Genomic DNA, 115,343 nt, shown 5'->3' with positions numbered 1-115,343 from the left:
CCACGGCATACAGCTCAACCGGTGTGGTCAGATCCATCAGGGGCATGCAAAGGCCTCCTTTCCTTCGGGGAGCAGCCTCTAAACCGTCGATTTGGGAGTGTGGGTTCGTCAGGGTGCGAGGCGAGGGCGCGCGATTAAACGTTGCCGTCGTCGTCGGGGACGAATCCTTCCAGATACGCGGCCACCGAACGCGACATCTCGCGGGAAAAATCGGCTTCGTACTTGCGCTTGTAAAACGCCCGCACCGATGTGCTGTAATCGGTGTTCATGCGGCCCATCGCGCGCTCGCGGCCGAGGTACATCTCGCGGTGTTCCTCGGGGCTGAGGCGGCGATATCCGTTTTCCTGCACGACGTAGCGTGCGTCGAAGCGCGGCGGCTTTTCGCGCAGGCGCTGCTGGTCGGTCGGGTAGCCGTAAATGACCATGACGGCGGGCATGGCGTAGAGCGGCAGGTCGAGCAGCTCGCGTACCTGTTCGCAGTTTTCTAGAATGTCTCCGATGTAGCAGGAGCCGATGCCGAGGGACTGCGCGCACACGACGGTGTTCTGCGCGGCGATGGCCGCGTCCACCACCGCGAGCTGCAGGTCCCCGACCATTGGAGGGCGCGGGTCGCAGCCCGCGATTTCATAGGCGTCCTGCCAGCGCTGGCAGTCGGCTACGAAGATGAGCACCATCGGCGCCTTTTCGACGAAGGGCTGGTGATCGCACAGCTCGGCCAGCCGCGCCTTAAGCGCGGGATCGGTGATGTCCAGAATGGTATAGAGCAGCTGATTGCCTGCGGTCGGCGCCTGCAGAGCGGAGAGCAGGATGGAACGCTTGTCCCGCGCGTCGATCGGCTTATCCGTAAAGGCGCGGACGCTCTTTCTGTCCCAAAGGCTGCGCTCGATCAGATTCATATCCCCATCTCCCCATGTATGATGCGCGCTCCCGTGACGCCCATGGACGACGACAGCGCGGCGGGAACGCCGAAGATGCCCCCAAAGCCGCATTCCGTCAGGGCGTCGCATAGCGCCTGCTGAAGCGGGGGCTTCCCCGCGACGAACAGCGCGTCCTCCGCGCCGCGAAGGTGAAACGCGCGCAGCGCGAGGATGTCCGCGCTCAGCGTTACGCCCAGCAGGTAGTTGGCCGCGTCGGGCGGGGCCCAACCGGCCAGCGTGCGCAGGATGCGCCCCGTGAACGCCGCACGGCCCACGCCGCATTCGAGCCCGGCGCGAAGGCCCAAAAGCATGAGCTCGCGGTCGTAGCTTTCCGACGAGACGAAGCGGCGATCCACCGCATCCGCGAGGATGGTATGATGCGTCAGCGCGTCGAGCAGCTCGCCAGAGATAGCGGTCATGCACCCGAGGATCTCGCCTGACCGGCCCATGGCGATGAACTTGTTGTGCGAGCCCGGCAGCACCAGCGTGCAGCGGCATCCCGGGTTCAAAAGGTGAAAGAGCCCCACCGCTTCTGTCTCTTCACCGCGCATCATGTCCATCTTTGCCGCGTTTTCCGGTGTAACGGGGCCCGAAAAGTTGCGCACGCCCGGGATGAAGTCGATTGCGAACGGCGCAATTTCCGGGAACACCCGGCGCACGAGGGCGTCCCGCAGCGTGCGCGCGTCCGCCGGCGCTGCACAGTGGGGAATCTCGAGCAGGCCTACGTTGGAGGTAATCATGCCGTAAGCCACGCATACGCCGATGTCGCCGTGCGAAAGGTCGTTTTTTGCAAGAAGAACGCCGACGCTCTCCCGCAGGGCGTCCTTAAGCCTGCCGTTGTGCCCGTCGATGGCGGTGTTGCGTACGCCCGCGTCGCGCCGTTCGCAGCCGAGAACCTTTCCTGCTTCGTCAATGAGGGTCACACGGGCGTTGGTCGTGCCCGCGTCGATGATCAGATGCTTCATGCGTGCGCCGCCTCCCAGGTTCGGATCGCCTGCGTGAACGCCTCGGCGCGCGCGCGGATAGCGCCGTAGTCGTCCGTTTCTACGGCGGACGCGGGGACGAGCTGTCCGCCCACGCCAAAGCCCGCGACGCCCGCAGAGAGGAAGTCGGCTACGTTTTCGGGCTTCACGCCGCCCACGGCCGTCATGGGGATGTGGCAGAGCGGGGCGCGGACGGCCTTGATGTAGGCGAGCCCTAGCTCGCCCGCCGGGAAGAGCTTCACGAAGTCCGCCCCCGCGTTCCACGCGGCCGCGATCTCGGTAGGCGTGAGCGCGCCGGGCATCGAGACGGCCCCGAGAGCGCGCGTCTTTTCGACGACCGCGAGGTCGGTGCTCGGCGATATGACAAGCCGTGCACCCGCCGAGACAGCGGCTTCGGCCTCCGCGCCGCTCATGGCCGTTCCGCAGCCGACGAGCAGGTCGTCCCCGTAGGCATGCACGACGGCGGCGATCTTTTCGCAGTTCTCCTGGACGAAGCCGGGCTGGTCGTGATCGAACGTGCATTCCAGCACGCGGACGCCGCCCGCGCACAGCGCGTCTACCACGCGCAGGAGCTTTTCACGGGGAACGCGGCGCAGGATGGCGACGAGCTTTTCCTTTTTGACGATTTCGACGGCCTCATGATGTGTAAGCAAGAAAACGGCCTCCTTAACTATGAACGCAATGCGGGCGGTTACATGCCGAAGGGAAGGAACGCGCGGTTTAAAGGTGCAGCCTGCGCTTGAGCTCCTGCGCAACGGCTCCGCCCTTGAAGACCACCAGCGCGGCAAAGGCGATGACGCTGACGCACACGCAGGCGATGGAGGGATAAACCATGCGGCAAAGTCCGGCTGCCAGCAACGCGGCGGGCACCAGGCCGAAGAGCATGTCCAGCAGCAGGTAGATCAGCCAGGTTTCGCTGGGCATGCGCAGCACGAGCGTCAGGATGAACATCGCCAGCATGACGCATACGAAGGCGATGGGCATCAGGTAGTCGATCGACCAGCCGTGCCAGCCGGTGAAATAATCCCACAGCACACCCAGCACGCAGACGGTGATGACCTGCTGCGTGAGGTTTTTAAGCACGTTATGCCGCCGGGCGATGCAGATGCCCAGCAGCAGCCACAGGCACCCTACGCCCGCCGCTACGAAGAGCGACCAGCCGGTGAAGCCGACGGCCCAGTCGATGCCCAGGCAGGCGACGACCGCCGCCACAGAGCTGAGCAGCAGGACGCGGAAGAACAGACCGTGGCGCTCGTAAAGCGTAGGGATGGCGGGGAAAGGGGCGCGCGTTTCGCCGCCCCGGGGCAGCGTCATGCTCTGGCACAGGGGGCAGCGCGCCTCCTCGCCCGCAATTTGAACGCCGCATTTGTCGCAGTAACGCATACGATCACCTGCTTTCGGGATGGTTGGCGTAGACGGTCACGTCCAGGTCCATCGCGCTCAGCGCGCGGAAGAAGCGTCGCTGCACGTCGGTGGAAATGAACGAGGTCGTAAAACCCATGGACAGCGTGTCGCCCAGCGAGCAGGCGCAGATTTGCAGCTTTTTCGTGGAACAATACACGTCGAACCGCTCCAGATAGGGCATGAGCACGTCCGGCATGGTGACGCGCCCGACGTTGGAGAGCGAGGCCGTAAAGTCCCGCTCGGAGATGTCGTAGGCGATGCGCATGACGGGGTCCTTGAGAAAGAGCGGCACCGCGCGCATAAAGGGGTTGTGCTCGAGCGCGCCGAGGGTGTTGAGCCGGTTTTCCAGCGCTTCCGGCGTCAGGTCCCGCTGAAAGGAGGCCTTGACCGAAGCGACCACCGCCTCGAGCGTAGCGGGCTTATTTTGAAAGTCGTATCCGACGTTGATGACGCTGAAAAAGTTGCGCGCGGAGGCCGAATCGAAGTACTTGCGCAGGTTTACCGGGATGGTGATGACGACCGGTCTTCGGCGCGCGCGAATGGGGCGTTCCGCGTCGATGGCGAGCAGCAGGATCGCCGTGAGCAGCTCGGTGATCGTCGCGCCCTGGCTGCGCGCCTTCTGCAAAAGCCCCGAGACGCTCGCGGTGCCGACGATGACCTGCTGGCGCCATTGGGGATGGCGCATGCCGCGAAGCTGATAGGCTACGGGGCCTGCCTTCATCCGGCGGCGCTTGCCGCTGTAGTAGCGGTCGAAGCTGTCGTCCATGCGCTGGTTGCGCGATGCGTCATAGTCGAGCAGCGGCGCGCCGTCCCGGGCGATTTCCGGATGGCGGAGCAGCAGGTAGTGATAGACCAGCGTGCGCAAAAATTGCAGCGCGCCCGTGCCGTCCGTCAGAGCGTGATAGACCTCCAGATTGACGCGCGCGCTGAAATAGGTGACCGAAAAGAGCGGGGAGGAGGAGCCGTGGTAGAGCGCGGAGCAGGGCGTCGTGTCCTCCTCGCGTACCGCGGGCGTAAAATCCCCTTCCTCTAGGTAGTACCAGAAGAGGCCGCGCTTGAGCACGTAACGGAAGGAGGGAAAGTCCTCCATCGTCTCCATCAGCGCGCGCTGCAGGGACAGCGGATCGACCTTTTCTTTCAGCGTACAGGAAAAACGGAATACCTTGGTGTCGGCCTTGCCGCTCGTCGGCGGAAAGATCTTCGCCGCGTTGTCGAGCCTGCTCCAGTTTTTCGCCAAGGGATTTCACCTCGAATCGACGGGAACGGCCTGCGTCTCCGCCAGAAAGTTGCAGATCAATTCATACCCGAGCTTCGTCTGCGAAAAGCGCGGGGGCAGCGACAGAAAGCCGTGCAGCGCGTCGTCCACGCGCGAAAGCGTAGTGGGGACGCCCTCCTGCGTGAGCCTGCGGGCGAAGGCCTCGCCCTCGTCGCGCAGGGGGTCGTACTGCGCCGTGACCACCAGCGTTGGCGGCATGCCGCGGAGCGAGGGCGCGTACAGCGGGGCGAGATAAGGGCTTTTTGCGTCCTCGTCCTCGCGTACATACAATGCGAGGTATTCGCGCATCATGCGCGCGGTCAGCAGGTAATCGGTGCCGTTTTCCCGCACGGAGGGAAAAGGCGAATCCTCCGTAAAGTCCGACTGCGTGACGGGGTAGAAGAGGATCTCCTGCCTGGGGAGGCGTCCGCCCCGATGGAGCGACAGCAGCGAGACAGCGGCGGCGAGGTTGCCGCCCGCGCTGTCGCCGACGAGCGTCACGTCCTCCGGCGCTACCGGGAACGCCGGGTCCCCCGAAAGGAGCGCCTGGGTGACGGCGTAGCAATCCTCCAGCCCCGCGGGAAAGCGATGCTCCGGCGCGAGCCGGTAGCCGACGGATAGTACGGTGCGCCCCGTGTTTTCACAAAGGTGGCTGCAAATCGTATGGTAGCTCACGATGGAGCCCGTCACCCAGCCGCCGCCGTGAAAGAAGAGCAGCACGCCCGGGCGGCGCGCACCCTCGTCCGGCGTGAACACGCGCACGGGCACGCCCGCGATTTCAATGTCGCGCGCACTGCCGGAAATCTTGGAAATCAGCGCCGGTGCGGCGTCCTGAAACGCCCGCCAGAGCTTGTAATTCTTCGTCAGGTCGATGTCCGGGTACGACAGCGCCTTGAGCGCTGCCCGCCAGGCTTCGTTTAATGCCATAGATCCTCCTTCATGTCCCGCGCTCTGGGGCGGGATTCGCCGCGCAAAGCGAACGGTCGCGGGACAAACCCCCGCCTGTTCATTGTATCAGCATCGGGGCTGGGGTGCAACGGGTACGGACGAAAAAGAGGCGCCTGTCCGTATCGGCAATCAGGGAGACGTCATTTCCATAGCCGCCCGTGGTCAGCAGCGCCGCCTTGGCGCGGAGGGGCAGCGGCTGACCTTTCGCTCTGACGGCCTCGATCCGGGCATCAGAAACCTCGACCGTGACGGTCACGTCGCCCCCAAAGCCCTTCGAGCAGGACGTGTAGGTGCCGGGCGCGAACTTGCCATCGGCCACGGCGGCCCCGCAGGCTGAGAAAAGCAGGATACAGGCCAGTAGGAAGGAACATGTTGCGGAAATCCTGTGTTGCGTGCGCATGAAATACCTGCTCCCAATATGGAAATGAAATCCCCCGTATGGGGATAACATAAAAAATTGATATATAGTTGTCAATCTGGCACGGGAAGATAAAATCACCTCGGACGGATTTGCACGGAATTGTCGATTATGCTATACTAAAACGCCGGAAAAGATCACATAGGTGACAAGGTTTTGGATGGATAGAAAGGGAGAATCGCCCGATGAAAACGTTTCACAGGTATTTGCTGTCCTATCTTCTCACGCTGCTGCTCCCCATCGGCATCCTGTCGGCCGTGATCTTTCAAATCGTCATGCACTATTGCGGCGATCAACTGCTCGAACGCAACGCGAGCGCGCTACGGCAGTTGAACGCGGCGGTTTCCATGCAGGTCGCTCAGCTGGACGCTTACGCGGTGCAGACGACGCAGCGGAGCGAGTTCTTCGATCGGAATTTAAAGAGGACGGGCGCGTTCTACGAGACACAGCGGGCGCTTTCACAGTGGCTTATGTCCAGCTCCTTTGTGGACGCCGTGTACTTTTACGGCACGGGGCTCGACACGGTGTACGCATACAATGCCCTGTACCCCAAGGGGATTTTTTTTGAACGGAAGCTGAAAGGCGCTATGCTCGAAAGAGCGCAGGTGGAGCGATTGCTCGCCGGGCCTGAGGGAGGCGCCTGGCTGTCCTCGCTGCCGTGGGCGCAGGAAGGCGGTAAACTCCTGTACGCGGCCTCTGCGCGCGTGTCCTCTACCCAGCGGAATGGGCTGATCTTTGAAATCGATCCGAGCGCGCTGGCAGGACTGAGCGAGAGCGCGATGCTCTATCCGCAGTGCCTGACGTTCATCTGCGACCTTGAGGGAAACGTGCTCTACGCGAGCGCGCCCGGCGCGGACTGGACGCCGGAAGAGATCGCCGGTCTGCTTGCGCAGGCGGAGGACATGGGCACGAGCCGCATGGCCGGCGCGACGATGCTCTATGCGCGCCGGCGTTCGGAACGGGACGGGCTCATCTACCTCAACGCTGTGCCGCGCGAGATCGCCAACGCGCCGATTTCGCGCCTCTGGGGCATGTTCTTTACGGGCCTGCTCGCGATCTTTGCGCTCGGCGGCACGGTCGTCGCCCTGGTCATGCGGGTGAACTATGTGCCTATCCGCAGGCTGGAGCACGACGCGATGACCGCCGGGGTGGCGATGGAACGCTCCGACGACGCGGTGAAAAACGTGCGGAATGCTTTGCTTGCCATGCGCAAAAACAACGCCGCGATCGTGCGCCGGACGGAGGCGCTGTCCAAAGAACGCCTGATCCTGCGGCTGCTGATCGGCGGCTATCCGAGCGCCGAAGCATTCAACGCGGACGGCGCGCCGCTGTCGCTGCGGCTATGCGGCGACGCATGGCGCATCGTGCTCACGCGCGGCCAGGGCGCGGGATGTGAACGCGAGGACTTTGCCGTCCGCCTGGTCGAGGCGGTGCGCGGCGCGCTGGACGCCCAGGCGGTTCAGCTCTACCTGGAGGTGCCGGAAAACCACAGCGTGATCTTCCTCGTTCGAGGCGACGCGCTGCGGGACGGGGCGCGGATCGAAGCCCGCCTCAAGGAGCGGGAGCTGAATGCGGCGGTCAGGGTGAGCCCGCCCTGCGCGCGTCTGCCGGAACTGGCAAGCGCCTATACCCGCCTCCTGAGACCGTCTGCGGCGCTAAGGGATGCAGACGCCCGGCAAAGCTCACAGGAGATGTGCGAAGCGCTGCGCAACGCCCTGAAATTTGGCGAGGCGGAGCGCATCCAGTTTACGATTGAAACGCTGAACAGCGCGCTCGGCGGCACGGCGGAAGGGGTGGATTCCCGCGGGCTGGGTTACGACGTGCTCTACATCGTGCAGGGATGGTTTGACGCCCAGGGCGACGCCGAGGGGGCGCGCGCGGCCCGCGAATTGCTGCCTCTGCTCACGGAGACGGCGGACGCGCAGGCCGGCGCGAGGGCGCTGCTGCGCGAGGCCGCCGCGCTGCTCGCTGCGCGCATGCAGAAGAAGGAAGACCGGGAGAACCTGCTGATCCGGGACATCGAGGACTACCTGGCGGAAAATTACCGGGACGAGAATTTCACCGTGCAGCGCGTCGCGGATCATTTTCACCTTTCCATTTCCAACCTCAGCCATTACTTTAAAAACCACGCGGGCGTTTCGGTCTCCGAATTTGTGGAAGGTCTGCGCATCCGCTTAGCGCAGGAGATGCTGCTGCAGACCCCGTGCAGCGTGGCGGAAATCGCCTGCGCCGTGGGCTACGCGCAGTCCGCGACCTTCATGCGTGCGTTTAAAAAGGTTTGCGGACTGTCGCCGACCGCGTTTCGGAGCCGGGAGGCGGAGGCGCGGGCGGGGGAAGGACGGGAAAGCATGTGACGATTGTTGAAAAGAAGGCGCATAGCCTGCGAAAAACGCGCCGTGCGGGGCAGCTCTGTTTGAAAACAGACCTCCCGCACGGCGCTCTTTTCTTCAAGAAACGTCAGTTGCGTCCACAGAGCGCACAAAGTATGGGATGAATCGGTCAATATCTTCAACTTGCACGGGGAGACGGCCTGTGGTTTGATACGGTTGTGATCAAAACGTGAAGGAGGCGCTTAAACGTGCAAACCCCCGCTGCCGCAGGCAAACGGACGCGCCGTCAAAGAGTTCTATGGAGCATCCGCAGAAACTGGATTTTGTACGTATTTTTACTGCCTACGCTGATCTATCTGGCGGTGTTCCACTATTGGCCGCTGTACGGGGTGCAGATCGCGTTTAAGAAATTCGTGCCCTCCAAAGGAATCTGGGACAGCGCATGGGTCGGCCTTGCGCATTTCAAGAAATTTTTTTCCTCCTATATGTTTGCCGATCTGCTCCGGAATACCATCCTTCTCAGCGTCTACCAGCTGATCGCCGCGTTCCCTTTCCCGATCATTCTGGCGCTGCTGCTCAACTACAGCGTATCAAATCGGCTGCGGAAGGTGACGCAGATGGTCACCTATGCCCCGCACTTCATTTCCACCGTGGTTTTGGTGGGCATGATGATGGTTTTTATGAGCCAAAGCGGCATCTTTAACCAACTGCTCGGCAAGCTGGGGGCAAAGCCGGTCCCCTTCCTGTCGGACGCGTCGCTGTTTCGCCACATCTACGTGGGGTCGCACATCTGGCAGCGCACCGGCTATAACTCGGTGATCTACATCGCGGCGCTGGCAGGCGTGAGCCCGGAGCTTCACGAGGCCGCGATCGTGGACGGCGCGAACAAGCTGCAGCGTATCTGGCATGTGGACGTGCCCGCCATCCTGCCCACGGCGATTATCCTGCTCATCATGAACACGGGCAACGTGCTGAGTATCGGCTTTGAGAAGGTCTACCTGATGCAAAACGACCTCAATCTGGGCGTGTCGGAAATCATCTCCACCTACGTGTACAAGATCGGTCTGCTAAGCGCTCAGTACAGCTACTCCACAGCCATCGGCCTGTTCAACAACGTGGTCAATCTGGTCATCCTGCTGTCGGTCAACAAGCTCGCGGACAGGATGTCGGGCACGAGCCTGTTGTAAGGGGGGAGTGAAAAATGAAAATTGCGCCTGTGCGTCGCACGCGCTTTGACGCGGTGTTCGACGGGATTTCCACCCTGCTGCTGGTGCTCGCGCTTCTCGTAGTGCTCTACCCGCTCTACTTTGTGTTCATCGCCTCCATCAGCGACGCGACCTCCATCAGCACGGGACAGGTGATTCTGCTGCCCAAGAACCTGTCGCTCGTGGGCTATAAGCGCATCCTGCAGGACGCGCGCATCTGGTCGGGTTACCGCAATTCCATTCTGTACACCCTCGGTACCACCGCGCTGGGCGTTACGACGACCGTCATGGCCGGCTACAGCTTTTCGCGCAGCGACCTCGCGGGGCGGCGCGTGCTGATGCTGCTTTACGTCTTCACGATGTATTTCAGCGGCGGACTCATTCCGACCTATCTGGTGGTCAAGCAGCTCGGGCTGATGGGTTCTCCCTGGGTGGTGATCCTGCTGGGCAGCGTTTCGGTCTATAACATCATCATCGCCCGCTCGTTCTTTTCGGGCAACATCCCCCCGGAACTCTTTGAAGCCGCCTCCATCGATGGATGCGGGAACGGCCGGTTCTTTATGAACATCGTGGTTCCGCTGTCCAAGTCCATCGTGGCGGTGCTGGCGCTGTACTACGCGGTCGCGCAGTGGAACGGCTACTTCAACGCCCTGGTCTACCTGAACCGCCAGGAACAATACCCGCTGCAGCTCATCCTGCGCGAAATCCTGATCAGCAGCCAGATGGTGCAGGCGGACATCAGCGATCTGGACGCCATCCAGGAGATGCAGCGCATCGCCGCGACGGTGAAGTACGGCGTCATCGTGGTGGCCTCGGTGCCCATGCTCCTGATCTATCCGTTCGTACAAAAGTACTTCGTCAAGGGCGTGATGATCGGTTCAGTTAAAGGCTGATGCGCGCAGGAACGGCGTTTCCTGTCGTCATACATCCCGGTTATTCCACATTAAGAAGGAGGAATCTTCATGCGCAAAACCCTTACCCTGCTGCTGACGCTCGCGCTGACTTGCGCCCTGGCGCTGCCCGCCGTGGCGGTCGACGCGGCGCTGCCGATCGTAGACGAACCGACGACGTTTACCATCATGGTGGACAAGGAAGACCTGTCGCAGAATACCTGGGCTGAGAAGGAGTGCGTGCGCTTCACGGAGGAGCAGACGGGCATTCACATTGAGTGGATCGAGGTTCCGCATTCCGGCTGGCAGGAAAAAGTGAACCTCGCGTTCGCCTCCGGCGACCTGCCGGACGCTTTTATCGGCGGGGTGGACGTGGTGAGCAACATGGACGTTCTGACGCCGCTGAACGGCCTGGTGGAAAACTGTGCGCCCAACGTCAAACAGCTCTTTGCGGACCTGCCCGACATGCAGGGCGCGCTGACGCTGAGCGACGGGCAATTTTACTCGCTGCCCACAGGCGACGCGGACGTGAAGAATATGGTCAACTCCGAGATGTGGATCAACAAGGCGTGGCTTGAAAAGCTGGGCCTGCAGGCGCCGCGCACGGTGGATGAATTTTACGACGTGCTGGTGGCTTTCCGCGATCAGGACCCGAACGGCAACGGGCTGAAGGATGAGATTCCGCTGCTCGTCTCCGCTTCCAGCGGCGCGGCGAGGATCGATTGCCTCTTCGGCTTTTTCGGTACCCTTGAAAACGACCACCACGTGCGCGTGCAGGACGGCCAGGTGATCTTTACTCCGGCGGAGGATGCGTACTTTGAGGCGCTGCAGTGGCTGCACAAGCTGTATGCAGAGGGCCTGATGAACCAGGAGTACTTCACCGAGGACTATCAGCAGTTTCTGGCCAAGGGCAATGCGGAGACCTGCGTCACCGGCATCGTGCTGGAGTGGTACATCGACAACATCATTCTGGGCAGCCACGTGCAGGACTTTACCTATCTGGAGCCCGTCGAAGGGCCGCACGGTCCGACGCTTTGGAGCAAGAACAACACGCCCAACTCGCCGCAGGGTTCGCTTGGCGGTTTCACGATCACCAGGAGCTGCAAGAATCCGGAGGCGCTGGTGCGCTGGTACGACTACATCAATTCCGATCTGGATATCCTGAACCTGTGGAACTACGGGCCCGAGGGCGTAATCTGGCGCTACCTGGACGACGGACGCTGGGAGGTCTTCACGGACAACGTGCCGGAAGGCTCGTCCTCCTCGCAGATTCGCCGCACGCTGGGTACCGGCCCCCGCGCACCGCTGTACGCCTATTCCCGCTTCCGCGGCCCGCAGGCGGAGAAGTTCGCGGATCGGATCGCGGCGAAGGTAGAGGCCAATGAGGTGTACCTGAAGTACGCGCCCGCGCAAAACATCCCCAACGGCTTTGGCGACGCGGAGGAAGAGGCTGAGCGCAACATGCTGCTCGTGGACATCAGCCATTACCTCGACCAGTTCAAGGCCCGCGCGATCGTGGACGGCATCGACGCAGAGGGATGGCAGGCGCACCTGAAAACGCTTTCCACGTTGAGCATCGACGAGTACGTAGGCTACTGGCAGTCCTATTACGACGCCCACAAATGACGATGCGAACTACAGGAGGCTGCCGCCGCGCGGCGGCCTCCTTTCATCCATTACAGGAAATGAGGAACGAAGGATGATGCTGGACAAGGTAATCGCGGCGGCATCTGCACAGGCCGTGCGCCGCGTATGGATCGTATCGGACTTACAGCAGCAGTACCCGCAGCGTGCGACGCACTGCATGACCCGGGCGGTGGACGATTTTCTTTCTCTGCGCATGCCGTGCGACGCGGTTTGCTACCTGGGCGACGCGGTCGAAGGACATGATCCGGGGTTTCTGATGGAAATGGCCCGGATGCAGCAGGAACAGCTTTCGCGCGTGCAGGCGCCGGTTTACTACGTGCTGGGCAACCACGACTTTGATTACTTCGCTTATCATGAAAGGACGCTCTCGGGCATGCGCCTGCCCTTTTGGGAATTCGTGCGCCCGCTGCCTCAGTGGCATACGCAGGAAACGCTGAGCGACCTGTATTACACGGCGGATCTCGGAGAATTCGCGCTCTGCTTTCTGACCGATCATGCGGACGCGGCGGGTCGCTGGTATACGACCCACGGTGAAATCCGGGGCGATAGCACGCTTTATCCTTATACGCGGGACGACTATCGCGCGGTGATGGCGCAGGTCGCCGGGCTGAAAAAGCCTGTCATTACGCTTTCGCATTACGCGTTTGCCGGCGGAAACCGCGCGGCGCCGCTCTATGACCAGTTTTTACCGCTGCCGGACAACGTACGCATGCACTTTTACGGGCACGCGCACATTGGGGACGCGGTCTGGGCGGGCAAGGACTGCCACCGCAAGATCGCCGCGGTGGACGGCCAACCGGTGATACAGGTCGACGTGGCATCGCTGGAAAATTACCGGGGCAGCGCCATCCGTTCGGTGCTGCTGGAGTGGTACGCGGCGGGGGAGATTGGCGTGCTGTTTCGCAATCATACGCTGCGCTGCTGGGATGACTGCCTGCTGACGCGTCCAGGCGACGGACTGCGCGCCGGAGAAGCGGCGACCTGAGCCCGCGCGAGATGGCGGCTTTTGAGAGGGCACGCGCGTTTTTGCTTGACGGATGCGGTCGTGTGACCGTATACTGAAATCATCTGAAAAAAACGACCGGAGGACGCTATGGCGAACATGCTGGATTACCTGCGCTGGCGGGGGGATCTGTCGCTTTCGGCGGACCCGCTAAACGACATCGACTCGCTCGTGCTCGCGGAGCTGTCCTACGTCTCCTTTGGGGAATGCCTGCCGGGGGGCAAGGCGCGCACCGTGGGCGAGGCGGCGCGCGCGCTGCTCGCCCTGGACCCCGAGGGGAAGCGCATTCACCAGACGGGCTATCTCTGGGAGGGCAACCGCGCCCTGCTCGCGCTTTTACCCGAATGTACGCGCTTTTCCGGCCTGCCCATCCTGAACTATACCAGCATCCTCAGCGAGGACGAGCAGCAGCAGTTCGGCGCGATGACGTTCGCCCTGCCAGGCGGTGCGGCGCTGGTTGCGTTCCGCGGCACGGACGACTCGCTCGTGGGATGGAAGGAGGATTTAAACCTTTCCTTTGAAAGCCCCGTGCCCTCGCAAAAGCAGGCGGCCCGTTACCTCGCGCGTGCCGCAAAGGCCGTCTCCGGCCTGATCACGGTCTGCGGGCATTCCAAGGGCGGAAATCTTGCCGTCTACGCGGGCGCCTGCGTGCCGGAAAAGGTGCAGGAACGCATCGAAAGCGTCATAAGTTTTGACGGGCCGGGGCAGGACGAGCGCGTGATCGACTCGCCGGGCTATGCGCGCATTCGCCAGAGGCTCCGGCTGTACATCCCCCACTTCTCGGTCGTCGGCATGCTGCTGGAGCAGGAAAAGCGCTATACGGTGGTCGAAAGCGACGAAAAGGGCATCATGCAGCACAGCGCGTTCTCCTGGCAGGTGGAGGGGCGGCGCTTTATGGAAAAGCCGGAGCTGAGCGCGGAAAGCCTGGAGGTCAACCGCATCCTGCGCAAGTGGCTGAAGGGGCTTTCGCCGGAGGACCGGCGCGTCTTTAGCGACGCGGTGTACGAGGTGCTCGCCGCGGCGGAGGAAAAGACGCTCGCGGACATGGGCGAGCGCTGGCAAAAGAGCGCGCAGGCGGTGCTCAAAGCGCTGCGGGGCCTTTCCGGCGACAAGCGGGAGGTCTTCCAGAAGGCGCTGGGCGATCTGTTCTCCATCGCGGTCAGCGGCATTCGCCTGCCCTGGGCGAAGGAGAAGAAGGATGATGAGGAAACACGGTTACCCTAAGTGTTTTTAAAACCCGCCCATAATAAGGAGATTTTAAAGATCGATCTGCGTATTACAGGAGGCTTTTCATGCGATTATTCGGAATTTTGTGCTTTGCGAGGTGGAATTGATGAAGGAACACAATATACAAATTGAAACGACAGAAGGTGACTTTTCCTTTAGGGCCGTTGCATTGATCATACAGAATAATCGTTTGTTAGTGGCTAAGCATATCGATCATGATTGTTATTATACTGTAGGCGGTCGTGTGAAGTTAAATGAAACGACAGTCAAGGCCGTTGTACGTGAGGCATTTGAAGAGACAGGACATATATTTGATATAGATAGATTGCTTTACGTTCAGGAACGGTTTACGCAGTTTTCTAATAAGAATCATCACGAGATCAGTTTTTTCTATTTGATGAAAGAAGGCGTGAACGTGGACATCCCGGAGGGATCATTTACAGACCAACCTGAAAAAGAATCGTTACATTGGCTTTCAATTGACAGGTTATCGGAAGTAAATTTGGTTCCTGAATTCTTAAAAACGAGTTTACGGAAGATCGATGAAGGGGTTCGGCATATTATTGTGGAGGAATAGAATCGTGCAGTAAAAAAGCAACCTCAAGCCAGTGAACAGTGAATTCGGCAACCGGCTTTCCATCCGCAGTCGTTGGACCTGCTCTGCTGCTATATCTCCAAGCGGGGCAGCCTTGCGGGGCCTGCCCTTGGGAAGCGGCGTTATCCCAGCCGCCAGCCCGGCCTGTTTACGGTTGTACCGTGTGACCTACTGCTTGATTTGTCTTATTTCCAGACCAAATGCCTCTGCTATCTCTCGGTTACTCTTTCCTCCTTGCCGCATGGTTGCTATTTTAGGCTCTATTTCCCCCAGTTTGGTGTCCTTTCGTTTTGTCATCATTTTACCCCCCCTGATGTAGTCTTGTTTCCCTACATCAGGGGGCTTTGTCTATTGTCCGTTTTTGCTGGGGCTGTTCACTTGCCAGGTATGCTATAGTGAGTATATCCAAACGCCGCTGGACGGCGGATGAAGGCTATTGTTAGGGGAGGAACCTTTAAATGGAAGGCGATACGGTGTTTTACGAGGACGAGGAAGTGGTCATTCGCGCCCTTCGGCGCTCGGATGTGTCCATTATCTGTCGGGAAGAGCGCCTGCAAGGCTGGAATTCCAAGGAGGCTGCCTATGAAAACCGCATACGTGACGCGAGCGCGGGGCGCTGCATCGCCCTGTGCGCAGAATACCGGGGGGAGGTCGCGGGGTACGTCAACCTGTACTTCGAGGCGGACGCCGGACCGTTCGCGGGCGCGGGCGTTCCTGAAATCGTGGACTTTGGCGTGCTGCAAAAGTTTCGGTGTCGGGGAATCGGCAGCCGGCTGATAGAGACGGCGGAGCGCATTGCCTCCGAGCGGGCGGACGTCGTCTGCCTGGGCGTGGGACTGCACAGCGGCTACGGCAGCGCGCAGCGCATGTACGTGAAGCGCGGCTATGTGCCCGACGGCAGCGGCGTGTGGTATCAGAACCGCATCTGGGGACAATACGAACCGTTTTGCAATGACGACGACCTGGTGCTGTACCTGTCCAAACGCCTGAAAGAAAAGAAGGGGGCGCTGTCGGGTGGATTATGAGATTTGCCCGATGGAACCGAAATACGCACGGGGAAGGCGCTTACGGAAGAACGGGACGGCACCCAAATTGTGGAAATGGAGATGGTAAAACGGCATGAAGCCTGAATTTTCGCCGGTGGATAAAAGAAACTGGCCCCGCAGGGAAACCTTCCAATACTTCACGCAGCAGGTAGCGCCCACGGCTTTTACCGTAAACGTGGACGTGGATGTGACCGACCTGCGCGCGGGGCTGAAAGCACTGGGAATAAAGGTTTTCCCCGCGCTGCTGTACCTTATAAGCTGCGCGATCTGTGCGCTGCCGGACTTTCGCCTTTCCCTGCAGGACGGCGTGCTCGGACGATTCAACGCGCTCAATCCACAATACCCTGTCTTTCACGAGGACGACGGGTCGATGACGTTTCTGTGGACGGAGTATGACGCCGATTTTTCGGTGTTTTATGCGCGGTATCTGTACGACCAGCGAACCTTCGGCGGCGATCACGGCATATTTTCCCGCAAGGGAGAGCCGCCGCAGAACCGGTACGTGATCGCCTGCATTCCGTGGTTCTCCTTTCGCAGCTTCTCCATGCATCTGCTGGACTTCGAGGGTTACTTTGCGCCCATGATCGAGCTGGGCGGTTACAGGGAGGAGGGCGGGCGCGTGCTCATGCCGCTTTCGCTGACCCTCCATCACGCGGCTGCAGACGGGTATCACGTGAAGCTCTTTCTGGATTCGATCACGGAGGGAATTGCCCATATGGAGCGTTGGATGAACGCGAAGGTCGAAGAATAAGCTTCCACAGGAAAAAATGCAAATCAGGGAACCTGTGCGCAAATTGGTTGCGCCAGTTCCCTGATTTTGTGATGGCGTCTTTAAAAGGAGGGGGCGTCCGTTGCCGTTCGCCCATCCGGGAAGAGGGTTCGCAAAAAGTGGAACGAGAAACAGGTTCTGACCCCGGGCGTGCTTTCGCAACGCACCTCTACATCGTGCCGCGCTGCAATTTCGCGGGCGATCGATAGGCCGAGGCCGCTGCCTGCGACGTTTTGCGTACCGCGCTTGGAAAAGAAGCGGTCGAAGATATGGTCCAATTCCTGCGGCTCAATGCCCTGTCCGTGGTCGGTCAACGTGACGGCACAGCCTTCAGGCGTCTCCGTCACTTCCACCTCTACCGAGCCTCCGGCCGCGGAGAATTTCACGGCATTGTCGAGGACGACGGTAAACATTTGGCGCAGCCGGCCATAATCGCCATAGACCAGAAAAGGACCGACCGCATTCGTGTAGACGATGGAAATATGCCGGGGCTCGCTAACCCGGCGCATGGCGCGCACGGCCTCCGTCAATACGTCGTCCAGATTGAGCAGCGTCTTATCGATTTGAAAGCCCGCGTTTTGGAGGCGTGTCAACTCGAGCAGGTCGTTTACAAGTCTTTGCAAATGGGTGATGTCGGAGAGCATCTGACGCACGTACGCTTTGACCTCGCCGGCGGAGGTGACGAGCCCTTCGTTCAGCACCTCCAGCGAGCCCTTGATGACCGTAACCGGCGTGCGCAATTCGTGAGAGATGGTGGAGAGAAAGTCCTGGCGCATCTGCTCCATCTCTTTGCGTTCCGATTCGGCGGTGCAAAGCCTCGCGGACAGCTCGTCGATATGACGGGCAAGGGCGCCGATTTCGTCGCTTTGCGAAACCTCTGTACGCGCGGCGTAATCGCCATCCATAATTTGTTCCGTCGCGCGCGCCATCCGTTTGAGCGGCGTGACGAAACGCCTCGCGAGCAGCACGGAAAGCGCCGAAGCCAGCACCAGCGCGGTCAGGAGGCAAAAGGCCAGAATGACGAGGCCGTCTTGCTGAGCGCGGCCAACGGCGTCGATTTTGCGGCGCAGCAGCAGCGCATACGCCGCGACGTCGTCCGCACCCTTTACGGGGGCGCCGACGGTCAGGGTCGAATCGAAAAAGAGCGAGGATGAGGCGCTTGCCACGCTGCCCTCGCTCAGCACCGCGCGGGCGAGCTCCGCAATGTCCGGCTCCAGCGGCGCTGCGGGCGCGGAACCGGCGCTTTGTCCCAGCTCGACCGTCCGTCCCGCTTTATCCACCAGCCACAGGTCGCTCATGGCGAAATCGCCGACGAAACGAAGATACGCGCGAAAGCCGCCGCCGTTGCAGCTGCCTTCGCAGTAGTTTTGCAGGAACTGCGAGACGGTATCCGCGATGGAGGCGGCGTGCAAGCGCAGATCCTGCGCCTGCAGTTCAGCGGTATGCAGCGTAAAGAGGAGGAAGAAGAGCCCGCCTACGACCATGGAAAAGAGCAGCAGCACGGCGGAAAAATATCCGATCAGACGCCGTGAGATTTTATGCTTCATCATCCGCGGCCTCAAACTTATAGCCCATGCCCCAAACGGTCTTAATCTGCCAACGGGGGTGCGGTACAGCGTCCAGCTTTGCGCGCAGCCGCTTTACGTGGCTGTCCACGGTGCGGCTGTCGCCGAAGTAGTCGTAGCCCCAAAGCAGGCTGAGCAGCGCATCCCGGGAAAACAGCTTCTCCCGGTTTTCCGCCAGCGTCCACAGGATTTCCAATTCCTTTTTGGTCAAGGGCACGCGCTTGCCGTCGATGGTGACGATTGCGTCGTCCAGAAAAATCGACAGGTTGTCAAAGACGAGCTGCCGCGATCTGCCGTTTTCGGCGGGGCGCTCGATGCGCCGCAGCACCGCGCGAACCCGCGCCATGACCTCTTCGCCGGAAAAGGGCTTGACGATGTAATCGTCCGCTCCGATGTCCAGCCCCATGATGCGCTCAAAATCCTCGCCCCGGGCGGTAATAAGGATGATGGGAACGCTCGATACGCGGCGTATCTTCCGGCAAAGCTCGAAGCCGTCTATTTTGGGCATCATGACGTCGAGCAGCAGCATCGCGAAGCGATCTTGCGCGAAACACTCCAGCGCCTGCGCTCCGTCATAGGCGACGACGGGCTCGAAGCCCTCCCGGCGAATGAATTCGCTCAGGATTCTTGTGATCTGCAGATTGTCGTCTGCAATCAGAATCTTATCCATGTTGTTCCTCCGGCGCTGCCCTTACCGCAGCGGATGGTTACGAATGTATGCGCTTCATTTTATCATAAAAACGGGCTAAAAAAAACACAAATTTGTCACGGATTCCTTGTATCCTGTCCTCATGACAGCACAAGGCCGTTTTTTTTCGGCCGCTTTGTGAAAAAGTGGACGAATGGATTCGGCGCTGCCAGAGTCCGGACTGAACGCCGGGCGCAGACTTAGGAGAATGGGAGGAAACAAATTATGATGGAGAAAAAGGTGGAAGTGCTTCAGAATCGCCGCGAGTTCATGAAGGCGACGCTGAAGGCGGCTGTGGGTTTGGCCGCCGTGAGCACCCTGAACCCGGTGATGAGCGTGATCGCAGAGGACGAAGCGCCCGCGCAGAAGGATTTTGAGTGGATTCCGAGCGCGCCGCCCTGCCAGCTGATCGAGGAGACGACGGGCGCGGATGCCAAGGCGGGAGTCCGTTCCTTTAAATTTACGACCGACGGACGCACCTGTTCCAAGAGCGTCACGTTCGATCTGGAAGGCGACGACATGATCTTGAAAAACGTCGTGTACGACGGCGGCTGCAACGGCGGTACGCAGGGCATTTCTGCGATGGCCGAGGGGCGGCCGGCGCAGGAGGTCGCGGATCTGCTCAAAGGAGTTATCTGCATGCTCAAGAAGTCCGGCTCTTCCTGCCCGATGCAGCTCGCTTTCGGCATTCAGCAGGCCATGCGCATCATCAAGGGTATCGAGTGCACGGGCTGCGTGAACGCGCCGGGCGAAATCTGCAAGACGGTCGCGGGAAATTAACGAGATTACTGGATAAGGAGTGTTCCGATTATGAAATGCAAATTTCTAAAGGCGATGTGCGCGGCGCTTGCGCTTTGCCTGCTCTCTACCGCCGCGCTGGCGGCGGCCTTTACACCCGGCACCTATACGGGCGCTGGCGAGGGCTACAAGGGCGACGAACTCAAGGTTGAAGTAACGCTGGGCGAGGACAGGATCGAATCGATCAAAGTGCTCGAGAATCAGGAGACCCCCACGATCGGCGGTGCGGCGATGGAAGCGCTGACGGCTCAGATCGTAGAGAAGCAGTCCCTGGAGGTTGAGGCGGTTTCCGGCGCGACGCTTTCCAGCAACGGCCTGCTCGTGGCCGTCGCCGCGGCTTTGACGGAGGCGGGCGCGGATCCTGCTTCCCTCGGCTTCGTCGATCCGCAGGCGCCCGTCATCCTGCCGCCCTGCATGCTGCTCAAGGAGATTGAGAAGCCCGCCGAGGGCGAGGCGGTTGAAGGCTACCGCTACTTCGACTACACGACGCAGGGCACCACCTGCTCTGACCAGATCACCTTTGCCATCAAGGAAGACGACTTGACCGTACATGATTTGAGGGTGTTTAACGGCTGCGATGGAACCTCTAAGGGCTTCGGCGCGCTGTGCGAAAACCAGACCATCGACTACTGCGTCGAGCGCATGGCCGGGATCCTCTGCCACGGCTCCAACGGTTCCTCCTGCCCGGATCAGTCCGCGAAGGCGCTGGCGCAGGCCAAAGTCTATCTGACCGGCGCGGACTGCGCCAACTGTGGCGCCGCGCAATAAGCGAACCGAACAGCTCTTTGATAGGATCGTCTGCGGGTACATAGAGAGGTCCCCCGTCCGGCATATCGTCGGACGGGGGACCTCTTTGCGTGCGCGCGGCGAAAGGATGTTAAATCTTAAACAGCAGGTCGCCATAGGTGGGCATGGGCCAGACGTCCGCGGGCATGAGCGTCTCCAGCCTGTCCACCGGCGCGCGCAGCGCCGCCATGGCGGGGAGCACACGGTCGCGATACGCTTCGGCGCGCGGCCTGCCCTCCGGCGCGCGGCCGGCATATTCGGCGGCCTCCAGCAGCGCGGAGAGGGCCTCCTTCGCTTCCTTTAACAGATCGCTGGCTTCGATGAGCAGCGATTCCTGGACGCTGACGTCCGCGCGCTCGCTGCAGCGCCTGACCGCCCCGATGGAATCGGCCAGAGTGGAGATGAAGGAAATGACCGCGGGGAAAATGTCCCTTGAAGCCATGTCGACCATGGTATGCGCCTCGATGGCGAGCGCCTTGCCGTACGTCTCGTAGCTGATTTCCGCCCGCGAACGCACCTCGGCCTCGCTGAGCACTCCGTATTTGCCGAAGAGCTCGACCGTCTCCCGCGACGAGAAGGCTGCGACGGCGTCCACCATGTTGTCGATGTTCGGCAGATCGCGGCGCCGGGCTTCCTCGACCCATGCCTCGCTGTAGCCGTTCCCGCCGAAGACGATGCGCTGGTGCGCGGTAATTTCGCGGGTGATCAGCGCCTTGAGCGCACCGTCGAAGTCGTCTGCCTTTTCCAGCTCATCGGCAAAGCCGTGCAGCGCGTCGGCGACGAGGGTGTTGAGCACGCAGTTGGGCCCGGCGATGGATGCGCTGGAGGGAACCATGCGGAACTCAAACTTGTTGCCGGTAAAGGCGAAGGGGGATGTGCGGTTGCGGTCGGTCGCGTCCTTTTTAATGAAGGGAAGTGTCGATACGCCGATCTTCATCCGTTCTCCCTTCTTGCTGTGCTGCAAGTGGCCTGCGACGATCTGCTCCACCACGTCCTCCAGCTGCTCGCCCAGAAAGACGGAGATGATTGCGGGCGGCGCTTCGTTTGCGCCCAGGCGATGATCGTTGCCGGGGTTCGCGGCGCTGAAGCGCAGGACGTCCGCGTGGTCGTCTACGGCCTTCAGGATGGCGGTCAGCATCAGCAGGAATTCGAGGTTCTCGTGCGGATTCTTGCCGGGGTCGAGCAGGTTTTTCCCTTCGTCCGTAATGAGCGACCAGTTGTTGTGCTTGCCGGACCCGTTGACGCCCGCGAACGGCTTTTCATGCAGCAGACAGACGAGTCCGTGGCGCAGCGCGACCTTCTTCATGGTGTCCATGACGAGCTGATTATGATCGCTTGCGATGTTGGCGGTGGCGTAAACCGTCGCGAGCTCGTGCTGCGCGGGCGCGACCTCGTTGTGCTGGGTCTTGGCGCTTACGCCCATCTTCCAAAGTTCCTCGTTCAAATCCTTCATATAAGCGCCCACGCGCTCCTTGATCGAGCCGAAGTAGTGGTCCTCCATTTCCTGACCTTTGGGCGGCATCGCGCCAAACAGCGTGCGGCCGGTGAAAAACAGGTCCTTGCGCTTCAGGTACAGATCGCGGTCGATCAGGAAGTACTCCTGCTCCGGGCCGACCGAGGGGATGACGCGCTTGGCGGCGCTGTTTCCGAACAATCGCTCGATGCGCAGCGCTTCCCGGCTCAAGACCTCCATCGAGCGCAGCAACGGCGTTTTTTTATCCAGCGCCTCGCCGGTGTAGGCGCAAAACGCCGTGGGGATGACGAGCGTTACGCCGCCCGCCCCTTCCCGCAGGAAGGCCGGGGACGTGCAATCCCAGACCGAATAGCCGCGCGCCTCGAACGTCGCCCTGAGACCGCCGGAGGGAAAGGAGGATGCGTCGGGCTCTCCTTTGATGAGCTCCTTTCCCGAGAAGTCCATCGCCGCCTTGCCATCGGGCAGCGGATGCAGAAAGGAGTCGTGCTTTTCAGCCGTAACCCCGGTCAGCGGCTGAAACCAGTGCGTATAATGCGTTGCGCCGCGCTCGATTGCCCAGTCCCGCATCGCCCCGGCGATGGCCTCCGCGATGGCGGGGCTGAGTTCCTCGCCCCTGTCGAGGCTTTTTTTGAGCTCGTCGTACATTTTCTTTGGCAGGCGTTCGCACATGACGGCGTCGTTGAAGACGTTTTGGCCGAACAGCCGGGCGGTGGAAGCGGCTTCCTTCATCTTTTATTTTCCCCCTTGAACGCATTTTGAAAAACAAAAAAGGCGCAGCCTGCCGGGCTGAACGCCTTTGTTCGCGGACCGTCTTTGCGATCCGCCTTTACCTTACACCTTTTTGTCTCAAATTTCAAGGCGAAAATGCAAGAAATAAAGATAAATTTTCATATTTAGCTATAATGAGGGGAAACGGTGTTTGAAATTGGCAAAAATATGACGGATTTGCAGGAGAAAGCGGGGAAATCTGTTTTGAACGCATTTCCGAGGACATGCGCGCATAGAATGGTAAGGCTTGTCAAAAAACGCCGCCCAGCCGCAACCTTCTGCGATGAAAAAATAGCCCAGCCGCATGCGGGCCGTGTCTCGCTTTTCGGCGGATTCCCTGCCAGGAGCCGCGCAGAAATCGAGGAAAATCGCGGGTTCATAGCCTTTGCCGCCGCCGAATAAAGCCTCAGTTGCCGGGCACAATGATGCCGTGGACGAAGGGAGGCATGACGATGCGGCGCAAGGCAATCATCGCCATTTGTATAACGGTCGCGGCGGCGTTTCTCGGGCTGTATCTTGATTTTCGCGTGACGGATACGCGCAGCCTGATGGCGGCGGCAAAAGCACAGCAGGTCGAACCCTACGCTTTTTATGTCAGGATGGAAAAGAGCGTAGACGCGCGCTATGCGGTGCCGACGCTGACGGCGGCGCACCGGGCGGAGGAATCGCTGCCGGACGGGGCCGTGATGGTGCTTGAAAACGCGAAAGACACGCGCATCGCGCTGACCAGCGCGTGCGCGCCCAAACTTACGACGCTTCAAACGGTCATCTACCGCATGCGAAACGCGCTGGGCAATCAAAAGGCACAGGTATGCCTGACCGGGCGGACGCAGCGGCGGGATATCGAGCAGGCGGCGAGGGATCTGCTTTCCGCGCTGGGTGACGAGCCGCGGGAGTCGCTGATTCAGGATTCCCTCGTATCGATTACAGGGGATACCGTGCAGGTCGCGCTGCGGCGGGATGCGCAAGGCGCCAGAGTCTACATCGGTCGTCCACACATCCCCATAGAGTATTAAAAAGAACGGAGGGGGTCTGTTTGGCACGTTTTACGGTGCGTGAGAGCCCGCCGCTGCGAGGCGAAGTGCGCATCGGGACATCCAAGAACGCGGTGCTGCCCATTATGGCGGCGGCGCTGCTCACCAAAGAGGAAGTCCGCATCAAGAGTCCGCCGCAGCTGAGCGACGTACACACGCTGCTGGAGGTGCTCCGCGACTGCGGGTGTGAGACGGAGACACAGGAGGGCCAGCTCCTGCTCCGCGCGGGCACGATTGGCAGTCCGGGCGGCTACGAATGCATGCGCCGCATGCGCGCGAGCGTGCTGGTCATGGGACCGCTGCTCGCGAGGGAGGGTCAGGCCCAGGTGACGCTGCCAGGCGGCTGTGCGATCGGCCAGCGCCCCATCGATCAGCATCTCAAGGGCATGGCAGCGCTGGGCGCGGAGATATCGATGGAGCACGGCGGCGTATTACTCAGGGGCCGTCTGCACGGGGCGACGATTTACCTCGACATGCCGAGCGTCGGCGCGACGGAGAACCTGATGATGGCAGCCTGCCTCGCGGACGGAACGACCCGTATTGAAAACGCGGCGAAGGAACCGGAAATCGTGGACCTCGCCATGTGCCTTTGTGAGATGGGCGGGCATGTGAGCGGCGCGGGAACGTCGACGTTGACCATCGAGGGCGTGAAGACCATGCACGGTACGCAGTACACCCCCATCACCGACCGCATCGAGGCAGGGACCATGGCCTGCGCTGCGGCGCTGACGGGCGGAGACCTGCTGCTCACGGGCGCGCGGAGCGATCATTTGCGCGCGCTGCTCTTTAAGCTGACGGAAGCGGGCGTGCACGCGGCCGATACCCCGGAAGGTCTGCGGGTGCGCGGGCGCGCACAGCACCCCATGGAGATTCGCACGATGGCGTATCCGGGCTTTCCAACGGATTTACAGGCGCCGATGATGGTGCTCTGCTGCCAGACGCCGGGGACGTCGGTTTTTCTGGAGACGATCTTTGAAAACCGCTACATGCATGCCGCGGAGCTTGCCCGCATGGGCGCCCGCATCCGGGTGGAGGACCGCGTGGCGATCGTCGAGGGCGTCAAGGCGTTAACCGGCGCGCAGGTGCGCGCGACGGACCTGCGCGCCGGCGCATCGCTTCTATTGGCCGGACTTTGCGCGCAGGGGGAGACGCTTGTGGAGGACGACGGAGGCCACATCGACCGCGGCTATGAACGCATCGAAGAAAAGCTGCGTGCGGTAGGAGCCGACATTAACAGAGTGCGCGAAAAGGCGCCAGGTTATTCGGAATTTTGATCGTTATAGCAGAAAAGGGCGCGAGGACGGGGAACCGGCTTTGCGCTCTTCTGCTGCACGCTTGTATCCGAACGTTTTTTGCTTTTTCCCGTTGACAAAAACGGATTTATCTCTTATAATATCTAACGTTGCAGCGGAAGCTGTCGGGTGTTTTATGCGGTCGTGGCGGAATTGGCATACGCGCACGTTTGAGGGGCGTGTCCAGCAATGGGTACGGGTTCAAGTCCCGTCGACCGCACCAAACGTACATAATCCGAACTACTCACGGCAGGTTGTACCTGTTGGTGAATGGTTCGGATTTGTACTTTACCTATAAACTAATAATCATAATGGGATGTCGGAAATGACACCCCATTTTTTTGTTCAATGGCAGCATTGACTTTTGATATACATAAGTGTTATACTTTTGTATATCAAAAGGAGGTGAACAGTTGACCAGCTCAAAAATGGGGCGTCCGACTGATAATCCCAAAGACAAAACACTTTTTGTCCGTTTAGATAGTGAAAGCAGCGAAGTGTTAGAAGCCTACTGTGAGCAAGAAGAAGTCACTAAGGCTGAAGCTGCTCGGCGTGGGATTAAGAAGTTGAAGGATGACCTCAAAAAATGAAGGAAGCGGCGGCCCCTCGCTAAAGTTACACGCCACTTCCCGAGCCGACACATGCCCGAAGGCAGATGCAGCGTAAATATTATAACATGCGCCGCAGGCCCTTTCAAGCAATGTCGGACAAGATTGTGAAAGGACGATACGATGCAAAGCATATTGGAAGAACGATATATGGGAAATATCGGTTTTGATGCTGGATACTCCCCCAAAAACTCGCCCTTTGTCAAATCCGCCAAGCGAAAACTGGACAGCATGGAAAAGCTGAACGCCATGCTGGACGATACCGGGAAGGAACTGTTTGATACATATTGTGATGCACAGGGAGATATTGAGGGGATCACCCGGTATGATACCTATACCGATGCTTTGAAGTTTGGTATCCTGCTTATGGTAGAGGTTTTTACATCCACTTACACCGTGGCAGGTGAAAGGGGTGCGGCGAAAGAATGAGCGATATTCTGACCGACCTATACTATGGCCGCATCTCCCCGTGGGAGCGCCACCCCATTTGTAGCACAGAGCGCCGGGAGATTGACCGGAAGATCGAAGATGAAAAGCGGTACTTCATTCAGAAAATGCCCCTTGACGATTGCCAGCGTTTTCAGGAGTTGGAAAACCTTTATACGCAATCCAGCGACACGGAACAGGTCGATGCTTTTTCTTATGGCTTCAAGCTAGGTGCAGAGCTGATGATAGCAATTTTCGCGGAGAGCAGATAAGCATCATTGACATTGTCATGGATTTGCAGCACAAGGAAAACACCAATACCAGCGCTAAAGGGCGGTGCACCAAGCATTCTCCCTTAAGACGGCAAGGGCCTCGCTTTGATCAAAAACGGGGCCCTCGCTTTTTCCGCTGATTTTTTCCTTAACAGCTTCAAAAAAAGAGCCTTGACGAATCAAAGCTCTTTTTTGGTGCCGGCAGTGGGACTTGAACCCACACCCTGTCGCCAGGAACGGATTTTGAGTCCGTCACGTCTGCCATTCCATCATGCCGGCAAAGCGCGGCCTGAGCCGCCAGCGCTCTATATTATACAAAAATTTACCCCGTCTGTCAACGGCTACAGCGCGTCCTGCGCGTCGCGCACGAGAAAGACGTAATCCGCATCCGGCGCCTGATGACGGATGACGCTAAAGCGAGCCTGTGATTGCTCTACGCCCAGAGAATAGGCGTGGGCCTCCGCCGTGCTGCTGTACAGATGGAGGACAAGGGAATCTTGGGTGAAGGTGCCCGACTCGAGCGCGCTTCCTTCGATCCGCACGGAGCCGTCCACGATGCCGGATTCATCCTGCGCTTGCTTGGGCTGGCGCACGCAGGCGAAGAGTACGTTTTCAAACCCTGCGGGAAGCGCCTGCCCCTGGCCTGCACCGCCCTTTTGAAGCCAGACATCCAACGCCAGGGCGAGCGCCGCCTCGCGCTCGTCCGTAAGCTCCTGTTCCGTCATGATGAAGGCGGCGTTCTTTTCCGAAATGAACATCAGGTGCAGATACGAGAGCGGGTCGGCACCCGAAGCGGTAAGCATTTCGCGCGTTTTATCGTAATCGGCAGCGCTGTAGCCGTCCTCGAGCGTCACGTGAAACCCGTTGACGCCCTCGCTTAAAAGTTCAGAAAGCGCCTGCGCCGTTCCGACCACGCTGAGCGTGCCGTAGGTCGCGGGATCGCGCGTGGGGCGAAGATGCACCAGCGTATCGGCGTCGAGCGCGCGCAGCTTTTGGTACAGCGTGCTGCGCACGCCGTCCGCGTACAGGTGCAGGGAGAGGTAGTGTCCGTTGACGAGCACGCTCTTATAGGAAGTGCCCGGCTGGGTGCCGGTGATGTCGTTGGCGCGGTCCCGCCCGTCGCGCGAACCGGACATCAGAATCGTGCCCGAGCCGCCGCAGAGGGAGCAGGTCGATCCACCGACGCTTCCCCGCCCGCCGCAGGTAGGGCAGGATACCGTCTGTGTCTCGCCAAGGACGGGGGCCGCATTCAGCAATATCAGCGTGCACAGCACGCAGATCAAAACAAAGCGCTGTAACGTCCTCAATATCCGAACGCCTCCTTTTATGAAAAAACTTTAACAGAACGTAACACTTTTGTCATAAATCGATTATATCATGGAACCAATGGATTGGCAATATTTTTTGTGCAGCGCCATGTGTGGGCTGCGCAGATCTGGGAGGAAGAGGAATGCTCGCCATTTTGTCGCCCGCAAAAAACATGAAAGAGGGATGCTCCCCGATGGGGGAGACGGTTCCGATCTTCGCGCACCGCGCCGAATCCTTGCAGGAGCGGATACGGGCACTTTCACCTTGGGAGATTGAGAGCGCGATGCGGGTGAGTCCGCAGCTGGCAATGAAGGCATTTGCCCTGCATCAATCGTTTGCCCAGGCGATTCCTCGCCCTGCGGCGTTTTCCTACGACGGCCTGGCGTATCGGAGCCTTGACGCCGCCACGCTGGGCGAGGAGGCGCTTTTAAGTCTCCAGGCGCGCGTACGGATTTTGAGCGCCCTGTACGGCGTGCTGCGCCCATTGGACGGCATCCGTCCGTATCGTCTGGAGATGGCCTGCCGCGTCCGCGTCGAGGGAAAAAGCCTGTACGCATATTGGGGCGGGGACATCGCGCGGGCGCTGTACGCGCAGACGGACGTGGTCGTCAACCTGGCTTCGGAGGAGTATGCTTCCGCCGTGCGTCCCCATGTTCCAACGCATGGACGCCTGATCGACGTGGAATTTCAAATGCCGCACAAAGGGCGGCTTCGCGTGCTGCCAACCTATGCGAAGATGGCACGCGGACGCATGGCGCGGTTCATCGCGGTGCACGCTGTCGACGACCCGGACGACCTGCGCGGCTTCTGTGAGGACGGATGGCAGATAGACCCGGTGAGGTCGCTCGGAAACCGGATGATCTTTACGCGGCAGGCGCCGGTCAGCACTCCTGAAGACTAAGCATCGGCTTTAATCGGGCGAAGAGGCGACGATGAAACCAGTTTGCGGGCGGCAAAGGCCGCCCGCAGAGCTTATTCGTCTGTGACCTGCACGTTCTCGCGCCCAAACACGTCGAATACGTGGTTCAGGCGCTTTTGCGCGTCGGCCTTTTCGTCGTGCGTCGCGGCAGGGTCGCCTTCCTGCACGATTTTAAGTCGTGCGGGCACGCCGCCCGCCTTTTGAAGCGCCTGCTCGATGACGGCACGCTTTTCGTCGCGCGCGAGCAGGTTCATGTAGATGGCGACCGCCGGATTTTTGGGGAAAGAAAGGACGTACGCTCCGTCCTTGTAGCCCGCATAGCGCCCCATGATGAGCGAGCCGAAGATCATCGGGGAGTTGCGCTTGACGTCCAGCGTCATGGCCTCCCAGACGTCGTCCGGAGGGCGGACGCCCGCGGGCGGCGTGTTCCCGGGCGATGCAGGCTCCGCAGGCTGAGCGGAAGCCGGCGCCTTCGGGACGGGCGCGGTCTTTGGGGCGCTCTGCGTTTGCTGGGGGGACTGCGTCTGTGCGGCCGGCTGTGCCTGCTGAGCGCTTGGGACAGACGACGCAGCGGTGAACGCCCCGGCGGCCAGCTTTTTTTCGAGCAGATCCACGCGCTCCACGAGCGCGGAAAGCGTGAGGGCGTCCTCGGGTTCGCAGGCCCGCACGACCGCGACCTCCAGGGCGATTCGCGGCTGCGAGGCCCACTTCATGTCCGTCTCACAGGCGAGAAACACGTCCAGCATGCGCAGCAGGCGCGTGCGGGAACAGTCCTTGACCTGCGCGCGGTACTGCGCGGCGTCCTCGGAGGTGATGTCCAGCAGCTCGCAAAGGCCGTCGCCGCATGTCTGCGCGAGCATCAGGGCGCGCAGGTGCCCGCTGAGGTCGCGCGCAAACACCTGCGGTTCGCGGCCGCGCTGCATGAGCTCGTCTACCATGGAGAGGCAGGCGGCCGCGTCGCCGGACAGCAGCGCGCCGGAAAAGCGGAAGAGAAAGCCCCGGTCGCTCGCGCCGAGCACCTGCAGCACCACGTCCTCCTGCAGCGTGCCGTCCGCGTAGGAGAGGCACATGTCCAGGATGGAGAGCGCGTCGCGCATGCCGCCCTCGGCGGCGCGGGCGATGCGCTCCAGCGCGGCGGGCGAGGCCGTGGCCCCCGCGCCCTCGGCCGCCTGGGCGAGACGGCCGATGATCTGCTTGACCGGGATGCGTGAAAAGTCAAAGCGCTGGCAGCGGGAGAGGATGGTCGCCGGCAGCTTCTGCGGCTCGGTGGTCGCGAGGATGAAGACGACGTGCGCGGGCGGCTCCTCGAGCGTCTTGAGCAGCGCGTTGAAGGCTCCGGCGGAGAGCATGTGCACCTCGTCGATGATGTACACGCGGAATTTGCCGCTCTGCGGGGGGTACTTGACCTTTTCGCGCAGGTCGCGGATTTCATCTACGCCGTTGTTGGAGGCCGCGTCGATCTCCACGATGTCCAGATTGTTGTCCGCGAGGAGCGCGCGGCAGGTGTCGCACTGGCCGCAGGGTTCGCCGCGGTCGGGGTGTTCGCAGTTGACGGCGCGCGCGAGCACCTTCGCGGCGGAGGTCTTGCCTGTGCCGCGGCTGCCGCAGAAGAGATACGCGTGGGCGATGCGGCCGCTCTGCACCTGATTGCGCAGCGTTGCGATGACGCTCTCCTGACCGACGAAGTCGTCGAAATGCGCGGGCCGCCACTGGCGGTAAAGCGCCTGATAGGACATATGAACGATTCCTTTCGCCTGATGATCTTTTCCTTTATTATCCCCTTTCGGGGAGAATTGCGCAAGTGTTTTTTAGCTTTGCGCCCCAGGCCCGTGCGCGACGCGATTCCAAGGGGGGAAGCACGCGCATATCTGAGGCTGCGGGCTCATAGGCTTGAAGCGTTCTATGCGACATTTTGGGCAGGCAAAAGCATAAATGGTGAAATCTGCTCTTGAAACGATTAGCCGTCTAATGTATACTACTTCTACTTCAAAATGTAACATCAATCAGGATAGGAGAACGAGTTTTATGAAGCATTCAAAAAGGAAATGGGCGATCGTGATCGCCGTCGTGCTGGTAGCGGTCGTCTTTGCCTGCGTACTGCTGATGCAGGGAGGGAGCAGGCAGCTGACCGTGGCGTCTCTGAGCCTGGACAGCGCGCAGGCATCGCGCGGGGACATTTCCGTGACCGTTCATGGCACGGGCTCGCTGGAGGCGTCTGAAAAGCAGGACGTGTACCTGAAGACCGGCGGCCGCGTGGAGACGATTTATGCGCAGGACGGCGACGAGGTGGAGGCGGGCGAGCTGCTCTTCACCCTTTCCAACGACGACCTGTACGACAAGCTGCGTTCGCTGACCGATGAAATGTACCAGCTCGACCTCGAGCTTTCGGCTTCGGGCATCCGCGGCGCGGCGACCACCGTGCGCGCCCCGGCGGACGGGCGGGTAAAGCTGCTCAAAATCGAGGACGGCGACGACCTCCTGACCGTGCAGAACCAGTACGGCGCGCTGATGGTGCTCTCCACCGACGGGCGCATGAACGTGACGGTGCCCGCGGGCGAGCTGTACGTGGGCCAGAGCGTCAAAGTATACGTGGACAGCAAGGTGGAAAGCGGCTCCGTGCTGCGGGTGGAGGACGGAAAGGCGGTCGTCGCCATCCAGAACGACTCCTATACCATCGGAGAGACGGCGATCGTGCGCCTGGAATCCGGGGCTGAAATCGGCAGCGGCAAGCTGGAGCTGAGCAAGCCGCTTCGCATCACGGGCGTTTCCGGCAAGATTCGCCGCGTGTCGGTCAAGGAAAACGACAAGGTGGACGCTAACGAGCAGCTCTTCACGCTGGAGGACGACGCCGTATCGCTGGAGCTTGAAAAGAAGCTGCTGGAAAAGGAACAGAAGCAGCGCGACATCGACAGCGTGCGCAGGGACATCGAGGCGCTGGAGGTACGCGCGCCCCTCTCCGGCATGGTGGACGGCATTTCCGTTTATGAAGGGATGAGCGTGCAGGAAGGCGCAGCCGTAGCGACGGTGCTGGGCAGCGACCGCATGAAGGTACGCCTTACGGTCGACGAGCTGGATATCGCTTCCGTGCGGGCGGGGCAGAATGCGGTCATCAAGCTGGACGCGCTGCCGGGCAAGACCTATACCGCGAGCGTGGATCGCGTGCTGCCGCTGGGCACGCGCACTGGCGAGATCACCAAGTACGACGTCATCCTCTACATGGACGGTCAGGACGGCATGCTGCCGCAGATGAGCGCTTCGGGCGACATCGAGGTGGACCGCGCCGGGAATGCGCTGCTCGTGCCGGTCGCAGCCCTTCAGACGGTGGGCACGGACCGCTACGTGATGCGCATGCCTACGGACGCGGATCTGGCGGGCGCCAGCATCACGCGCAGCACGTCGCGCAACCCCTTCATGAAGCAAAACGACGCGGCGGTGCTTCAGTCGGTCGCTCCGCAGCTCATGGTGAAGGTGGAGGTCGGCCTCGTGGCAGGCGAGGAGGCGCAGATTCTCTCCGGCCTTTCGGACGGCGAGGAGGTCGTGCTCGCCCGCAGCGGGAACAGCCTGATGGACACCATGATGTCGATGAGGAGCATGTAATATGATCGAACTTTCGGACATTCAAAAGCGCTATGAATTGGGCGGAGAAGTGCTCATGGCGCTGGACCACGTGGATCTGACGGTGGGCGACCACGAATACGTCGCGATCATCGGGCCGTCCGGGTCCGGCAAGAGCACGCTCATGAACATCATCGGCTGCCTGGACACGGCGGACGGGGGCACGTACAAGCTGGACGGCCTGGACATCACGCGCTATTCCCAGCGCCAGCTCGCCGCGATCCGGGGGCACAAGATCGGCTTCATCTTTCAACAATTCAACCTTTTGCAAAAGCTTACCGCCTATGAAAACGTGGAGCTGCCGCTGATCTATCAGGGGATCGGCGCGGCGGAGCGCAGGCTGCGCGTGGGCGAGGCGCTGGAGCGCGTGGGCCTCGGTTCGCGCATGCACCATCGGCCCAACCAGCTTTCCGGCGGGCAGCAGCAGCGCGTCGCCGTGGCGCGCGCGGTCGTGACGCGCCCCTCGCTCATCCTCGCGGACGAGCCGACGGGCAACCTCGACTCCAAGACGACGGTGGAAATCATGGATATGCTGGAGGAGCTGCACGCACAGGGCAATGCCATCGTGCTCATCACCCATAACCCCGAAATCGCCGCGCGCGCCCCGCGCTGCGTGCACATCCGCGACGGCAGGCTCAGCGAGCTCGCCCCCGGCGCCGACCGGCGCAAGACCGTGGAAGGAGGCGCTGGAGCATGAGCATTCTGCAATCGATCAAGATGGCCCTGTCCTCCATCCTTTCCAACAAGATGCGCTCCTTTCTGACTGTGCTGGGCGTCATCATCGGCGTCATCGCCGTCGTCGTGCTCTCATCCCTGGGCGAGGGCGCGATGGATACGGTGACGGGCCAGATAGAGGATCTGGGCGCGAATCTTTTTCAGGTGCGTGTGAAGACCGACCGGTACACGGGCATCGACGTGGACAATCTGGCTGCCCTGGTGGACGGCGAGACGATCAGCGCCGTGTCGCCGTCGATCAGCCAGAGCGTGACCGCCAAGTCCTCTCTGGACAGCTACGAATGCACGCTGGAAGGCGTGGGCGCATCCTATTACGACATCCGCGCGCTCGGCATCGAAAAGGGCGTGGGCATCACGCAGATGGACAACGACCTGCGCCTGCCGGTCTGTGTAGTGGGCGTAAAGGTTGCGGACAAGCTCTTCGGCACGCGCGACGTCATCGGCAATACCGTTTCCGTGCGCGGCTACGACTTTAAAATCGTCGGTCTTTTGGAAGAGCAGGGCGCGAGCATGGTCGTTTCCGACGACGAGACGATCACCATTCCTTTTACGCTTGCGCAGCGCATCTTCGGGACGACCTCGATCACCAGCTTTTACGCCAGCGGCGCCAACGAGAGCGTCATGGACGCGGCCGAACAGACGCTCAGGCGCTTCGTCTCCGCGCGCGTGAACGACCCGGACGACGACTATTCGATCACGAGCCAGTCCGCCATTCTGGACATGATGAACGAGGTGACCGGCACGCTGACGACGCTCATCACCGGGATCGCGGGTATCGCGCTTCTGGTCGGCGGTATCGGCATTATGAACATCATGCTCGTCTCCGTCACCGAACGCACGCGCGAGATCGGCATCCGCAAGGCCATCGGCGCACCGCGCAGCGCGATCCTGTTCCAGTTTTTGATCGAGGCCGTCGTGCTCTCCGTCGCGGGCGGACTGATCGGCCTCTTCGCCTCCATGGGGCTGCTCGCGATGCTACGCGGGCCGATGGACATGCCGAACCTCGCCATGACGACGGGCAGCGCGAGCCTCGCGCTCTCGTTCGCGGTGTTCATCGGCATCGTCTTCGGCATCTACCCGGCCAATAAAGCCAGCAAGCTCAAGCCGATCGACGCCCTGCGGCATGAGTAAAAAACATCCCCAATAAAACATCGCTGCCGGCCGAGAGGCTGGCAGCGATATTTTATCGACGGGTACCGTCGTATTCCGGGAAGGATCAGGCGTCCTGTTCTTCCTGCGCCCGCGCGCGGTTTGCCATGCAGCCGAGGATGGCGGCGTAGGCGTCCAGCGTTTCAGCGCAGAGGCTGTATTGAGTCCAGCGGCTCACGCGGCGAACCCGGACGAGCCCGGCCTCGCTCAGCACGCGCATATGATGGGAGAGCGTAGGCTGGTTGATTTCCAGCTGCTCCAAAAGGCGGCAAGCAGACATGGCGCCGTTCTGCGCCAGCATGCACAGCACGCGCACGCGATTGCGGTCGCCTAAGACACGGGCCAGATCGGAGATCTTCTGCACGCATTCTTCCGCGTTGTGCTCGCATCCCATGACGATTCCTCCCTTTAATAAAGAACTGTTTTCTTATTTTACCTTGTGCGGGGAACGAAGTCAATGAAACCTGCGACGATACAACAAATTTTGTGCATGCAGTCCGGCGTGCAGGGCGGGAATTTTGAGCGAGGAACGGGCCGGCGCTTCAAATGCCCGTTTCAGTCGGCGAATTTGTAGATAAACAGGCAAAAATGTCACTATTGATCTTCAAAATAATACCTATAGACGTAAAAATGGTTGTACATCCCTTTTGCGTGTGTTAAAATCAGGAAGAGAGCATTGCACAAAGGGGAATGGTGTTGAATATGAAAAGAATCTTTCTCGCGTCCTGTCAGGAGGATATGGCCTCGCTGCCTGAGGCGCTGAAAGACCGAAATATGGACGTTCGCGTCCTGAAGAAACCGGAACGCGCGCTCGCGGAGTGCTTGGAATACGCCCCGGATCTGGCGATCGTAGACGCCGTTCAGCCGGTTAACAGCGGCCTTTTTTTGTGCGCCCAGTTACGCGCGCACAAAAGGACGCTGCCGGTGCTTTTTATACAGCCCAACGGCAGACAGGTGCGCATCACAGACGCGGTGACGATCGGCGCGAGCGACTGTGTGACGCGCGCGCTCGGCGTGCAGGGTATTGCGGACAAGGCAGAGCAGCTGTTCATGCGGGCGGAGGAAGCGCCTTCCCTGCGCGTGCAGGACGTCACGCTCGACCCGCAGACGCGGGAGCTGCGCTGCACGGACGGCGCGGTGACGCTCACCCCCACGGAGGCGCGGCTGATGCGCGCGCTGATGGAGGGAAAAAACCGCATTCAGACACGGGAAGAATTGATGGAGGCGATCTGGAAGGGGGAAACCTTCCGAAGCGGCGAAATGCTGACGGTTAACGTCAACCACCTGCGGACGAAGCTGCGCAGGCTGGGCCGTGCCGACCTGATCTTGACCCAGAAGCGCACGGGATACATGGTGCATGACTGAGCGGCTCCGCACGCGTTCCTTTGAGCCCGCGAAGAATCTTCGAGGGGGCTTGACAGCGGGCCATGGGTAACGTATCATGTGGCCAGAAAAGCCGCGTTGAACGGCGGCTGCCGAAAGGGACGATGAACCCATGACGAATGAGGAAGCACGCTCGCGCGCGCATGCGCTGGTGAGCGAGATGACCGTGGAGGAGCAGGCGTCGCAGCTGCGCTACGACGCACCGGCCATCGAGAGGCTTGGCATCCCGGCCTACAACTGGTGGAACGAGGCGCTGCACGGCGTGGCGCGCGCGGGAACGGCGGCGGTGTTCCCGCAGGCCATTGCCCTGGCGGCGATGTTCGATTCGGACGGGATGGAGGAGATCGCGGACGCCATCGCTACGGAGGGGCGCGCCAAGTACAACGTGCAGCGCGCGCACGGTGACCGCGACATCTACAAGGGGCTGACGTTCTGGTCGCCCAACGTCAACATCTTCCGCGACCCGCGCTGGGGCCGGGGTCAGGAGACCTACGGCGAGGACCCGTATTTGACCGCGCGCCTGGGCGTGCGGTTCGTGCGCGGCCTTCAGGGCAAGGGGCGCTATCTCAAGGCGGCGGCGTGCGCCAAGCACATGGCGGTGCACTCCGGCCCGGAGCGCCTGCGTCACGAGTTCGACGCGCGCGTAAGCGACAAGGACCTTTGGGAAACCTACCTGCCCGCGTTCGAGGCGCTGGTGAAGGAGGCGAACGTGGAGGCCGTCATGGGCGCCTACAACCGCGTGAACGGCGAGCCCTGCTGCGGGTCCCGAAAGCTCATCAGCGAGATCCTGCGCGGCAAATGGGGGTTTGAGGGGCACTTCGTCAGCGACTGCGGGGCGATTGCGGACTTTCACATGCACCATCTCGTCACCGCCACCGCGCCGCAGAGCGCGGCGCTTGCGCTGAAGAACGGATGCGACCTCAACTGCGGCAACACGTACCTGCACATCCTGCAGGCGTATCAGGACGGCCTGGTGACGGCGGAGGAAATCGCCGCAGCCGCCGAGCGCGTCATGGCGACGCGCATCAAGCTGGGCATGATGGACGGCGACTGCGAGTACGACGCTATCGGCTTTGAATGGTGCGACTGCGACCGGCATCAGGAAATGGCGCTGGACGCGGCGCGCAAGGCGATGGTGCTGTTAAAGAACGACGGCCTGCTGCCGCTCGACCCGGATAGCCTCAGGACGGTGGCGGTCATCGGGCCGAACGCGGAGAACCCGGCGGCGCTGGAGGGCAATTACAATGGCAAGTCCTCCCGCTACGTGACGCCGCTGCAGGCGCTGCGCCGGGAACTGGAAGGGCGGGCCCGCGTGGTCTACGCACGGGGAAGCGAGCTGACGCGCGAGAAATCCACGCCCGAGTCGCGGCCCGGGGATCGCATCGCGGAGGCGGTGGCCGCCGCCGAATGCGCGGACGTGACGATTCTCTGCCTCGGCCTGGACGCGACGGTCGAGGGGGAGGAAGGCGACGCGGGCGACAAGCGCGATCTCGAACTGCCGCAATGCCAGCTAAGGCTGCTGGACGCCGTGCTGGGCACGGGAAAGCCTGTCGTGACCGTCGTATTCGCGGGCAGCGCCCTGCGCGTGGAAGCGGGCAACGCCGTGCTCATGGCATGGTATCCGGGGCAGGCGGGCGGCACGGCGCTGTGCGACCTGCTGTTCGGGCGCGTATCTCCCTCCGGCCGCCTGCCGGTGACGTTTTACCGGAGCGCGGACGACCTGCCTCCCTTCGAGGACTATTCGATGAGGGGGCGCACCTATCGATACTTTACGGGCAAGCCGCTCTATCCGTTTGGTTACGGCCTGTCGTATGCGCGCTTTACCTACGCGGACGCTGCGTGCGATGGGCAGACGCTGAGCGTGACGTTGGAAAACGCGAGCGGCATGGCGGCGGACGAGGTCGTACAGGTCTACGTAAAGGCGGAGGATTCGCCGTTTAGTCCGCCGAATCCGCGGCTTTGCGCCTTTGCGCGCGTACACCTTGCGGCCGGAGAGAGACGCCGCGTCGCGCTCGAGCTGCCGGGAGAGGCATTCACGGTCGTAAACGACGCGGGCGTGCGCGTGCGCGCAGAGGGCAGGTTCAGCCTGTACGTGGGCGGAAGCCAGCCGGATGCCGTGAGCGCGGAGCTCACACAGACGGCGCCGCTACGCATTCAAATCGTTTAAAAAGAAACAAGTAAGGGGCGCGGCCATTGGCTGCGCCCTATTGTTGCTGCTGAAGGTATTTCGCTTCAAATTCGTGAACCGAAAGGGGAGGCGAGAAGTAATATCCCTGGATGAGGTCGCAGCCAGCCTGGCGCAGCCTGTCCACCTGCTCCTTTTCTTCGACCCCCTCTGCGACGGTGCTGACGTCGAGCTTGTGTGCCAGCTCGATGATGGATTCGATGACGGCATAGGCGCGGGGATTCTCCCGGCAGTCGAGGAAGAAGCCCCGGTCCAGCTTGAGCGTATCGATCGGCAGCTTTTGCAGCAGGCCCAGGGCGGAATAGCCGGAGCCGAAATCGTCCAGAGAGCAAAGAAGGCCCGCCGTGTGAATTCGATTGATGATGCCCAGCGCCTTTAGAATCTCGGTATCAGAGAACATGATCGACTCGGTCAGCTCCATTTCGACGAGGCCCGCAGGCAGCTCATGGCGGTCGAGAATTTCCTGATAGGCGGAAAAGAAGTCCGGGTTTTGAAAGTGAGCGCGGGACATGTTGACGGAAAGGGGAACCGAATGCGCGGCGGATTTCTGCCAACGATCGACAAGCGCGCATACACGCTCGAAGACGTAGAGATCCAGCCTGCAGATCATGCCGCTCTGCTCGCACAGCGGTATGAAGCGGGCAGGGCTTATGAGGCCATGCTCGGGACGAATCCAGCGCACGAGGGCTTCCGCGCCTGCCAGAGAGCCGTCGCTCGTGCGAATTTTGGGCTGAAGATAGACGACGAACTCTTCACGTTCAAACGCCTGCTCCAGCGCATGCAGCATTTCCGCCTGTTCGCGCTGAAGGTCGAGCAAAACGCCGTCGTAAAACGCCAAGGAACTTTGATAGGCGCCCGAAATGCTCTTTCGTGCGGCGTTCGCACGGGTTTGGCAGGAGATGATATCGACGCCGTGCGACGGGACGATGTAGGCCCCCTGGGTGACGCGCAGCGGACCGGCGGCCGTGACGATAGCTCCGAGCTCGGAAGCAAGAGCCTGAAGCCGGCTTTGCAACTCGCCCTCGCTCGCGCTCGCCATCAGCAGATAGAAGGTATCGGCCTCGGCTCTGGCGGCCATCTCGCCGGATTTACGCAGGTTCAATTCGAGGGTCTGATACACGCGGCGCAGGATTTGATCGCCCGCCGCCGCGCCCTCTATATCGTTGATGAGCTCGAATCCCTTTATATTGAGCGCCACGACGGCAAAGGCCCCCGGCGGCCCATGGCGGATCGTCCTTTCCGCATCCAGCAGAAAGCGTGCGCCGCTGTTTCCGCCCGTCAGGGAGTCGGTAAAGGCAATCCGTTCCACGCGCGCGCGATAGGCGGACTGGACGAAAAAGAAGGCCAGGAAGAGCAGAAAGTACAGCGAGATGATGACGAACGTGATGATGAACATGCGCGACAGGAAGACATCTGCTTCTCCCGTGAGGATGTCTTCGGGAATCAGGGTGACACAAAACCAGCCGTACACGCTGATCGGACGATAATCCAGCATGATGTTTGTGCCGCCACAGACCGGCAGGAGGATGTCTCCGCCGCGCCCCTCAGCGAGATCGTTCGCCATTTTTACGGCCCATTCGTCCGTCGCATCGTACTGCTCCTGGGCGATATGCGCAGAAAAAGGCTGTTGAATGGGCGGGATGACCATTTGACCGTCCTGATCGAGTATGCAGTTGCTCCCCTGCCCTGCAAAGCAGTCGTTGTGGATCAACTCGCGCATCTTATCCACCGACTTGAAGCCCGCCAACAGGCCGCGGTCATCGTCCCCGGACAGGAGCGGCACCACGTAAACGAACTGGTCCTCATAGTTGCAGGTGATGCCTTCTCCAATCTGCGCATTGGAGAAAATAGGCAGGCTGGAAAGATCCAACGTGCGCCCGTCGGGGAAACTGGCTCTGCCGTCCCAAGACAGGTAGGCTATGTCGGAAAAATTCGCGATTTGAGCTTTTCGCTCGAGAAATTCTGGAACTTCTTCCGGCTGCAGAAGCAAGACGCTGTCCGCGATCAGCTTCAACTGGCGCATGACGCCCTGAATACGGTCGTCGATCAGCGCGGCGGTCTGGCCCGACACGTCGGACAGATAGCTTTGCGTCCTTTGGCGGAAGACAGTGCGCATACTGTCGACGTTCCAGAGAATCCCGGCGAAAACCGCGAGCAAAAAGGTCAGAGAAACCGCCAGCGACAGGATACTGAATCGGGATACCGACAGCTTCTTTGGCTTTCCTGGCATGACTTTATCACCTGCATATTCTGTATATCTTTCGACCCAAAATCTGCGTACATATACAAAAAGGCTCCAGCAGGATTATAGCAGAAGATTGTAGAAATACAATATAGAATCTGTATACATATCCAGATAGCTTTGGAATTTTTTCGGATGGAGGGCGAAACATGCGTCGGGATACGCGCCCAAACGACCTGTATCGAATCATTTTAGAGCAGATCCTGCAGGGAAAGTATAAATTTGGACAGACCCTGCCGTCCGCCCGGGTCCTATCCGAAACCTACCACACCGGCTTGCGGGCTGTGCAGGACGCGCTACGGGCTCTGCGGCAGGGCGGATACATTCAAACACAGGAGCGCAGGCACGCCGTCGTCTGTTACAGTTCGGGGGCGGAGAAAGCGGAGGACCGGGAGATCGTGCGGCTTTTGGCGCGCCGGCAGGCGACGATGGATGCCTTCAAGAGCGCCGCCGTGCTTATGCCGCCGGTATGGGCCTTTTGCACGGAGCGGATGACCCACGCGGAGCTGAGCGAGCTGCTGCGTCCCATTCGCCGGATCGACGCGAAGCCCTATCAGGACAAGATCCTCATCACTTCGCTCGTGATGAACCGCATCCTGTACCAGGCGGGCAATCCGCTGCTTTGCGATCTGTACGCCAGCCTGGAGGTCTACATGCAGGTGCCGGTCTTTCCGGCCTACGGCACCCCCTACGACGGCGAGGGGCTCTGCGGCGGCCACGAGGTGATCGAAAGGCTGGAAGCGGTGAGATTGAAACAGCCGTCGCGGGCGGGGCTGATCTATGAGGACGTCGGCAAAACTGTGGAGCGGTATATGGCCCGCCTTGCCGGGGATTATCCGGACGTGCCGGAAAACCCGGCGCTGTCCTATACCTGGAATCCGGTTCGGGGGCGAACCTACCTGTACGCGGAGGTCGCGCGCGACCTGATGCGGAAGATCGACGGCGGGACGTACCCGGACGGCGCCTTTTTGCCGCCTGAAAAAGCGCTTTCCAGGGCGTATGGCGTCTCCCTTTACACGGTGCAGCAGGCGCTGGGCGTGCTCCGCGGATTCGGGATGGCGGAGACGATCAACGGACGGGGCACGCGCATCTGTCTGCAGCGGGCGGGCATTGCGCGGGCGGAATTCAGCAGGGCGGGGTATAAGCGCGACGTGCTGATGTACCTGTACGCCTTGCAGTTTACGGCGGTCGTCATTCGTCCGGCCGCCCTGCTCGCGTTTGAGAAGATCGACGGGCGGGTCGCGTGGATCGTCGAAAAGGAGCTGGAGCTCCCGGGGCGCATCCCCATGACGGCGCTGCTCGACGCGCTGCGCGAAGCCACTTGCCTGCAGACGCTGCGGGAAATATGGGGGCAGATACAAAAGCTGCTCCTTTGGGGCAACTGCTTCATTTTTTTGCAGCAGGGAGACGGCAGCGCAAACGCGCTGCGCGCGGGCTGCCGGAGCGCGGCGGCCCATCTGCGACTTGGAAACGGCGAGGCGTTTGCCGCGCAGATGGAGCAGTGCGTCCTCTTCATGATGCAGCGCGTGCGCGCGTTTTTGGTGGACAACGGCATCGATGAGGCGGAGGCGATACGCATTCCATCGGCCTTTTCCTGAATGCACCAGGCCCCCGTTTTCGTGCGAAAACGGGGGCCTGGACGGATTCGGGGGGTCAGTTGCCCGTGATGAGGAGCGCTTCCTCCTGAAGCAGGTCGAAGCCTTCCTCGACGGTGTACTCGCCGATGCCCATCATCTCGGAAATCGGCAGCAGCGAGGCGGTGAGGAACTCGGCCCACTTGTCGAACACGGTCAGCGGGCGGCTGTGCTCCAGCGAGTCGAAGATGCTCTGCTTCTCTTCGGACGTGAGGCCTGCGAACATGATGTCCATGTTCTTTTCGGTAGCCGCGCGGTTGACCTGCGGGCCCCAGGTGAACTCCTCGTACTTGATGGAGGAGGCTTCCTCGCCGATCAGCCAGAGCATGACCTCCTTTGTCTCCTCGGGGTGCTTGGTCGCGGCGAGCGGGATGTATACGTCCACATAGCCGACGGAGGTGCCGTCCGGCGTGGGCAGGATGCCGTAGTTGACGCCGCTTTCCGCGATTTCAGGATGGCTCCAGGTGCCGGTGATGTACATGCCCAGCTTGCCGTCTGCGAAGAGCTGCGCGGTAGAGGTGGTCTTCGTGGTGGCCGAATCCGGCATGATCTTGTCCATGTGCATCATCGTGTAGAGCTTTTCATGAATCGCGCGGATATCCGGGTTGTCAAACTGCGGGTACAGGTTTTCGCCCCAGTAGTCGAGCCCGCGGGGGAAGAGGAAGCAGGCCGTGCGCTCGAGCTGGAATTCGATCCAGGCGCCGTAGATTCGGTCGAGCCCTTCGCCGCTGGAGAGCTTGGCGCCGATCTCGGCCCATTCGTCCATCGTCCAGGTCTTCGTCCAGTCCAGGCTGGGCGTCTGGATGCCCGCAGCCTCGAACATGTCGCGGTTATAGTAGCACATCAGCGTATAGATGCTGATCGGCAGGCCGTAGAGCTTGCCGTCGCGGTAGAGGCCCTCGATCACGTTCCAATAGTATTCGTCCTTGTTGAGGTTCTGCTCGACGTAATCCGTGATGTCCAGCAGCATGTTCTGGGCCGCGAACTGCGGGTAATAGGAGGTGGAGACGGTCGCGATGTCGGGCGCCATGCCCGCGGCGCTCATGGTGATGAGCTTCGTTCCGATGTCCTCCCAGGTCGCAGCGCTGTTGTCCAGCTCGATCTGGATGTCGTCGTGCGTCTCGTTGAAGCGCTTCACGATGGTTTCGTGTCCGCCATTTGCGCTGAATGTCAGCAGCTTGATGACGACGGGGTCCTTGCCCTCCGCGCCGGCGGGAATGTTCGCCAGCGTCAGCACCATGAAAAGGGCCAGCAGAAGCGAGAGCAGTCGTTTGGTCATTTGGGTTCCCTCCTTTTTTCGATCAAGGCATTCAGCCTTTGATTCCGCCGAGCATGATACCGCTGATGATGTACCTTTGCGAAATCAGATACAGGACGATGATCGGCAAAAGCGCGATACAGGACGCCGCCATCAGCAGGTTCCACTTGGTCACGTATTCGGACTGATAGATGCGCAGCACCATCGGCACCGTCATCTTGACGCGGGAGTTGAGGTAGAGCATGGGGCCCAGGAATTCGTTCCACTTGCCCATGAACGTGAGCACGGAGATGGAGACGACCATCGGGACGGACATGGGCAGGATGATCCTGAGCCAGATGCGCATGTGGCCGCAGCCGTCCAGGTATGCGGAGTCGCGGTAGGCGTCGGGGATGCCCATGATGTACTGGCGCATGAGGAAGACGTTGCTCGCGGTGCCGAAGAGCGAGGGCACGATCAGCGGCAGGTAGGTGTTGATCCAGCCCAGGTTCTTGAAGATGATGAACAGCGGAATCAACGTCACCTGATAGGGAATCATGACCGTCGCCAGCACCAGCATGAACAGCAGGGACTTAAAGCGAAAGTCGATCTTGGCGAAGGCGTAAGCCACCATGGAGCTGACGATGATGTTGCCCGCCGTGGAAATGACGGCGATGAACATGCTGTTGAACAGCGCGCGGCCCATCTGCGACTGTTCCCAGGCGTCCGCGTAGTTTTGAAAGCGGGCGGGGTTGGGGATCAGCTTGGGCGGATAGCTGAAGACGAGCGAGGTGTCCTTCAGCGAGGTGGAAACCATCCAGATAAAGGGGAAGAGCGTGGCCGCCGCCACCATCAGCAATACCGCGTGCAGCAGGAGTTTTCCGGCTCGTTTACGCATCGTAGTTCACCCACTTCTTTTGCAGCGTGAATTGCACGCCCGTGATGACGAAGATGACCGCGAAGAGAATCCAGGCGTAGGCCGAGGCTTCGCCCATGCGGAAGTAGGTAAACGCGAGATCGTAAATCTGCATGACGATCGTGCGCGTCGCGTGGCCGGGGCCGCCCTCCGTCATGACGTAGGCCGCGTCGAAGAGCTGGAAGAAGCTGATGAAGTGCATGACCAGCAGGTAAAAGAGCGTCGGGGTCAGCATGGGCACGGTGATCTTGGAGAAGCATTGCAGCTTGTTCGCGCCGTCGATGGTCGCGGCCTCGTAGTACGTCTCGTCGATCGACTTGAGGCCCGCGGAGAGGATGATCATGTCGTAGCCCATGTTCTGCCACACGGACATGATCGCCACCGAGGTCATCGCCCACTTGCGCGTGGAGATCCAGCCGATGGGTTCTATGCCGAAAATTGCGAGCACGTTGTTGATAAAGCCGTAGTTCTTGTCGTACAGCCAGCACCAGACCACGCATACGGCGATGGTGGTGGTGATGTTGGGCAGGAAGAAGGCCGTCCGGTACAGGGCCGTGCCGCGAATCTTGGCGTTCAGCGCGACCGCGAGCAGCAGGCCGCAGAGGATCGAGCCGGGAATGGCGATGGCGATGTACTTGAGCGTATTGCCCCACACCGTGCCGAGCATCTTGCCGGTAAAGACCGTGACGTAGTTTTGAAGGCCGATCCATTCAAACGGCGTCATCATGTTCCACGATGTAAAGCTGATGAACATGGAAAAAAAGACGGGCATGATGGAAAAGCACAGAATGCCGACGATGATCGGCGAAACCATCAGATAGCCCATGCGCTCGTTCTGCTGGCGGAGCGTCCGCACCTTTTTGGGGCGGCCCAAAGCCGTGTTCATGGTTAACCCCTCCTGCCGTGTGTTTTCGTGGAATTATCATAGCATGAGAAAACTGTGCTAGGTGCTGAAAAAACGAATCAAAAAAGAGACGATATTATCATGCGCGCCGCGGGACGTTGATGGTTTTTAAGCGATTATGCTATAATCACGGAAGAAAACATGGGACGACACGCGAAAAAAGGATGTGCGCGCACGCAGCGGACGGAGGACGGCGCCATGACGGATTTACGAGCGAAGAGAAGCGGTGGGCAGATACTGGTGGTAGACGACGATAAGCTGATCCGAGGCGACATCACCCACATGCTGCAGCGGATCCTGGGAGGCGGCGCGGAGCTTCTGGAGGCGTACGACGGCAGGATGGCGATGCAGAAGCTGGAAGCCTCGCAGGCGGGCATCGTCCTGACCGACATGCGCATGCCGCGCATGGACGGGCTGGCCCTGATCGAGGCCGCGCGCGGGCGATGGCCGGACCTGCAATTCATCGTGCTGAGCAATTATGACGACTTTGACTACGTAAAGCAATCGTTTCAGCACGGCATTGTGGATTATACGCTCAAGTATCAGATCGACGAGCCGACGCTGAGGGAGCTGATCGAAAGAGCCCGGGAAGCCCTGGAAGCCTACTGGCGGGAGCGGGAGTACCTGGAGGGGATGCGCAAGGACACGCTTTACGAGGAAAGCCTTCGCCTGGGCGGCGAGATCGCGCAGTGCGTCGAGTCGTGCACGGCGCCGGCGTTTATGGAGCGGCTGCGGCAGCCCGCGCGGATCGTGCGCCTGGACTGCCTGCCGCGCGAGGACGCACCCGGGGAGTGGAGACGTCTGGCCGCCGCGGCCTTCACGGGCCTCTTTGAATCGGACGGCCGAAGCGAGCTTCACCCCTTCGTGCTGCCGCGCAAGCCCGGCAAGGAAAAGCTGCGGATGGGCGTCGTGGCCTGCGCGCAGTTCGTCAATCCCTGCGCCCTTGAGACGACGCTGCGCGAACGGGTGGAGTGCTTTTTTCAGGAGCCTGGCGGAGCGGCCTGCATCTGCGCGGCGGCGCTGGAACCGCTGGAAAGCTGGGACGGCGCGCTGACGGCCCGTCTGGACGCGGCCGTCGGCCAGATCTTTTACATGCGGGCGAGCGCCTGGGCCGGGCCTACTTCCCAAACAGGAGGGATATTGCAGGCCTGCGAGCTGCACGCGGCGTTCGCCAGCGCCTTGCTGGAAGGGCGGCGGGAGGACGCGCTTTCGATCGTCGGGCAAACCGCAGAGATGCTGCGCAAAAAGCGCCCCGATCCGCACGCGGCGCGCAAGCTGCTGGGCCGGTTCTGGTGGGAGGTGCAGGCGGTTCTGCCTCCTGAAGAAGAGCAGGCGTCCCACCTCGCGATGCAGCGGCTGGACAGTTACGAGCGGCTCCTGCTGGAGACGGTCCGAAGCCTGCCGATGAGGCCGCCTGCGCTCGTGACGGAGGGGGAGAGCGCGGTAGAGGAGCTCATCGAAAGCCTGCTCTCCGACCTTTCGAAGCCCGTGTCGCTTGACGAGGCGGCGCGGCGCATCGGCTTTAGCCGGGCACACTTTTGCCGCCTGTTCAGGCAGGCGACGGGGCAGAGCTACAATAGCTTCATGACCGGCAAGCGGATCGAGCAGGCCTGCGTGCTGCTCAGGCGGCCCAGGGCGCAGCTGCGCGTGGTCGCGGGCGCCGTGGGGTTCAGCGACGTGCGCTACTTCCGCAAGCTCTTTTTTCAGCACATGCACATGAACGTCGACGAGTGGGTTCGCGAAGCGGCTGGAGGGAAAGATGAGCCTTAAGGTCAAGCTGACGGCGCTGATGCTCGCCCTTTCGATCCTGCCGGTGCTCTGCTTCGCGGGCATCGCCTACGGCACGATCGGGCGAAACGCGACGGAAACGGCCCTTCAAACGAGCTCCGCGCTCTTCGACAGCCAGATGGACAGCTACGAACAGAAGGTGGCGCGGCTGTCGAGCACGTCGCTGGACATCGTGTCGAACACGTCGCTGCGCATCCTGTTCAAGTACGTGCGCGACGAGGTGCTCTTCTCGGACTGCACGAGCTTTCGGCGCAGGCAGATCCTCACGACCTACGCCGATTTGCAGCGATACATCGACGCGCACCTGGCTTCGTCGGAGGACCTGCTGGACGGCATCAGCCTCGTGGCGCTCAACCGGAGCGATTCGGTCATCCATTCGGGCACGGACAAGGCGGCCCCGGGCGCGATTCAGAGCGCCATGGACAATCCGGGTACGCCCCTACTCTTCGCGGACGAGGAGATGAACCTGTCGGTCTGCGTCGCGTTTACGGATCTGCCGCTTTCGGAATGCCTGGGCGCGTGCCTGCTCAGCCTCAGGGGGGACAGCCTGTTCCGTACCCTGATGCCGGCGGAGCTCACAGCGGGCGAGCAGCTTTTCGTGTTGGATGGGGACGGGCAGGTGCTCTTTCACTCGGACGCGGAGCGGATCGGCACGACGCTCGGCGATTCCGCATTCGTTCAGCCCGCGCCGGAGGCGGGCCCCGCCTCTTATTTCGCGCCGCTGGAGGGCGAAAAGTACGTCGTCACCTGCCAGCGTACCGTGAACAATCCCGAATGGACGGTTTATTACGCGATCCCGTACGCCTACTTCCTCGCGAGCGGCTACAGCATCGCCGGGATGATCACGCCCTTCGCGTTCGGCTGCGCCCTGGTGGCCTTCGCCGTGGCCATCGGCTGCTCCGCCTACGTCTATTCGCCCATCCGCCGGTTGACGCGCGAGATCTCCCGCATGAACGAGGCGGGTATCCGCGCGCTGGAGGATCGGAACAACCCGCGGGAAATCGCGCTGCTCGTCCGCTCCTTTAACGCGCTCATGGGCCGGGTGGACACGCTGCTCAAGAAGGTGGCGCAGGAGGCGGAGAACACCAAGCAGGCGGAGATCGTCGCGCTGCGCGCGCAGATTTCGCCGCACTTCCTTTACAACACGCTCAACGGCATCAAGTGCATGGCCGCGCAGAACCAGACGGACGAGATTCAGATTTCGGTGACGAGCCTGATCGCCCTGCTGCGCGAGAGCCTGGGCAACACACAGGACGTAATCCCGCTATCCCGCGAGCTCAAATACGTGGACAACTACATTCAGCTCCAGCGCTATCGGCTGGATCTGTGCTTTCAGTACCGTGTGGACGTTCCAGACGCGCTGCTGAGCGCGGCGCTTCCGCACTTCGCGCTTCAGCCCCTCGTCGAAAACGCGCTGATTCACGCCTTCGACGAGATCTCGGACGAGGGCAATACCATCGCCGTGACCGCGCGCGCGGACGGTGAAACCTGGCGGCTCTCGGTGGAGGACAACGGCGTGGGCATCGAAGCGGAGACCTGCCGGGAGCTCAACCGGCAGTTTGCCGACGGATCGTTCGCCGCGCTCAAAAAGGTGGGGCTGCATAACGTGTTCGAGCGCTGCCGCCATCTCTTTGGAAAGCGCGCGCGCCTTACGATCGAACGCACGGGGAACGGCACGCGCGTGACGCTGCGGCTGCCGCTGGTGCCGTATCAGGAGGAGCGCACGGATTATCGCAGCCCGTAAACCGGCGATGTGCACAATACAATCGTCGCATTTATGATCCGTTTGACACACGACGCTCCGCCGCCGCTGTGCTACAATGTCTGCAAACAGATAGCCGCGGGCGAGACGGCGCGGCAGACGCGAATGGAGAAAGGACGTGACCATCCCCTCATGCTCAACAAGACGACGTTTACCCCCTTTACCCACGGGGAGATCAGGCCCCAGGGTTGGCTGCTGCGCCAGCTTCGCATTCAGGCGGACGGCCTGAGCGGCCATCTGGACAAGGTGTGGCCGGACATCCGGGACAGCAGGTGGATCGGCGGCGACCGCGACGGCTGGGAGCGCGTGCCCTACTGGCTGGACGGCTTTGTGCCCCTCGCTTACCTGCTGGACGACGACGACCTGAAGGCGCGGGCGAAGCGATACATCGACGGCATCCTCGCGCGTCAGGAGGAGGACGGCTGGATCTGCCCCTGCGCGCCGGAGGAGCGGGACGCTTACGACGTGTGGGCGTTCATGCTGATTCTCAAGGTGCTGGCCCTTTACGCGGATTTGAGCGGGGACGAGCGCATCCCGGATGCGATGGCGCGCGCGCTCAAATGCCTCAAGACGCACCTGCACCACCATACGCTCTTCGGCTGGGGCTCTGCGCGCTGGTACGAGTGCCTGATCCCGATCTTCTGGCTCTACGAGCGTACGGGGGAGGAGTGGCTGGTCGATCTGTGCTATCGCCTGCGCACACAGGGCATGGATTACACGAAGGTGTTTGAGCCCTACCGCGACACGACGCCGCAGCGCGTCTGGACGTTCGACACGCACGTGGTCAACATGGCGATGTGCCTCAAGCAGGAAGCGCTGATGTCCCGCCTGACGGGCGGCGACCCGGACGCCTTCGCCCTCAAGGCGCATGAACTGCTCAAGAAGTACCACGGCATGGCGGTGGGCCACTTCACCGGCGACGAGTGCGTGGCGGGCACGAGCCCCGTGCAGGGCTCGGAGCTTTGCAGCGTGGTCGAGGCGATGTATTCCTTTGAACAGATGCTCGCCGTGAGCGGCAACCCGCACTGGGCGGACGAGGCGGAGCGCCTGGCGTTCAACGCCCTGCCCGCGACGACGAGCGCGGACATGTGGACGCACCAGTACGACCAGCAGACGAACCAGATTCGCTGCCAGCGCCTGCCGGAGGAGCACGTGGTCTTCGGCACGAACGGCCCGGAGTCGCATCTATTTGGGCTGGAGCCGAACTTCGGCTGCTGCACGGCGAACTTCAACCAGGGCTGGCCCAAGCTCGCGATGTCCGCGTTCATGCGCGCGCAGGACGGCGTGGCTTCCTGTCTGATCGTCCCCTCCGAAGTGCGCTTTGCGCAGGGGGAGGCGCAGGTCACCGTCGCGCTCAAGACGGATTATCCCTTCAAGGGCGCGGCGCGCTACACGGTAACGACGGACAGGCCCGCCGCGTTTACGCTCTACATCCGCATTCCAGCGGCCGCGAAGAGCGCGCTGGTAAACGGCGAGGCGGTGACGCCCGGCGAGTTTTTCCCCGTTTGCCGCACGTGGGAGGGCGAGCAGCAGATCGACGTGTCGTTCGCGTTTGCGTGCGAGCTGACGGAGCGCCCCGGGGACATGCGCTGCCTGTGGCGCGGGCCGCTGCTGTACTCGGTGGCGATCGAGGAGCAATGGGAACGCCGCGAGTACGAGGACAAGGGCGTAGAGCGCAAGTACCCGTACTGCGACTACGAGATCACGCCGCAGTCCGCGTGGAACTACGCGTTCACGGACGCGCATTTCGACGTGGCGGAGCGGGAGATCGGCGCCTACCCCTTTGACGGCAAAGACGCGCCCGTCGAGGTCACGGCAAGCCTCGCGCCGGTGGACTGGCCGGAGGCATACGGCGTCTGCCTGCCCGCGCCCCGAAGCCGCAGGCCCACGGGCCCTGCGCAGCGCGTGCGCATGATTCCCTACGGCTGCACGAACCTCCGCATGACGGAGATGCCCATGGCGGAAAAGTAAACATATAGAAGACGGCCCCCTCCTCCGCGTGCGCGGAGGGTGGGGCCGTCCTCATGCGTTAAAAGGGCCTTGCGGCTGCCATCAGTCCTGTGTGTCAACAAAGGCGGGGTGCGGGGTTCGGCGCAGGTAGTCCACGAGCCCATGGGGGGTCAGCACGCCGCCGGGCACGTAGATGCCGCCCGCGCCCGTGTCGCCCAGCTGGTGAGCGTCCGACCCGCAGAGCGTGAGCAGCCCGTAGTGATCCGCATAAGCCTGGGCGAGGTCGTTGTGGCTGTCGTGGCGCGGGTTGCAGTTGCGCGTCTCGATGCCGTCCAGATCGCAGGCGGGCATGACGCGAAGCTTGGGGCGGAAGGGGTGCGCCTGATAGACGAGCCAGCCGTTTTCGCGGCAGAGCGCGTGAAAGGCGGGAAGCCCGTCCTCGCAGACGCTGTCCGGGAGATGGAGGATGGCGTCTTCCGTCAGGCCGTAGACGAGAAAATCCTCGTCGCCGGAGGAGAAGCGAATCTCCATGCCCGGCAGCACGGTCAGATTCAGCGCGGCCCCGGCTTCGGCGGCCAGCCGGTAGCCGGTGAGGAACGCGTCCCGTGCAGCGGCATTTTGAAACTTGCCGGGCAGAAAATGGTCCGTGACCACGACGGCACGGTATCCGGCCTCCAGGCACAGGCGGATCATCTCTTGGGCGGGCACCTTGCCGCAGGCGCTCACCTCGCAGGTGTGCAGGTGGGTTTCGAGTTTGACGAGATCATTCATCGTATTGCTCCTATTCGGGTTGACCGGCGACGATAAGGTGAACGCCGGCACGTGAGATTTCCTCAAGGTAGGCCTCCGACGGCGCAGCGTCGGTTATCAGCACGTCGAAAGAGGAAAGCTCTGCTGTCGTCGTGAGCCCCACCACGTCGAATTTGGTTCGATCCGCCATCAGGACGCGCTTAGAACAACGCGTGAGCACATGACGGCAAAAATCGGATTCAGCGATGGAATCATAGGTAACCCCTCGTTTGAGCGAGATGCCGGCTACGGACATGAAGGCAATCCGCACGTTGTAACGATCGAAGAAGGACGGCTGATCCGGGTCGTTAAACGAAATATTTCGGGTAAACAGCTGGCCGGGCAAGGCGATGAGCGTTACATTCGCCATCGTTGAGGCATGTTCCATCGCGCGCAGGTTATTGGTGATGACGGTAACGCCGGAAAGCGCGGAAATTCCATCGAGCAGGCGGTACGACGTCGAACCCGGGCCGATGTAGACGACGTCGCCGGGGTGAATGAGTTCGGCGGCAGCAAGCCCGATGCGCTGTTTTTCCGCGGACAGGAGCGCGTCGCGCATATGAAAGGGGGTAAGTCGATGAGAAGCGGGACGAACCCCGCCGAACACCTTTTCGACGCTGCCGCGCTCCACCATACAGGCGATGTCGCGGCGTATGGTGTTCAGGGAAACATGGAACCGCTCACAAAGCGCCTCGAGAGACACCACACCGTTTTCACGGACAAACAATTCCTCTTCCTCAATACGTAGTGCGCGCATAAACGTCCTCTTCCTGAGCTGAATGTAGACCTTATTATAGCACATTATGTAAATTTGTAAAGAGAGTTGAGAATCGTTTGAGTAAAATAAGAGGGGGATTTGATGAAATATGGGAATAAATTGAGTAAAAATGAAGAAAAATGGCTTGAAAAAGACATAAAATTGAGTATAATGTGAATAAAGCAAGCAAGTAAACAGAGGATTTCTGGAAAGGAGGGACGACGCGCAGTATCCTAATGGAGAAATCATACAATTTGTGACGGCCTGTCAACGTTGAAAATTGTTCCTTAAGGGGAGCTTTTGAGACGTTGTTTTTTCTTTTGGATGTCTGTCAAAAAAGGTATTCTTTTATAGCGAAAAGGAGGACTGGATCATGATAAAGAAAATAGCGTCCGTTCTGATGAGCTTTGTTCTGATTTTTAGCCTGGCGTCGGCAACAGCGCTGGCTGCAGACGAAGGCAAGACCAACATCGTCTTCTGGCATTCCATGGGCGGCGAGCACAACGAAACCATCAACATGCTGGCCGAGCAGTTTAACGCCTCTCAGGACAAGATCACCATCGAGCCGCAGTATCAGGGCTCTTACGAGGAGTCAATCAACAAGCTGAAGACGGCCATGCGCACGAAGGCGGGCCCCGACATCATCCAGATTTATGAAGGCGGCACGCGGTTTATGGCGGACAGCGGCTTTATCACGCCGATGCAGGATATCATCGAAAAATACGACCTGGACGTCAGCGCGCTCGAGGAAAACATACTTGCGTATTACACGGTGGATGGGAAACTGAATTCGATGCCGTTCAACACTTCCGTCCCGATTCTCTATTATAACAAGACGCTTCTGACGGAAATGGGCTATCCGGACGGCCCGGCCGACTGGAAGGAGCTGAAGGAGATCGCCTTGAAGGTGGTCGAAAAGGCAGACCCGAACGTGCCGTACGGCTTTGCGCTCTGGTCCGATCCGTGGTTCTTCGAGCAGCCGCTGGTGCAGCAGGGCATTGCCACGGTCGATCAGGACAACGGCCGTTCCGGCCCCGCTACGCACTGTGTGCTCGCAGAGAGCGACGTGCCGCTTCAGGTCGTTTCCGCCTGGAAGGATTTAAAGGATTCGGGCGCGCTGGCGGATCTGGGCTTTGTAAACTCGGACATCACCGCCGCCTTTACGTCCGGCATGGCCGCGATGACCATGGCCTCTACCGGCTCGCTGCGTGGATGGCTGAATGCGATCGGCGATAAATTTGAACTGGGCACCTGCTTCTTCCCGCCGATCGACAAGGATTTGCCCAATGGCGGCGTTACGCTGGGCGGCGCGTCGCTGTACGTGATCGACAATGGCAAGGGAGAGGAAATGGAGCAGGCAATCGTCGAGTTCCTGCGGTTTATGACGACGCCGGAAACGCAGGCATTCTGGCACATCCGTTCCGGCTATTATCCGATCACGACAAAGGCGTACGAGCTCGACTCCGTAAAGGAGAACATGGAGAAGTACCCGCAGTTCCAGACCGCGATCGATCAACTGCATTTCTCCAAGAACATGGGCTTCGGCGCGATTTACGGCAGCTTTGTCGAAGGACGCGATGCGTATAAGCAGAACATCGAGCAGATGCTGATGGGTGAAATCACGCCGGAGGAATGCATAAAGTACTCGGTTGAAGACATCGACAGGCTCATTCACAATTACAACAAGGCGAACTGATCCGGCGCATGCGGGCGCCGCCCATAAAGCGGCGCCCCCTGTAAATAGGCTGAGCGGGAGGATATGAGATGGCTTTGAACAATTTTCGTATGACGCGCACAGCGGCGTCCGTTCACCCCGGGAAAAAACGGCGCAGGGGGGTTCGGCAAATCGAGCCATACTTGTACCTCCTGCCCATTTTCGTCGTCTTTGGCATCTTTCTGTACTACCCGATGATACGAACGATTCACATGAGCCTCTCGATCGTCAACTCGATGGGCGAGGTAGTGGGCTTTGCCGGACTTGAAAACTTTGTGGAACTGCTGACGGACAAGCGCACCTTTTGGCCCAGCATGAGCGTGACGCTGCGTTTCGTCGTCCTGGTGGTGCCGTTACAGCTGTGCACGGGCGTGCTGCTCGCCCTGCTCGCCGAAAACAGGCGCAAGAAGTCGAGCCCGATCCGCGTAATTTTCGCTTTGCCGATGGCGGTATCGTCCGCCTGCGCCTCGGTCATCTGGCTGATCCTGTTTAACCCGGCTACGGGCCTGATCAACTATCTACTGCACGCGCAGTATAACTGGCTGGGCGACAAGAATTTGGCGCTGGGCATGATCGCGGCCACCACGGTATGGCTGACCATGGGCACAAACTTCCTATATGCCTTTTCCGGGCTTCAGGGGATCTCGCAGGATCTCTATGAATGCGCCTCTATCGAGGGGGCGAATTACAGGCAGACGCTCTTTCACGTGACGCTGCCCTGTATGTCCCCGACGCTGTTCTTCCTGCTGGTCACGAACACGATCGGCGCGTTTCAGACGTTTACGCAGGTAAACCTGATGACACAGGGCGGCCCGGGACGCGCCACGCGCGTGCTGGCCTATACGATTTACATCGAAGCGTTCCGCAATAACCGCTGGGGTTACGCCTGTGCGCAGTCGCTCGTGTTTATGGCCATCCTGCTGGTGATCTCCATTCTTCAGTTCAAGCTCGAAAAGAAAGGGGTGCATTATCAGTGAGGCCAAATACGCGCTGGGGGCGGGCGATCATGATGGCGCTGCGGGTGCTCATGGTCCTCGTCGTGCTCTTCCCCATCTGGTTTGCGGTCAGCGCCAGCTTTATGGATCTGGACGAACTGTACATGCGCCCGCCGCGGATCATCCCGTCTTCGTTTCAGCTGACCTACTACGCGGACGCGCTCCACACCGCGCCGCTGCTGCGCTTCCTCGGCAACAGCCTTGTCATGTCGGTGGGCATCATGCTGGGGCAGCTCGTGCTGTGCAGTCTGGCCGCCTTTGCCTTTGCCTACTTCGACTTTAAGGGGAAGAATGTCATCTTCATGGCGATGCTCGCTACGATGATGATCCCCGGCGAATCGATCGTCATTTCCAACTACATGACCATCGGCGACCTGGGGTGGTACGATACCTTTCAAGGGCTCATTCTGCCCGGAACGGCCTCGGCCATATCGGTCTTCTTTCTGCGGCAGGCCTTTCTCACCGTGCCCAAGGAGCTGTACGAGGTGGCACGCCTGGACGGATGCAGCAACCTGCGCTACCTCGCGCAGCTTCTCCTGCCGCTTTGCAAGGGACAACTGGGCGCGCTGGGCATCTATACGTACATCGGCGCCTGGAACCAATATCTCTGGCCGCTGCTCGTGACGAACAAGACAGAGATGCGAACGGTACAGGTCGGCATCAGTATGCTGCAAAACTCCGAGTCGATCGCCGTAAACATGGTCATGGCCGGCATCACGATCATCCTTTTTCCCTCGATCCTCATCTTCTTTATCGGACAAAAGCAGATCCTCTCCGGGGCCTTTACCGGCGCGCTGAAGGGGTAAGCGAGGAGAAAGAACATGAAAATTACGTTTCTTGGCACCGGGGCGGCGGAACTGTATCCCGGGGCGTGGTGCCAGTGCGACTATTGCGCCTACGCGCGCGAGCACGGCGGGCGCAATGTCCGTTTTACGAGCTCCATCCACTTTGCGGACAGGTGCCTGGTGGACTTCCCCGCGGACGTCATGAATAAGGCGCTGCAGTACGGTGTGGACATGCTGCGCACGGAGCTTTTGTTGGTGACGCATTCCCACGCGGACCATTTCGACCCGCAGATGCTCTACTGGCGGTTCAAGGCCTACGGCGCGGACGAGCTGCCGGAAACGGAACGCTACAACGCGCCCTGCGCGCGCTTCGGCGACCTGCCGCAGCTGCGCATCTTTGGCAACCGCAAGGTCTTTACGAGGATGGAGCATATCTTTGAGCAACGCGAGCTGGCGGATTACGCGCTGGACTTTACGATTCCGGAAGCTTATCATGAATATCATCACGCGGGCGTCGATTTTATTCCCATGATTGCCAGTCATCCGGACAGCCTGGGAGAACGCGGGCTCATCTACCTCATCCACGCGCAGGGCAAGACATTTCTCTATGCGACGGATTCCGATACCTATATCGATCGCACGCGGGCATGTATCCGCGCTCATAAGGTGGATGCGGTCATCATGGAGGCGACGTTCGGAATCACGGAAAAAGGACGCGGCCACATGACGCTTGGGCGCGTCCGCGATGAAGTGCGCTTCTTTGAGGAAAATCAGCTTTTTACGGGTGCACCGCAGGTTTTTCTTACGCACATGAGTCCGCACCGCACGCCGCCGTACGATCAGCTAAGCGCGATGCTGGAAGGATCCTGCATTCATTCCGCCTATGACGGCATGGTACTGGAGCTGTGATGGCGATGCAAGAGACGGAACTGATTTTTCTGGGCACGTCCGTGTGCATACCGGAAACGGGGGACGATACGGCGAGTTTTCTCGTCGGGGGCGAGCTCCTGATTGACGTGGGCTGGCACGTGACCGACCGGCTGCGACTTGGCGGATACGCTCCAGCCGGAATCGATACCCTATGCTTTACGCACATGCACCACGACCACATGATGGCGCTGCCCGCGTTTTTATATGAACGCTATGCGCGTGGGACGGCGGGTGCGCTTAACGTCTACGGCCCGTATCCCATGACGCGGGCGATAGAGGACGCAAAGCGTTTCTTGCAGCTTGACGTTTACTGGCCTGACGCGATGCAGCCGAACGTACATGTCCTCCGTAGCGGCAACAGCTTTCAAACGGAGCACCTGAGCGTCCAGACGATGGCAAGTGACCATGCGGTGCCGGGGCTTTGCTATCGCGTGGAGGACAGGCGAAGCGGCGTAGTGCTTGGCTTTGGCGGCGATGGCGCCTATCAGGATGAATTGGCTGGCTTTTTTCAAGGGTGCGACGTCCTGATTCACGAATTTTCCTTTGGGCTGCAAAAGCCCGCCGATAACCAGCAGCGCCATTCGGACATCTGCGACGCAGCGCGTGTGGCGCGCGACGCAGGCGCGCGGATGCTCTGCCCGGTTCACGGCCCCGCGCGGATGCGTGAGGCATGCGAGGCGCAGGCGCGAAGGATTTACGACGGAAGGCTTTTATGGCCTGCTCCGGGCGAGCGGCTCTTGATTTGCAAGGGATCCGGTCGCCTGATCTGACGAACGCACGGCGGCCCTCCCGCTCATGAAAAAGCGGGAGGGCCGCCGTGATGTTTTATGGCATTTTCCTTATGCGCCCGCGAGCTCGACGATCGCGTAAGCGAAGATGCGCACGCTGAGCATGAGCTGCGCAAGGTCCACGTTTTCGCCTGCCTGGTGCGCCAGCTCTTCTTCGCCCGGAAAGAGGGGGCCGAAGGCGACGGCCTGCTTCATGCAGCGGGCATAGGTACCGCCGCCGATAGCGACTGTGTGCGCGTCGTGGCCGGACAGCTCGCCGTAAACCTTGAGCAGTGAGCGCACGATGAAGCTGGATTCCGGCACATGGTGCGGCTGCGAGGCATGGCCTGCGTCGATGGTAAAGCTTCCCTCCGAAAGGCGCAGTTCGACGAAGCGCACGATCTGCGCGTCGCTGTAAAACACGGGATAGCGGCAGTCGAACGTCGCGCTGAGCGTCTCGCCGTCGTAGGACAGCAGACCCAGGTTGATCGTAAGCGGGCCGGAGACCTTGTCCGAACCGGCAATGCCGAGCCCCGTGCCGTCCGAGTCGTGGCCGATGGCGTCCGCCAGCGCCTTGATGCGCTTGCCGCCCGCGCCGATGGCCTCGAGCACGAGGAGGAGCTGGCTGGCGGCATTTACGCCCTGCCAGGGGGTGGAGGCGTGCGCGGGGACGCCGGTGACGGTCAGCCTGTAGGTATCGCCCTCGAGCGTTTCACAGGAGAGGCGGATGCCATGCTGCGCCGCGAAGGCCATCGCCTTGTCGGCGGCGTCTGCGCCGCGGACGACCGCGACGGCCGTGCCGGGCACCACGTTGGGGCGCGTGCCGGCCTGGATGGAGACGATCGTCTGGCAGCGCATCTCGGCGCGCGCTTCCATCTGCAAAATGCCTTTTTCGGTATTGATGACGGGGAACTCCGCGTCGGGCGAGAAGCCGAGGGCGGGCAGACCGACCTTTTCGTCGTAATAGGCGATGTCGTCCATGCCGCTCTCCTCGTCGCAGCCGAGGATGAGGCGAACGCGCTTGTTCAGGGCGATGCCCGCATCCTTCACGGCCTTCATCGCGTACAGCGCCGCGACCGCGGGGCCCTTGTCGTCGCTGGTGCCGCGGCCGTACATCTTGCCGTCCTTTACGGTCGCGCCAAAAGGGTCGACCTGCCAGCCGTCACCGGCGGGCACGACGTCCAGGTGCGCGAGGATGCCGATGACGTCCTCGCCCTCGCCGATTTCCATGTCGCAGGCGTAGCCGTCGATATCGCGGGCGTTTCCGAGCAGCGCGTTGCCGTCCTGCAGCGCGCGGTCGAGCATGCGGCGCACGTCCGTGCCGAAGGGCGCGCCGGGCTGCGGATCGCCCTTGACGGAAGGAATGCGAATCCAGGCAGCGAGGGTTTCCTCGAGCTGCGGCCGGAGGGCCTCCACGGCCCGATCTAAAGCGGGATGGTTCATATAAATGACCTCCTTGATTTTATAATGTGAAGGTAGAATTCCAAAGGGACGCGGCCAATCGAGGCGCCGTTGGAGAGGGGATTCCAAAGGGACGCGACCAATCGAGGCGCCGTTGGAGAGGGGATTCCAAAGGGACGTGGCCAATCGAGGCGCCGCTGGAGAGGGGGTTCCAAAGGGACGTAATCAATCGAGGCGCCGCTGGAGAGGGGGTTCCAAAGGGACGCGGCCAATCGAGGGCGCCGTTGGAGAGGGGATTCCAAAGGGACATTGTCCCTTTGGCCGGGGGATTGGGGGCAGGGAGCCCCCAAAAAAGCGGGGATGCGCACCCCTGCACCCGCGTCTGAGGGCTGTGCCCTTAGGGGCTCTTCCCCCAAAAAATAGGGGGGATTATTTTTTGAGGGCCTTTTCCAGCCGGATCAGCGCCTCCCGCAGCTGCGCATGCGGACATCCGATGTTGAGCCGCAGGAATCCGTTCCCCTGCGTGCCGAAGAAGGAGCCCTCCGTGAGCGCCACACGCGCTACATCGACCGTGCGCCGGTGCAGCTCCTGTTCGTCCACGCCCAGGCTGCGGCAATCCAGCCACATGAGATACGTCGCCTCCAGCTCGCTCACTCCGATGTGCGGCAGGCGCTCCGCCATAAATTCGCACACGATGCGGCGCGACTCCACCAGGTATTCCTTGAGCCCCTTCAACCACGCATCGCCGTGCACGTAGCACGCGCGCGTACCTACCAGCGCGAACTGGTTGCCGCTGACTACGCCGCAGGCGTTCAGCTCCTTTTCGATGGGCGCGCGCAACGCCTCGGCAGGCGCGAACATCACCGCCTGCTTGAGCCCGGCGACGTTAAACGTCTTGCTCGCCGCAGCCAGGGAGACCGCAATTTCCCTCGCGCCGGGGACGGAAAGGATTGGGATGTGGCGCTTGGGCGCGTAGACGAAGTCCGCGTGGATCTCGTCGCAGACGAGCTTCACGCTGTATTGGCGGCAGAGCGCGACCACGCGGGAAAGATCGTCTTCGTCCCACGCCCGGCCCGCCGGGTTGTGCGGGTTGCACAGCAGCAAGAGCTTCGCGCCCTGCTGCATGCAGGCTTCCAGGCCCGCGAAGTCCATCCGCCAACGGCCGTTTTCATAGATCAACGGGTTTTCGACGATGCGGCGGTCGTTTTCTTCGATCGCGCGGAAGAACGGGCCGTAGACCGGCGGCTGGATGATGACGCCGTCACCGGGGTGGGTCATCGTGCGCACGCCCATGCGCAGCCCCGTGATGACGCAGGGGAGAAGGACGATCTCCTCTTTGCGGAGCGCAAGGCCGTGATGGCGCTGCCAGTAATCGATGACGCAATCAAAGTCCTCGTCCACCGGTTCGGTGTATCCGTAGGTGGCGTGCTGCGCGCGGTGCGCCATCGCCTCGCTGACGGCGGGCGGGGAAGGGAAGTCCATGTCGGCAACCCACATCGGCAGCACGTCCGCGCCTTCGCGCGCGCGCAGAAAATCCCACTTTTCGCAGTCCGTGCCGACCCGGTCAATGCCCCGGTCAAAGTAAGCGAAATCAAACGTCTCCATGGTACAAAACCTCCTCGTGTATCTCGAAAATAAAATTTCTTTTGCATGATCCCGCGTTCGCTACGCCACGCACTCGATGATCCAGTAGCCCGCGTCGCGCGCGATCACCTCCGCGGAAGAGAAGAGCGTGCGCAGGTACTTGAGCGCGGAGGGCGCGCCCTGCTGCTTGCGAATGACGAGAAAGAGCCGCCCGCCCTCCTTGAGCCGCGCGCGGCTGTCCGCAAACATCTTGTAAATGACCTGCTTGCCCGCGCGGATGGGCGGATTGGTGACGACGGCGTCAAACTGGCCCTCCACGCGCTCCAGGCCGTCGCTGAGCACAGCCTCGGCCTGCATGCCGTTTGCGCGCACGTTCTGTCCGGCTAGGCCAAGCGCGCGGCTGTTGACGTCCGACATGACGAGCGAAAGCTGCGGAAAGCGGCTGAGCATGAGCACGCTGAGCGCGCCCCAGCCGCAGCCCAGGTCGAGCACGCGGCCCGCAAGGCCGGCGGGAAGCGACGCGGCGAGCAGCAGCGTGCCCGGATCTACATGCCCCTTGGAAAAGACGCCCGCGTCCGTCGTAAAGGAGAGGGTCTTTCCGCCGAAATCAAATCCGAACGTCCGCAGCTCGTGCGCGGAGGCGGGGGAGGCGGTGTAGTAGTGGTCGCTGTGATCAGGCATGGCTGCCTCCTTGTGCGTCGGTTGGGATGGACGGGGTCGTGCAGGCGATGAGCGCCTCAAGCTCCGCGTCCGTCAACTCGCGATAGCCGCCCGGCGCGAGGGCGGGGTCGAGCGGGACGGGGCCGATGGACAGCCGCTTTAAATAGACGACGTGCACGCCGCGCGATGAGAACATGCGCTTCACCTGGTGGAACTTGCCCTCCTGCACCGTGCAGAGGGCCTCGGCCTCCTGCGGCGCGCTGCTCACGATTTCGAGGCGCGCGGGCATCGCCCGGAAGTCGGAAAGCTGCAAGCCTTCGGCAAAGGCCCGCACGTCGGCCTCGCCCAGCGGGCCGTCCACCCGCGCAAGGTACACCTTGTCCACGCGGCGCTTCGGGCTGATGATCCGGTGGCCCAGCGCGCCGTCGCTTGTGAGCAGCAAAAGCCCCTCGGTATCCTTGTCCAGGCGGCCGACCGGCATACAGCCGCAGGCGCGATAGAGCGGAGGCAGCAGATCCAGCACGGTTTGGGCGCGGGCGTCCTCCGCCGCGGTGAGCACGCCCGCGGGCTTGTTCATCATCAGGTGTCGGTGACGCTTGTAGCAAAGAAGCTTTCCGTCGAGCGCGACCCGCGCGGCCCCGGCGTCGACGTGTCTTCCGCCGTCGCGCTCGGACGCGCCGTCCACGCTAACGCGGTCGGCACGCAGCAAGTCTTTGACCTCGCTGCGCGTGCCGCAGCCCAGAAACGCGAGATAGCGGTCCAGCCGCATTCTGTCAGACATCGGTATACTCCTTGGGCGTGGGCAGGAGGATGCCCTCCTGACGCTTAAAGATGAGGTAATACGCGGCAAAGACCGCGCTGACGTAGGGCGCGACGAACAGATACGCCACGCCGGCAGTGGCGGCGGAAAGCAGGAACCAGGGCGCGAAGCTTAAGGCGAGGGTCAGCAGCTCCCAAAGCCGCCCCCGCGTGGCGGAGACGGACATGTCCACCGCTTCCTGCGCGGTGAGATAGGTGTATTCCCACGCAAAATAGGGGGCGAAAGCATAGCGGAGCGTGCAGAAGCTGAAGGCGAAGATAAAGGACGCTACCCCCGCTGCCCACAGCAGGTTCAGCGCCCAAGCGGGCAGAGAGCTGCCCGCCGCACGCAGCAGGTTGGAAAGAAGGCACGGCAAAAGCGCGATGCCCGACCACACGGTCTGACGCAAAAAGACGTTGAGTCCGGTAAAGTACGCATGACGGTACTGCGCTTTGTCCGAAAAGATCGCCAACATGGACTGCACCCGCTGCGGATGCCCGCTGACGAGCGCGATAAAATAGCCCGCGAGCGATACGTTCATGGGCAGGGTGACGAACAGCGAGATGAGCAGCGCGAAGGCGCCGATAAAAAAGCTGTGCAGGTCGATGCGCCCCGCGATCAGGTAGCGCACGACGGAATAGACGGAAACGTCCAAAATAAGGCCTGGCAGGCGTGCCAGCAGCACCGCGAGCACGGGGCCCAGCGGGCGCTGCCAGACGGCGGCGCGCGCGCCGAGCTTGATTTCCGAACGGTTTAACATGAGGCCCATCCTTTGAATTCAATGCTTTTTCATTATAACGCATTCAGTGCGTGAGCGCAATCTTTGCGCGGGATGAAAAGCATGGAGGGGGAACACAGAAAAAACGCGCGCCCCAAGGCGCGCGGCAGATTATCGATAAAGCAACATGATACCGGAGGGGATGGATGAAGGGGAGGCTTCCCCTTCATGCGTAATCGTATCGACCGGCTTTGCCGGTCGGGCGGGGCGTTTTCTGTAGGAAAATCCGTAGGATTTTTCGGAAGAAAACATTCCCCCATGACACTCGTGCAAAATGAGCCTTTATTTTGCACGAGGCCATCGACTTTGGCGATGGCCAAACGCGCGCCACAAGGCGCGCGGACGCTAAAGCGAAAAAGAAGGAGCCTGGCAGGAGCGGAAAACCCTACGCCCGCTCGCGGCGATAGCGCGCGATGAAGATGAGAAGCGAGCAGGCGCGCCAGAGAAACACGCCCACGTTCAGCGCGAACAGGGCGCGCGCGTTCGCGCCGAGGAACGTGTACAGGTGCACGCCCAACAGCGGAAGCAGGCTGTTGGAAAGCGTGATGACGATGGTGTACAGGCTGACGAGGAAGGAACGCCCCCGCTCGGGCAGGGAGGTGAGCAGCATCTGCACCACGCACAGGTTGATACAGCTTTGCGGCGCGGAGAAGATCGCGACCATCAGGATGAACACGGCAGGGCGCATGGCCATCGGGAGCACAAGGCAAAGGCACACCGTAAACGGACAGAGGACCAGACCGGCGATGCCGAACAGGAACGAAAAGCCCACGCCACGCTTTTGGTTGAGCCGGGCGAAGAGCCCGATCGTCAGGAGTTGGCCTACGCAGGAAAGGGCGTTGAGCACGCTCATGGAAAGCTCCGTCATGCCGCAATACTGCGTCTGGGCGATGAACCACATGCTCCAGTCGATGTGCCAGCTCAGGTAAAAGAAGAGGATACAGAAAAAGAAGGAACGGAACGTGCGGCTGTGGGCGGCCTCTGAAAGGGCGGCCTTTGCGTCGGCGAGCGAAAAGCGCTTTTCAGCGCGCGGCCGGTCGGAGACGGGCATGCGGCGGAGGATCAGCGCGGCGATCAGCATCGCCGCCCCGCAGGAGTAATAAAACACGCGCAGCACGCCCAGCTTTTCCGCGCTTTGCGCGCAGGCGGACATCGCCGCGCCGCACAGCAGCGGCGTGCACGTGCCGATGAAAAACATGAAGCGGTTGCGGAAGGCGTAGACGTCATTGCGCTTGCGGGGGTTTTCGACGACATCGCCGAAAAAGCTCTGCCATTGCGCGTTGTACACGGCGAGCAGGCCGCTGGTGAGGGCCAGGAACACGAAGAAAAACGTCATGCGCCCTTCGCCCATGGCAGGCACGCTGCCGTAGAAAAAGTACATGACGCCCATCAGCGCAAGGGTAAAGACGGGCAGCGTGCGCGGGGAGCGCAGCCGTTCTCCGATGAGGCCGCTGGGCAACAGCAACAGCACGGCGGTCATGTTGGCGACGGTCTGCACCAGGCCGATCTGCACGTCGCTCGCGCCCATGTTCGTCGCGTAGAGATTGTTGCCAAAACCGTTGATCGAGCTGATGTACTGGATGAGCACGCCCTCCAGCGCGAAGAGGAGCATGACGCGGCCCTGTCCGGTCGAAAGCAGCGGGTGACGTTTGATTGCCCTGAGCATTGGCTGCATGCGCGATCCCTCGCCGACTCTGTTTATTTGTCGTATTCGCCCCTATTGTATCATAGTTTCGGCGCGCGGCAAGGGGGCGGCGCAAAATAATTTCCGGCCTTTAAAGCGTCGCCCCAACGCTCTTCGGTTTTGCATAAACGCCCTTAAAACAGGTCAGATCGCGTGAAAAAAAGGTTTCTGTTTTGTGCGGCATGACCTATGATGGAGGCGGAAAAAACCGGATGTCGACGTCGAAATCGAAAGGAGAATGGACATGATGAGGAAGAATCGGCGTTTCTTGGCACTGCTGCTATCGCTTTGCTGTCTTTCGGCTCTGACGCCGGGCGCGTCGGCGGCCAGGGAGGAAATGGTCGTCGCGATCAGCGCGGACATGGAGAACGCCCCCTGGTTTGAGGAAGCGCTTGCCTCGTTTGAGGCGGCGTATCCGCAGATCGAGGTGGTGCTCGAACCGCACGAGGGCATCTCCGCGCGCTCAAAGTTTGTCAGCGCGGCATACGCGAACAACGCGCCCGACGTGCTGCTGGCGAACCTGTACTGGGTGAAGGACTTTGCGCAAAACGGCTGGCTCACGCCGCTGTCTGATTACTTTACCCAGGAGGAGCTTTCCGATTTTTATCCTGACTTCGTAAAGTACGCGACGGTGGACGGCAAGGTCTACGGCTTGTTCAACTCTACCGACGTGGCGACGGTCATCTATCGCAAGAGCCTGCTGGAGGCTGCGGGCATCGAGCTGCCCGCGCTGACGGAGGCGATGACCTGGGAGCAGTTTTTCGACGCGGCCGGAAAGCTGACGCGGGATACGAACGGCGACGGCACGCCCGACGTATGGGGCGCGGGGATCATCGGCTACCGCGGCGGCGCGACGACGTACACCAATTTCCCGATTTTTTTCATGCTGGGCGGCGAGCTGATAAACGAGGAGGGAATGCCGGCCTTTAACTCGGAAGCCGGCCGCGGCGCGATGCAGTTCTACCACGATCTGGTGTACAGGTACGGGGTTTCCCCAAAGGAAAGTTACTCCTACGACAACACGAACCTGCTCTCGAGCTTCAACGCGGGGCAATATGCCATGCTGCTCGGCGCGAGCTACATGATAAACGATCTGGAAACCCAGTTCCCGGGCGACGTGGGCGCCATGCTCTACCCTGTGCCGGAGGCGGGCATGGACAGTGAAGGGCTGTCCGGCGGCTGGATGTACACGATCATGTCGCAAAATGAGGGCATAAAGCCCATCGCGGCGGAATTTATCAGGGAGATGGTATCCAGCGAAAACAGCGTGAAGCGCTACCTGGAAAACGGCGCGCTGCCCGTGCGGACCTCGGCCTTCGAGGCTGTCGGAGCGCAGCTGGACGATACGCGCAGGGAATGGATGACCGTCTTTTCCAAACAGATGGAGCACACAAACCTCAAGCCCGGCGACGCGATCTACGACATCCTGCAGGATGAATACACGGTCGCGCTCCAGGAGGTCATGATGGATCAGAAGACGCCGGAGGAAGCGGTGCAAAACGCCTACGACAACACGGTGCTGCGGGCGAAGGATGCCGGCATTTTGAAGTAAAGGGCGCCGGGCCGCGGCCATGAAGGACGCCGCGGCCCGGACGCTGAGGAGGGATGAACATGTCCGGAACGGGGCATGCGATGAAGGCGCGCACGAAGACGAACCTGCTCTACCTGATTTTGATGCTGCCGGTGCTCCTGCTGATCCTGTGCGTCACCTTTTACCCGGCGCTGTATAACATCGTCATCAGCTTTCGCAACGACAACCTGCGCAACCTGTCCTCGCCGCAGTTCGTAGGCCTGAAAAACTACGTCCGCCTTTTTTCCGATCCATACGTCTGGCAGGCGCTGGGCCGCACGTTCGTCTACATGTTTTTCAGCGTTCTGGGCCGCATGGCCCTTGGCATGGCATTGGCGCTGCTGCTGCGCGTGCCATCCAGACTGCGCGCGCTGCCGCGTACGGCCATCATCCTGCCCTGGGTGATGAGCGAAATCATGGTCAGCGCCATGTGGCTGTGGATTTTGAACCACCGCACCGGTCTGCTCAACGGCATTCTTTCCGCCATGGGCATCTCTCAGGTGGGATGGCTGGTGTACCCATCGCTGTCCATGCTCTCGATCGTGATCGTATCGCTTTGGAAGAACCTCGCCTTTACCTATCTGCTGCTCTTTGCGGCGCTGCAGCAGATACCGACGGAGCTGTACGAAGCGGCGAAGATCGACGGATGCACCTGCCTGAAGCGTTTTTTGCACGTGACGATGCCCATGATCCGCCCGACGGTGCTGATCGTGACGGTGATGGTTTCGATCAACGCCTTTGGCCAGTTTTCAATCGTCTATTCGCTGACGGGCGGCGGGCCGCTCAGGACGACGGAGCTGATCGGTCTTTACATGTACCAGCAGGCGTTCACGTTCATGGACCTGAGCTATGGCGCGACGATCGGCGTGATCATCTTCCTGATCAACATCGCGCTGACGGTCATATACAACCGCGTGCTCAGGAGCGACGCGCTGTATTAGGAGGGATGGAGATGAAAGCAAAAGCCTTGGGACGTGCGGCGCTGTACGCTGCGTATGCGCTGATCGTGCTGTTTATGCTCTTTCCGATCTTCTGGACGCTGCTGACGAGCTTTAAGAGCGAGGCGGAGATCTTCCGCTTCCCGCCTACGATCTGGCCGGAACACTTTACGGTGGACAGCTATCGGTACGTGCTCGATTCCAATATCCCGCGCCAGATGCTCAACAGCGTCGCCGTCTGCGCGCAGACGATCGTGGTGACGCTGCTCCTCAGCACGATGGGCGGCTTCGCCTTTGCCCGCGCGACGTTCAGAGGCAAGAACGTATTGCTCTTCTTTCTCGTGGGCACGCAGATGATCCCGGGCCTTTCCAACATCATCACGCTCTACATGATGGGAAGCCGCATGGGTCTGCTCAACTCGCATGCATACCTGGTGCTCATCTATTCCGCGTCCTCCGCGCCGGTGTGCGTGTGGCTGATGAAGGGGTACTTTGAACAGATTCCCGCCTCGCTGGACGAAGCCGCGCTGGTGGATGGATGCACGCGTCTGGGGACGCTCTTTCGCATCGTGCTGCCGCTCGTCCGCACGGGGATCGCCGCCTGCGCGATGATGGTCTTCGTCAACGCGTGGAATGAATTTCTCGTTTCGCTCACGATGATCGGCCGCACGAAGCTCAAGACGTTTCCCGTGGGGCTGCAGGCCTTCATGGCGGACAACGACATGGACTGGATGAACCTGAGCGCGGCGACGATTCTGGGGCTTTTGCCGGTGCTGGCGCTGTTCATCAGCTTCCAGAAGAGCTTCGTCGAAGGCATGACGAGCGGCGCGATCAAAGCATGAAAAGAGGAAAGAAATGCTGAAACAGTACATGAGCTCGACGCACATGCAAAGCCGCGCCGATTGGAACGCCTGCATCGTGCAGGCGGCTGAGATGGGCTTTGACGGCATCGAGCTGTTCGGCGGGGACTACGCGCTTCGCGAAAAAATGGAGCCCGCGCGCCTTTCGGCGCTGCGCCGGGCCGCCGCTGCGCACGGTATCGCCCTTTCGGCCCACCCATGGGTGGAATGGGCCGCTCTGCCGCCGGATGCGCTCGTCTCGGGCACGCGATGGCTGCTGGAAAACTGCGCGAGATTGGGAGCGCGCGAGGTCAACGTGCATATGGCCTTCTTTACGGACAGAGGCGCGGGCTTAGAGCGGCTGTTTGACGCCTTCGACCCATGTCTGCCGCTTCTTGAAGCGGAGGGCATGACGCTGCTGTTTGAGAACGTACCGGGTCACGGCTTCCGGGAGATCGGCTCCGAACCGGACGACTTCGCGTCGCTGTTTTCGCATTACGGCCCGGACGCGCCGGTGATGATGACGATGGACAACGGACACGCGCACATCATGGGCTGCACGCGGGAAATGGCGGAGCGCTTTGCGGGGCGGTGGCGGTATGCGCACATCGACGACAACGACGGCCTTGAGGATTTGCACCTGCGGCCGGGAGAAGGCAATGTGGACTGGGACGATCTGGCCGACTGTGCGCGGCGGGCGGGCTACGCGGGGCCGCTCATGATGGAATACCCGCAAGCCGGGCTTGAGGAGGGACTTGCGGTCGTACGCCGCGCGTTTGAAGGCGCCGGTTACGCGCTCAGAACGCTCAAGACAGGCGCATAAAGACGCCGCCGCACTTCTGCTAAAAAGTGCGGCGGCGCTTTTTCTATGCCCGGGGGCCCAGGCAGCTTTGACGTACGTAAAGCTGTGGCTCGAAGAGCGTGTGCAGCGGCGGGGGAGATTGAAAGTCGCGGAACTGCATCAGGATGTCCAGCGCAGTCCGGCCCAGACGGTAAGCCTGAATGTCCATGGAGGTGAGCGGCGGCGTCAGCTGGTCGCAGGCGAGCGAATTGTCGCTGCCGATCACGCCCACGTCGTCCGAAACGCGCAGGCCCCGCCGGACGACGGCCTCGTAGACGACGCCCGCCATGGTGTCGTTGAAGCAGTAAAAGGCGTCCGGAGGCGAAGGCCGCGAGAGCATCTCCTCGATCTGCCGGATGAACTGTTCGCGCGGCACGCGGTCGTGAATGAGGACGTGCGCCGGGTCGTGCGGCAAGCCGAACAGCCGCTTGGCGGCCAGATAACAGCCCAGACAGCTTTCGATCGATTCGTCGCCGTGGTTGCTGACGCAGGCAATGCGCCTATAGCCGCGCGAATGCAGGTGGCGCATACGCTCCAGCCCCGCCGTGATGTTGTTGGGCGCGACCAGGGGCATTCCGCGCATATCCGGCAGACGGCCAAAGAGAAAGACGGTGGGCACACGCCTGTCCGTCAGGAGGGCGGACGTCTCCTGGTAGGAGGCGCACTGCGTGGGCGGCTGCAGGATCAGGCCGTCTATTCCCGCATTGATCAGCCGCCGCACGAGGCTGTGCTGGCGCTGCGCGTCGTGGCCGGACGAGCAGATCGTAACGTCGATGCCCAGCACGCGGGCGTAATCCGTCAGGCTCTGCTCGATCAGGGCGGAGCTGTTGATGCCGTGCGTGGGCAGGATGACGCCGACATGCCGGCCGGAGGGCGCGGAGGGGACGGATACGCTCAGCGCGGGGTCGGCGACGTACGTGCCGGACTTCTTGACGGCATAGAGGTATCCTTCCGCGCAAAGGGAGGTGATGACGCGGTCGATGGTGGTTCGGCTGGCAAAGTACTGTTCGCACAGGAGCGGGCGCGCGGGCAGCCGCGTATGCGGCGGCAGGGACTCGATGTCCGCGATGATGCGCCGTTTGACCTCCTGATACACAGACAAGGGCAGCAGCTCCTTTCGCGGGGCGTTTACGCGTTGCAGGCGGATGCGATGGCGCTCCAGCGCACCTCGTACTGGTACAGGCCGTCCTCGTCCATCATAAAGGGCAGCTTCTCACACGAAAGCTCCGGGATGTCGTGGATGTCGCCGTCCGCAAAAGCCCGCATGCGGGAAAGCGCGGACTTGAAACGCGCGATGACGCCGCCCACGCGCACGTCTACCACCTCAAAGCCGAAGGGCTTGTTTTCGCTGAGCCACAGCGTACGCCAACGATCCGAAAGATCGGTCAGCGCCGCGATGTTTTCCTCGGCCACCGTGAGCAGCGCGCGCGCGGCCGTGCGATCGCCCGCGCGCACGGCCGCGGCCGCACCCTCGCGCCACACGCACTTGAGCCGGAGCGCCTCGGCCAGGGCCTCGTAAAAGCGCAGCATCGGCTTGAGCGCCTGCGGAGCCTCGTCTCCAAAGCGCAGGAAGTCGAGCTGAAGGGCCGCGTAGTGCGATTGCATGTGCTCGCCCTCGAAGTCCTTTTCAAAGAGCGGAATCAGCGGGTCCTCGTAGAGCAGGGGCTTGCAGGCGTTCACGACGTTGTGCTCCGGCTTTTCGCGGTTTATGGGATAGTGCAGGTCGCTGATGCGCAGGAACGCCTCGCCGTCCGCGCCGGTGCATTCCGCAAAGCGGCGAAGCAGGTGCGCTTCGTCCAGCGTGCCCGCGTAGTCGAACTCGGCGTAGGCCTGCAGCCCCAGCAGGATCGCCGGGAAGGGGCACTCGCCGCCGTTGTCGCCCCAAGCGGTGGCGAACACCTCGCGGACGCCGTGCGCGAGGCACTGGCGCAGCGCGGGCCCGACGATGGTGAACGTCTTCTTGTAGTCGGCCGCGATGCCGGACCAGGTCCAGATGCCGCCTGCGAAGACCGTCTTGGCCTTGAAGCGCTCGTGGCAGGCGAGCATCCGGTCATAGCCCGCCTCGCTTTCGTGGTAGTAATCCCAATAGACGAGGTCGATGTCCTCCGGCGCGCTGTGGAGGATCTCGTCGGTAAAGACCTTGTCCTTGCCGTAGTAGCCGCCGGGTCCCGCGTTTTCAAAGTGCATGTCGCTCCACATCATGGCCTTGAGCCCCAGCCTGTTCACGATCTCGCGCACGCGGCGCAGGTGCTCGGCCATGAGCGTCGCGGGCGGCGTATAGCCGTGCTCCGAGAGGCGGCGCCCGCGTCCCAGATCCCAGGCCTCGTCCATACCGATGTGGATGCGGCGGGAGCGGTACGGACGGATAGCGCTTTTGAGCATGCGCTCGATGAGATCGTACACGTCGTCACTGCCGACCATGAGGGTGACCTGCGTGTCGCGGTAGCGGGCCGCAGCGCGCCAGTGGAGGAAGCGCTCCAGATGCGAAAGCGTCTGGATGCAGGGGATGAGCTCGATGCCCAGCGCGTCAGCGTAGTCGTCCAGCTCGCGCAGCTCTTCTTCGCTGTAGCGGCCTCGGCAGTAGCCGAAGTAGGGCTCGCCGTCCACCTCGTAGGTCTCCTCGGTGTACATCATGGCCCAGTTCAGCCCCATCAGCGCCATGCGGCGCAGCATGTAGCGCAGGGTGTCCAGATTGGCGACGGCGTTGCGCGAGCAGTCGAACATGACGCCATTTCGCGCAAACCGGCGCGTTTCAGCGAGGGAAAAAGGCGCTTCCCCGGTGTGCGCGCAGAGAATGGAGAGCGCGCGGAAAAACGCGGCCTTGTCGCGGCAGCGCATCACGGCGTGCGTTTGCTCGACTTCGACGCGCAACGTGTCCGGAGACTCCGGGTCGATTTGGACGTGCACGGGCAGGCCGTCCGGCGCGCGCCGAATGTTAAGCTCACCGAGGAGCAGGTTCAGGCCGGATTCGACTAAGGCCAGATCGCCGGTAAAGTACAGCGCGGGCATGGGAAAAACCTCCTTGATTCTGCGCTAGGCGCACAGGTGAATTAGATGCCCCCATCATACCATAAACGAAGGGACGTGCAAAGCGCGCGGAAGAAATTTAGAGCAAAAGCGACGTTTGAGCGCGCCGCACGCTTTGCATCGCCCGATTCGTGACGCGTGCGCCCGGCGGGAGCGGTCCCGCCAGCGCGGGGAGCGCGGGGTCGTGCGCTTGATAGCGCTTGAGCGCGAGCGATCGGGAATGCGTCGCGTAGCAGTAGGCGCAGCCGCCGGGGCAGGTGCTGTACGCGCCGATGTCCACGCTGCCTGCGCAATGGCAGGCGGGACGCTGCCCCTTATCCCGCGTCGCGTCTACCGGGCAGCCGAGGATGCGCGCAGCCTTTTGGGGGTCCACGCAGGCGGCGTGCTGAACGCCGAGGTCGGACAGGTCCATCTGCTCGCCGCAGGTGAAGAGCGGAAGTCCGCAGGGGGCGGCGGCGCGCGAGAGCGCAGCGGCGAGCAAACGCATGTCCTCGGGCGGCGCGGGCGCGGCGCGGCCGCCCAGGTGGCGATAGGGATCGACGAAGCTGACGATGCAGCGCGTAGTGAGAGGCGCCAGATGCGCAAGGAGACGGCCGAACTGCTCCTCGTGCCAGGCGGGCGGGTGCGCGCCGTCCAGCAGGATGGGGTCGTAGCGCCAGTCCACGCGGTCGGGGCCCAGGCGCTGGCTCAGGCGGGCGAACGCGTCGAGGCGCGCCGCTTCCTCCGGGAAGCCGGGTTCTACGTCCCGGCCGTAGGGCGTCAGGGTGAAGGTGAAGTAATAGGCGTAGCCGCGCGCGTCCAGCTCGTCCAGGTACGGCATCAGCGGCAGCGGGTTCTTCGTCCAAAAGACGAGAAGCTCTGCATCCCGGGGAACGAGCGAGACGCGGCTGTAGCAGCGCGCGTCGAAGGGACTCCCGACGAGGCAGAAGCCCTCGCGCACGCGATGCATGAACCAGGGCGCATAGAAAGCAGGAATGTCGGTGCGGCGGCTGACGCTGACGAGCATGGCGGGAGACCTCCTCTCATTGTATCTTCATTATAGCACGTATGTTCGCTTCTGCGCGTGCTGATTTGTTTCGGAGAAAAAATTTGCCTGAGAATCGCCTTCGCCGGTGCGCATTTGATATAATAGAGCGAAAAGCGGTTGCCAAGAAGGGGGCGGTCTGCGTGCTGAGAAGCGGGGCAAAGGAGATCGGACGAATTCTCGCTCGCGCGGGCCGGCTGATCGCGGGCGGACTCCCGGCGCTCCTTTTGCTGGACGTCTTATACCGTCTTGCGCTGCGCCTGCTGACGCCGCTGACGCAGCGGGCGCTCACGTGGGCCGCGTCGCGGGCGGATGCGGGGTTCGTGACGGCGCAGGGGGCAGGGCTCTGGATTTCGGGTTTGCCCCTGGCGGCGGTGTGCGCGCTGTCGGCGCTGCTGTATGCCTTCGGAGCGCTTGTGGAGATCAGCGCCATCCTTCTTTGCCTGCAGGATGTGAGCATGGGAAAGCGCTGCGGCGTGCGGAAGCTGCTTTCGCGCGCGCTGCAGAGCGCCGCGGGGGCTTTCCGTCCGCGCAATCTGCCGCTCCTTCCGGTGCTGCTCGCGCTCGCGCCCGGTCTGGTCGCGTTTGAGCGCGGTGCGGCGCTGCTCATGGGGCTCGGCGGGAACGGATTCCCTGTCCGGCTTGCCGGGGCCGCTGGTCTGGCGGCCGCGTACACGCTCGTCTTTCGCTGGGCGCTTGCGATGCACGCGGCTTTGCTGGAGGGAAAAACTCTGCGCCAGAGCCTTGGGCGCAGCGCGGAGCTGCTGCGCGGCCGAAGGACTGTGTCCGCGTTGGGAGCGCTCGCTGCGTTCGCTTTGCAGCTCGCCGCGACGACGGCGGCGACTTTTGCCGCGTCGCTTTGCTTGCAGGGGATCGCGAGGGCCTTGCAGCCGCAGCGCTCTCTCGCGTTTTACTGGTCGCTCTACACGCGATTGTTGGCGGCGGGGCGCGCAGGCGGCGGCGCGCTTCTCGCGATCTGCGGGTGGGGCGTGCTCAGCGCCGTGCGGGACGCCTGTCTGGGCCTGCCGATGCCTGCGCGGCAGCGCCTTACGGGCAGGGCGAGGGAGCTCGCGATGGGACAGTGTGCACTTTTCGCGGCGGTCGCGTTGCTCTTTGCGCTGCCGGGCCTGCCCGCGCCGGATACGGGACTTCCCGTGCAGGTCGTCGCGCACCGCGCGGGTGCGGCCATCGGGCCGGAGAACACGCTTTCCGCGCTGGACGAGGCGATCCGCAGCCGGGCGGTCATGGCCGAGATCGACGTGCGGCAGACGCAGGACGGCGCGCTCGTCGTCCTCCACGACGCGAATCTTCGGCGCGTCGCGGGCGTGGGACGTTCTATCCGCAGCCTGACGCTCGCGCAGGCGCGCGGTTACGACGTGGGCAGCTTCTTTTCTGCCTCGCATGCGGGCGAGCGCATCCCGACGCTCTACGAAATGCTCGAGCGCGCGCGGGGGAAAATCGAGCTGATGATCGAGATCAAGACAGGGCGGCCGGAGGCGGTTCTTGCGGCCCTGCGCGATCTGGGCATGGAGGATCAGTGCGTGCTGGCGGCGACGGATTACGGGACGCTTGGGACGATCCGCCAGATCGCCCCGCAGATGCGCACCTGCTACATCGCCTCGTCGTTTTACGGGGACGCGGCCCGGCTTACCGCCGCGGATCAGCTCTCACTCAGGGCGGATGCCGTCACGCTGTCGCTCGTGCGCGAAGCGCACGCGAGCGGCAAGGAGGTCTTTTGCTGGACGGTGAACGACGAGCCCACGATGCGCCGCATGCTGGCCTACGGGGTGGACGGCATCATCACCGACGATCCATATCTCGCCTCGCATGTCGCGGAAACTTCGGATCGCGGGCTGCTCGCGCTGACGTTCGAGGCGCTCGGGGAAAGGGAGGACGCACCTTCCGAAGAGCAGGAGGCCGAATCATGACAGCCGGCGAGGGGTGGCGGCTGCCGCCTGGCAAACGGAAGCAGTGATTCTACAGAAAATGCATGTCCGGTCGATATAATGCGCGTACCAGGGACGATTGTATTTTGGAATCGGAATGCGGATGATGGATATTTTGCGGGGTGCGAGCCGGGCAGACGCATTGCGACCAACGAACCCCCAGGATGTTTGCACGTACAGCGCGCATATGTGAGGCGTTGCGAGGTTTTGCACGCTGCTGGCCTTCATAAAGAGACATGAACGCAGAGCCCGCGGCCGCTTGCGGCATGCTGCACGATATTTGCTGCATGACGGGCGGAGGGTAGCTCTGAGCATGCAGCAAAGGGGAAATGCACGGCGCGTATGACGAATTGCTGAAAGATGCCGACGTGCCGGATCCTTGCCCGGATAATCACGCTTTCCGGCGGCGGAAAAGGAAGCCGGCAGATGCAATCATCTGCTCGCGGAATTGGAGATGAATACCGCCCGAGAAGCAAGGCGGTTGACAGGGCCGATAAAAAGGCGCCCGCACATCGACGCTGCGATGTACGGGCGCGCATTTGTCCTTAAGAATCGTCCTCCACCCGTTCGAGCACCAGCGCGCTGCGCGCGGGAATGTAGATTTCAAACCCGATGCCGCGCTTGCCCTGCGCGCGGGCGGTGTAGACATAGTCGTGCGAGATGCGCTCATACCCGCCGAAGCAGGCGCTGTCGCTGTCCAGCACCACGCGGTAGCGGCCCTCCTGCGGAACGGGCAGGTAGAAGTCCTTGAGCGACTGCACGGGATGGAAGTTGAACAGGAAGATGAGCCCGGCCTTTTCATAGGCGAGCAGCTTGCGCTCCTGCTCCTGCCACAGGTTGCGCGGCGTGGCGGCGGAAAGCACCCCGCGCTCCTTGATGAGCTCTAGCATCGCGCGGTCGAAGTCGCCCAGGTAGGAATAGCGCAGGAATCCGTCCTCCGAGAGGCTCCACAGCCTGCGGGCGTGTGCGAAGCTCCAGCCGTTGCCTTCGCGCGGGAAGTCGATCCACTCCGGATGGCCGAATTCGTTGCCCATGAAGTTGAGGTACCCTTCGCCCGCCAGCGAGCAGGTGACCAGGCGAATCATCTTGTGAAGCGCGAGCGCCCGCTCCACGACGGGGTTTTGGTAGGCGCGGTTCATGCCCCAGTACATTTCCTTGTCCGCCAGCCAGAACATGATCGTCTTATCGCCCACCAGCGCCTGATCGTGCGATTCGCAGTAGCCGACGTTTTTTTCCTGCGGGCGGCGCGTGGTCAGCTCGTACCACATCTTGCCCATGTCCCAATCCTCGTCTCTGCAGTTTTTGAGGGTCTTGATCCAGAAATCCGGGACACCCATGGACAGGCGATAGTCAAAGCCGAGGCCGCCCGCCCTGACCGGCAGGCACATGCCGGGCGTGCCGCTCATGTCCTCTGCGATGAGCACGCAGTTCTTTTTGACCCGATGGCAAAGTTCGCTTGCCAGCTGCAGATACGCCACCGCATCCACGTTCGTGTTCAGGGAGAAGTACTTGTCGTACCCGTCGAACGCCTGACCCAGCCCGTGGTCGTGGTAGAGCATGCTGGTCACGCCGTCGAAGCGGAAGCCGTCGAAGTGATACTCCGTCAGCCAGAACTTGAGGTTGGAGAGCAGGAAGTGCAGCACCTCGTGCTTGCCATAGTCGAACACCTTGGAATCCCAGGCGGGGTGGTTGCCCGCGCCGCCCGGCAGGAAGAACTGCGTGTCCGTACCGTCAAAGCAGTTGATGCCCTCGGCCACGTTTTTCGCCGCGTGCGAGTGCACGAGGTCGAGGAGCACGCTGATGCCCATCGCGTGCGCGGTGTCGACGAGCTCCTTGAGGTCGTCGGGCGTGCCGTACCACGAGGAGGCGGCAAAGAAGTTGGTCACCTGATAGCCGAACGACGCGTAGTAGGGATGCTCCATCACCGCCATGAGCTGCACGGTGTTGTATCCGTCTCGCTTGATGCGAGGCAAAATGTTTTGCGTGAACTCGCGGTAGGTGCCGATGCCTTCCTTTTCCTGCGCCATGCCGATGTGCGCCTCGTAGATGACGGGCGGCACGTTGCGTTTGGGAGAGAAGCGCTGGTCGCTCCACTCGAAGGGCTTGGCCGGAGCCCAGATCTGCCCGTCAAAGCAGCGCGTATCCGGGTTTTGCACGACGCGATGGATGTACAGCGGGATGTGATCCTGCACGCCGCCAGGATGCGTGACCTGCACCTTGACGCGCGAAAGGTGCTTGAGCGCCGTTTTTCCTTTGATCTCGATTTCCCAGTTCCCGTTTTCCAGGCGCTGCATGGGGTGGGATTCACGGTTCCACTTGTTGAAGTCGCCGATCAGATGCATGGCCGTCGCGTTCGGCGCCCATTCGCGGTAGATCCAGCCCTTCTCCGTGCGGTGAAAGCCGTAATACAGGTCGCCGTTCGCGAAATCCTCCAGTTTTATGCCGGTGGGCAGAAGCACTTTCTTGACCGCCTTGTACCGGGCCATGCGCAGGTCGATGTCGCCCTCGTAGCGCGTGAGCCAGGGATCGATCGTCAGGATGTCGTAGCGCTTCTTTTTGAGTTCAGCCGTCGCCATAGCCATCATCCTCTCCGTGTGAATCCGTTTGCGGGGCGCGCCCGTCGAGCAGCGCGCTCCAGGGGCACAAGGCCCGGGCTTGGTATCATTATACAGGAAACGGGGGGATAAAACAAGCGCGCGGGCCGAATGCGGCCCGCGCGTTGCTCAGCGGATGGATTCCAGGACGACCCAGTCGGCAAATTCGTGGTAATCGAAGCCCTCTGCGTCCAGCGTCTGCGTGTCTTCCGCGCGGAGAAGGTAGAGGGTGCCGGGCGCAGGCACCGGCGTCTGAGATTCTGGATGGAAGAGCGTAAAGCGCTGCGCGTAGTCGTCGCCCGTAAAGGGTGCATGGATGACGGATGCGGGCAAATCAAAGGCAAAGGCGGTCAACACGCGGGCTGCCTGATCGGGATTGGCATGGGGCATACTGGCAGAGACGTAGATGTGCTGCGGATCTGACGACTCGGCATATGCCGCCGCTTCCGGAAATCCACGGTAAAAGGTGGATACTGTGCGGAGCGGGGATTCGCCCGCAAAGTAACTGACCGAAAAAAGCCCGAAGCATACGGCGTAAAGCGCTGCGAGCAGAGCGCCCGTGAGCGGAACGCGGCGTGCAATATAAGAAAATCCCTTGGTACATAGCAGGAGGAGGAGAGGAAGAACCATGGCGAGATGCTGCGCATCCAGTTCTCTAAAGGAGAGCGCAAAACCCGCCATACAAAGAAGCAAAAAACTGCAGGCGACAGCGGCGATTGAGGACCCGTTCTCTAAATGCGGAGCGCCTTTGCTGCGGAAACATTGCACGAGCCATGCGGCGCCGCCCAGCATGGCAAGGGGTAACATAAAAAGCTGGTAGAGACCGTAGTTCGTCAAAGCAAAGAGCGAGGTCTGGTCTGCCGCGGACGCCGGGAGCTGCAGCAGTGTCTGCTGCAGGAAGCTAAATCCATTGTCCATCATTGTATCGAACGCATCCGCGCCGCGATACAATAGCGGATCCGGCGAAAGGAGCCCGCGCGCCGCGTGCTCATAGGATTCAAAGCGAGGAATGCCGACGCCGAGAAGCGAAAATCCCTCGAGCCCAAACGTATTGACCACGAGCGTCAGGAGTGCGGGCAGCGCGACGGCCAGGTACAGCGCCGCGCCGAGCAGCACGGTACGAACCGGCAGCCTGCGGGCGGCGAGCAGGTACGCGCAAAGCAGCAGGATAAACGGGGGGATTACGTACCAGGCCGCGTCGCAGGCGTACATGGAAAGCCCGAAGAGCGCCATGGAACCATAATGCCAAAGCCTGCGGTCCTCGCCCATCGAAAGCGTCCACAGCGAGAGTACGAGCATCGCGGGCAGCACCTGTGCGCTTGCGGCCCAGCGGCTTTGCATGATGAGCCCCGGGGCGAGCGCATAGAGGAAGAAGCCGATGCGCGCTGCACGCCGCCCGCTCATCCGGCGGCACAGGCCGTAAAACGCGGCGGTCGAAAGCAGGTGGAGGAGCAGCATCGGCAGGCGAACCGAAAGGACCGAAAGCCCCATGAAGGCGACGAAGGGGGCGGCCAACAGAGAGAGCAGCGGCCCGGTCTGCGAAGTTCCCCAGACGTTCAACTGTGCCGTCAGGCGACCGGTAAACGCCTCGCCGCCCGTCTCAATGAGCGCGCGGGCTTCGATGCTGACGAGCGCTTCCTCCGCCGAGAGCCCTGTGGGCACGCCCGTCAGCTGATAAGCGCGCGCAAAGAGGGCGGCAGCCGCGACGAGAAGCAAGAGGGGGAGCTCGAAGCGGTCTACGAGATGGGCGAGCGCCCTGTCCGCTCCGCCGAGCGAGCGCGTGCGGCGCAGGGCGGCACAGGCCCGGGGCTGCGTCGCTAGGACGCACAGGCCTGCGCAGAGGAACAGAAAGACGGTTATCAGCGGCGAATCCATGTGCATCCCTCCTTAGTCTTCCGCCCAGTAGCGGGGATACGCGACGGCATACTGTTCATAATCCCAAAGCAGATAGTCTGTTTCGTCGAAGAGCGGCTTTTCCTTCTGAGAGACGACGTAAGCGGCGCATTCCTCGGGATTCGGTTCAAAATCCGCAAAATCCTGATAGTAGAACCAGTCCGTGTAATAGCCGGACCGCTCGCCGTCCCTGCCGGGCAATTCCTTTTCGTCGTTCATCTCCTCGAGGTCCAGCCCCAGCGCGACGGCGGCGATGAGGCGCACGATGGTATTTTCATGGTCCGACTCGCCGGGAGATGTGATATAGACGGTGTCGAATTCATAGGGGAACGTCTTAATGGATTCAATCGCCTCGTAAAGACCGGTATGGTAGTTTCCAGAGGTGTACTGCGTGTACGCCGGACTGAAATAGGTGACGCATTGCCCGGCAAAGCCAAACGCGTACATACAGGCGAGAACCAGGGAAAGGGCTCTGACGCGCGTTGTAATCCGGTAGACGCCGTAAGCGCACAGGAGGATGAGCGCGTAATAGACGCCGTTAGCCCGGTTCACGTTGGGGGAACTGGTGAGCAGGCCACAGACCGCCATGGCGATCAGCCAAGCTTCGACCAGAAAGGCAGCGTCGCGCTCGAGGCCGCCTGTGCTCCGCTCCAGTCCCGCCAGCGCGGTGCGGCGCCTTTCCTGCACGAACCAGACGAGCCCCATAATGAGCACGGGAAAGGAGAAGATGTACATTGTGCGGTAGCCGGGCACGGAATTGAACGTGGATGAGTCGTACCCCTGCAGAAACGTTACGCGGAGCCATTCCACAGCGTTCTGTGCAAAGGCCTGATACATGTCGTCCGCCATAAATGCGATTTCGCTTGCACGGGCGTTTTCGTCGAAGTACTGAAGGGTGATCGGGCCCCAGTGCAGCGTGTCCCAGTTGAAGGAGTTGATCATCATGGTGACGATGATCGGGGCAGAGATCAGCAACCAAAGCGCGGCGCAGAGAAGCACCTGCGGCCAAGTGGCGCGCTTTCGATAGAGCAGATACCCCGCGGCGAGGAGCAACAGCACGGGTGTCGAGTAGATCGCTACACCGTAGGAGTACATGCAAAGCGCCAACGGTATCATCGCGAGAAAGAGCGCCCAGCCTCGATGCGGCTTTGTTCCGATCACGAGCAGGTAGACGCCCAGGAGCAGGCAATGCCCCATCAGGTTGCAGTCCAGCGCCCAGCGGCTCTGCATCATCTGCCAGGGGTTGATGCATACCAAGAATAAAGCGAGCAGCGCAAAATACCGTCCGCGCAGTCTGCGCGCCAGGTCCCAGACGACGGGCAGCATTAAAAGGCTCACGCATAACATCGGCAGGCGCATGGAAAAGCGCGAAAGGCCGAGCACCTTGAAAAACGGGATACAGAGGTAGGAATACAGCGCGCTCATCTGCCCGTACCCCCAGGCCCACAGGTGGGCAGGATAGGAGGTGCCGAAACGGTCAGTGCCGTATAAGGCCAGCGCGTAGCCGTCCAGGGCGGCCATGGCGCCGTCCTGGTTGAGGCCCATGGGCAGCGTGCCGAAGCGCCACACGCGCACGAACACGCCCGCCGTAAGCACGAACGCAAAGAGTATCCAATAATAGCGGCGGATGACCTTCGCGCAGACCTCTCCCAGGCGATCGATCCAGCCGATGGCTGCGAGCCGACGTGTAGCGCGGGGGTTCGCAGCGACGATCAGCATCGCGATCATCAGGAGGGTGAAGACGACGTTGAATGTATAAAACATGAAGGTCTCCTTTGGCTTATTCTTGTGAGGTATTAGAGCGGTATCGCGGCACAGAAGTCGCCGAATTCCAGAACGTCAAAGGCGTCGCTGTCGAGTGAAACGAGTTCTTCTGAGCGCAGGATGTAGCAGCGTCCGGGCACCGACGGGAGCCCTTCCGGGAGTCCGTAGTGGAAGCGCTGTGCGTATTCCGGCGTCTTAAGAAAAGCAAAAAATTGACGTCAGCGCGAAGAATGGCCATGAAGAATGTCATCTGTGCACTGAGCATGTAAACCTTCCTTACTTTATTAAAAGCCCAATCCCTGCAAAAAGCGCACGCACTCCGCGGGCCACTCCTCAACCAGCGGGTCGCCTTGCGCCAGCCCCAGACCGTGGCGGCCATGCGGGTAGACGTGCAGCGAGAACGGCGAGAAATTTTTGGCTAGTGCCGCGGCCAGCGACAGGCTGTTTTGCACGGGCACGCCTGCGTCGTCCGCCGTGTGCCAGAGAAAGCAGGGCGGGGCGTTTCTGCCCGCGCAGAGCTCCAGGGAATACGCACGGCGCGCGGCGGAATCGTCCGCGTCGGCTCCTAGGAGGCTTTCGCGCGAACCGGCGTGGGCATATTCGCCCATGGAGACGACAGGATAACAGAGAATAGCGGCGTCGGGCCGCGCGCTCTCCTGATCGACAGGATCCGGGCTTCGGGCGTCGCCTGCCCAGCCGTCCTCCATGAGCGCGGCACAGCCCGCGAGGTGACCGCCAGCGGAGAAGCCGAGAATGGCGACCCTGTCCCTGGCGATGCCAATCTGTGCGGCGTGATGGCGCACGAGCCGGATGGCGCGGCGCGCGTCGAGCTGCGGGATCGGAGCACGGTAAGGCGCGACGCGATAGGAGAGCACGAACGCGCTGATGCCGTTGTCGTTCAACATCCTTGCGACGGGCAGGCCTTCGTGCTCCGCGCGGAAGGTATAGCCCCCGCCGGGCAGCACGATGACGGCGCCCCTTGCACCCTCTACCAGACAGGGCGTGAGGCCGGGTGCCTGCTGTCCGAGCGCCGCGTCGAAGCCGGGCGCTCCATCTTTCCAGAGCGGTATTTCCATCCGCAACGTCCTTTCAACACTTTTTTGAAACGGCAAATGACCCGAAAACTTTCTTAATCATACCACATGCGCGCGGGATGTGAAAGACTTTTGCATATTTGAAGCGTCAAAGAGATGCTTTGAACGCCCAGCTATTGTGAAGAGAAGGGGCGCCTGCTAAAATCAAAATACAGGCTGCACCTGAAAAGCAGAGGAGAAAGACGAGGGGGAAAAGATGAAAAGGAAAGTATCGGTTGCGCTCGTCGTCGTAATCGCGGTCGTCGCCATCGCCGCGCTGACGGGGGTGAGTGGATTTTACCGCGTCGGCCAGGGTGAGGAAGCGCTCGTGCTCACCTTCGGGCGCGTGACGGATCACAAAGGGCCGGGCCTTCTGTGGTACTGTCCGCTGATTCAGGAGGTAAAGGCAGAATCGGTGACGACCATCCATACGATGGAGTACGGCTTCAGGACGACCCAGGCCGGCGGTACGACCGTGGGCGCGCAGTATGCGGACAACACGGATGAGGGCGTCATGCTCACCGGCGACAACAGCATCGTGCAGGTGGAAGCGATCTACCAGTACACGATTTCGGACGTCAAGGAGTATCTGTACGACGTGGACGACCCGTTGACGACCATGCACCTCGCGTTTGAGGCCGTGCTGCGGCGAAACATCCAAAGCCGTCCGCTGGACGACGCCCTATTAAATAAGGAAGAGATCGAGCGCCAGGTGCTGCCGGATTTTCAGAAGATGATCGACAGCTATCGGATGGGCGTGACAATTCGCGGCGTGCGCATTCAGAATATTTCCGTACCCACGGATGTGACCGCGGCGTACGAGGACGTGAACAACGCCAAGAACGAAAAGACGCGCAAGCTGGACGAGGCTGAGCGCTATCAGAACGAGGTGCTGCCCGCCGCGCGCAGCCGCGCCTATCAGACGCTGCAGAGCGCGGAGAGCTACCGCGCAGATCAGGTGGCAAAGGCGACGGCGGAGGTGTCCGTCTTCAAGAGCATCTACGAAAAGTATCGCTTTGCCCCGCAGGTCACAAGGGATCGCCTGACGATCGAGACGCTGGAGCGCGTGCTTTCGGGGGCGGACAGGAAGTTCATCGTCAGCGGCGAGGACGGAACGCTCAAGCTGCTGCCGCTTGACGGAGAGAAGGGGGAGACGGGGCTGTGAACGGATTTAATACGGACAGGGATATAAACCAGCAGAGCGCAAACGGCCGCGCGCCGCGCAAGCAGCGCCCGGCCGGACACATCGTAGCCGCAGCGGTTTGCGTGCTCGCGGCGCTGATCCTGCTCTCGCAGAGCCTTTACGTGGTCGGAGAGGCGGAGCAGGCGGTGGTCTCGCGCTTCGGCGTGATCCGCGACATCGTCGTCGCGCCGGACAACGATTTTCATAAGCGTTACCCCAATCTCTACGACGACAAGCGCATTTCGCTCGATTCGATCAACGTGAAGCACTCGACCGGCCTGATGCTCAAGATGCCGTTTGTAGACAAGGTGGAGAAGATTTCGGACCGGCTGTTCACCTACGTCTCCGACAGCGAGGTGGTGAACACCAGCGAGAAGAAGCAATATTACATCACCACCTACGCGCAGTACCAGATCGCTGATCCGGCGCTGTATTCGCTGTCGTTTTCCAACGCCAGCCGGGCGGAGCTCTACCTGGACAACCTGATTCACCCGATCATCGTGCAGAGCATCAACCGTCTGAGCGCGGACGACTTCGTGAGCAACAAGGAACGACTCAACGAGGCGCTGGCGCAAGGGCTTCAGCAGATCAACGAGGACGTGTGCATCTCCGGCATCGAGGTGGTCGACTTGCAGGTGCACCGTACGAGCCTGCCGCCCGCGAACATCGAAAGCACCTACGCGCGCATGACAGCCGACCGCACGAAGGTCGCTCAGCAGCTGCGCTCCGAGGGCGAAGAGGCGTACAACAAGGCGGTTTCGGATGCCGACCTGGAGGCGCACCGTCTGGAGGCGGATGCCATCGCGCAGGCAGGCCAGATCCGCGGCGAGGCGGACGCGGCGGCGATGGAGATCTACGCCGAAGCGTATCAGCTCGACCCGGAGTTTTACACCTATTGGCGAGCGCTGCAGGCCATGGAGACGTCCCTCTCGGAGGGCTCTACGCTCGTGCTGACGCCCGACCATCCGCTCTTTGAGGGCATTGTGAAGTATTTGAAGTGAACAAAGCGGTCGCCGGCAATGCCGGCGGCCAGGGCGCTGTCCACGAAGAGGGGCTAGGGACAGTCGCCTATCCGACGCGGACTGCCGGACATAGCCCGCACAGAGAACGCATATTTCGACAAAATTGGACAACTTTCGCATTGTGTCGCAATTTCGGGCATAGTGCGCAGGTTGTCCATGTTTTATTTTACCCTGCGATGATATGATGGGTTCAAGCAGAGAAGAACCGGTGGACAGATGGAAAAGGAGGAGCCCCTATGGCCAATACCATCAAAAAATTTGCGCTTGAAACAGCCTATTCCTATATCGAAAAGGACCCGGAGAAGAACCTGCCAAAGCTCATGGAGTGGGTGGACAAATTTGCGGGCAGCGGCCCCGACAGCTTCGAGCCCCAACGCGCAGCCTTTAGAAACGCGATAAACGATCCGAGCTGCAACTGGTACAGGTTGCTGATGAAGGTATTCAAGGAGCTCGACCCCGCCGTCGTGAAGACGGTTTTCTCCAACTTCATCCTGAACGCCAACCTGATCGGCTGGAAGCGTCAGGAGGAGTACCGGAGCAGGTACGGCTGCAATATCCCCTGGGCGATCCTGCTCGACCCCACGAGCGCCTGCAACCTGCATTGCACGGGCTGTTGGGCCGCAGAGTATGGAAACCGCCTGAACCTTACGCTGGAGGAGATCGACGACATCATCCGCCAGGGCAAGGAAATGGGCGTTTACATGTACATCTACACCGGCGGCGAGCCGCTGGTGAGAAAGGCCGACCTGATCACCCTCTGCGAGCGCCACAGCGACTGCATCTTCCTCTCGTTTACCAACGCGACGCTGATCGACGAGCAGTTCGTAAGCGACATGCTGCGCGTAAAGAACTTCATACCCGCCATCAGCGTGGAGGGCTTTGAGACGGCGACGGATGGACGCCGCGGCGAGGGCACATATGAGCGCGTGCGGCGCGCGATGAAGCTGCTCAAGGAAAATCGCCTGCCTTTCGGCATCTCCTGCTGCTATACGAGCATGAACTTCGAGGATATCAGCTCGGAACAGTACTACGACGCGATGATCGACTGGGGCGCGCTGTTCGTGTGGTACTTCCACTACATGCCCGTCGGCAACGACGCCGTGCCGGAGCTCCTGCCCACGCCGGAACAGCGCGAGTACATGTATCACAAGATTCGCGAGTACCGCGGCAAGAAGGCCATTTTCGGCATGGACTTCCAAAACGACGGCGAGTACGTGGGCGGATGCATCGCGGGCGGCCGCCGCTACCTGCACATCAACGCGAACGGCGACGTGGATCCCTGCGTGTTCATCCACTACTCCGACGCCAACATCCGCGAGATGAAGCTGCTGGACGTGCTGCGTTCGCCGCTCTTCATGGCCTATCACGACGGCCAGCCCTTCAACGAAAACCACCTGCGTCCCTGCCCGATGCTTGAGAACCCGGAAAAGCTGCGCGAGATGATCGAGAAGACCGGGGCACACTCGACGGACATGCAGTCGCCGGAGCCGGTGGAGCACCTGTGCGGCAAGTGCGACGCCTACGCAGAGAACTGGAAACCCGTCGCCGACAAGCTATGGACCTGCTCGCACGACTGCGCCGCCTGCGGCAAGAAGTGCGGATGACGAATTGAAAAGCTCCCTCCAGCAAGATACAGCGGGCCATGAACTGCATCTTGCTGGAGGGAGCTTTTTGCGCTTTTAGGCGAACGGGGTGGAAGACCTTGCCTGCGTATGGTAAAATGGTTCAATCCCCGTACAGCCTATGAAACGGAAACTATGAAACGGAAAGTGAGAATGATCGGATGAACGACGATTGGATGATGAAGGAGGCCATCCGCCTCTCCGCCCTGGCCGTCGAACACGGCAACGAGCCCTTTGGCGCCGTCCTGGCGAAGGACGGGCGCGTCGTGTACACCAACGAGAATCAGATTTATACGGCCAGCGACCCGACCTTTCACGCGGAGGCGGGGCTGCTCCGGCGCTTCTGCGCGGAGACTCGCATCACGAACCTGCGCGACTACACGCTGTATTCGAGCTGCGAGCCGTGCTTCATGTGCTGCGGCGCGATGGTATGGACGAAGCTGGGGCGGCTCGTGTACGCGGCCAGCGACGTGGACCTTTGCGGCATTCTGGACGTGCCCGGCGCCGCGTGCTGCGAACTGGTCTTTGAAAATGCGGGCTGGAAGCCGGAAGTGACGGCGGGCGTCCTCCGGGAGGAAAGCCTGAACGTCCTTCGCGCCTACTTTTCGGATCACCTAAAAGGGTAACGCGAACGGGGCTCAACGCGCTGGGCAATCCCCGCGTGATTGCCTTTCCAGCCATACGAGCAGCACCGCGATGTCACCCGGCGAGACGCCGGAGATGCGGGACGCCTGCCCGAGGGAACGGGGGCGCTGAGCGCAGAGCTTTTGCCGCGCCTCGATGCGCAGTCCCTCGACCTGCATGTAGTCCGCGTCCGGCGGCAGCAGGCGCTCTTCCGCGCGGCGGAACTGCTCCACCTGCCGCCGTTCCTTTTCAAGGTACCCCTCGTACTTGAGCGCGATGGAAACCTGTTCTGCAACGTCCCTCGGCAGGGGCTCAAAGCCCGGCAGCGTCCGCACAAGGTCGTCATAGGCGATGCCGGGGCGGCGCAGCAGGTCGGCCGCGCGCAGGCTTCCGGCAGCGTCCGGCTGACCGTGCGCTTCGAGTAGGGCGCTGCGCGCCTCGCTCCTGGGCAGCCACTGGCTGGATAGCTGCGCGATGGCTTCCTCGGTCATCGCCCGCTTTTTTTGCATGCGAAGGAGGCGTTCCTCGCTCGCAAGCCCCGCGCGGTAGCCGATTTCCGTCAGGCGCAGGTCTGCGTTGTCCTGGCGAAGAAGCAGCCGGTATTCCGCGCGCGAGGTCATCATGCGGTAGGGCTCGTTCGTGCCCTTGGTCGTCAGGTCGTCGATCAGGACGCCCGCGTACGCCTCGTCGCGCCCGAGGATCAGCGGCGCGCGCCCCTTGATCCACAGCGCCGCGTTCATGCCGGCGATCAGGCCCTGCGCGGCGGCCTCCTCGTAGCCGGAGGTGCCGTTGACCTGGCCGGCCATGTAGAGCCCGGGGATGGCCTTCACGCGGAGCGTCGCGTCCAGGATGAGGGGATCGATGCACTCGTACTCGATGGCATAGGCCAGACGCAGCAGGCGCGCGCGCCGCAGCCCTGGGATCGTGCGATACATGGGAATTTGCACGTCCTCGGGCAGGCTGGTGGACATGCCCTGCACGTACCATTCGTTGGTGTCAAGCCCCTCCGGCTCCAAAAAGAGCTGGTGGCGCGGCTTGTCCGAAAAGCGCATTACCTTGTCCTCGATGGAGGGGCAATAGCGCGCCCCGGTGCCTCGAATCGTGCCTGCGTACATGGGCGCGCGGTGCAGGTTTTCGCGGATCAGGCGGTGCGTTTCCTCATTGGTATAGGTGAGGTAGCACTTTGCGCGGTTTTGCAGCTTCCCCTCCGTCAGGAAGGAAAAGGGCGTGATGATGTCGTCCCCGGGCTGCGGTTCCATCTCATCAAAGTCGATGGAGCTTTCCTCCACGCGTGCAGGCGTGCCGGTCTTGAAGCGGCGCAGCGGAAGCCCCAGTTCGCGAAGCGCCTTCGCGAGGGTGAGGGACGACCAGAGCCCCTGCGGGCCGCCGTCCCGGATGGATTCGCCGATGATAATGCGGCTGTCCATGTACACGCCCGCCGCGATGAGCGCGGCCTTGCAGGGGATGCGCGCGCCGGTCGTCGTCTCCACCGCCTCGACCTCGCCCGTGGGCGCAAGGACGATGCGGCAGACCTCGCCCTGCCGCACCTCGAGGTTATCCTGCGCGAAGAGCGCGCGGCGCATTCGGCTTTGATAGGCGCGTTTGTCTGCCTGCGCGCGCAGGGAATGCACGGCTGGGCCCTTGCCGGTATTGAGCATGCGGCTTTGAATGAACGTGTCGTCGATGGCGCGGCCCATTTCGCCGCCGAGCGCGTCCACCTCGCGCACCAGATGGCCCTTGGCCGTCCCGCCGATGGCGGGGTTGCAGGGCATGAGCGCGATGGAGTCCAGATTGAGCGTCAGCAGCAGCGTGGGCACGCCCATGCGCGCGGCGGCCAGCGCCGCCTCGCAGCCCGCATGCCCCGCGCCGACGACGCAAAGATCGTATTGCAAGAGGATTCCTCCCAAATGCTTCGTCGCCTTGGCGGATATCGCGCGTCCGGCCCGATATCCGCCGCGTAAAAATTCAAACAGCAGCATTATAACATGCATTGAAAATTTATGAAAGGCGATTGTGCAAGGTTGCGGGACGGCGGATCGTCCGATATAATGAAAATATGGATCGAAACAGTAAGAGGGTGCACCATGGTCAATCGTGTTTTCGGCGTGCTTTTTATCATCTGCGGCCTGCTGCCCGCGCTCGCGGACGCTTCCCTCGTCGCGGACGCGGCGCTCTTTTCGATGGTTCCGCTCTTCGGAGCGGGGCTGTTGCTGCTTTTTAAAAAGGCGGGCATTCAGGAAGCCCTGCTGCCGGTGAACCGCCTGCGCTCGCTGTGCGCTGGCCTGCTTGCGCTGCTCTTTTTCGTGATGCTGTCCGGCACGCAGCTCTTTTCATGCGGGCTGTTTTCGCCGGAAGCGGTTTTCCACGTGTACGACTACTATTTTTACGACGCCTTCATCGTCATCGAGACGGGGCAGTTCGCGGCCAAACTCCTCACCGCGCTGATGACCTTTACCGCCTGGGCGCTCTTCCCGGCATGCCTGCTGCTCTCCGTCTTCACGGTGCTGTACGCGGCCTTCGGTCTGCCGGGCTTTGCGGACGCAAAGGACGACGGCCTGCCGCTCACGCCGATGCGCATAACAGGCTTTTACCGGGTAACGCTGGCGGTAGCGGCGCTGACCATCGCTTTCCTTTTCAGCGCGATGCCTACGCTGCTGAACACAAACGGCGACATCAGGTATTGCCTGGACACCGTGCAGCTGGACTACGAGGAGTGGACGGACTGGCACACGGTCACGTACATGTACCTGCTCAAGTGGGCGACGACGATCAGCGCGACGCCCTTCCCGCTCGCGCTCGCGCAGGCGATCCTCTGGATCTGCGTGAACAACTTCGCGGTGGATACGCTGAACCGATACGTCCGCTCCGCCAAAGCCTGCAGGCTGTACGTGCTGCTGTCGGTGCTGCTCTTCACGCCCTACGTGTTTTTGCAGGTGCTCTACAAGGACGTGCTGTTCAGCATGGCGATCCTGGGGCTTTCCGTCTCGATCCTGCGGGCGCTGCGCGAGGAGAAGATGCGCGCGGGCACGCTGATTCCCATGGTGCTGTTTGCCACGCTTGCTTCTCTGATTCGCCACGCGGGCATCGTCAGCGCGTGCGCGCCGCTGCTGGTGCTGCTTCTTCAAAAGCTGCGGCACGGATGGCGGGAGGCGCTCAAGGCTTTTGCCGCGCTGCTCTGCCCGATCGTCTCGTTCGTGCTGGTCGTACAGGTGATCTCGTTCGGCATGCTGAACATGCAGCGGAATCCCGGCTACGTCAAGTACTCGGTGCCCATGGCGATGCTTGCCGCCGTTGCCGCCAGCGGGGAGGAGATCGATGCGGAGGATCAGGCGCTGCTGGAGGAGATCACCTCCATGGACGTCTGGCGCACGGGCTACGACAAGTACTACGCCGACTCGATTTCCCGTACGTGGGGAAAGATCGGCTATGACGTGCTCAACGTAGACGAGCGGGACATGGGGCCCGCGCTGCTGAGGCTGAACGCCAAGTACCTGCTGCGCTACCCGAAGCTCTACCTGACGGCGTTCTTCGACATGAACAGCATCATCTGGGAGATCGCCCGGCCGTCGGACGGCTACGAGGTCACGCTGGCCGTGACGGACGAGGAAAACGCCCCGCAGAGCTACGAGTACGCGCAGACGGGCCTGACAGGCATCACGGCGCAGCTCGCGGCGTTTACGCGCGATACGCCGGTGCTGCGCACGATCTACTGGCGCGGCGGCTTATGGGCGTTTCTGACGGTCCTGTGCGCCGCACTGCTCTGCTTCAAGCGCCGTGGCCGGGAGCTGACGGCGCTGCTGCCGCCGCTTACGACGGTGGCACTGCTGATGGTCTCCACGCCCTCGCAGGAGATGCGCTACATGCTCGGCGTCATGGAGTGCGGCATCTTCTTTCTTCCGTACGCGCTCGCCGTGCCGGCGGGGAAACGGACGAAGTGAAAAGCTGGGAGACAGCAGGCGGCCGCGGAAGAAGCGCGGTCGATCGTGAAAATCCAAGAAGAAAAGCGGATGATCTGCGAAAAAAGGCAGATCATCCGCTTTTTGGGGCCGCGTGGAGGCTGCGGTATTCCCGAGGCGTCATGTTCGTCATCTGGTGAAAGCGTCGTGCAAAGGAATTCACGTTGAAGTAGCCGATGGAGAGCCCGACCTCCTGAATGGAAAGATTGCTGAATTCCAACAGCTGCATCGCCTTCTTGATTTTCATTTCCGTGATGTAATCGCTGAGCAGAACGCCTGCATGGCTCTTAAAGTAACTGCTGAGCGCGGAGATGGACATTGAAAAGTCGCAAGCCATCTGCTTGATGGAGAAATTAGGCGCATCAAACTGCTTGGCGATGTAGTGATACATCTGGCCGAGCAAATCCTCCTCCTCTCTTTCATCCGGCTGGATCAGACTGGCGAGCAGGGCGGCGAGCGCAAGCAGGTCGGACTCCAGCTCAGAGGCGGATGCACTAGACGGGATATGAAAGACAGAGGGGTCGTCCAGCGTCACATCCTCCCGAACCTCGATGTGCTGAAGCAAACAGGCAGCCAGCGCCCGGGTATAGGCAGAAAGGTCGCTCAGTTCAAGTGTCTCGGCGGGAGCGAGCAATCCCGAGACGTCGCCGCGCTCGCAGGCGATGCGGAAGGCTTCTTCGCAGGCCGGGGCCGCTGAGAGCGCCAGCGCGCACAGGTCAGGGGAAAAAACAGGCTGCTGCATCGAGAGAGAAAACCATGCTTGGGCGCAGAGGAGGGGTGCCTGGGCCAGTTCGGTGCTTGGCAGGCTCAGGCCTGCGCCTTGTGGCAGCCGCGATAGATCCAAAAGAGGCTCCGAATCGCAAAAGACGGTGCAGTGGACGCCTGTGCTGAGAGCCAGGCGAATCCTGTCTGCGGCGCGCAGCGTGCCGAGTAGGCGGCGAGCCGGCTCTAGGGAGGTGTCCAACGCCAGGATGCGGTAAGGGCTCTTCGTGGGTACGTAGCCGCAAAAGCCGTAGACGCTTTGGAATTCTTCAAGGCTTTTGATGTGCCCGGAGAAAAGCATGGAGGAGACGAATTCACGCGCCTTTTCCGTATGCGCGTGAAGCGCCGTGCGGAGCTGCCGATTGTCGCTGTTGATCAGCTCGATGCTGCTTTCGATGTAGTCGTAGTCGTCCTCGTAGGCTTCATCCGGCAGGGACGACGCGCCCGATATGCAGGCACGGATGGAGCGAATCGGCTTGTACAGCCGAACCGTCAGCACGATGCATACGCAGCAGCCCAGCAAAAAGACCGCCATGAGCAGGAGGGCTACGGACTGCATGACCCTGAAACGGCTTACGAGGTTGTTGATGCAGACCAGGTCAATCGCCCAGTCTCTCGCGGCGGCGCTGGTGGATATGATGAGCTGGCCGTTGGGCAGGCTGCCCTGGTACTGCGCGAGGGTTGCGAATGGCTCGCTCATTCCCTGCGGGCAGGTGGCAGCGGCCGTAAAAGCTCCCTCGTAGCCGTCCGGCAGGTAGAGCAGCGTGCGCCCGGACGAACTCCGCAGCCGCACCATGCCTCGAGAATTTCCCCACAGCCCCTGAAGATCTGAACGGATGTTTTCAACACACAGCTCAAACACCAGCATCGTTCGTTTTGCGTTCAGCGTGAAAAAGTAAGGGAACAGCAGACAGTCGCGCCCCCTGTATCGATCATGCGATACGACGACTTCCCCCGCGAGCAGAGTGTCATAGAGCGTCTTCCCGGACGCGAGGTCCTCGGGAACGGTGAAACGGTTCGCATTCAGACGGTCGATGGAAAGCGAATCGTCCCCGGAGAGAAAGCGATCCTCCTCAGGAAGCTTATACCAGATGTATTCCAGCCCGCTGTGCGAGGCGGTCAGCAGGCGAAGCTTGGTCTGAAGGGCACTTTGCCCGCTGAAGGCGCTGAGGCTATTCGGGTCCAGCGAATCGTCGCCTACGAGCTGGGCGACGATTCGCCTGAATGCGTCCGTCCAGATTTGCAGGTGCTCCAGCGCGCGGGACGTGCTGCTCAGCTGCTCTTTCATGGCCTGCTGACTGAAGGAGGTAAACAAGTTGTTGAGAATCAGCAGCGTGATGAGCACAAAGGGCACTACGAAGAGCGCTGCGAAGTAGCGAAACAGCTTGCGCGCATGAAAGCTCCTGTAGGTTTTTTTGATCGCCTGCATCACGCCTTATCACCGCTTCAATTTTTTTGATCATTATAACATTTGAACGCAGATTATCACAATCAACAATATTTTTTCGGGGCATAATTCTGTATAAAACCCTAAATTGACAGAATTAAACGCACAAAAAATATTGTAAATTGACAAAACACCTTTTTCCCTGCTACGCTGTTTCCGCCGCTTCAGCAAGGGGCGGGCATGTGGAAGGAAAGGTGTGGCATCATGACGCGACGCAACAGCGCGAACACAGCAAGGCGGATGAAAGGGCGGCCAGCGTCCTTTTACCGGGGATACCTGAAAGCAAACTGGCAGCTTTACCTGCTCATGACGCTGATTATGGCGTACTTCCTCCTCTTTAAGTACCTGCCGATGTACGGACTTCGCATGGCGTTTATGGACTATAACCCCTTTCTTGGCTTTGAAGGCAGCCAATACGTGGGTACGAAGCACTTTCAGCGCCTTTTTAGCAGCAGGCAGTTTTTCCCGGCTTTGAAGAACACGTTGACGCTCAGCGTCTATTCACTGCTGGTGGGCATGCCCTTTCCGCTCCTGTTCGCGCTGCTGCTCAACAGCCTGCCAGGGGAACGGCTCAAAAAGAGCATCCAGACGGTCACCTATGCGCCACATTTTATTTCGACGGTGGTCATCGTGGGCATGCTCAAGCTCTTTCTGTCGCCCAGTTACGGCGTCGTCAATTATTTCCTGAAGGCGATTTCGGGGACGACGATTAACTTCTTCGGGGTATCATCGATGTTTCCGCACCTCTACGTGTGGTCTGATATCTGGCAGAACACGGGCTGGAATGCCGTCATCTACATGGCGGCGCTCTGCTCGGTCGATCATTCGCTGCACGAGGCTGCGATGGTGGACGGTGCAGGCCGGCTGAAACGGCTTTGGCATATCGACATACCGAGCATCATCCCCACGTTCATCATCCTGCTGATCATGCGCTTTGGAAGTTTGGTAAACGTGGGATTTGAAAAGGTATTCCTGATGCAGACGGATTTGAACCTGTCTACGTCCGAGACGCTGGCGACCTACGCCTATAAAATGGGGCTGCAAAAGACCGAATACAGCTTCTCGGCCGCCGTCGATATGTTCAATTCCGTCGTCACGTTCGTGCTTCTGATGTCCGTCAATTTCGTCTCGCGCCGCCTGACCGAGACGTCGCTGTGGTGAGAGGGGGAATCGAGATGATTCGAAAAATCAGGGGTCTGTCGAGAGGCGATAAGCTCTACTTTGCGGTTACGTACGTGTTGATTTTCTTTTTCGTGCTCCTCACGCTGTTCCCGATCTATTTTATCCTGATTGCGTCCTTTTCCTCCCCGAACGACGTCATGCTCGGCAGGGTGCTTTTGCTGCCCTCCAACCCCACGTTCAAGGCGTACGAAATGGTGTTTAAAAACGCAAACATCTGGACGGCTTACGGCAACACCGTCGTATACACGCTGGTGGGGACGGCGCTTTCGCTCACCGCCACGCTGACCGCAGCGTTCGTCTTTTCGCGCAGAAGGCTATATGGTTCCCGGGCATGTATGCTGGCAATTCTCTTCACCATGTATTTTTCCGGCGGACTTATCCCCACGTACTTCAACATCCGCAATTTAGGCATGCTCAACACCATTTGGGCGCTGGTGCTCCCCGGAATGATCAGCGGCTATAACCTGATTATCGCCCGCACCTTTATGCAAAGCAGCATTCCAGATGCACTGGACGAGGCGGCGAAGCTAGACGGGTGCACCCCTATCCGCTACTTTCTTTCTGTGGTGATCCCCCTAAGCACCCCGATTATCGGCGTGCTGTGCCTGTACAGCGTGGTGGGGCACTGGAACAGCTACTATAACGCCCTGATCTATCTGACCGAACGCAAGCGCTACCCTCTGCAGCTCATTTTGCGGGAGATTTTGGTGCAGGGCAGCATGAACACCGAAAACATCACCGATATATCGGCGATGGAGGAAGCATTTGAATTTTTAAATCTGGCAGAATCGCTGAAATACGCGCTGGTGATCGTATCCAGCCTCCCCATGCTGATCCTTTACCCCTTCCTGCAAAAGTTTTTCGTCAAGGGTGTGATGATCGGCTCGGTCAAGGGTTAAGCGGGCGCTGCCCGTCGATAAAAAAAGAGGAGGTATCCCCATGAAACGAATCCTGGCGACCCTGATTGCGCTGGTCTTGCTGGCCTGCGCACTCCCGTCCGCGATAGCGGACGAGAAAAACGATTACCGGCTCACCGATGAAAAGCAGACAATCACATTTTTTGTGGGCCACGGATACCAGACAGACTTCAACGAAAGCAACCTGATGTACCAGAGGCTGGAAGAGCTCACCAACGTGCATGTAGAATGGACGATCGTTTCGCCTTCGGATTCCGATACGCGAAGGAGCCTGATGTGGGCGAGCGGGGACCTGCCGGACATCATCGCGGCGCCCACCAACGATGAGGTGCTCACCTATTCGTCCCTGGGCGCGCTGCTTCCCTTCGACGAGTACAAGGAATACATGCCGAATTTTTACGCTGCGATGAACGACGGACGCAACGACGGAATCGAGCAGATGCTCACGCTGGAGGATGGCCATATCTACGCCTTACCGGCCATCGGCCTGGCCTATTACACCACGGGCGCGGCGAATTTTATCAATACGGCATGGCTTGAAAAGCTGGGCCTTGAAATGCCGACTACGGTGGAAGAGCTCAAAGAAGTGCTCATCGCCTTCCGGGATCAGGATCCGAACGGGAACGGACAAAAGGATGAGATCCCCATGTCATTTGATTGGCACTATGCGGGACAGGACGCAAGAATCGGAGGGGTCTATTCGTGGTTCGGCGTGCTGCCGGGGCTATGGATTCATGACGGCGTAGTGAAATACGGACCCTATATGGAAGATTATAAGACCATGGTAAAGTACTTCGCAGATTTATACGCCGAAGGGCTCATCGATAAGGAAATATTCACGCAGAACAGCACGACGTATAACGCAAAGGGCAGCACAAACCCCACGCTTTACGGCGTTTTCAGCGCGTGGCGCAAGGGGCTGGTTCTGGGCGACCATAATTACGATGATTTCGAAGTTCTCCCCGCGCTGTACTGCGCCGATACAGAACTGAGCGGCTCTGCGCGAACCCATATGGGAGAGGGCCGCGAGTGGAGCTTTAACCGCGTCGCCGTTTCCGCTTCCTGCAAAAATCCGGAGCTCGTATGCCGCTGGCTGGATACCTTCTACGATCCTTATTGGGGCAGCCAGATCGCAGACGGTTATCTGGGAACGCATCTGTACGAGCAGGAGGACGGACAATTTGCCGAGGTGCCCGCCGACCAAATTCCGTCGCAGTACGCGAGCCGGGACGAGTGGAAGTGGTATACCATGGCGAATATGGGCCCTTATTACAAGGCGGAGGAGCACTGCAGGGATCTGGCGACCGGCGCAAAGTGGGCGGTCGAAATGAACCATCAGTCCGAGGTATACGCCGATCACTACATTAACGAGGTGATGATGCCCAGCTATCAACTGCCTGAAGAATACGACCTCATCTCTTCCTATGAAACCGACATCAAGAGCTACGTCAAGGAAATGTTCTCTTTGTGGGTTACCGGAGAGAGCGACGTGGAAGCGGATTGGGCGACTTATCTCAAGACGCTGGAACAGATGGGCGTGCAGGAATACATTTCCGCCTATCAGGCGTACTACGACCGCGTGATGAAGAAGTAAAGTGAGGGGACTACTGGATATGAATACCGGAAGTATGACCCCGGCGTGCCTGCTCTTTCATCCGGAGGGAGTGCAATACCGTGCTGCCGGCCGCACGTGGCAGGGGATACCCGCGATCGAACGGACGCGGGGAGGGACGCTGATCGCCGCTTGGTATACCGGCATGCACGGTGAAGTGTGCGGGAATTTTGTACAGGTGGAAAGAAGCGACGACGATGGGCTGACCTGGACGGACGGCTGGCTGGTCGTAAAGCACGACGATCCTGCTGTGCGCTGCTTTGATCCGTGCCTTTGGCGGGATCCGTCGGACAGGCTATGGCTCTTTTGGGCACAGTCCGGGTTTGGGCAGTTCGATGGGCGCGTCGGGGTATGGGCCTGCGAGTGCGAGGCACCGGATGAAATACATCCGCAGTTCTCTGAGCCCCGGCGTATTGCCAACGGCATCATGCTCAACAAGCCGACGGTTACGCGCTCGGGCGAGTGGTTGATGCCCTGTTCCCTATGGGGGGACGATTACGTAAAAATTGCCGGACCGGGGCATCCGGAGTTAGCCCGTGAGGTGGGTGCAAACGTCTATGTTTCCGTAGATGAGGGAAGGACATTTGCCCATCGAAGCGGCATCCTGATGCCGGGGCGGGTATTTGACGAGCATTCGATCGTGGAGCTTGCGGACGGGCGCCTTTGGATGCTCACCCGCTGCGTCGGCGGCATCGGCCAGGCGTTTTCGCAGGACAGCGGTCATACGTGGCAGGAGATCGGTCCCTCTGGCCACACGGGTCCCAACTCCCGTTTTAATATCACCCGCCTATCCACAGGGGAGCTGCTGCTCATCAATCACATGAATCCTACCAACGTGCTGGACAGGAAACCCTGGAAGCGGCGGGATAACCTGATGGCCATGCTCTCGCTGGACGACGGCAAGAGCTGGATCGGCGGCCTGATGCTGGATACGCGGCCTGAGATCAGCTATCCCGACGCGACGGAGGGACCGGACGGACGAATTTACGTGGTGTACGATCACGAGCGATATAAGGCCCGTGAGATCCTTCTTTCCGTCTTTACGATAGAAGACGTGCTGGCGGGCGCGCCCGTAAGCTCTGGGGCACGGATGCGCGAGGTGGTCAGCAAGGCGACGGGCGTACGGAAACCCACAATGGAATACGATTGAAATGAACGGCACTTTGAAGGCGCGGGCATCCTTGTGGATCCTCGCGTTTTTTGTATCATGAACACCCGTGCACCGCGGCTGCACCTGTCAATGATCCACAGGATCTGGCTCAGAGAAGGGGCGGAGACGACTGCCTTCTTGTTTTGTTTTAATAACTGTTGACCGTGACGCGCGTTTCTGAGCAATTCGCACATAAAACCGGACAAAAACATAGGGGAAGAGGCGCTTAAAAGCGTTTGAAAAAGGGCATGTTTTTTGATATAATAATATAGTAGAAAAAATTTGGACCAAGGGGCGAAAAGAGTATGATCGTGCACCTGGGGCAGGACGCTTCAGCGCTTGCAGAGGACATCGTGATGATCCTTAACATCGCTGATGGCGTGCCCGAGGAAACGCGCGCTTTTTTAAAAGTGCAGCGCGCGGCGGGCAGGGTCGAGGACATATCCGGCGGGCAGGCCAAGACCGTCGTCGTCCTGTGCGGACGCCGCAGAGGGATCCGCGTACTTCTATCGCCTATTTCGTCCGCGACGCTGCGGCTGCGCCAGAGCGCGCGCGCAGAGGCGGACCGACATTCGCGCAAGGGGACTTTCCCTTTGCGCGCCGATTGAGGTGGAACATGGAAAACGAACAGGTAAATCAGCAGCAGTACGACGAAACCCAAATTCAGGTGCTCGAAGGGCTGGAAGCGGTGCGCAAGCGCCCGGGCATGTACATCGGCTCGACCGACGTGCGCGGACTGCATCACCTGGTCTACGAGATCGTGGACAACGCGGTCGACGAAGCGCTCGCAGGCTTTTGTACGGAGATCGTCGTGACGCTGGAAAAAGATGGATCGGTGACGGTAAAGGACGACGGACGCGGCTTTCCGGTGGGCATCCATCCCAAGATGGGCCGCCCGGCGGTCGAGGTCTGCCTGACCGTGCTGCATGCGGGCGGCAAGTTCGGCGGCGGGGGATACAAGGTTTCCGGCGGCCTGCACGGCGTCGGCGCATCGGTCGTAAACGCGCTGTCCGAGCACATGAAGGTCAGCGTCTATCAGGACGGCAGGATCTACGAGCAGGAATATAAGCGCGGCAAGATCCTCTACGACCTGCGCGTGATCGGGGAGACGGAACGCACGGGCACGACGGTCAACTTTCTGCCCGACGTGAAGAGCGAGGGCAACCCGGAGGGCATCTTCGAGACGGGCGACTTCCAGTACGACACGCTCAAGGTGCGGCTTCGTGAGATGGCCTTCCTCAACAAGGGCATTAAGATCGTTCTGCGCGACGAGCGCGTCGATCCCGTGCATGAGCACGTTTTTCACTACGAAGGCGGCGTGCGCGAATTCGTCAAGTACCTCAACAAGAACAAGGAGGTGCTCTTCCCGGAACCCATTTACATCGAGGGCATCCGGGGCACGACGACGGTCGAGGTCGCGATGCAGTACAACGACACCTACAACGAGACCATCTTTTCGTTCGCCAACAACATTCATACGCCGGAGGGCGGAACGCACCTGACGGGCTTCCGCACGGCGATCACCCGCGTGGTGAACGACTACGGCAAGCGCCATAAAATCCTCAAGGACAGCGATGCGATGCTGCAGGGCGAGGACATCCGCGAGGGCCTGGCAGCGATCATCTCCGTCAAGCTGGAGGACCCGCAGTTCGAGGGACAGACGAAGTCCAAGCTCGGCTCCAGCGAGGTGCGTACGATCGTGGACGGCCTCGTGAGCGCGCAGCTTTCCGACTTCATGGAGGAGAACCCGCAGATTTCCAAGGCGATTTTGGATCGCTGCCTGAACGCCGCACGCGCGAGGGAGGCGGCCCGCAAGGCGCGCGACCTGACGCGCAGGAAGACCGTGCTCGAGTCCGCGAGCCTGCCGGGCAAGCTGGCCGACTGTTCCGAGCGCGACCCCTCCAAGTGTGAAATCTTCCTCGTCGAGGGGGACAGCGCAGGCGGCTCGGCCAAGACCGGCCGCGACCGCCACTTTCAGGCGATCCTGCCGCTGCGCGGTAAGATTCTGAACGTCGAAAAGACGCGGCTGGACCGCATTCTCGCCAACAACGAGATCAAGGCGATGATCACCGCTTTCGGCTGCGGCATCGGCGAAGACTTCAACGCGGAGAAACTGCGCTACCACCGGATCGTATGCATGACGGACGCCGACGTGGACGGAAGCCACATCCGCATCCTGATGCTGACCTTCTTCTATCGCTTTATGCCGAGGCTGATCGAGGACGGCTACGTCTACATCGCCCAGCCGCCGCTTTACAAGGTGACGTACAAGGGGCAGGAGCGCTACGTCTATTCCGACGAGCAGCTGGACGCCGTGATGCGCGAAATCGGGCGCGACAAGAAGCCCGAGGTGCAGCGCTACAAGGGCTTGGGCGAGATGAGCGCCGAACAGCTCTGGACGACCACCATGGACCCCTCTACCCGTACGATGATGAAGGTGACCATCGAGGACGCCATCGCTGCGGATGAGATCATGACGTTGCTGATGGGCGAGAAGGTCGATCCGCGCCGCGAGTTCATCGAGGAAAACTGCAAGCTGGTGCTGGATCTGGACATCTGATCCGGTGCTTCGGGCTAGGCCTGAAGCATCCCGCAAAATTACTGCGAGGTGAAACCGTTTGGATAATGAAAACAACAACACCCCGGGCACGGAGGAGAACCAGCCGGTCAGCGCCGAGTACGTGCCGCGCCTGATTCCCATCGATTTGGAGACGGAGATGAAGAAGTCGTTCATCTCCTACGCGATGGCGGTCATCATCACGCGCGCTCTGCCGGACGTGCGCGACGGCCTGAAGCCCGTGCACCGGCGCATCATCTACTCCATGCACGAGCTGGGCATGACGCCGGACAAGCCCTACCGCAAGAGCGCCCGCATTGTCGGCGACGTGCTGGGCAAATTTCATCCGCACGGCGATACCGCCGTGTACGACGCCATGGTTCGCCTGGCGCAGGACTTTTCCACGCGCTACATGCTGGTCGAGGGCCAGGGCAATTTCGGCTCCGTAGACGGCGACGGCGCGGCAGCCATGCGTTACACCGAAGCGCGCATGTCCAAAATCGCGATGGAGATGGTCGCCGACCTGGACAAGGAGACGGTGGACTTCTGCCCCAACTTCGACGAGACGCTGATGCAGCCGACCGTCATGCCCTGCCGTTACCCGAATCTGCTGGTCAACGGCTCCAGCGGTATTGCCGTCGGCATGGCGACGAACATCCCCCCGCATAACCTGGGCGAGGTGATCGACGGCGTCGTCTGCCTGATCGACCATCCCGATGCGACGCTCAAGGATCTGATGGAGCACATCAAGGGTCCGGATTTCCCCACAGGCGGCATCATCATGGGCCGCCAGGGGATTTACGAGGCCTATTCTACGGGCCGCGGACGCATCGTCACCCGCGCGAAGACCGACATCGAGCAGATGACGGTCAACCGCTCGCGCATCGTGGTCACGGAAATCCCCTACATGGTCAACAAGGCCAAGCTGGTGGAAAAAATTGCCGAGCTGGTGCACGAGAAGCGGCTGGACGGCATCTCGGACATTCGCGACGAGTCCGACCGCAACGGCATGCGCATCGTCATCGAGCTCAAGAAGGACGTCAACGCGGCGGTGGTGCTCAACTACCTGTACAAGCACACCCAGCTTCAGGATTCGTTCGGCGCGATCATGCTGGCGCTGGTGGACGGCGAGCCGAAGGTGCTCTCCCTGCACCAGATGCTCTACCACTACCTCGAGCACCAGAAGGAAGTCGTCACGCGGCGCACAAAGTACGACCTGGACAAGGCCGAGGCCCGCGCGCACATCTTGGAGGGCCTGCTCAAGGCGCTGGATCACATCGACGAGATCGTAAAGACCATCCGCGAGAGCGAGAGCACAGGCGCCGCGCGCGACGCCTTGATGCAGAAGTTCGACTTTTCCGAGAAGCAGGCGCAGGCCATTCTGGACATGCGCCTGGCGCGCCTGACCGGCTTGGAGCGCGAGCGCCTGCAGGAGGAATACGACGAGCTGAAAAAGACCATCGCCTACCTGCGCGCCATCCTCGCGGACGAGCAGATGCTGCTTTCCATCGTGCGCGGCGAGCTGCTCGAGGTGAAGCGCAAGTACGCGGACGAGCGACGCACGGAGATCACCTCCATGGCGGACGAGATCGACCCGGAAGATCTCATTCAAGAAGAGGATATGGTCGTGACGCTGACGCACTTCGGCTACGTCAAGCGCCTGCCCACCAGCACCTACCGCAGCCAGAACCGCGGCGGCAAGGGCGTTTCGGGCATGAGCACGCGCGACGAGGATTACGCGGAGCAGCTGCTGGTCATGTCGACGCACGAAGACCTGATGTTCTTTACGAACAAGGGACGCGTGTATCAGATCAAGTGCTATGAGATCCCGGAGGCAGGCCGCACGGCGCGCGGCACGGCGATCGTGAACCTGCTGCAGCTGGACGGCGGCGAAAAGGTCACGGCGATGATCCGCATCCCGGCGGACGCGGCGGATCACTACTTAGTGATGGCCACTCGTATGGGCCTCATCAAGAAGACCGCGCTTTCGGAGTTCCAGAATCTGCGCAAGACGGGCCTGATCGCCATCGTGCTTCGCGAGGACGACGAGCTGATGGGTGTGGAGCTGACCGACGGCGAGCAGGAGATCCTGTTGGGCACGAAGGGCGGCATGGCCATTCACTTCAGCGAGGGGGATATCCGCGCCATGGGCCGCGTGAGCATGGGCGTCAAGTCCATGGATTTGGACGAGGGCGACGCGATCGTAGGCCTCGCGGTGTACGAAGAGGGTGCGCAGGTGCTCTCCATCACCGAGAATGGCTACGGCAAGCGCACGGAGATCGACGCTTACCGCCTGCAAAGCCGCGGCGGCAAGGGCATCCGCGCGATGAACCTGACCGACAAGACGGGCTCGCTCGCCTCGCAGCTGATCGTGCACGAAGACGAAGACCTGATGCTCATCACCGACGACGGCGTCATCATCCGCTTGCCGGTGGAGGGCATCCCGGTGCTGGGCCGCAATACCCAAGGCGTGCGCGTCATGCGCGTGGCGGAGGGCAGTCATGTGGTCGGCGTCACCCGCGCGGAGAAGGAAGAGGATGAGCCCCAGACGCAGGAGGAGGCCTTCGAGGGCGCGGCGGAGGACGGTGCGACCGAGGGTCAGGACGAAGAAATTTAACGAGAAGACCGGTGTGAAGGGGTTTGGAGGCGATGCCGCCTGACCCCCGTTCGGAGGGCTTCGCCCTCTTGAGATTTCCCCGCCTCGCCGCAGCGCGCGGCAGGGGGATTCCTCAGGGCGAAGCCCCGGGACGGGGGCCGGAGCGCGCAGCGCGGAACCCCTTTGCGCCGCTTTTTTGTGAGGTACGCATGAAGAAGGAATATCTGCTCGTGCTCGCCGGCGTGGCGGGCGTTTCCATCAGCGGGCCGCTCGTCAAGTGGGCACTTGCATGCGGCGCGTCGCCGGTCACCATCGCCTGCCTGCGTCTCGCCATCGCCACGCTGGCGCTGCTCGTGCCTGCGGTCAAGACAGGGGCGCTGCGGGAGATGCTGCGCGCTCCACGGAGAGACATCGCCCTTGCCGTGGCCGCGGCTTTGCTGCTGGCGCTGCACTTCGCCAGCTGGATGACCTCCCTATCGAGAACTTCGACGTTCGCGAGCGTCGCGCTCGTGTGCACGCAGCCGTTGTTCGTGGCGGCGCTTTCCGGCGCAGTGCTGGGGGAACCCATCAAGCGCGAGGCCGTGCCCGGCGCGCTGACCGCTGTGGCCGGCGCGATCGGCATCGGCGTCTTTTCCATGAGCGGGCAGGGCGGCGACTTTGTGGGCGACCTGCTGGCGCTCGCGGGGGCGGCCTTCATGGCGGGGCACTGGCTCTGCGGCCGCGCGGCGCGGCGCACGAGTTCAGCGCTGGGCTACATGACGTTTGTGTATGGGCTTACGGCGGTGTTTCTCGCCCTGATGATGCCCTTTACGGGTGGGTTTGTCGCGCCGAAGGAGTCCCTGCCTGCGATCATTTTGCTGGCGGTGCTCTGCACGTTGGGCGGTCAGGCGCTGTTCACCTATGCGCTGGGCTTTGTGAGCGCGGACGTCGTCTCCTTCGCGCTGCTCGGCGAGCCGGTCGGCGCGGCGATTTGGGCCTATTTTCTCTTCGGAGAGCGCGTCAGCCTGCCGCTGCTGCTGGGCGGAATTGTGGTGCTGCTGGGGCTCGCCTGGTACATGATAGGCGAGATGCGGGCAAGCCGGAGGCCCGGACATTGAAGGAGGGGTGCATATGAAGAAAGCTTTCAGCGCGGCCGGGTGTCTGCTTCTCGGCGCGCTCGCGGCCTGGGCGCTTCCCTTAACGATGGTGCTGCGCGAGCCCATAGAGGCGCTGACCAACAGCACGGCGCTGCTGCTCGCCGCCCTGGCCTTCGCGCTGCTCATCCGGCGCGCAGAAAGAAGCGGATGCCTTGGCGTGCCGGAAATGGTCATGGGCGTGCTCTTTTCGGCCATGCTGGTGCTCGGAAGCGAGCTATCCCTGTATGCCGAGCATGCCTTCGCGCGCAATCGCCTGCCTATGCAGGCGGTTGCAATTCTCGGCTTTTCATCTGTACCAGCCTCACTCCTGGCGATCGCACGCCCCTCTGTTGCGCGGCCGGTCGTCGTGTCTGCTGATGGGAAGGCGGATGTGCGCGGCGGAGATAAAACCTGCTTCTTCGGGCTGTGGATTGTCATCGCATTGTGTTATCTGCCCGCATGGATAGCTTATTTCCCGGCAATTACGTCTTACGACACAGATGCGCAGATGCGTCAGATTTATCAGAACGCCTACAGCAACGGTCATCCGCTTCTGCACACGGGCATTCTGGCGCTGTGTACCGGCATAGGTGGCGGCGGGCGTGCGGGCGTCGCGATTTATGCGGGGTTGCAAATACTTTGTATGAGCGGAGCGTATGCCTTTGTGTGTACGCGCATGCGGTCGTGGGGCATACCAAAGGCGCTCTGGATTTGCGCGGCGGCGTACTTTGCGCTGTGGCCGACGCACGCCATGCTCGCGATTACGATCACAAAAGACGTGCTCTTTACGGGGCTCTTTATCATAGGTACGGCGTTGGTGATCGATGCGCTGCGCGCGGGGCGGTCGTTCTTTGCGCAGCCTCGGCAGGCGGTGCGCCTGTGTCTCGTGCTTGCGCTGATGTGCATGATGCGGCACAATGGCGTGGCCTCGGTCTTGGCGCTGTCTGTGGGGCTGATTGCTGCATCCCGCGGCGGGCGTGTACGTATGGCGGCGCTTTGCGCGGCTTCGCTTTGCTTCTATGGGGGGATGAACGCATTGCTGAACGTTGCGCTGCATGCAGCGCCGGACAACGGCAACGTTCTGTTCAGCGTGCCCGCCCAGCAGATCGCCGCAGCGGTAAACAACCAGCCAGATCGCATCTCAGAAGAGGAGCGCGCAGCGTTGGGCGAATTGTTTCCGCCCGGCACGCTGGAGAACTATACTCCTTTTCTGGCAGATCCGGTGAAGGATAAGTTTTTTTCGAGTGTGCTGCGAGCGAACCCTGAGAGATACTTGTACATGTACCTGTCCATCGGCCGCAAGTGCCCGGGCAGCTACCTGAGCGCCGCGCTGGCGCTGAACTGCGGACTGTGGTACCCGGACAATACGGCGCATGTGACGGTTCACGCGGACATCGGTCAGGGCTATATCGAAACCATTGATTATTTCGAGTGGCCGGATGAAAAGCTCAACCGCCCCGGCTGGCTGCCCCGAACGCGCAAGCTGTATGAGGCCTTTGCGTCTGTCGGCACGTATCGTAAGGTCGGCGTGCTCTCGATCCTTTTTGCGCCCGGGATTTACACGTGGCTGCTGGTCGCGTCGACATTCCTCCTCTGCCGGGTGGGACGCAGGCGTGCCGTCGTTGCGCTGCTGCCCTGCTGGGGTCTCGTGCCGGTGCTGCTCCTGGGGCCGGTCATCAACGTGCGCTACGTCTATCCGATGATGGCCGCGGCGCCCGTCATGCTCGCGCTACTGATCGGGAACCCGCTGAAGCAGGAGGTTGCATCATGATCGAATTTACGCTGTCGGGCAGTGGGCGTGCGAATAAATCGTCTGCTGACGGAGATGCACCATGAAAAAAGTTCTGAACTTGGCGGGCTGCTTGCTTCTCGGCGCGCTCGCGGCCTGGGCGCTTCCCTTAACGATGGCCCTGCGCGAGCCCGTAGAGGCGCTGACCAACAGCACGGCGCTGCTGCTCGTCGCCCTGGCCTTCGCGCTGCTCATCCGGCGTGCAGAAAGAAGCGGATGCCTTGGCGTGCCGGAAATGGTCATGGGCGTGCTCTTTTCGGCCATGCTGGTGCTCGGAAGCGAGCTGTGCGTGCGCGCGGAGCATGCCTTTACGCGCGCACGGTTGCCTTATCAGGCCGTCGCCATTTTATCGCTTTCACCGGGAATCGCCTCGTTGCTGGCGCTCGCGAGGCAGACGCTTGCAAAGCGCTCGCCGGCACGGGGAAGCACAGGCGCGCATCCGTTTGCGTTTTTTCTTGCGATGTGGGCTTTCATCGCTCTGTGCTATCTGCCGGCGTGGCTTGCGTATTTTCCGGCGATCACCTCGTACGACACCGGCACGCAGCTGAGCCAGATCGCATCCGGGGAATACGTAAGCAACCATCCGCTTCTGCACACGGGTCTGCTCACGCTGTGCATCCGCGCCGGAGGCGGAGGACGGATGGGCGTCGCGCTGTATGCGTTCTTTCAACTGCTTTGCCTGAGCAGCGCGTTCGCCTATGCATGTTTCAAGCTGCGGGTCTGGGGCGCGCCGCGAATGCTTTGGGGGAGTGCGGCGCTGTACTTCGCGCTTTGGCCTACCCATGCGCTGCTTGCGGTCGCGATAACCAAGGACGTGCTCTTTTCGGCCCTGTTTCTCCCGACTACGCTATATGTGATCGAGGCGTTGCGGGATATTGACGCCTTCTTTAGGCTTCGCCTGCCTGCTCTTCGCCTTGTTCTTTCGCTTGCAGCGCTGTGCTTGCTTCGCCATAACGGAGTAGCGGCCGTGCTTGCACTGTCCGTTGGTCTCGTGATTGTCTTTAAGGGAAAGCGCTGCAGGCTGATCGCGCTATGCGCAGCTGTCTTGTCCCTATACGGTCTGATGAACATGGCGCTGGGGAGCGTCCTGCAGGCCTCAAAGGGAAATGGCGCGGTGATGCTCAGCGTTCCGGCACAGCAGATCGCTGCGGCGGTAAAATCCCATCCTGAACGAATCGACGATGAGGAGCGGGGGGCGCTGGAGACGCTGTTCGACGCGGAATGCTTCGAGAATTACCTCCCGTTTTTTGCAGATCCTGTCAAGGATCACCTGCATATGGATGTGCTGGCAGAAGACCCTGTCAAGTACGCACAGGTCTACCTGTCTATCGGTCGCAAGTGCCCGGGCACTTATCTGAGTGCCGCGCTGGCGCTGAACAGCGGACTTTGGTATCCCGATAACGCAGCGCATGCCAATATGTACATGAAGGACGGCGTCGGCTACGTCGAGACGATCGATTATTTTACGTGGCCGGGGGAGACGCTGGACCGTCCTGGATGGCTGCCGCGCGTGCATGCCTATTACGAAGCGTTTGCTTCGGACGGCGTTTACCGCCGCATAGGCGTGCTTTCGATCCTTTTCGCGCCCGGGATTTACACGTGGCTGCTGATCGCGTCGACGTTCCTCCTCTGGCGAATGGGGCGCGGGCGTGCCGTCGTCGCGCTGCTGCCCTGCTGGGGTCTCGTGCCGGTGCTGCTCCTGGGGCCGGTCATCAACGTTCGCTACGTCTATCCGATGATGGCCGCGGCGCCCGTCATGCTCGCGCTGCTGATCGGGAACCCGCTGAAGCAGGAGGTTGCATCATGATCGAATTTACGCTGGGTGAGCCCATTCCGGAGGGCGCTCCGACGCTGCGGCGGTTGGCCGTGCGCGCCGTCGTCTGGCGCGGGGAAAGGCTGCTGCTGGTCCGAACCAACAAGGGGGACTACAAGTTCCCGGGCGGAGGGCAGGAGACGGGCGAGGATGACGCGCAGACGCTCGTGCGTGAGACGCTAGAGGAGACAGGCTATCTGGTGCGTCCGGCGGGTGCGCTGTTTTGCCGTGCCATTGAGCGGCGAAGGGATCTGTACGACGAAAGTCAGTACTTTTACATGACCTCGCTGTACTATCCCTGCGAGCTGTGCGCGGCTGAAAACGCCGGGCAGCGCCTGTCCGGCTACGAAGTGGCGCTGGAAATGGCGCCTGTGTTCGTAGAACCGCGGGAAGCTATCGCCTATAACGAGCGGCTGATGCAAAGCGGCGTCGGCGTGCTGCGCTGGGTCGAACGGGAGACGCGGGTGCTGCGCGCGCTGTGCGCGGAGTAGAGACAAAGACGAAGCCCCTTAAAGCGGTGAATACCCGCTTTAGGGGGCTTCTGCGTTTGGAAAGGGTCGATTACGGCTGCTGCCGCCGGTAGTGCTCCAGGAAGCAATAGACGTCGAAGTCCGGCTGTACCTGAGGTTCGCTTTCCCAGGCAAAGCGCCGCAGCGCTTCCCAGGCGGGCTGCCAGAGCGCGGTCTCCCGGCGGGAAAAGGGAATCAGGTAATCGCATAGGCGGACCGTCAGCGAGCGCCAGAAGCGCAGGTTCTGCCAAGAGCGCGCCTGTGCGGGGCAGAGCTCCTCTGGCACGGGCAGCTTGGCTTCTTTCAGGCACGTGCGCAACGATTCCAGGCTGCGCGCCGCGTCTTCACTGGGCGCAGGATGATCCTGGCCGTACAGATCCATGGGGAACAGGCGGCTGAGCGTTTCGCAAAGGGCGAGCGCCGCGCCGTATTTCGGGCCGAACGATCGCTCGAAATACGCGTCGCGCGCTGCGTCAAAGTCGAGAGAAGGGTCGCACAGCGTCCACCCCGCGAGGCTGAGCGCAAACCCATGGGGCATGCACACCCGCTGGAGCTGACAGTTGACGAGCCCGTTGAGACCGAGCGAGGCGAGCGCGCGGATGTCGCCGTGCAGCACGCGGCTCACAGTCATGTGCCCGGGGTCATAGCTCACCGCGCCGCAGAGGTGGTAGTCGAAGTCGAAGCTGTCGCCGCCAAAGGAGGTCTGCCAGGCAGCGAGATAGCCGAGGTTTTCTGCGAGGTCCGGTCCGAATGCGAGGCGATTGCGCGCATAGGGCGGAATCGATTCCGAGGGGCGCACGCCCGCGAAGGAACGGGAGAAGCTGCGCGTGATGGGCGCGTACATGAGGATGAAGCGGTCCTCGTTGGAGAGCCGCGTCTTTTCCGGCGGGAAGAGCAGGTCGAAGTAGAGCAGGAAGGCAATGCGCACCGGATTTCCGCTTTGCGTGAGCAGCGCGTCCGCTTCATTGAGCATCTGAACGTAGAAGTCGGAGGGACGGGCCTTTTGGCAGGCGTCGCATTCGCACTGGTTGTTGAAATCGTCCGCAAGCCACACGTGCAGCACGTCGATTTCAGGGTGTGCGTCGGCGTAGCCGGCAATGGCCTGCGCCATGAGGCTTCGCACCTCAGGGCTTGAGTAGCACAGATTGGTGTTGAGCGCGATGCCGCGATAGAGCCCGCGCACGCCCCCGACCTGCGCCATGCAGGCGCGCTGAGCGGCCGTCGGTTCTATGCCGTCGTCCTCCCAGTGCAGGCCGGGGATGCCCAACGGCTCGCAGGTCCACCCGTGTCCCACCGCGTGGTAGAGGAGCCCGCGGCGCTTCACCGCACGGACGACGGCGGCGAGCATTTCGCGGGCGAGCTTTGGCGTATACGTTTCCGGCGCGCGCAGCGGGTTTCCCTTATGGGTGTACCAGCGCTCGAAGAACGTGTAGGCCTCCATGAACTGCGTGAAGTAGGCGTTGTATCCCGCCTTGGGCGCGAAATCGACCATGTCCAGCACGTTTTCCAGGCTTACGCTGCCCTCGATGCAGATGCAGCGGTGGCGGCAGGCGGCGCACATTTGAACGTGCGATTCGAGGCGCGAGAGGCTTGCGCGGGGGACGATTTCACCCTCGGGCCCGGGACGCAGAAAGGCGCAGCCCGCATCGCTCAAGAGCCGATAGGCGCCGAGCAGCGCGCTGCGGGCATTGGAGACGGCGATGACGCCGCGGCCATCCTCCACGTCGATGCGATAGGCGTCGTCCCAATAGGGATCCCGGACGTCCAGCGCTTTGAACTCCGCCTTGGAAAAGGGAACGAACCGAATCTGCGCCACGTCGTAGGCAGGGTCCATCAGGGCGGCGTAACGGCGGAGCTCCGCACGGGCAAAGGATAGCACGTTTTCATCGAGCATGGCGGTCGCCTCCATCGTAGATGATCTTTAAAGGGCGGGGAGAAACGCCTGAGGTATTGCGCGCCGTGGCCGCCGTTCCTCCCTCGCCGGGAAACGTTACTTGCCGAGGTAAGCGTCGATCTGGCTCTGCATCTCCGCGCAGATGGCGCTCACCGCGTCGTAAGCCTCTTCGCGGAAGAGCTTCATGCCCTCGTCAGGATCGACTGCGCCGTTCTGAATGGCGAACCAATACTTCTGCAGCGCGACGTTGTACTGCGACACCTGGTTGCTCACGGGTTCGGAGTTGAAGCTGAAGCCGCTGAGTACGCTGCTGGAGAAGAAGTCCTTGTCGTGGAAACGGTCGATGTGCGCGAGGTCCGCTTCGGTGAAGTTGCTGTCGTAGCGTTCGTAGGCGGCGTTGCGCACCCAGGTCCACGTCTCGGCGGACCAAAGGTCGGAATTGACCTTGAACTGCTTGTCGCCGATGGGCTCCCAGGTCACGCCCTCGATGCCATAGGCGCACAGGTCGAAGTGCTCCTGATTTTCGGATACCCAGTTGAGGAATTGAAGCGTGCGCGCTTTGTTCTCGGGCGTGCTGGTGGAGGGGATAAAGCAGAAATCCCACGCCTTGAAGTCGGTGGCAAACTTCTTGTCCTGGTCAAAGTCGTAGAAGGTCACGGCTTCGTACACGCCGTTTGGATCGGCCTGTGAAAGCGCCTGCTGCAGGGAACCGGCTACGCCGATGTCCGCGCCGCAGGAAATGGCGCAGGAACCCTCCTGAACCTTGGCGTACCAGTCCGGCAGGGACATCACGTCCGGGTGCAGGATGCCATCCTGATAGAGCTTGCGGGCGAGCTGGATGTCCTCCCACAGGGGCTGCGGCATGTCGTCGAAGATGTTGTAGATCCTGCCGTCGTTGTTCTTGAAGTAAAAGACGCCTTCCCAGCCCATATCGGTGATCCACATGTAATCCGGGATCTCGTACAGGTCGAACGCGGCGAGCATGGCCGCCATCGTGTTGCCTGCGGCGCGGCCGGTGATGATCGGGGTGAGCTCGGGATGCGCTTCCTTGACCTTGTACGCAAAGTCGATGAGCTCCTGCTCGGTCTTGATCTCCGGCACGCCCAGCTCCTCGCGGATGTCCTTGCGCACCAGGAACTGCATCGCGCGGCCGTAGTAGTCGCCGAGCGGGATGCCGTACAGATGGTATTCGCCGTCCGGCCCCTTAGCCCTGTTGGCGTCGAGGATTTCTTCCGTCTTGGCGGCGACGAGATTCGGCGCGTATTGACGGATCAGGTCGTCCAGCGGCTCGTAGTAGCCGCCCGCGATGCTGGTGTTCATGGAGCCCCAGGAGGCGTCGTACACCAGCGAGTACTTCTGCCCGGCGGCCAGGGCCATCTGCATCTTTCCGCCGTAGTCGTCCCATCCGGCGTAGATGAACTTGAGATCGATATTCAGCTCGTCCCGGCAGGCGTCCTCGATCGCCTTCTCCACCTGCTCCAGACCGGCTGGGGCATCGCCGGGAACGTAGATGACGATCTCCTCCAGGGGCAGCGCGTCGTCGGCCAGGGCCAGGACGCCCGTGCCCAGGCACAGGGCCGCACACAGCAGCAGGGATAGGAACTTTTGAAACATGAGAGTCCCTCCTTTTATTTTTTCACGCATCCGCGTGAGAGGTTCAACGGAATCAGCCTTTGACCGCGCCGACGGTGATGCCCTGCACGAAGTACTTTTGGATGAAGGGGTATACCAGCAGGATCGGGCCGATGGTAATGCAGACGGTCACCAGCTGCACGGTGAGCGGCTGCATGACGAAGTTGGCGGAGCTGCCCATGATGGAGGCCATCTGCTGGCGGGAGATGATGTTGCGGATGAGGATTTGCAGGGGCTTGAGGTCGGCGCGCGTGATGAACAGGTTTGCCAGCCACCAGTCGTTCCAGTAGCCCAGCGCGTAAAAGAGCATAATCGTCACCGTCGGGATGATGGACATGGGCCATACGACCTTGAAGAACACGAAGCCGTCGTGCGCGCCGTCGATGTAAGCGGCTTCGGTCAGCTCGTAGGGAAGGTCGCGAAAGTGCGAGACCATGATGAACGTGTTGAAGGGGCTGAGCACGTAGGGCAGAATCAGCGCGAGCAGCGTATCGTTCAGGTGAAGCACGGAAACCATGAGCAGGTAGAAGCCCACCAGGCCCGAGCCCATGATCATGGGGATGTAGGTGAGAAAGGAAATTTTGTAGCGGTACTTGACTCGCGGATGCGCAAGACCGTAGGCGAACATCGCGGTCACCACCGTGGCCAGCGCCGTGCCGCAGACGGTCACGGTGATGGAAACCATGTAGTTGGTGAAGACCTTGCCGTTTCCCAGCACGTAGCGATATCCGTCGAGCGAGAAATCTTTAGGCCAGAGCTGAAAGCCGTTTCGCGTCAGGTCCATGGCGGGCACCATGGAGTTGACGATGATGAGGTAAAACGGCAGGATACACAGGACGAAGGAAAATGCGAGCACGAGGCCGCATACGCCGAGGTAAGCGCGCTCGCCGGGGGAGCTTCTGATGGCGTTCTTCCTGCCGGGATGTTTCAAAGCCGGATTCATAGGGCGTACCTCCTTTAAAACAGCCGTGCGTCGGGCTCGATGCGCTTGGCGATCCAGTTGAACAGCAGGATCGTGAGGACGCCCATGCCAGCCTGACAGACGGTGATGGCCGAGGACATGGAGAAGCTGTTCGTCTGGCGCATGGCGCGATAGGCGTAGGTGTCGATCACGTCCGTGGTGCTGTACAGCAGGCTGTTGTCGCCGATGAGCCCGTAAAGCATGCCCGTGTCGCCGTAGAAGATGCGGCCCGTCGCCATCAGCATCATGACCAGCACGGTTTTGCGGATGAGCGGCAGCGTGATGCGCAGGACCATCTGCAGCCGGGAGGCGCCGTCGATCACCGCGCTTTCGTAGTAAGCCGGGTCGATGGAGGTTACCGCGCCGATGAAGATTACCGCGTAGTAGCCGGAGAAGCGCCAGACGTATACGAGCGTCAGGATCACGCGCCAGTAACCGGGCGTAGCGTAAAAGCTTACGGTCTTCCCGGTCAGCGCGAGGATCGCCTGCGTGAGGAGCCCCTGCTGCGAGGCGAGCAGCGCGTACATCATCTGCTGCACCACCATCCAGGAGACGAAGTAGGGCAGAAACACGCCGGACTGCAAAAGGCGCTTGAGCCAGGTGCGCTGCACCTCGCTGAGCAGGACGGCGAGCACCACCGCGAAGCCCATGCCGAAGAGAATGAACAGGGCGTTCAGATAGAGCGTGTTGAGCGTGATGGGCAGCCAATCGCGGGTAGAGAAGAAGAACTGAAAGTTTTTCAGCCCCACAAACGGGCTTCCCCAGATGCCCTTTTGCAGGGTATAATCCTTAAAGGCAAGCAGGTAGCCGGACAGCGGCATGTAGGAGAAGACGAACAGAAACAGCAGGCCGGGCACCATCATGAGGTAGATGTATCGGTTTGCCCGAATCTCCTGTCCAAAACGCCTCAGTGCCGTTTGCATGCGATCACGCCCTTTCGCTTGGTCTATTCGCAGTATACACGCGTCCAGGGGAGCCCGCCTAGTGTGAAGATTGACGTTTTGAGTATGAAAATGGACGCTTTTTCCGATAAATGGGGTGCAATTTTTGAATGCAGGGTGCAGAAATTCATTTTTCCCTAGGCGAAACTTGTTCGATCTCGCTATAATAGGGAAGGTCTACCGAAAGGAGGGGATGGATGGATGAAGAACCTGCTGCAGAGCACATGGGTGCGCTTCGCGCTGCGGGCCTCGCTGATCGCCGCGGTTTCCCTGATGATCCTCTGCCTCGTCCTTTCGGAAGCGTACATTCAGGCGTCGCGCGCGGCGCTGGAACAGGCCTCGCGCAGCAAGGCAGAGCAGGTCGCTTCCCATTTGGACAGTGTGATCGAGACGGTCTTCTCCTACACCTACGCGGTTTACAACGATCCGGACGTCTTTCAGTGGCTCTACAAGGAGGATCAGGACCCTTACCGCGACATTCGCATGACGCTCTCCGTGGGCCGCTACCTCAAGAGCGAGCGATACCTGAACGATATCTTTCTCTTTAACGGCCATACGGAGCGCATTTATTCCTCCAGGACGGGCCTTTCCACCTACAGCCAGCCCGCCAGCGCGTCGCTGCTTCAGATGGCGCAGGATTCTCGGCCCGGCCTCGTGCGCCTCGTACCCTTTGCGCAGGACGGGCTTGAAGGGCTCACGGTCACCTATCCCATGTCCCTGATCGATCGGACGTACGACGGGCGCATGGTCCTGCTGGTCAGCACCAGCGCCATCGAGCGCAACATACTGGGCGAGAGCTCGGCGGAGGAGCAGCTATTCGTCGTGGATGCCGAGGGAAACTGCTTGCTGGGCCGCGCGCCGGACGACCTGGAGGAGATCCTCCGCCGGGCGGAAGACGGCGAAAAGGACACGCTTTTTTCCGGCTGGATGGGCAGCCAGACGCTCGTGTCGAGCCTGCACATGGTCAACCAGCCCTGGACGGTCTGCCACGTGCTGCGCGTGACGCCCACGGGCGGGCAGACCGGGTGGTATCTGCGCATCCTGGCCGCGGCCCTTTGCCTGACGGTGCTGGTGCTGGCAGGCGCGCTGCTCCTCTGGTCCTGGCGGATGCTCTCGCCGTATGACCGCATTGTAAACCGCCTCATGGGGGCCGCCGGGACGACGGGCCCGCGGAACAAGGCGGCGCTGCTCAAGGAGAGCGTGGACTCGCTGCTGCAAAACCTGGAAAGCCTGCGCGCGACGCTGGGACGCCACGGGCAGACCATACGCGGCGAGGAGTGGCATCGCTTTTTGCTCACGGGCGCGCCGCAGGCCCTGCAGGCCGTAATGCCGGGCGGCGGGCTGCTTCGTCTGTGCGTGGCGCGCATGGAAGGCTACGGCAGCCTGCGCATGCGCGAAAACTACACGCGGCGCGTGCTGATCCGCTACGAGCTGGAGCAGCTGGCGATGCGCTGCATTTCTCAGGCGTCCCTTTCGGCGGACAGCGTGGACATGGGCGACGACCATCTGCTGCTGATCTTCCCTGCGGGGATGGAGGATGCCCCGCTTCGGGAGGCGCTGCTGCGTTTTCGCGCGCTCGCGCAGGAGCAGACGGACATCTCGCTGGCGATCTCGCTTGGCGACCCGATGCGCCCGGAGGCCGCCGCTGTGCAGGCGCGGTACAACGAGCTGTACACGGCGACCTACCTGCACTTCTTCCTTGGAGAAGAGCGCATCTATACCCAGCAGGATTACGAGGCCTATCAGGCGATGATGCGCCCTGTGCAGGGAGACGACGCACTGGACCGGCTGATCGAATCGCTGCGCGCGGGGGACCGGCGGGGCTGGGATGCGGCGCTGAACGCGCTCGTGGACGGCTGGCGCGGGGCACCCTACCCGGACGTTCAGTTTCTGGCGACGCTGGCGGCGCATACCGTCGCCGCTACCTTTTCCAAGCATCTGGAGGGCGACGCGCTGGGCGAGGTACGGGAGGACATCGGACGGGCGGCGGGGCTGGAGGAAATCAGCGCCCGCCTGCGCACCCTGTGCGAGCAGGTAAGCGAACGCGTGGACGGCGGACGCGGCGGGGCGTGCGGCCGTTGGCAGGACACCTTGCTGGAGGTCATGGACTTCATAAACGCCCATTTGCAGGATCCCTCGCTTTCGCCGGACAGGATTGCCGAACACGCGGGGCTCAGCACCAACTACCTGCGAAAGCTCTTCAAGGATTACTACGACGCCTCGCTGTCCGACTACATTCGCGCGCAACGTATGGAAAAGGCCATGGAATTGCTTCGGGAAACGCGAAAGACCGTTGCTGAGGTCATGGAGTACACCGGCTACACGAATCGCTCCAGTTTCTTTCAGGCGTTTAAGCGCCATACCCATCTCACGCCGGAGCAGTATCGCGGCGAATGCAGCGAGGGCGGAGAAACCCCGTAAGCGGAATGCCGCCCCTTCAACGCAGAAAAACCCGCGCGGAAGATCCCGCGCGGGCTTTTTTCGGAAAACCGGTCAAAAATGTTCCGTCAGAAGGACGGACCGCTTGACGAACACGCGGCGCAGCGTGTCGAGATTTGAAGCCGCCGAAACGTCCGCCTTGTACAGGGCCTCGTCGAGCGACAGATAACCCAGCAACAGCTGCGTCAGCGTGCGCACGTCGAGCGACAGATCGGCCTCGCCGTCTTCCCGCTTTTCCACCGACACCTCGCCGCCCTCGCAGCGAACGGCAAAGACGCCGTCGTTTTCCGGGAGGATTTCGTCGCGCACGCGCAGCGTGTAGCGCGCGCCGTCGAAGTGGCGCTTGAGCAAGAGCGCCTGTTTCACGTCGATCACGCGGGCCATCGGCTGTTC

Annotated in this window: 94 protein-coding genes and 2 tRNA genes (2 of these 96 only partly in view); 55 read left to right on the top strand and 41 right to left on the bottom strand. The window is 61.2% G+C overall.

What is annotated here, in order from left to right:
• The 8 genes from C1725_RS17690 to C1725_RS17655 form a co-directional block, all read right to left on the bottom strand.
• On the bottom strand, nt 1–46 hold the 5' portion of the coding sequence (locus C1725_RS17690; RefSeq protein ID WP_102413008.1) for a hypothetical protein. It extends 992 nt beyond the left edge of the window; only the first 46 of its 1,038 coding nucleotides appear in the window; its start codon is at nt 44–46; its stop codon lies off the left edge, out of view.
• Between the two features lie 88 nt (nt 47–134).
• Entirely contained in the window at nt 135–896 is a 762-nt protein-coding gene (locus C1725_RS17685; RefSeq protein ID WP_102413007.1) for a nitroreductase family protein, read from the bottom strand.
• Nucleotides 893–1,882 carry a 2-dehydro-3-deoxygalactonokinase gene (locus C1725_RS17680; protein ID WP_102413006.1) on the bottom strand — a complete coding sequence of 330 codons (990 nt, stop codon included), beginning with the start codon at nt 1,880–1,882 and terminating at the stop codon, nt 893–895. The genes C1725_RS17685 and C1725_RS17680 overlap by 4 nt, the downstream gene beginning before the upstream one ends.
• A complete protein-coding gene (locus C1725_RS17675) occupies nt 1,879–2,553 on the bottom strand; it encodes a bifunctional 4-hydroxy-2-oxoglutarate aldolase/2-dehydro-3-deoxy-phosphogluconate aldolase (protein WP_346026811.1) in 675 nt (224 codons plus the stop codon). The genes C1725_RS17680 and C1725_RS17675 overlap by 4 nt, the downstream gene beginning before the upstream one ends.
• A 67-nt stretch (nt 2,554–2,620) precedes the next feature.
• Nucleotides 2,621–3,283 (bottom strand): DUF6320 domain-containing protein, encoded by a 663-nt coding sequence (locus C1725_RS17670; protein ID WP_102413004.1) that lies wholly within the window; start codon nt 3,281–3,283, stop codon nt 2,621–2,623.
• 4 nt (nt 3,284–3,287) lie between these two features.
• Nucleotides 3,288–4,541 carry a hypothetical protein gene (locus C1725_RS17665; protein WP_102413003.1) on the bottom strand — a complete coding sequence of 418 codons (1,254 nt, stop codon included), beginning with the start codon at nt 4,539–4,541 and terminating at the stop codon, nt 3,288–3,290.
• A gap of 6 nt (nt 4,542–4,547) precedes the next feature.
• Complete coding sequence (locus C1725_RS17660; protein ID WP_102413002.1) at nt 4,548–5,486, bottom strand: alpha/beta hydrolase fold domain-containing protein; 939 nt, start codon at nt 5,484–5,486, stop codon at nt 4,548–4,550.
• A gap of 79 nt (nt 5,487–5,565) precedes the next feature.
• Nucleotides 5,566–5,907 carry a hypothetical protein gene (locus C1725_RS17655; protein ID WP_102413001.1) on the bottom strand — a complete coding sequence of 114 codons (342 nt, stop codon included), beginning with the start codon at nt 5,905–5,907 and terminating at the stop codon, nt 5,566–5,568.
• A 203-nt stretch (nt 5,908–6,110) separates the two neighbouring features.
• On the opposite strand from C1725_RS17655, the gene C1725_RS17650 reads away from it, so the two are divergent.
• The 9 genes from C1725_RS17650 (at nt 6,111) to C1725_RS17610 (ending at nt 16,619) form a co-directional block, all read left to right on the top strand.
• Nucleotides 6,111–8,279, top strand: coding sequence for a helix-turn-helix domain-containing protein (locus C1725_RS17650; RefSeq protein ID WP_102413000.1), 2,169 nt, complete (start codon nt 6,111–6,113; stop codon nt 8,277–8,279).
• 224 nt (nt 8,280–8,503) lie between these two features.
• On the top strand, nt 8,504–9,442 hold the full coding sequence (locus tag C1725_RS17645) for an ABC transporter permease subunit (RefSeq protein WP_102412999.1): 939 nt from the start codon (nt 8,504–8,506) through the stop codon (nt 9,440–9,442).
• Between the two features lie 14 nt (nt 9,443–9,456).
• The gene (locus C1725_RS17640; RefSeq protein WP_102412998.1) at nt 9,457–10,353 is read left to right on the top strand and encodes an ABC transporter permease subunit; all 897 of its coding nucleotides are present in this window, start codon (nt 9,457–9,459) and stop codon (nt 10,351–10,353) included.
• 69 nt (nt 10,354–10,422) lie between these two features.
• Entirely contained in the window at nt 10,423–11,976 is a 1,554-nt protein-coding gene (locus C1725_RS17635; protein WP_102412997.1) for an extracellular solute-binding protein, read from the top strand.
• 73 nt (nt 11,977–12,049) lie between these two features.
• Entirely contained in the window at nt 12,050–12,982 is a 933-nt protein-coding gene (locus C1725_RS17630) for a metallophosphoesterase (protein ID WP_102412996.1), read from the top strand.
• A gap of 108 nt (nt 12,983–13,090) precedes the next feature.
• The gene (locus C1725_RS17625; RefSeq protein WP_102412995.1) at nt 13,091–14,224 is read left to right on the top strand and encodes an Mbeg1-like protein; all 1,134 of its coding nucleotides are present in this window, start codon (nt 13,091–13,093) and stop codon (nt 14,222–14,224) included.
• Between the two features lie 109 nt (nt 14,225–14,333).
• Nucleotides 14,334–14,804: an NUDIX domain-containing protein gene (locus C1725_RS17620; RefSeq protein ID WP_102413385.1), complete on the top strand. Its 471-nt coding sequence runs from the start codon at nt 14,334–14,336 to the stop codon at nt 14,802–14,804.
• Between the two features lie 476 nt (nt 14,805–15,280).
• Nucleotides 15,281–15,847, top strand: coding sequence for a GNAT family N-acetyltransferase (locus tag C1725_RS17615; RefSeq protein ID WP_102412994.1), 567 nt, complete (start codon nt 15,281–15,283; stop codon nt 15,845–15,847).
• Between the two features lie 94 nt (nt 15,848–15,941).
• Nucleotides 15,942–16,619, top strand: coding sequence for a CatA-like O-acetyltransferase (locus C1725_RS17610; RefSeq protein WP_102412993.1), 678 nt, complete (start codon nt 15,942–15,944; stop codon nt 16,617–16,619).
• Between the two features lie 80 nt (nt 16,620–16,699).
• On the opposite strand, the gene C1725_RS17605 is transcribed toward C1725_RS17610, so the two are convergent.
• Together C1725_RS17605 and C1725_RS17600 are read right to left on the bottom strand one after the other, a co-directional pair.
• Nucleotides 16,700–18,187 (bottom strand): ATP-binding protein, encoded by a 1,488-nt coding sequence (locus tag C1725_RS17605; RefSeq protein WP_102412992.1) that lies wholly within the window; start codon nt 18,185–18,187, stop codon nt 16,700–16,702.
• Complete coding sequence (locus C1725_RS17600; protein WP_102412991.1) at nt 18,174–18,872, bottom strand: response regulator; 699 nt, start codon at nt 18,870–18,872, stop codon at nt 18,174–18,176. Before C1725_RS17600 ends, C1725_RS17605 begins: the two co-directional genes overlap by 14 nt.
• A 243-nt stretch (nt 18,873–19,115) precedes the next feature.
• On the opposite strand from C1725_RS17600, the gene C1725_RS17595 reads away from it, so the two are divergent.
• Both C1725_RS17595 and C1725_RS17590 read left to right on the top strand, forming a co-directional pair.
• A complete protein-coding gene (locus C1725_RS17595) occupies nt 19,116–19,670 on the top strand; it encodes a TSCPD domain-containing protein (RefSeq protein WP_102412990.1) in 555 nt (184 codons plus the stop codon).
• Between the two features lie 30 nt (nt 19,671–19,700).
• A complete protein-coding gene (locus tag C1725_RS17590; RefSeq protein ID WP_102412989.1) occupies nt 19,701–20,456 on the top strand; it encodes an FMN-binding protein in 756 nt (251 codons plus the stop codon).
• Nucleotides 20,457–20,565: 109 nt separating this feature from the next.
• Here C1725_RS17590 and C1725_RS17585 read toward each other — a convergent pair whose 3' ends face one another.
• Nucleotides 20,566–22,677 (bottom strand): glutamine synthetase III domain-containing protein, encoded by a 2,112-nt coding sequence (locus C1725_RS17585; RefSeq protein WP_102412988.1) that lies wholly within the window; start codon nt 22,675–22,677, stop codon nt 20,566–20,568.
• A gap of 186 nt (nt 22,678–22,863) precedes the next feature.
• Here C1725_RS17585 and C1725_RS17580 point away from each other — a divergent pair, with 186 nt between their 5' ends.
• From C1725_RS17580 to C1725_RS17555, 7 genes are all read left to right on the top strand, one after another.
• Nucleotides 22,864–23,118, top strand: a complete 255-nt coding sequence (locus C1725_RS17580; RefSeq protein WP_102412987.1) for a hypothetical protein — start codon at nt 22,864–22,866, stop codon at nt 23,116–23,118.
• 50 nt (nt 23,119–23,168) lie between these two features.
• Nucleotides 23,169–23,732 carry a YwmB family TATA-box binding protein gene (locus C1725_RS17575; RefSeq protein WP_102412986.1) on the top strand — a complete coding sequence of 188 codons (564 nt, stop codon included), beginning with the start codon at nt 23,169–23,171 and terminating at the stop codon, nt 23,730–23,732.
• A 20-nt stretch (nt 23,733–23,752) separates the two neighbouring features.
• Nucleotides 23,753–25,024, top strand: coding sequence for a UDP-N-acetylglucosamine 1-carboxyvinyltransferase (gene murA, locus C1725_RS17570; RefSeq protein WP_102412985.1), 1,272 nt, complete (start codon nt 23,753–23,755; stop codon nt 25,022–25,024).
• A 156-nt stretch (nt 25,025–25,180) separates the two neighbouring features.
• Nucleotides 25,181–25,265: transfer RNA gene (locus tag C1725_RS17565), tRNA-Leu, on the top strand.
• Between the two features lie 190 nt (nt 25,266–25,455).
• Nucleotides 25,456–25,632, top strand: a complete 177-nt coding sequence (locus C1725_RS19535) for a hypothetical protein (protein WP_346026810.1) — start codon at nt 25,456–25,458, stop codon at nt 25,630–25,632.
• A gap of 141 nt (nt 25,633–25,773) precedes the next feature.
• Nucleotides 25,774–26,079, top strand: coding sequence for a DUF6809 family protein (locus tag C1725_RS17560; RefSeq protein WP_102412984.1), 306 nt, complete (start codon nt 25,774–25,776; stop codon nt 26,077–26,079).
• The gene (locus C1725_RS17555) at nt 26,076–26,348 is read left to right on the top strand and encodes a DUF6809 family protein (RefSeq protein WP_102412983.1); all 273 of its coding nucleotides are present in this window, start codon (nt 26,076–26,078) and stop codon (nt 26,346–26,348) included. The genes C1725_RS17560 and C1725_RS17555 overlap by 4 nt, the downstream gene beginning before the upstream one ends.
• Before the next feature lie 193 nt (nt 26,349–26,541).
• Here the strand turns inward: C1725_RS17555 and C1725_RS17550 are convergent.
• A tRNA-Leu gene (locus C1725_RS17550) sits at nt 26,542–26,627 on the bottom strand.
• A gap of 62 nt (nt 26,628–26,689) precedes the next feature.
• A complete protein-coding gene (locus C1725_RS17545) occupies nt 26,690–27,655 on the bottom strand; it encodes a DnaJ-like cysteine-rich domain-containing protein (RefSeq protein WP_146009290.1) in 966 nt (321 codons plus the stop codon).
• Nucleotides 27,656–27,798: 143 nt separating this feature from the next.
• Between C1725_RS17545 and C1725_RS17540 the strand changes: the two genes are divergently transcribed.
• A complete protein-coding gene (locus tag C1725_RS17540; RefSeq protein ID WP_102412981.1) occupies nt 27,799–28,557 on the top strand; it encodes a peroxide stress protein YaaA in 759 nt (252 codons plus the stop codon).
• A 71-nt stretch (nt 28,558–28,628) separates the two neighbouring features.
• Here the strand turns inward: C1725_RS17540 and dnaX are convergent, their stop codons facing one another.
• On the bottom strand, nt 28,629–30,311 hold the full coding sequence (gene dnaX, locus C1725_RS17535; protein ID WP_102412980.1) for a DNA polymerase III subunit gamma/tau: 1,683 nt from the start codon (nt 30,309–30,311) through the stop codon (nt 28,629–28,631).
• Between the two features lie 289 nt (nt 30,312–30,600).
• On the opposite strand from dnaX, the gene C1725_RS17530 reads away from it, so the two are divergent.
• From C1725_RS17530 to C1725_RS17520, 3 genes are read left to right on the top strand one after another with little or no spacing between them, the layout of a single operon-like run.
• The gene (locus C1725_RS17530) at nt 30,601–32,172 is read left to right on the top strand and encodes an efflux RND transporter periplasmic adaptor subunit (RefSeq protein WP_346026809.1); all 1,572 of its coding nucleotides are present in this window, start codon (nt 30,601–30,603) and stop codon (nt 32,170–32,172) included.
• 1 nt (nt 32,173) lies between these two features.
• Nucleotides 32,174–32,887, top strand: coding sequence for an ATP-binding cassette domain-containing protein (locus C1725_RS17525; protein ID WP_102412978.1), 714 nt, complete (start codon nt 32,174–32,176; stop codon nt 32,885–32,887).
• The gene (locus C1725_RS17520) at nt 32,884–34,056 is read left to right on the top strand and encodes an ABC transporter permease (RefSeq protein ID WP_102412977.1); all 1,173 of its coding nucleotides are present in this window, start codon (nt 32,884–32,886) and stop codon (nt 34,054–34,056) included. Before C1725_RS17525 ends, C1725_RS17520 begins: the two co-directional genes overlap by 4 nt.
• An 85-nt stretch (nt 34,057–34,141) precedes the next feature.
• On the opposite strand, the gene C1725_RS17515 is transcribed toward C1725_RS17520, so the two are convergent.
• On the bottom strand, nt 34,142–34,468 hold the full coding sequence (locus C1725_RS17515) for a metalloregulator ArsR/SmtB family transcription factor (RefSeq protein ID WP_102412976.1): 327 nt from the start codon (nt 34,466–34,468) through the stop codon (nt 34,142–34,144).
• A gap of 308 nt (nt 34,469–34,776) precedes the next feature.
• Between C1725_RS17515 and C1725_RS17510 the strand changes: the two genes are divergently transcribed.
• Together C1725_RS17510 and C1725_RS17505 are read left to right on the top strand one after the other, a co-directional pair.
• Nucleotides 34,777–35,439, top strand: coding sequence for a response regulator transcription factor (locus tag C1725_RS17510; protein WP_346026808.1), 663 nt, complete (start codon nt 34,777–34,779; stop codon nt 35,437–35,439).
• Between the two features lie 130 nt (nt 35,440–35,569).
• Complete coding sequence (locus tag C1725_RS17505) at nt 35,570–37,624, top strand: glycoside hydrolase family 3 C-terminal domain-containing protein (RefSeq protein WP_102412974.1); 2,055 nt, start codon at nt 35,570–35,572, stop codon at nt 37,622–37,624.
• 37 nt (nt 37,625–37,661) lie between these two features.
• Here C1725_RS17505 and C1725_RS17500 read toward each other — a convergent pair whose 3' ends face one another.
• Entirely contained in the window at nt 37,662–39,872 is a 2,211-nt protein-coding gene (locus C1725_RS17500; RefSeq protein WP_102412973.1) for an EAL domain-containing protein, read from the bottom strand.
• A 161-nt stretch (nt 39,873–40,033) separates the two neighbouring features.
• Here C1725_RS17500 and C1725_RS17495 point away from each other — a divergent pair, with 161 nt between their 5' ends.
• A complete protein-coding gene (locus C1725_RS17495) occupies nt 40,034–41,482 on the top strand; it encodes a GntR family transcriptional regulator (RefSeq protein WP_102412972.1) in 1,449 nt (482 codons plus the stop codon).
• Between the two features lie 55 nt (nt 41,483–41,537).
• Here C1725_RS17495 and C1725_RS17490 read toward each other — a convergent pair whose 3' ends face one another.
• From C1725_RS17490 to C1725_RS17480, 3 genes are read right to left on the bottom strand one after another with little or no spacing between them, the layout of a single operon-like run.
• Entirely contained in the window at nt 41,538–42,797 is a 1,260-nt protein-coding gene (locus tag C1725_RS17490) for an extracellular solute-binding protein (protein ID WP_102412971.1), read from the bottom strand.
• Between the two features lie 31 nt (nt 42,798–42,828).
• Entirely contained in the window at nt 42,829–43,653 is an 825-nt protein-coding gene (locus C1725_RS17485) for an ABC transporter permease subunit (protein WP_102412970.1), read from the bottom strand.
• Nucleotides 43,646–44,557 (bottom strand): ABC transporter permease subunit, encoded by a 912-nt coding sequence (locus tag C1725_RS17480; RefSeq protein WP_102412969.1) that lies wholly within the window; start codon nt 44,555–44,557, stop codon nt 43,646–43,648. The genes C1725_RS17485 and C1725_RS17480 overlap by 8 nt, the downstream gene beginning before the upstream one ends.
• Nucleotides 44,558–44,773: 216 nt before the next feature.
• On the opposite strand from C1725_RS17480, the gene C1725_RS17475 reads away from it, so the two are divergent.
• The 3 genes from C1725_RS17475 (at nt 44,774) to C1725_RS17465 (ending at nt 50,096) form a co-directional block, all read left to right on the top strand.
• Nucleotides 44,774–46,345: a response regulator gene (locus C1725_RS17475; protein WP_346026807.1), complete on the top strand. Its 1,572-nt coding sequence runs from the start codon at nt 44,774–44,776 to the stop codon at nt 46,343–46,345.
• Nucleotides 46,335–48,107, top strand: a complete 1,773-nt coding sequence (locus C1725_RS17470) for a histidine kinase (RefSeq protein ID WP_102412967.1) — start codon at nt 46,335–46,337, stop codon at nt 48,105–48,107. Before C1725_RS17475 ends, C1725_RS17470 begins: the two co-directional genes overlap by 11 nt.
• A 123-nt stretch (nt 48,108–48,230) precedes the next feature.
• Entirely contained in the window at nt 48,231–50,096 is a 1,866-nt protein-coding gene (locus tag C1725_RS17465; RefSeq protein WP_346026806.1) for a beta-L-arabinofuranosidase domain-containing protein, read from the top strand.
• Between the two features lie 81 nt (nt 50,097–50,177).
• Here the strand turns inward: C1725_RS17465 and C1725_RS17460 are convergent, their stop codons facing one another.
• Nucleotides 50,178–50,846, bottom strand: coding sequence for a PHP-associated domain-containing protein (locus tag C1725_RS17460; protein WP_102412965.1), 669 nt, complete (start codon nt 50,844–50,846; stop codon nt 50,178–50,180).
• A gap of 10 nt (nt 50,847–50,856) precedes the next feature.
• Nucleotides 50,857–51,621: a DeoR/GlpR family DNA-binding transcription regulator gene (locus tag C1725_RS17455; RefSeq protein WP_346026805.1), complete on the bottom strand. Its 765-nt coding sequence runs from the start codon at nt 51,619–51,621 to the stop codon at nt 50,857–50,859.
• Nucleotides 51,622–51,994: 373 nt separating this feature from the next.
• Between C1725_RS17455 and C1725_RS17450 the strand changes: the two genes are divergently transcribed.
• The 5 genes from C1725_RS17450 to C1725_RS17430 all read left to right on the top strand — a co-directional run bounded on the left by C1725_RS17450 (nt 51,995) and on the right by C1725_RS17430 (nt 56,815).
• A complete protein-coding gene (locus tag C1725_RS17450; protein WP_102412963.1) occupies nt 51,995–53,317 on the top strand; it encodes an extracellular solute-binding protein in 1,323 nt (440 codons plus the stop codon).
• 68 nt (nt 53,318–53,385) lie between these two features.
• Entirely contained in the window at nt 53,386–54,312 is a 927-nt protein-coding gene (locus C1725_RS17445; RefSeq protein WP_102412962.1) for an ABC transporter permease subunit, read from the top strand.
• A complete protein-coding gene (locus C1725_RS17440; RefSeq protein ID WP_102412961.1) occupies nt 54,309–55,136 on the top strand; it encodes an ABC transporter permease subunit in 828 nt (275 codons plus the stop codon). Before C1725_RS17445 ends, C1725_RS17440 begins: the two co-directional genes overlap by 4 nt.
• A 15-nt stretch (nt 55,137–55,151) precedes the next feature.
• Complete coding sequence (locus tag C1725_RS17435) at nt 55,152–56,024, top strand: MBL fold metallo-hydrolase (RefSeq protein ID WP_102412960.1); 873 nt, start codon at nt 55,152–55,154, stop codon at nt 56,022–56,024.
• Nucleotides 56,025–56,029: 5 nt separating this feature from the next.
• Entirely contained in the window at nt 56,030–56,815 is a 786-nt protein-coding gene (locus C1725_RS17430) for an MBL fold metallo-hydrolase (RefSeq protein ID WP_346026804.1), read from the top strand.
• 69 nt (nt 56,816–56,884) lie between these two features.
• Here C1725_RS17430 and pepV read toward each other — a convergent pair whose 3' ends face one another.
• From pepV to C1725_RS17400, 6 genes are all read right to left on the bottom strand, one after another.
• The gene (pepV, locus tag C1725_RS17425; protein WP_102412958.1) at nt 56,885–58,255 is read right to left on the bottom strand and encodes a dipeptidase PepV; all 1,371 of its coding nucleotides are present in this window, start codon (nt 58,253–58,255) and stop codon (nt 56,885–56,887) included.
• Nucleotides 58,256–58,642: 387 nt separating this feature from the next.
• On the bottom strand, nt 58,643–59,818 hold the full coding sequence (locus C1725_RS17420) for a MalY/PatB family protein (protein WP_102412957.1): 1,176 nt from the start codon (nt 59,816–59,818) through the stop codon (nt 58,643–58,645).
• A 60-nt stretch (nt 59,819–59,878) separates the two neighbouring features.
• Nucleotides 59,879–60,478 carry a methyltransferase gene (locus C1725_RS17415; protein ID WP_102412956.1) on the bottom strand — a complete coding sequence of 200 codons (600 nt, stop codon included), beginning with the start codon at nt 60,476–60,478 and terminating at the stop codon, nt 59,879–59,881.
• The gene (locus C1725_RS17410; protein WP_102412955.1) at nt 60,471–61,238 is read right to left on the bottom strand and encodes a pseudouridine synthase; all 768 of its coding nucleotides are present in this window, start codon (nt 61,236–61,238) and stop codon (nt 60,471–60,473) included. Before C1725_RS17410 ends, C1725_RS17415 begins: the two co-directional genes overlap by 8 nt.
• Nucleotides 61,231–62,016, bottom strand: a complete 786-nt coding sequence (locus C1725_RS17405; RefSeq protein WP_346026803.1) for a DUF975 family protein — start codon at nt 62,014–62,016, stop codon at nt 61,231–61,233. The genes C1725_RS17410 and C1725_RS17405 overlap by 8 nt, the downstream gene beginning before the upstream one ends.
• Before the next feature lie 403 nt (nt 62,017–62,419).
• Complete coding sequence (locus tag C1725_RS17400; protein ID WP_102412953.1) at nt 62,420–63,709, bottom strand: MFS transporter; 1,290 nt, start codon at nt 63,707–63,709, stop codon at nt 62,420–62,422.
• Nucleotides 63,710–63,962: 253 nt separating this feature from the next.
• On the opposite strand from C1725_RS17400, the gene C1725_RS17395 reads away from it, so the two are divergent.
• The 4 genes from C1725_RS17395 to C1725_RS17380 are packed head-to-tail and all read left to right on the top strand — an operon-like array spanning nt 63,963 to nt 67,888.
• The gene (locus C1725_RS17395) at nt 63,963–65,270 is read left to right on the top strand and encodes an ABC transporter substrate-binding protein (RefSeq protein WP_346026802.1); all 1,308 of its coding nucleotides are present in this window, start codon (nt 63,963–63,965) and stop codon (nt 65,268–65,270) included.
• 59 nt (nt 65,271–65,329) lie between these two features.
• Nucleotides 65,330–66,229, top strand: coding sequence for a carbohydrate ABC transporter permease (locus C1725_RS17390; protein ID WP_346026801.1), 900 nt, complete (start codon nt 65,330–65,332; stop codon nt 66,227–66,229).
• Nucleotides 66,230–66,240: 11 nt separating this feature from the next.
• A complete protein-coding gene (locus C1725_RS17385; RefSeq protein WP_346026800.1) occupies nt 66,241–67,068 on the top strand; it encodes a carbohydrate ABC transporter permease in 828 nt (275 codons plus the stop codon).
• 13 nt (nt 67,069–67,081) lie between these two features.
• The gene (locus C1725_RS17380; protein ID WP_102412949.1) at nt 67,082–67,888 is read left to right on the top strand and encodes a TIM barrel protein; all 807 of its coding nucleotides are present in this window, start codon (nt 67,082–67,084) and stop codon (nt 67,886–67,888) included.
• A 43-nt stretch (nt 67,889–67,931) separates the two neighbouring features.
• On the opposite strand, the gene C1725_RS17375 is transcribed toward C1725_RS17380, so the two are convergent.
• The 3 genes from C1725_RS17375 to C1725_RS17365 form a co-directional block, all read right to left on the bottom strand.
• On the bottom strand, nt 67,932–69,002 hold the full coding sequence (locus tag C1725_RS17375) for a GntR family transcriptional regulator (RefSeq protein WP_346026907.1): 1,071 nt from the start codon (nt 69,000–69,002) through the stop codon (nt 67,932–67,934).
• A 32-nt stretch (nt 69,003–69,034) separates the two neighbouring features.
• The gene (locus C1725_RS17370) at nt 69,035–70,915 is read right to left on the bottom strand and encodes a family 20 glycosylhydrolase (RefSeq protein WP_102412947.1); all 1,881 of its coding nucleotides are present in this window, start codon (nt 70,913–70,915) and stop codon (nt 69,035–69,037) included.
• Nucleotides 70,916–71,012: 97 nt separating this feature from the next.
• On the bottom strand, nt 71,013–71,939 hold the full coding sequence (locus C1725_RS17365) for a DUF1848 family protein (protein ID WP_102412946.1): 927 nt from the start codon (nt 71,937–71,939) through the stop codon (nt 71,013–71,015).
• A gap of 161 nt (nt 71,940–72,100) precedes the next feature.
• Here C1725_RS17365 and C1725_RS17360 point away from each other — a divergent pair, with 161 nt between their 5' ends.
• On the top strand, nt 72,101–73,885 hold the full coding sequence (locus C1725_RS17360; protein WP_346026799.1) for a glycerophosphodiester phosphodiesterase: 1,785 nt from the start codon (nt 72,101–72,103) through the stop codon (nt 73,883–73,885).
• A gap of 563 nt (nt 73,886–74,448) precedes the next feature.
• Here the strand turns inward: C1725_RS17360 and C1725_RS17355 are convergent.
• The 4 genes from C1725_RS17355 to C1725_RS17340 form a co-directional block, all read right to left on the bottom strand.
• Nucleotides 74,449–76,479, bottom strand: a complete 2,031-nt coding sequence (locus C1725_RS17355) for an alpha amylase C-terminal domain-containing protein (protein WP_102412944.1) — start codon at nt 76,477–76,479, stop codon at nt 74,449–74,451.
• Between the two features lie 147 nt (nt 76,480–76,626).
• The gene (locus C1725_RS17350) at nt 76,627–78,372 is read right to left on the bottom strand and encodes an ArnT family glycosyltransferase (RefSeq protein WP_346026798.1); all 1,746 of its coding nucleotides are present in this window, start codon (nt 78,370–78,372) and stop codon (nt 76,627–76,629) included.
• 12 nt (nt 78,373–78,384) lie between these two features.
• The gene (locus C1725_RS17345) at nt 78,385–80,154 is read right to left on the bottom strand and encodes a glycosyltransferase family 39 protein (protein ID WP_102412942.1); all 1,770 of its coding nucleotides are present in this window, start codon (nt 80,152–80,154) and stop codon (nt 78,385–78,387) included.
• A gap of 284 nt (nt 80,155–80,438) precedes the next feature.
• Nucleotides 80,439–81,230: an alpha/beta hydrolase fold domain-containing protein gene (locus tag C1725_RS17340; RefSeq protein WP_102412941.1), complete on the bottom strand. Its 792-nt coding sequence runs from the start codon at nt 81,228–81,230 to the stop codon at nt 80,439–80,441.
• Nucleotides 81,231–81,444: 214 nt separating this feature from the next.
• Here C1725_RS17340 and hflK point away from each other — a divergent pair, with 214 nt between their 5' ends.
• From hflK to C1725_RS17320, 4 genes are all read left to right on the top strand, one after another.
• Entirely contained in the window at nt 81,445–82,392 is a 948-nt protein-coding gene (gene hflK, locus C1725_RS17335) for an FtsH protease activity modulator HflK (RefSeq protein WP_102412940.1), read from the top strand.
• Nucleotides 82,389–83,411: an SPFH domain-containing protein gene (gene hflC, locus C1725_RS17330; RefSeq protein WP_102412939.1), complete on the top strand. Its 1,023-nt coding sequence runs from the start codon at nt 82,389–82,391 to the stop codon at nt 83,409–83,411. Before hflK ends, hflC begins: the two co-directional genes overlap by 4 nt.
• Before the next feature lie 257 nt (nt 83,412–83,668).
• Nucleotides 83,669–85,036 carry a radical SAM protein gene (locus tag C1725_RS17325; protein ID WP_102412938.1) on the top strand — a complete coding sequence of 456 codons (1,368 nt, stop codon included), beginning with the start codon at nt 83,669–83,671 and terminating at the stop codon, nt 85,034–85,036.
• A 179-nt stretch (nt 85,037–85,215) separates the two neighbouring features.
• Complete coding sequence (locus C1725_RS17320) at nt 85,216–85,680, top strand: deaminase (protein ID WP_102412937.1); 465 nt, start codon at nt 85,216–85,218, stop codon at nt 85,678–85,680.
• Between the two features lie 12 nt (nt 85,681–85,692).
• Here C1725_RS17320 and mnmG read toward each other — a convergent pair whose 3' ends face one another.
• Entirely contained in the window at nt 85,693–87,657 is a 1,965-nt protein-coding gene (gene mnmG / locus C1725_RS17315) for a tRNA uridine-5-carboxymethylaminomethyl(34) synthesis enzyme MnmG (protein ID WP_102412936.1), read from the bottom strand.
• Between the two features lie 105 nt (nt 87,658–87,762).
• Between mnmG and C1725_RS17310 the strand changes: the two genes are divergently transcribed.
• A complete protein-coding gene (locus C1725_RS17310) occupies nt 87,763–89,616 on the top strand; it encodes a DUF6020 family protein (RefSeq protein ID WP_102412935.1) in 1,854 nt (617 codons plus the stop codon).
• Between the two features lie 91 nt (nt 89,617–89,707).
• Here C1725_RS17310 and C1725_RS17305 read toward each other — a convergent pair whose 3' ends face one another.
• Nucleotides 89,708–91,825, bottom strand: a complete 2,118-nt coding sequence (locus C1725_RS17305) for a helix-turn-helix domain-containing protein (RefSeq protein ID WP_102412934.1) — start codon at nt 91,823–91,825, stop codon at nt 89,708–89,710.
• Between the two features lie 222 nt (nt 91,826–92,047).
• Between C1725_RS17305 and C1725_RS17300 the strand changes: the two genes are divergently transcribed.
• The 11 genes from C1725_RS17300 (at nt 92,048) to C1725_RS19525 (ending at nt 107,065) form a co-directional block, all read left to right on the top strand.
• Complete coding sequence (locus C1725_RS17300; protein ID WP_346026797.1) at nt 92,048–93,004, top strand: ABC transporter permease; 957 nt, start codon at nt 92,048–92,050, stop codon at nt 93,002–93,004.
• A 14-nt stretch (nt 93,005–93,018) separates the two neighbouring features.
• Nucleotides 93,019–93,924: an ABC transporter permease family protein gene (locus C1725_RS17295; RefSeq protein WP_102412933.1), complete on the top strand. Its 906-nt coding sequence runs from the start codon at nt 93,019–93,021 to the stop codon at nt 93,922–93,924.
• Nucleotides 93,925–93,964: 40 nt separating this feature from the next.
• Entirely contained in the window at nt 93,965–95,536 is a 1,572-nt protein-coding gene (locus C1725_RS17290; protein WP_102412932.1) for an extracellular solute-binding protein, read from the top strand.
• Nucleotides 95,537–95,555: 19 nt separating this feature from the next.
• On the top strand, nt 95,556–96,704 hold the full coding sequence (locus tag C1725_RS17285) for a sialidase family protein (RefSeq protein ID WP_346026796.1): 1,149 nt from the start codon (nt 95,556–95,558) through the stop codon (nt 96,702–96,704).
• Between the two features lie 305 nt (nt 96,705–97,009).
• Nucleotides 97,010–97,312 (top strand): extracellular matrix regulator RemB, encoded by a 303-nt coding sequence (gene remB, locus C1725_RS17280; RefSeq protein WP_102412930.1) that lies wholly within the window; start codon nt 97,010–97,012, stop codon nt 97,310–97,312.
• Between the two features lie 8 nt (nt 97,313–97,320).
• Nucleotides 97,321–99,264 (top strand): DNA topoisomerase (ATP-hydrolyzing) subunit B, encoded by a 1,944-nt coding sequence (gene gyrB / locus C1725_RS17275; RefSeq protein WP_102412929.1) that lies wholly within the window; start codon nt 97,321–97,323, stop codon nt 99,262–99,264.
• 121 nt (nt 99,265–99,385) lie between these two features.
• Nucleotides 99,386–101,878, top strand: a complete 2,493-nt coding sequence (gyrA, locus tag C1725_RS17270; RefSeq protein ID WP_346026905.1) for a DNA gyrase subunit A — start codon at nt 99,386–99,388, stop codon at nt 101,876–101,878.
• Between the two features lie 188 nt (nt 101,879–102,066).
• Nucleotides 102,067–102,954 carry a DMT family transporter gene (locus C1725_RS17265; RefSeq protein ID WP_346026795.1) on the top strand — a complete coding sequence of 296 codons (888 nt, stop codon included), beginning with the start codon at nt 102,067–102,069 and terminating at the stop codon, nt 102,952–102,954.
• Nucleotides 102,955–102,967: 13 nt separating this feature from the next.
• Nucleotides 102,968–104,743 (top strand): DUF6020 family protein, encoded by a 1,776-nt coding sequence (locus C1725_RS17260; RefSeq protein ID WP_102412927.1) that lies wholly within the window; start codon nt 102,968–102,970, stop codon nt 104,741–104,743.
• Nucleotides 104,744–104,804: 61 nt separating this feature from the next.
• Complete coding sequence (locus tag C1725_RS19530; RefSeq protein ID WP_346026794.1) at nt 104,805–106,568, top strand: DUF6020 family protein; 1,764 nt, start codon at nt 104,805–104,807, stop codon at nt 106,566–106,568.
• Nucleotides 106,565–107,065, top strand: coding sequence for an NUDIX hydrolase (locus C1725_RS19525; RefSeq protein ID WP_346026793.1), 501 nt, complete (start codon nt 106,565–106,567; stop codon nt 107,063–107,065). Before C1725_RS19530 ends, C1725_RS19525 begins: the two co-directional genes overlap by 4 nt.
• Nucleotides 107,066–107,135: 70 nt before the next feature.
• Here C1725_RS19525 and C1725_RS17250 read toward each other — a convergent pair whose 3' ends face one another.
• From C1725_RS17250 to C1725_RS17235, 4 genes are all read right to left on the bottom strand, one after another.
• Nucleotides 107,136–108,977, bottom strand: a complete 1,842-nt coding sequence (locus tag C1725_RS17250; RefSeq protein WP_102412925.1) for a DUF4838 domain-containing protein — start codon at nt 108,975–108,977, stop codon at nt 107,136–107,138.
• Between the two features lie 96 nt (nt 108,978–109,073).
• Nucleotides 109,074–110,591 (bottom strand): ABC transporter substrate-binding protein, encoded by a 1,518-nt coding sequence (locus C1725_RS17245; protein ID WP_346026792.1) that lies wholly within the window; start codon nt 110,589–110,591, stop codon nt 109,074–109,076.
• A gap of 52 nt (nt 110,592–110,643) precedes the next feature.
• Entirely contained in the window at nt 110,644–111,552 is a 909-nt protein-coding gene (locus tag C1725_RS17240) for an ABC transporter permease subunit (protein WP_102412923.1), read from the bottom strand.
• 14 nt (nt 111,553–111,566) lie between these two features.
• Nucleotides 111,567–112,493, bottom strand: a complete 927-nt coding sequence (locus C1725_RS17235) for an ABC transporter permease subunit (protein ID WP_102412922.1) — start codon at nt 112,491–112,493, stop codon at nt 111,567–111,569.
• Nucleotides 112,494–112,712: 219 nt separating this feature from the next.
• Here C1725_RS17235 and C1725_RS17230 point away from each other — a divergent pair, with 219 nt between their 5' ends.
• Nucleotides 112,713–114,932, top strand: coding sequence for a helix-turn-helix domain-containing protein (locus C1725_RS17230; RefSeq protein ID WP_102412921.1), 2,220 nt, complete (start codon nt 112,713–112,715; stop codon nt 114,930–114,932).
• A gap of 72 nt (nt 114,933–115,004) precedes the next feature.
• Here the strand turns inward: C1725_RS17230 and C1725_RS17225 are convergent, their stop codons facing one another.
• Nucleotides 115,005–115,343, bottom strand: partial view of a GNAT family N-acetyltransferase gene (locus C1725_RS17225; protein ID WP_346026791.1) — the 3' portion only. The gene runs 849 nt beyond the window's last position; only the last 339 of its 1,188 coding nucleotides appear in the window; the start codon falls outside the window, past its right edge — the gene reads right to left on this strand; it ends in the stop codon at nt 115,005–115,007.

The organism is Beduinella massiliensis (assembly GCF_900199405.1).
Taxonomy (GTDB): Bacteria; Bacillota; Clostridia; order Christensenellales; family Aristaeellaceae; genus Beduinella; species Beduinella massiliensis.
Note: the sequence above shows the minus strand (reverse complement) of the source record. Positions and strands in the feature narration are given on the sequence as shown.

What these genes read in the sequence shown, in the direction of transcription:
- C1725_RS17355 (WP_102412944.1), bottom strand. Translation starts at nt 76,479, where the DNA reads ATGGCGACGGCTGAACTCAAAAAGAAGCGCTACGACATCCTGACGATC.
- C1725_RS17300 (WP_346026797.1), top strand. Translation starts at nt 92,048, where the DNA reads ATGACGCGACGCAACAGCGCGAACACAGCAAGGCGGATGAAAGGGCGG.
- C1725_RS17420 (WP_102412957.1), bottom strand. Translation starts at nt 59,818, where the DNA reads ATGGAGACGTTTGATTTCGCTTACTTTGACCGGGGCATTGACCGGGTC.
- C1725_RS17340 (WP_102412941.1), bottom strand. Translation starts at nt 81,230, where the DNA reads ATGGAAATACCGCTCTGGAAAGATGGAGCGCCCGGCTTCGACGCGGCG.
- C1725_RS17610 (WP_102412993.1), top strand. Translation starts at nt 15,942, where the DNA reads ATGAAGCCTGAATTTTCGCCGGTGGATAAAAGAAACTGGCCCCGCAGG.
- C1725_RS17245 (WP_346026792.1), bottom strand. Translation starts at nt 110,591, where the DNA reads ATGTTTCAAAAGTTCCTATCCCTGCTGCTGTGTGCGGCCCTGTGCCTG.
- C1725_RS17260 (WP_102412927.1), top strand. Translation starts at nt 102,968, where the DNA reads ATGAAGAAAGCTTTCAGCGCGGCCGGGTGTCTGCTTCTCGGCGCGCTC.
- mnmG (WP_102412936.1), bottom strand. Translation starts at nt 87,657, where the DNA reads ATGCTGCTGTTTGAATTTTTACGCGGCGGATATCGGGCCGGACGCGCG.
- C1725_RS17285 (WP_346026796.1), top strand. Translation starts at nt 95,556, where the DNA reads ATGAATACCGGAAGTATGACCCCGGCGTGCCTGCTCTTTCATCCGGAG.
- C1725_RS17230 (WP_102412921.1), top strand. Translation starts at nt 112,713, where the DNA reads ATGAAGAACCTGCTGCAGAGCACATGGGTGCGCTTCGCGCTGCGGGCC.
- pepV (WP_102412958.1), bottom strand. Translation starts at nt 58,255, where the DNA reads ATGAACCATCCCGCTTTAGATCGGGCCGTGGAGGCCCTCCGGCCGCAG.
- C1725_RS17495 (WP_102412972.1), top strand. Translation starts at nt 40,034, where the DNA reads ATGCGTCGGGATACGCGCCCAAACGACCTGTATCGAATCATTTTAGAG.
- C1725_RS17540 (WP_102412981.1), top strand. Translation starts at nt 27,799, where the DNA reads ATGCTCGCCATTTTGTCGCCCGCAAAAAACATGAAAGAGGGATGCTCC.
- C1725_RS17305 (WP_102412934.1), bottom strand. Translation starts at nt 91,825, where the DNA reads ATGCAGGCGATCAAAAAAACCTACAGGAGCTTTCATGCGCGCAAGCTG.
- C1725_RS17445 (WP_102412962.1), top strand. Translation starts at nt 53,386, where the DNA reads ATGGCTTTGAACAATTTTCGTATGACGCGCACAGCGGCGTCCGTTCAC.
- C1725_RS17485 (WP_102412970.1), bottom strand. Translation starts at nt 43,653, where the DNA reads ATGCGTAAACGAGCCGGAAAACTCCTGCTGCACGCGGTATTGCTGATG.
- C1725_RS17395 (WP_346026802.1), top strand. Translation starts at nt 63,963, where the DNA reads ATGATGAGGAAGAATCGGCGTTTCTTGGCACTGCTGCTATCGCTTTGC.
- C1725_RS17320 (WP_102412937.1), top strand. Translation starts at nt 85,216, where the DNA reads ATGAACGACGATTGGATGATGAAGGAGGCCATCCGCCTCTCCGCCCTG.
- C1725_RS17515 (WP_102412976.1), bottom strand. Translation starts at nt 34,468, where the DNA reads ATGGGATGCGAGCACAACGCGGAAGAATGCGTGCAGAAGATCTCCGAT.
- C1725_RS17640 (WP_102412998.1), top strand. Translation starts at nt 9,457, where the DNA reads ATGAAAATTGCGCCTGTGCGTCGCACGCGCTTTGACGCGGTGTTCGAC.
- C1725_RS17405 (WP_346026803.1), bottom strand. Translation starts at nt 62,016, where the DNA reads ATGTTAAACCGTTCGGAAATCAAGCTCGGCGCGCGCGCCGCCGTCTGG.
- remB (WP_102412930.1), top strand. Translation starts at nt 97,010, where the DNA reads ATGATCGTGCACCTGGGGCAGGACGCTTCAGCGCTTGCAGAGGACATC.
- C1725_RS17455 (WP_346026805.1), bottom strand. Translation starts at nt 51,621, where the DNA reads ATGCGCGCACTACGTATTGAGGAAGAGGAATTGTTTGTCCGTGAAAAC.
- C1725_RS17635 (WP_102412997.1), top strand. Translation starts at nt 10,423, where the DNA reads ATGCGCAAAACCCTTACCCTGCTGCTGACGCTCGCGCTGACTTGCGCC.
- C1725_RS17560 (WP_102412984.1), top strand. Translation starts at nt 25,774, where the DNA reads ATGCAAAGCATATTGGAAGAACGATATATGGGAAATATCGGTTTTGAT.
- C1725_RS17415 (WP_102412956.1), bottom strand. Translation starts at nt 60,478, where the DNA reads ATGCCTGATCACAGCGACCACTACTACACCGCCTCCCCCGCCTCCGCG.
- C1725_RS17525 (WP_102412978.1), top strand. Translation starts at nt 32,174, where the DNA reads ATGATCGAACTTTCGGACATTCAAAAGCGCTATGAATTGGGCGGAGAA.
- C1725_RS17235 (WP_102412922.1), bottom strand. Translation starts at nt 112,493, where the DNA reads ATGCAAACGGCACTGAGGCGTTTTGGACAGGAGATTCGGGCAAACCGA.
- C1725_RS17430 (WP_346026804.1), top strand. Translation starts at nt 56,030, where the DNA reads ATGCAAGAGACGGAACTGATTTTTCTGGGCACGTCCGTGTGCATACCG.
- C1725_RS17450 (WP_102412963.1), top strand. Translation starts at nt 51,995, where the DNA reads ATGATAAAGAAAATAGCGTCCGTTCTGATGAGCTTTGTTCTGATTTTT.
- C1725_RS17435 (WP_102412960.1), top strand. Translation starts at nt 55,152, where the DNA reads ATGAAAATTACGTTTCTTGGCACCGGGGCGGCGGAACTGTATCCCGGG.
- C1725_RS17465 (WP_346026806.1), top strand. Translation starts at nt 48,231, where the DNA reads ATGGAGAAAGGACGTGACCATCCCCTCATGCTCAACAAGACGACGTTT.
- C1725_RS17595 (WP_102412990.1), top strand. Translation starts at nt 19,116, where the DNA reads ATGATGGAGAAAAAGGTGGAAGTGCTTCAGAATCGCCGCGAGTTCATG.
- C1725_RS17670 (WP_102413004.1), bottom strand. Translation starts at nt 3,283, where the DNA reads ATGCGTTACTGCGACAAATGCGGCGTTCAAATTGCGGGCGAGGAGGCG.
- C1725_RS17460 (WP_102412965.1), bottom strand. Translation starts at nt 50,846, where the DNA reads ATGAATGATCTCGTCAAACTCGAAACCCACCTGCACACCTGCGAGGTG.
- C1725_RS17630 (WP_102412996.1), top strand. Translation starts at nt 12,050, where the DNA reads ATGATGCTGGACAAGGTAATCGCGGCGGCATCTGCACAGGCCGTGCGC.
- C1725_RS17475 (WP_346026807.1), top strand. Translation starts at nt 44,774, where the DNA reads ATGACGGATTTACGAGCGAAGAGAAGCGGTGGGCAGATACTGGTGGTA.
- C1725_RS17365 (WP_102412946.1), bottom strand. Translation starts at nt 71,939, where the DNA reads ATGCTCGTCAGCGTCAGCCGCCGCACCGACATTCCTGCTTTCTATGCG.
- C1725_RS17350 (WP_346026798.1), bottom strand. Translation starts at nt 78,372, where the DNA reads ATGGATTCGCCGCTGATAACCGTCTTTCTGTTCCTCTGCGCAGGCCTG.
- C1725_RS17685 (WP_102413007.1), bottom strand. Translation starts at nt 896, where the DNA reads ATGAATCTGATCGAGCGCAGCCTTTGGGACAGAAAGAGCGTCCGCGCC.
- C1725_RS17310 (WP_102412935.1), top strand. Translation starts at nt 87,763, where the DNA reads ATGGTCAATCGTGTTTTCGGCGTGCTTTTTATCATCTGCGGCCTGCTG.
- C1725_RS17385 (WP_346026800.1), top strand. Translation starts at nt 66,241, where the DNA reads ATGAAAGCAAAAGCCTTGGGACGTGCGGCGCTGTACGCTGCGTATGCG.
- C1725_RS17325 (WP_102412938.1), top strand. Translation starts at nt 83,669, where the DNA reads ATGGCCAATACCATCAAAAAATTTGCGCTTGAAACAGCCTATTCCTAT.
- C1725_RS17600 (WP_102412991.1), bottom strand. Translation starts at nt 18,872, where the DNA reads ATGGATAAGATTCTGATTGCAGACGACAATCTGCAGATCACAAGAATC.
- C1725_RS17380 (WP_102412949.1), top strand. Translation starts at nt 67,082, where the DNA reads ATGCTGAAACAGTACATGAGCTCGACGCACATGCAAAGCCGCGCCGAT.
- C1725_RS17390 (WP_346026801.1), top strand. Translation starts at nt 65,330, where the DNA reads ATGTCCGGAACGGGGCATGCGATGAAGGCGCGCACGAAGACGAACCTG.
- C1725_RS17575 (WP_102412986.1), top strand. Translation starts at nt 23,169, where the DNA reads ATGCGGCGCAAGGCAATCATCGCCATTTGTATAACGGTCGCGGCGGCG.
- C1725_RS17625 (WP_102412995.1), top strand. Translation starts at nt 13,091, where the DNA reads ATGGCGAACATGCTGGATTACCTGCGCTGGCGGGGGGATCTGTCGCTT.
- C1725_RS17500 (WP_102412973.1), bottom strand. Translation starts at nt 39,872, where the DNA reads ATGCCAGGAAAGCCAAAGAAGCTGTCGGTATCCCGATTCAGTATCCTG.
- C1725_RS17530 (WP_346026809.1), top strand. Translation starts at nt 30,601, where the DNA reads ATGAAGCATTCAAAAAGGAAATGGGCGATCGTGATCGCCGTCGTGCTG.
- C1725_RS17295 (WP_102412933.1), top strand. Translation starts at nt 93,019, where the DNA reads ATGATTCGAAAAATCAGGGGTCTGTCGAGAGGCGATAAGCTCTACTTT.
- C1725_RS17590 (WP_102412989.1), top strand. Translation starts at nt 19,701, where the DNA reads ATGAAATGCAAATTTCTAAAGGCGATGTGCGCGGCGCTTGCGCTTTGC.
- C1725_RS17265 (WP_346026795.1), top strand. Translation starts at nt 102,067, where the DNA reads ATGAAGAAGGAATATCTGCTCGTGCTCGCCGGCGTGGCGGGCGTTTCC.
- C1725_RS17480 (WP_102412969.1), bottom strand. Translation starts at nt 44,557, where the DNA reads ATGAACACGGCTTTGGGCCGCCCCAAAAAGGTGCGGACGCTCCGCCAG.
- C1725_RS17400 (WP_102412953.1), bottom strand. Translation starts at nt 63,709, where the DNA reads ATGCAGCCAATGCTCAGGGCAATCAAACGTCACCCGCTGCTTTCGACC.
- C1725_RS17510 (WP_346026808.1), top strand. Translation starts at nt 34,777, where the DNA reads ATGAAAAGAATCTTTCTCGCGTCCTGTCAGGAGGATATGGCCTCGCTG.
- C1725_RS17650 (WP_102413000.1), top strand. Translation starts at nt 6,111, where the DNA reads ATGAAAACGTTTCACAGGTATTTGCTGTCCTATCTTCTCACGCTGCTG.
- C1725_RS17490 (WP_102412971.1), bottom strand. Translation starts at nt 42,797, where the DNA reads ATGACCAAACGACTGCTCTCGCTTCTGCTGGCCCTTTTCATGGTGCTG.
- C1725_RS17620 (WP_102413385.1), top strand. Translation starts at nt 14,334, where the DNA reads ATGAAGGAACACAATATACAAATTGAAACGACAGAAGGTGACTTTTCC.
- C1725_RS17605 (WP_102412992.1), bottom strand. Translation starts at nt 18,187, where the DNA reads ATGATGAAGCATAAAATCTCACGGCGTCTGATCGGATATTTTTCCGCC.
- C1725_RS17660 (WP_102413002.1), bottom strand. Translation starts at nt 5,486, where the DNA reads ATGGCATTAAACGAAGCCTGGCGGGCAGCGCTCAAGGCGCTGTCGTAC.
- C1725_RS17470 (WP_102412967.1), top strand. Translation starts at nt 46,335, where the DNA reads ATGAGCCTTAAGGTCAAGCTGACGGCGCTGATGCTCGCCCTTTCGATC.
- C1725_RS19530 (WP_346026794.1), top strand. Translation starts at nt 104,805, where the DNA reads ATGAAAAAAGTTCTGAACTTGGCGGGCTGCTTGCTTCTCGGCGCGCTC.
- C1725_RS17615 (WP_102412994.1), top strand. Translation starts at nt 15,281, where the DNA reads ATGGAAGGCGATACGGTGTTTTACGAGGACGAGGAAGTGGTCATTCGC.
- C1725_RS17240 (WP_102412923.1), bottom strand. Translation starts at nt 111,552, where the DNA reads ATGAATCCGGCTTTGAAACATCCCGGCAGGAAGAACGCCATCAGAAGC.
- C1725_RS17410 (WP_102412955.1), bottom strand. Translation starts at nt 61,238, where the DNA reads ATGTCTGACAGAATGCGGCTGGACCGCTATCTCGCGTTTCTGGGCTGC.
- C1725_RS17370 (WP_102412947.1), bottom strand. Translation starts at nt 70,915, where the DNA reads ATGCCCGCGCTGTACTTTACCGGCGATCTGGCCTTAGTCGAATCCGGC.
- C1725_RS17585 (WP_102412988.1), bottom strand. Translation starts at nt 22,677, where the DNA reads ATGAAGGAAGCCGCTTCCACCGCCCGGCTGTTCGGCCAAAACGTCTTC.
- C1725_RS17655 (WP_102413001.1), bottom strand. Translation starts at nt 5,907, where the DNA reads ATGCGCACGCAACACAGGATTTCCGCAACATGTTCCTTCCTACTGGCC.
- C1725_RS17555 (WP_102412983.1), top strand. Translation starts at nt 26,076, where the DNA reads ATGAGCGATATTCTGACCGACCTATACTATGGCCGCATCTCCCCGTGG.
- gyrB (WP_102412929.1), top strand. Translation starts at nt 97,321, where the DNA reads ATGGAAAACGAACAGGTAAATCAGCAGCAGTACGACGAAACCCAAATT.
- C1725_RS17250 (WP_102412925.1), bottom strand. Translation starts at nt 108,977, where the DNA reads ATGCTCGATGAAAACGTGCTATCCTTTGCCCGTGCGGAGCTCCGCCGT.
- C1725_RS19525 (WP_346026793.1), top strand. Translation starts at nt 106,565, where the DNA reads ATGATCGAATTTACGCTGGGTGAGCCCATTCCGGAGGGCGCTCCGACG.
- dnaX (WP_102412980.1), bottom strand. Translation starts at nt 30,311, where the DNA reads ATGTCCTATCAGGCGCTTTACCGCCAGTGGCGGCCCGCGCATTTCGAC.
- C1725_RS17520 (WP_102412977.1), top strand. Translation starts at nt 32,884, where the DNA reads ATGAGCATTCTGCAATCGATCAAGATGGCCCTGTCCTCCATCCTTTCC.
- C1725_RS17345 (WP_102412942.1), bottom strand. Translation starts at nt 80,154, where the DNA reads ATGTTTTATACATTCAACGTCGTCTTCACCCTCCTGATGATCGCGATG.
- C1725_RS17505 (WP_102412974.1), top strand. Translation starts at nt 35,570, where the DNA reads ATGACGAATGAGGAAGCACGCTCGCGCGCGCATGCGCTGGTGAGCGAG.
- C1725_RS17290 (WP_102412932.1), top strand. Translation starts at nt 93,965, where the DNA reads ATGAAACGAATCCTGGCGACCCTGATTGCGCTGGTCTTGCTGGCCTGC.
- hflK (WP_102412940.1), top strand. Translation starts at nt 81,445, where the DNA reads ATGAAAAGGAAAGTATCGGTTGCGCTCGTCGTCGTAATCGCGGTCGTC.
- C1725_RS17680 (WP_102413006.1), bottom strand. Translation starts at nt 1,882, where the DNA reads ATGAAGCATCTGATCATCGACGCGGGCACGACCAACGCCCGTGTGACC.